The organism is Hydrogenophaga taeniospiralis CCUG 15921 (genome assembly GCF_001592305.1).
GTDB classification, from domain to species: Bacteria; Pseudomonadota; Gammaproteobacteria; order Burkholderiales; family Burkholderiaceae_C; genus Hydrogenophaga; species Hydrogenophaga taeniospiralis.
On the sequence record NZ_BCWR01000010.1, the window covers coordinates 55,382 to 165,989 of the forward strand.

Annotated in this window: 102 protein-coding genes, 1 pseudogene and 1 riboswitch (1 of these 104 only partly in view); of the genes and pseudogenes, 57 read left to right on the forward strand and 46 right to left on the reverse strand. The window is 67.2% G+C overall.

Annotated features, from left to right (window positions below):
• Positions 1 to 369, forward strand: partial view of a LamG-like jellyroll fold domain-containing protein gene (locus HTA01S_RS13370; protein ID WP_245638084.1) — the final stretch only. It extends 1,941 nt beyond the left edge of the window; 369 of the gene's 2,310 nt are visible here — the last part of the coding sequence; the start codon falls outside the window, past its left edge; the stop codon is at positions 367 to 369.
• Between the two features lie 73 nt (positions 370 to 442).
• Here the strand turns inward: HTA01S_RS13370 and HTA01S_RS13375 are convergent, their stop codons facing one another.
• The gene (locus tag HTA01S_RS13375; protein WP_084236098.1) at positions 443 to 1,543 is read right to left on the reverse strand and encodes a GlxA family transcriptional regulator; all 1,101 of its coding nucleotides are present in this window, start codon (positions 1,541 to 1,543) and stop codon (positions 443 to 445) included.
• Positions 1,544 to 1,696: 153 nt separating this feature from the next.
• Between HTA01S_RS13375 and HTA01S_RS13380 the strand changes: the two genes are divergently transcribed.
• From HTA01S_RS13380 to HTA01S_RS13415, 8 genes are read left to right on the forward strand one after another with little or no spacing between them, the layout of a single operon-like run.
• Complete coding sequence (locus tag HTA01S_RS13380; RefSeq protein ID WP_068172302.1) at positions 1,697 to 2,566, forward strand: ABC transporter substrate-binding protein; 870 nt, start codon at positions 1,697 to 1,699, stop codon at positions 2,564 to 2,566.
• A 10-nt stretch (positions 2,567 to 2,576) separates the two neighbouring features.
• Positions 2,577 to 3,365, forward strand: a complete 789-nt coding sequence (locus HTA01S_RS13385; protein ID WP_068172304.1) for an amino acid ABC transporter ATP-binding protein — start codon at positions 2,577 to 2,579, stop codon at positions 3,363 to 3,365.
• 8 nt (positions 3,366 to 3,373) lie between these two features.
• On the forward strand, positions 3,374 to 4,021 hold the full coding sequence (locus HTA01S_RS13390; RefSeq protein ID WP_068172307.1) for an amino acid ABC transporter permease: 648 nt from the start codon (positions 3,374 to 3,376) through the stop codon (positions 4,019 to 4,021).
• Positions 4,018 to 4,704, forward strand: coding sequence for an amino acid ABC transporter permease (locus tag HTA01S_RS13395; protein ID WP_068172309.1), 687 nt, complete (start codon positions 4,018 to 4,020; stop codon positions 4,702 to 4,704). The genes HTA01S_RS13390 and HTA01S_RS13395 overlap by 4 nt, the downstream gene beginning before the upstream one ends.
• Positions 4,701 to 6,110, forward strand: a complete 1,410-nt coding sequence (locus tag HTA01S_RS13400) for an amidase (protein WP_068172310.1) — start codon at positions 4,701 to 4,703, stop codon at positions 6,108 to 6,110. The genes HTA01S_RS13395 and HTA01S_RS13400 overlap by 4 nt, the downstream gene beginning before the upstream one ends.
• A 14-nt stretch (positions 6,111 to 6,124) precedes the next feature.
• Positions 6,125 to 7,027, forward strand: coding sequence for an amino acid ABC transporter substrate-binding protein (locus HTA01S_RS13405; RefSeq protein WP_157572099.1), 903 nt, complete (start codon positions 6,125 to 6,127; stop codon positions 7,025 to 7,027).
• Between the two features lie 37 nt (positions 7,028 to 7,064).
• Positions 7,065 to 8,021, forward strand: a complete 957-nt coding sequence (locus tag HTA01S_RS13410) for an ornithine cyclodeaminase family protein (RefSeq protein WP_068172316.1) — start codon at positions 7,065 to 7,067, stop codon at positions 8,019 to 8,021.
• Positions 8,018 to 9,283, forward strand: a complete 1,266-nt coding sequence (locus HTA01S_RS13415; RefSeq protein ID WP_068172319.1) for a D-amino acid dehydrogenase — start codon at positions 8,018 to 8,020, stop codon at positions 9,281 to 9,283. Before HTA01S_RS13410 ends, HTA01S_RS13415 begins: the two co-directional genes overlap by 4 nt.
• A 25-nt stretch (positions 9,284 to 9,308) precedes the next feature.
• Here the strand turns inward: HTA01S_RS13415 and HTA01S_RS13420 are convergent, their stop codons facing one another.
• Both HTA01S_RS13420 and HTA01S_RS13425 read right to left on the reverse strand, forming a co-directional pair.
• A complete protein-coding gene (locus HTA01S_RS13420) occupies positions 9,309 to 9,677 on the reverse strand; it encodes an antibiotic biosynthesis monooxygenase family protein (RefSeq protein WP_068172322.1) in 369 nt (122 codons plus the stop codon).
• A 15-nt stretch (positions 9,678 to 9,692) separates the two neighbouring features.
• Positions 9,693 to 10,460, reverse strand: a complete 768-nt coding sequence (locus tag HTA01S_RS13425) for a nuclear transport factor 2 family protein (RefSeq protein ID WP_068172326.1) — start codon at positions 10,458 to 10,460, stop codon at positions 9,693 to 9,695.
• A gap of 232 nt (positions 10,461 to 10,692) precedes the next feature.
• Here HTA01S_RS13425 and HTA01S_RS13430 point away from each other — a divergent pair, with 232 nt between their 5' ends.
• Entirely contained in the window at positions 10,693 to 11,583 is an 891-nt protein-coding gene (locus HTA01S_RS13430) for an AraC family transcriptional regulator (protein WP_068172329.1), read from the forward strand.
• Between the two features lie 28 nt (positions 11,584 to 11,611).
• Here the strand turns inward: HTA01S_RS13430 and HTA01S_RS13435 are convergent, their stop codons facing one another.
• From HTA01S_RS13435 to HTA01S_RS13490, 12 genes are all read right to left on the reverse strand, one after another.
• On the reverse strand, positions 11,612 to 12,619 hold the full coding sequence (locus tag HTA01S_RS13435) for a zinc-binding alcohol dehydrogenase family protein (RefSeq protein WP_068172332.1): 1,008 nt from the start codon (positions 12,617 to 12,619) through the stop codon (positions 11,612 to 11,614).
• Positions 12,620 to 12,635: 16 nt separating this feature from the next.
• Positions 12,636 to 13,595, reverse strand: coding sequence for a sugar kinase (locus HTA01S_RS13440; RefSeq protein WP_068172334.1), 960 nt, complete (start codon positions 13,593 to 13,595; stop codon positions 12,636 to 12,638).
• Positions 13,592 to 15,100 carry a mannitol dehydrogenase family protein gene (locus tag HTA01S_RS13445; protein ID WP_068172337.1) on the reverse strand — a complete coding sequence of 503 codons (1,509 nt, stop codon included), beginning with the start codon at positions 15,098 to 15,100 and terminating at the stop codon, positions 13,592 to 13,594. Before HTA01S_RS13445 ends, HTA01S_RS13440 begins: the two co-directional genes overlap by 4 nt.
• 19 nt (positions 15,101 to 15,119) lie before the next feature.
• Positions 15,120 to 16,331: a D-mannonate dehydratase ManD gene (manD, locus tag HTA01S_RS13450; protein WP_068172340.1), complete on the reverse strand. Its 1,212-nt coding sequence runs from the start codon at positions 16,329 to 16,331 to the stop codon at positions 15,120 to 15,122.
• 18 nt (positions 16,332 to 16,349) lie between these two features.
• Positions 16,350 to 17,873 carry a UxaA family hydrolase gene (locus HTA01S_RS13455; RefSeq protein ID WP_068172344.1) on the reverse strand — a complete coding sequence of 508 codons (1,524 nt, stop codon included), beginning with the start codon at positions 17,871 to 17,873 and terminating at the stop codon, positions 16,350 to 16,352.
• The gene (locus HTA01S_RS13460) at positions 17,870 to 19,276 is read right to left on the reverse strand and encodes a TRAP transporter large permease (protein ID WP_068172347.1); all 1,407 of its coding nucleotides are present in this window, start codon (positions 19,274 to 19,276) and stop codon (positions 17,870 to 17,872) included. Before HTA01S_RS13460 ends, HTA01S_RS13455 begins: the two co-directional genes overlap by 4 nt.
• A gap of 13 nt (positions 19,277 to 19,289) precedes the next feature.
• Positions 19,290 to 19,901, reverse strand: a complete 612-nt coding sequence (locus tag HTA01S_RS13465) for a TRAP transporter small permease (RefSeq protein ID WP_068172350.1) — start codon at positions 19,899 to 19,901, stop codon at positions 19,290 to 19,292.
• A 10-nt stretch (positions 19,902 to 19,911) separates the two neighbouring features.
• Positions 19,912 to 20,880 (reverse strand): sialic acid TRAP transporter substrate-binding protein SiaP, encoded by a 969-nt coding sequence (locus tag HTA01S_RS13470; RefSeq protein WP_068172352.1) that lies wholly within the window; start codon positions 20,878 to 20,880, stop codon positions 19,912 to 19,914.
• 42 nt (positions 20,881 to 20,922) lie between these two features.
• Complete coding sequence (locus HTA01S_RS13475) at positions 20,923 to 21,936, reverse strand: L-idonate 5-dehydrogenase (RefSeq protein WP_068172355.1); 1,014 nt, start codon at positions 21,934 to 21,936, stop codon at positions 20,923 to 20,925.
• Positions 21,933 to 22,652, reverse strand: a complete 720-nt coding sequence (locus HTA01S_RS13480) for a FadR/GntR family transcriptional regulator (protein WP_068172359.1) — start codon at positions 22,650 to 22,652, stop codon at positions 21,933 to 21,935. Before HTA01S_RS13480 ends, HTA01S_RS13475 begins: the two co-directional genes overlap by 4 nt.
• Before the next feature lie 206 nt (positions 22,653 to 22,858).
• Positions 22,859 to 23,629, reverse strand: coding sequence for an ABC transporter permease (locus HTA01S_RS13485; RefSeq protein ID WP_407656110.1), 771 nt, complete (start codon positions 23,627 to 23,629; stop codon positions 22,859 to 22,861).
• Complete coding sequence (locus tag HTA01S_RS13490; RefSeq protein WP_068172758.1) at positions 23,626 to 24,618, reverse strand: ABC transporter ATP-binding protein; 993 nt, start codon at positions 24,616 to 24,618, stop codon at positions 23,626 to 23,628. Before HTA01S_RS13490 ends, HTA01S_RS13485 begins: the two co-directional genes overlap by 4 nt.
• Positions 24,619 to 24,858: 240 nt before the next feature.
• Between HTA01S_RS13490 and HTA01S_RS13495 the strand changes: the two genes are divergently transcribed.
• The 4 genes from HTA01S_RS13495 to HTA01S_RS13510 all read left to right on the forward strand — a co-directional run bounded on the left by HTA01S_RS13495 (position 24,859) and on the right by HTA01S_RS13510 (position 29,808).
• Positions 24,859 to 26,646 carry a monovalent cation:proton antiporter-2 (CPA2) family protein gene (locus HTA01S_RS13495; protein WP_068172362.1) on the forward strand — a complete coding sequence of 596 codons (1,788 nt, stop codon included), beginning with the start codon at positions 24,859 to 24,861 and terminating at the stop codon, positions 26,644 to 26,646.
• A gap of 259 nt (positions 26,647 to 26,905) precedes the next feature.
• Positions 26,906 to 27,973 (forward strand): hypothetical protein, encoded by a 1,068-nt coding sequence (locus HTA01S_RS13500; RefSeq protein ID WP_068172365.1) that lies wholly within the window; start codon positions 26,906 to 26,908, stop codon positions 27,971 to 27,973.
• A gap of 75 nt (positions 27,974 to 28,048) precedes the next feature.
• Positions 28,049 to 29,173: a sensor histidine kinase gene (locus HTA01S_RS13505; RefSeq protein ID WP_084236099.1), complete on the forward strand. Its 1,125-nt coding sequence runs from the start codon at positions 28,049 to 28,051 to the stop codon at positions 29,171 to 29,173.
• On the forward strand, positions 29,170 to 29,808 hold the full coding sequence (locus tag HTA01S_RS13510; protein WP_068172370.1) for a response regulator transcription factor: 639 nt from the start codon (positions 29,170 to 29,172) through the stop codon (positions 29,806 to 29,808). The genes HTA01S_RS13505 and HTA01S_RS13510 overlap by 4 nt, the downstream gene beginning before the upstream one ends.
• A gap of 113 nt (positions 29,809 to 29,921) precedes the next feature.
• Here the strand turns inward: HTA01S_RS13510 and HTA01S_RS13515 are convergent, their stop codons facing one another.
• A complete protein-coding gene (locus HTA01S_RS13515; protein ID WP_068172766.1) occupies positions 29,922 to 30,737 on the reverse strand; it encodes a helix-turn-helix domain-containing protein in 816 nt (271 codons plus the stop codon).
• A 247-nt stretch (positions 30,738 to 30,984) separates the two neighbouring features.
• Between HTA01S_RS13515 and HTA01S_RS13520 the strand changes: the two genes are divergently transcribed.
• The 3 genes from HTA01S_RS13520 (at position 30,985) to HTA01S_RS13530 (ending at position 34,647) form a co-directional block, all read left to right on the forward strand.
• Positions 30,985 to 32,457 carry an alanine/glycine:cation symporter family protein gene (locus tag HTA01S_RS13520; RefSeq protein WP_068172768.1) on the forward strand — a complete coding sequence of 491 codons (1,473 nt, stop codon included), beginning with the start codon at positions 30,985 to 30,987 and terminating at the stop codon, positions 32,455 to 32,457.
• The gene (locus tag HTA01S_RS13525) at positions 32,454 to 33,476 is read left to right on the forward strand and encodes a type I asparaginase (RefSeq protein ID WP_068172373.1); all 1,023 of its coding nucleotides are present in this window, start codon (positions 32,454 to 32,456) and stop codon (positions 33,474 to 33,476) included. The genes HTA01S_RS13520 and HTA01S_RS13525 overlap by 4 nt, the downstream gene beginning before the upstream one ends.
• A 76-nt stretch (positions 33,477 to 33,552) precedes the next feature.
• Complete coding sequence (locus HTA01S_RS13530; RefSeq protein WP_068172376.1) at positions 33,553 to 34,647, forward strand: PA0069 family radical SAM protein; 1,095 nt, start codon at positions 33,553 to 33,555, stop codon at positions 34,645 to 34,647.
• Here HTA01S_RS13530 and HTA01S_RS25275 read toward each other — a convergent pair.
• From HTA01S_RS25275 to HTA01S_RS13545, 4 genes and pseudogenes are all read right to left on the reverse strand, one after another.
• Positions 34,644 to 34,868 (reverse strand): oxidoreductase-like domain-containing protein, encoded by a 225-nt coding sequence (locus tag HTA01S_RS25275; protein WP_279338460.1) that lies wholly within the window; start codon positions 34,866 to 34,868, stop codon positions 34,644 to 34,646. The genes HTA01S_RS13530 and HTA01S_RS25275 overlap by 4 nt on opposite strands.
• A gap of 15 nt (positions 34,869 to 34,883) precedes the next feature.
• Positions 34,884 to 35,120 (reverse strand): annotated as a pseudogene (locus tag HTA01S_RS26005) (DUF1653 domain-containing protein); the annotation flags it as partial.
• A 58-nt stretch (positions 35,121 to 35,178) separates the two neighbouring features.
• Positions 35,179 to 35,799: a response regulator transcription factor gene (locus HTA01S_RS13540; protein WP_068172379.1), complete on the reverse strand. Its 621-nt coding sequence runs from the start codon at positions 35,797 to 35,799 to the stop codon at positions 35,179 to 35,181.
• Positions 35,796 to 37,802, reverse strand: a complete 2,007-nt coding sequence (locus HTA01S_RS13545) for an ATP-binding protein (RefSeq protein WP_068172380.1) — start codon at positions 37,800 to 37,802, stop codon at positions 35,796 to 35,798. The genes HTA01S_RS13540 and HTA01S_RS13545 overlap by 4 nt, the downstream gene beginning before the upstream one ends.
• Between HTA01S_RS13545 and HTA01S_RS13550 the strand changes: the two genes are divergently transcribed.
• Positions 37,801 to 38,835 (forward strand): DctP family TRAP transporter solute-binding subunit, encoded by a 1,035-nt coding sequence (locus HTA01S_RS13550; protein ID WP_068172382.1) that lies wholly within the window; start codon positions 37,801 to 37,803, stop codon positions 38,833 to 38,835. The genes HTA01S_RS13545 and HTA01S_RS13550 overlap by 2 nt on opposite strands.
• Positions 38,836 to 38,997: 162 nt before the next feature.
• Complete coding sequence (locus HTA01S_RS13555) at positions 38,998 to 40,344, forward strand: dicarboxylate/amino acid:cation symporter (protein WP_068172385.1); 1,347 nt, start codon at positions 38,998 to 39,000, stop codon at positions 40,342 to 40,344.
• A gap of 69 nt (positions 40,345 to 40,413) precedes the next feature.
• Here HTA01S_RS13555 and HTA01S_RS13560 read toward each other — a convergent pair whose 3' ends face one another.
• The 7 genes from HTA01S_RS13560 to HTA01S_RS25280 all read right to left on the reverse strand — a co-directional run bounded on the left by HTA01S_RS13560 (position 40,414) and on the right by HTA01S_RS25280 (position 48,415).
• Positions 40,414 to 41,496 (reverse strand): TRAP transporter substrate-binding protein, encoded by a 1,083-nt coding sequence (locus tag HTA01S_RS13560; protein ID WP_068172388.1) that lies wholly within the window; start codon positions 41,494 to 41,496, stop codon positions 40,414 to 40,416.
• 123 nt (positions 41,497 to 41,619) lie between these two features.
• Entirely contained in the window at positions 41,620 to 43,194 is a 1,575-nt protein-coding gene (gene thiD, locus HTA01S_RS13565; protein ID WP_068172392.1) for a bifunctional hydroxymethylpyrimidine kinase/phosphomethylpyrimidine kinase, read from the reverse strand.
• Between the two features lie 52 nt (positions 43,195 to 43,246).
• Entirely contained in the window at positions 43,247 to 44,050 is an 804-nt protein-coding gene (locus HTA01S_RS13570) for a thiazole synthase (RefSeq protein ID WP_068172394.1), read from the reverse strand.
• Between the two features lie 4 nt (positions 44,051 to 44,054).
• Positions 44,055 to 44,252, reverse strand: a complete 198-nt coding sequence (gene thiS / locus HTA01S_RS13575; protein ID WP_068172398.1) for a sulfur carrier protein ThiS — start codon at positions 44,250 to 44,252, stop codon at positions 44,055 to 44,057.
• Between the two features lie 7 nt (positions 44,253 to 44,259).
• The gene (locus tag HTA01S_RS13580) at positions 44,260 to 45,489 is read right to left on the reverse strand and encodes an FAD-dependent oxidoreductase (protein WP_084236101.1); all 1,230 of its coding nucleotides are present in this window, start codon (positions 45,487 to 45,489) and stop codon (positions 44,260 to 44,262) included.
• 3 nt (positions 45,490 to 45,492) lie between these two features.
• Positions 45,493 to 47,481: a phosphomethylpyrimidine synthase ThiC gene (gene thiC / locus HTA01S_RS13585; RefSeq protein WP_084236102.1), complete on the reverse strand. Its 1,989-nt coding sequence runs from the start codon at positions 47,479 to 47,481 to the stop codon at positions 45,493 to 45,495.
• Between the two features lie 116 nt (positions 47,482 to 47,597).
• Positions 47,598 to 47,710, reverse strand: a riboswitch (TPP riboswitch).
• 186 nt (positions 47,711 to 47,896) lie between these two features.
• The gene (locus HTA01S_RS25280; protein ID WP_157572101.1) at positions 47,897 to 48,415 is read right to left on the reverse strand and encodes a hypothetical protein; all 519 of its coding nucleotides are present in this window, start codon (positions 48,413 to 48,415) and stop codon (positions 47,897 to 47,899) included.
• Positions 48,416 to 48,776: 361 nt separating this feature from the next.
• Between HTA01S_RS25280 and HTA01S_RS13595 the strand changes: the two genes are divergently transcribed.
• Both HTA01S_RS13595 and HTA01S_RS13600 read left to right on the forward strand, forming a co-directional pair.
• Positions 48,777 to 49,265, forward strand: coding sequence for a hypothetical protein (locus HTA01S_RS13595; protein WP_157572102.1), 489 nt, complete (start codon positions 48,777 to 48,779; stop codon positions 49,263 to 49,265).
• 85 nt (positions 49,266 to 49,350) lie between these two features.
• On the forward strand, positions 49,351 to 49,839 hold the full coding sequence (locus tag HTA01S_RS13600) for a hypothetical protein (protein ID WP_068172405.1): 489 nt from the start codon (positions 49,351 to 49,353) through the stop codon (positions 49,837 to 49,839).
• A gap of 50 nt (positions 49,840 to 49,889) precedes the next feature.
• On the opposite strand, the gene HTA01S_RS13605 is transcribed toward HTA01S_RS13600, so the two are convergent.
• Positions 49,890 to 50,435 carry a TetR/AcrR family transcriptional regulator gene (locus HTA01S_RS13605; protein WP_169804778.1) on the reverse strand — a complete coding sequence of 182 codons (546 nt, stop codon included), beginning with the start codon at positions 50,433 to 50,435 and terminating at the stop codon, positions 49,890 to 49,892.
• Positions 50,436 to 50,693: 258 nt separating this feature from the next.
• Between HTA01S_RS13605 and HTA01S_RS13610 the strand changes: the two genes are divergently transcribed.
• The 13 genes from HTA01S_RS13610 (at position 50,694) to HTA01S_RS13670 (ending at position 63,472) form a co-directional block, all read left to right on the forward strand.
• Positions 50,694 to 51,605, forward strand: coding sequence for a sterol desaturase family protein (locus HTA01S_RS13610; protein WP_068172411.1), 912 nt, complete (start codon positions 50,694 to 50,696; stop codon positions 51,603 to 51,605).
• Between the two features lie 105 nt (positions 51,606 to 51,710).
• Complete coding sequence (locus HTA01S_RS13615; RefSeq protein ID WP_068172415.1) at positions 51,711 to 53,309, forward strand: L,D-transpeptidase family protein; 1,599 nt, start codon at positions 51,711 to 51,713, stop codon at positions 53,307 to 53,309.
• A 224-nt stretch (positions 53,310 to 53,533) separates the two neighbouring features.
• Positions 53,534 to 53,989 (forward strand): SRPBCC family protein, encoded by a 456-nt coding sequence (locus HTA01S_RS13620; protein WP_068172418.1) that lies wholly within the window; start codon positions 53,534 to 53,536, stop codon positions 53,987 to 53,989.
• Between the two features lie 100 nt (positions 53,990 to 54,089).
• A complete protein-coding gene (locus HTA01S_RS13625; protein WP_068172421.1) occupies positions 54,090 to 54,464 on the forward strand; it encodes an ArsR/SmtB family transcription factor in 375 nt (124 codons plus the stop codon).
• Entirely contained in the window at positions 54,451 to 54,930 is a 480-nt protein-coding gene (locus HTA01S_RS13630) for an SRPBCC family protein (RefSeq protein ID WP_068172780.1), read from the forward strand. Before HTA01S_RS13625 ends, HTA01S_RS13630 begins: the two co-directional genes overlap by 14 nt.
• Before the next feature lie 206 nt (positions 54,931 to 55,136).
• Positions 55,137 to 56,033 (forward strand): transporter substrate-binding domain-containing protein, encoded by an 897-nt coding sequence (locus HTA01S_RS13635; protein WP_068172424.1) that lies wholly within the window; start codon positions 55,137 to 55,139, stop codon positions 56,031 to 56,033.
• Between the two features lie 5 nt (positions 56,034 to 56,038).
• Positions 56,039 to 56,926 (forward strand): amino acid ABC transporter substrate-binding protein, encoded by an 888-nt coding sequence (locus HTA01S_RS13640; protein WP_068172783.1) that lies wholly within the window; start codon positions 56,039 to 56,041, stop codon positions 56,924 to 56,926.
• Between the two features lie 72 nt (positions 56,927 to 56,998).
• Positions 56,999 to 57,898: an amino acid ABC transporter substrate-binding protein gene (locus HTA01S_RS13645; RefSeq protein WP_068172427.1), complete on the forward strand. Its 900-nt coding sequence runs from the start codon at positions 56,999 to 57,001 to the stop codon at positions 57,896 to 57,898.
• Between the two features lie 73 nt (positions 57,899 to 57,971).
• Positions 57,972 to 58,712, forward strand: a complete 741-nt coding sequence (locus tag HTA01S_RS13650; RefSeq protein WP_068172432.1) for an amino acid ABC transporter permease — start codon at positions 57,972 to 57,974, stop codon at positions 58,710 to 58,712.
• A gap of 1 nt (position 58,713) precedes the next feature.
• Complete coding sequence (locus tag HTA01S_RS13655) at positions 58,714 to 59,379, forward strand: amino acid ABC transporter permease (protein WP_068172435.1); 666 nt, start codon at positions 58,714 to 58,716, stop codon at positions 59,377 to 59,379.
• A gap of 17 nt (positions 59,380 to 59,396) precedes the next feature.
• Positions 59,397 to 60,131, forward strand: a complete 735-nt coding sequence (locus tag HTA01S_RS13660) for an amino acid ABC transporter ATP-binding protein (RefSeq protein ID WP_068172438.1) — start codon at positions 59,397 to 59,399, stop codon at positions 60,129 to 60,131.
• 78 nt (positions 60,132 to 60,209) lie between these two features.
• Complete coding sequence (locus HTA01S_RS13665; protein ID WP_068172441.1) at positions 60,210 to 62,108, forward strand: ATP-binding protein; 1,899 nt, start codon at positions 60,210 to 60,212, stop codon at positions 62,106 to 62,108.
• Complete coding sequence (locus HTA01S_RS13670; RefSeq protein WP_068172444.1) at positions 62,105 to 63,472, forward strand: sigma-54-dependent transcriptional regulator; 1,368 nt, start codon at positions 62,105 to 62,107, stop codon at positions 63,470 to 63,472. The genes HTA01S_RS13665 and HTA01S_RS13670 overlap by 4 nt, the downstream gene beginning before the upstream one ends.
• Here HTA01S_RS13670 and HTA01S_RS13675 read toward each other — a convergent pair.
• Complete coding sequence (locus tag HTA01S_RS13675) at positions 63,469 to 64,188, reverse strand: TetR/AcrR family transcriptional regulator (RefSeq protein WP_068172448.1); 720 nt, start codon at positions 64,186 to 64,188, stop codon at positions 63,469 to 63,471. The genes HTA01S_RS13670 and HTA01S_RS13675 overlap by 4 nt on opposite strands.
• 80 nt (positions 64,189 to 64,268) lie before the next feature.
• Between HTA01S_RS13675 and HTA01S_RS13680 the strand changes: the two genes are divergently transcribed.
• Complete coding sequence (locus HTA01S_RS13680) at positions 64,269 to 65,561, forward strand: aspartate aminotransferase family protein (protein WP_068172451.1); 1,293 nt, start codon at positions 64,269 to 64,271, stop codon at positions 65,559 to 65,561.
• A gap of 6 nt (positions 65,562 to 65,567) precedes the next feature.
• On the opposite strand, the gene xdhB is transcribed toward HTA01S_RS13680, so the two are convergent.
• Both xdhB and HTA01S_RS13690 read right to left on the reverse strand, forming a co-directional pair.
• Positions 65,568 to 67,964 (reverse strand): xanthine dehydrogenase molybdopterin binding subunit, encoded by a 2,397-nt coding sequence (gene xdhB / locus HTA01S_RS13685; protein ID WP_068172454.1) that lies wholly within the window; start codon positions 67,962 to 67,964, stop codon positions 65,568 to 65,570.
• Positions 67,961 to 69,574 (reverse strand): xanthine dehydrogenase small subunit, encoded by a 1,614-nt coding sequence (locus HTA01S_RS13690; RefSeq protein WP_157572104.1) that lies wholly within the window; start codon positions 69,572 to 69,574, stop codon positions 67,961 to 67,963. Before HTA01S_RS13690 ends, xdhB begins: the two co-directional genes overlap by 4 nt.
• A 94-nt stretch (positions 69,575 to 69,668) precedes the next feature.
• Here HTA01S_RS13690 and HTA01S_RS13695 point away from each other — a divergent pair, with 94 nt between their 5' ends.
• The 7 genes from HTA01S_RS13695 to HTA01S_RS13725 all read left to right on the forward strand — a co-directional run bounded on the left by HTA01S_RS13695 (position 69,669) and on the right by HTA01S_RS13725 (position 77,935).
• Entirely contained in the window at positions 69,669 to 70,622 is a 954-nt protein-coding gene (locus HTA01S_RS13695) for a LysR family transcriptional regulator (RefSeq protein ID WP_068172460.1), read from the forward strand.
• A gap of 145 nt (positions 70,623 to 70,767) precedes the next feature.
• Entirely contained in the window at positions 70,768 to 72,312 is a 1,545-nt protein-coding gene (locus HTA01S_RS13700) for an ABC transporter ATP-binding protein (protein WP_068172464.1), read from the forward strand.
• Positions 72,299 to 73,354: an ABC transporter permease gene (locus HTA01S_RS13705; RefSeq protein ID WP_068172468.1), complete on the forward strand. Its 1,056-nt coding sequence runs from the start codon at positions 72,299 to 72,301 to the stop codon at positions 73,352 to 73,354. Before HTA01S_RS13700 ends, HTA01S_RS13705 begins: the two co-directional genes overlap by 14 nt.
• 2 nt (positions 73,355 to 73,356) lie before the next feature.
• A complete protein-coding gene (locus HTA01S_RS13710; protein WP_068172471.1) occupies positions 73,357 to 74,277 on the forward strand; it encodes an ABC transporter permease in 921 nt (306 codons plus the stop codon).
• Positions 74,278 to 74,338: 61 nt separating this feature from the next.
• On the forward strand, positions 74,339 to 75,484 hold the full coding sequence (locus HTA01S_RS13715; protein WP_068172474.1) for a BMP family ABC transporter substrate-binding protein: 1,146 nt from the start codon (positions 74,339 to 74,341) through the stop codon (positions 75,482 to 75,484).
• A gap of 191 nt (positions 75,485 to 75,675) precedes the next feature.
• Positions 75,676 to 76,731, forward strand: a complete 1,056-nt coding sequence (locus HTA01S_RS13720; RefSeq protein WP_068172477.1) for an aromatic ring-hydroxylating oxygenase subunit alpha — start codon at positions 75,676 to 75,678, stop codon at positions 76,729 to 76,731.
• A 166-nt stretch (positions 76,732 to 76,897) separates the two neighbouring features.
• On the forward strand, positions 76,898 to 77,935 hold the full coding sequence (locus HTA01S_RS13725; protein ID WP_084236105.1) for an adenosine deaminase: 1,038 nt from the start codon (positions 76,898 to 76,900) through the stop codon (positions 77,933 to 77,935).
• A gap of 9 nt (positions 77,936 to 77,944) precedes the next feature.
• On the opposite strand, the gene HTA01S_RS13730 is transcribed toward HTA01S_RS13725, so the two are convergent.
• The 3 genes from HTA01S_RS13730 to HTA01S_RS25550 are packed head-to-tail and all read right to left on the reverse strand — an operon-like array spanning position 77,945 to position 79,289.
• On the reverse strand, positions 77,945 to 78,352 hold the full coding sequence (locus tag HTA01S_RS13730; RefSeq protein WP_068172480.1) for a hypothetical protein: 408 nt from the start codon (positions 78,350 to 78,352) through the stop codon (positions 77,945 to 77,947).
• Positions 78,349 to 78,903, reverse strand: coding sequence for a TetR/AcrR family transcriptional regulator (locus tag HTA01S_RS13735; RefSeq protein ID WP_068172484.1), 555 nt, complete (start codon positions 78,901 to 78,903; stop codon positions 78,349 to 78,351). Before HTA01S_RS13735 ends, HTA01S_RS13730 begins: the two co-directional genes overlap by 4 nt.
• Before the next feature lie 2 nt (positions 78,904 to 78,905).
• Positions 78,906 to 79,289 (reverse strand): DUF6463 family protein, encoded by a 384-nt coding sequence (locus HTA01S_RS25550; protein ID WP_068172487.1) that lies wholly within the window; start codon positions 79,287 to 79,289, stop codon positions 78,906 to 78,908.
• A gap of 170 nt (positions 79,290 to 79,459) precedes the next feature.
• On the opposite strand from HTA01S_RS25550, the gene HTA01S_RS13745 reads away from it, so the two are divergent.
• Entirely contained in the window at positions 79,460 to 80,557 is a 1,098-nt protein-coding gene (locus HTA01S_RS13745) for a BMP family ABC transporter substrate-binding protein (RefSeq protein ID WP_068172490.1), read from the forward strand.
• Positions 80,558 to 80,652: 95 nt separating this feature from the next.
• Positions 80,653 to 81,927, forward strand: a complete 1,275-nt coding sequence (gene guaD / locus HTA01S_RS13750; RefSeq protein WP_068172788.1) for a guanine deaminase — start codon at positions 80,653 to 80,655, stop codon at positions 81,925 to 81,927.
• 5 nt (positions 81,928 to 81,932) lie between these two features.
• On the opposite strand, the gene HTA01S_RS13755 is transcribed toward guaD, so the two are convergent.
• From HTA01S_RS13755 to HTA01S_RS13775, 5 genes are all read right to left on the reverse strand, one after another.
• Positions 81,933 to 83,378, reverse strand: a complete 1,446-nt coding sequence (locus HTA01S_RS13755; protein ID WP_084236107.1) for a PAS domain-containing sensor histidine kinase — start codon at positions 83,376 to 83,378, stop codon at positions 81,933 to 81,935.
• A 41-nt stretch (positions 83,379 to 83,419) separates the two neighbouring features.
• Positions 83,420 to 84,823: an ATP-binding protein gene (locus HTA01S_RS13760; RefSeq protein WP_068172495.1), complete on the reverse strand. Its 1,404-nt coding sequence runs from the start codon at positions 84,821 to 84,823 to the stop codon at positions 83,420 to 83,422.
• 72 nt (positions 84,824 to 84,895) lie between these two features.
• Positions 84,896 to 85,897, reverse strand: coding sequence for a cytochrome d ubiquinol oxidase subunit II (locus HTA01S_RS13765; RefSeq protein WP_068172790.1), 1,002 nt, complete (start codon positions 85,895 to 85,897; stop codon positions 84,896 to 84,898).
• Between the two features lie 20 nt (positions 85,898 to 85,917).
• Complete coding sequence (locus HTA01S_RS13770; protein ID WP_068172496.1) at positions 85,918 to 87,285, reverse strand: cytochrome ubiquinol oxidase subunit I; 1,368 nt, start codon at positions 87,283 to 87,285, stop codon at positions 85,918 to 85,920.
• A 39-nt stretch (positions 87,286 to 87,324) separates the two neighbouring features.
• Positions 87,325 to 87,924: a GbsR/MarR family transcriptional regulator gene (locus HTA01S_RS13775; RefSeq protein WP_068172498.1), complete on the reverse strand. Its 600-nt coding sequence runs from the start codon at positions 87,922 to 87,924 to the stop codon at positions 87,325 to 87,327.
• A 160-nt stretch (positions 87,925 to 88,084) separates the two neighbouring features.
• Between HTA01S_RS13775 and dcd the strand changes: the two genes are divergently transcribed.
• The 3 genes from dcd (at position 88,085) to HTA01S_RS13790 (ending at position 91,279) form a co-directional block, all read left to right on the forward strand.
• The gene (gene dcd / locus HTA01S_RS13780; protein ID WP_068172500.1) at positions 88,085 to 88,660 is read left to right on the forward strand and encodes a dCTP deaminase; all 576 of its coding nucleotides are present in this window, start codon (positions 88,085 to 88,087) and stop codon (positions 88,658 to 88,660) included.
• A 109-nt stretch (positions 88,661 to 88,769) separates the two neighbouring features.
• Positions 88,770 to 89,651: a KPN_02809 family neutral zinc metallopeptidase gene (gene ypfJ, locus HTA01S_RS13785; RefSeq protein WP_068172503.1), complete on the forward strand. Its 882-nt coding sequence runs from the start codon at positions 88,770 to 88,772 to the stop codon at positions 89,649 to 89,651.
• A 158-nt stretch (positions 89,652 to 89,809) separates the two neighbouring features.
• Complete coding sequence (locus HTA01S_RS13790; protein WP_068172506.1) at positions 89,810 to 91,279, forward strand: DEAD/DEAH box helicase; 1,470 nt, start codon at positions 89,810 to 89,812, stop codon at positions 91,277 to 91,279.
• 24 nt (positions 91,280 to 91,303) lie between these two features.
• Here the strand turns inward: HTA01S_RS13790 and HTA01S_RS13795 are convergent, their stop codons facing one another.
• Complete coding sequence (locus HTA01S_RS13795; RefSeq protein WP_068172508.1) at positions 91,304 to 92,140, reverse strand: symmetrical bis(5'-nucleosyl)-tetraphosphatase; 837 nt, start codon at positions 92,138 to 92,140, stop codon at positions 91,304 to 91,306.
• A 9-nt stretch (positions 92,141 to 92,149) separates the two neighbouring features.
• On the opposite strand from HTA01S_RS13795, the gene HTA01S_RS13800 reads away from it, so the two are divergent.
• Positions 92,150 to 93,463: a hemolysin family protein gene (locus tag HTA01S_RS13800; RefSeq protein WP_068172512.1), complete on the forward strand. Its 1,314-nt coding sequence runs from the start codon at positions 92,150 to 92,152 to the stop codon at positions 93,461 to 93,463.
• Positions 93,464 to 93,481: 18 nt separating this feature from the next.
• Here HTA01S_RS13800 and HTA01S_RS13805 read toward each other — a convergent pair whose 3' ends face one another.
• Positions 93,482 to 94,402: a LysR family transcriptional regulator gene (locus tag HTA01S_RS13805; protein ID WP_068172515.1), complete on the reverse strand. Its 921-nt coding sequence runs from the start codon at positions 94,400 to 94,402 to the stop codon at positions 93,482 to 93,484.
• Positions 94,403 to 94,521: 119 nt separating this feature from the next.
• On the opposite strand from HTA01S_RS13805, the gene HTA01S_RS13810 reads away from it, so the two are divergent.
• The 3 genes from HTA01S_RS13810 (at position 94,522) to HTA01S_RS13820 (ending at position 99,541) form a co-directional block, all read left to right on the forward strand.
• Positions 94,522 to 95,901 (forward strand): ribulose-bisphosphate carboxylase, encoded by a 1,380-nt coding sequence (locus HTA01S_RS13810; protein ID WP_068172517.1) that lies wholly within the window; start codon positions 94,522 to 94,524, stop codon positions 95,899 to 95,901.
• Positions 95,902 to 96,338: 437 nt separating this feature from the next.
• The gene (locus HTA01S_RS13815) at positions 96,339 to 97,148 is read left to right on the forward strand and encodes a CbbQ/NirQ/NorQ/GpvN family protein (RefSeq protein WP_068172520.1); all 810 of its coding nucleotides are present in this window, start codon (positions 96,339 to 96,341) and stop codon (positions 97,146 to 97,148) included.
• Positions 97,149 to 97,162: 14 nt separating this feature from the next.
• Positions 97,163 to 99,541, forward strand: a complete 2,379-nt coding sequence (locus tag HTA01S_RS13820; protein ID WP_068172521.1) for a nitric oxide reductase activation protein NorD — start codon at positions 97,163 to 97,165, stop codon at positions 99,539 to 99,541.
• A gap of 13 nt (positions 99,542 to 99,554) precedes the next feature.
• Here HTA01S_RS13820 and HTA01S_RS13825 read toward each other — a convergent pair whose 3' ends face one another.
• Positions 99,555 to 101,918, reverse strand: a complete 2,364-nt coding sequence (locus HTA01S_RS13825; protein WP_068172525.1) for an ATP-dependent DNA helicase — start codon at positions 101,916 to 101,918, stop codon at positions 99,555 to 99,557.
• A gap of 96 nt (positions 101,919 to 102,014) precedes the next feature.
• On the opposite strand from HTA01S_RS13825, the gene HTA01S_RS13830 reads away from it, so the two are divergent.
• The gene (locus HTA01S_RS13830; protein WP_068172528.1) at positions 102,015 to 102,941 is read left to right on the forward strand and encodes an IS1595 family transposase; all 927 of its coding nucleotides are present in this window, start codon (positions 102,015 to 102,017) and stop codon (positions 102,939 to 102,941) included.
• A gap of 675 nt (positions 102,942 to 103,616) precedes the next feature.
• Here HTA01S_RS13830 and HTA01S_RS25285 read toward each other — a convergent pair.
• The gene (locus tag HTA01S_RS25285) at positions 103,617 to 104,447 is read right to left on the reverse strand and encodes a hypothetical protein (RefSeq protein WP_157572105.1); all 831 of its coding nucleotides are present in this window, start codon (positions 104,445 to 104,447) and stop codon (positions 103,617 to 103,619) included.
• Positions 104,448 to 104,606: 159 nt separating this feature from the next.
• Here HTA01S_RS25285 and HTA01S_RS13835 point away from each other — a divergent pair, with 159 nt between their 5' ends.
• The 3 genes from HTA01S_RS13835 to HTA01S_RS13840 all read left to right on the forward strand — a co-directional run bounded on the left by HTA01S_RS13835 (position 104,607) and on the right by HTA01S_RS13840 (position 106,612).
• Positions 104,607 to 105,440: a hypothetical protein gene (locus HTA01S_RS13835; RefSeq protein WP_245638085.1), complete on the forward strand. Its 834-nt coding sequence runs from the start codon at positions 104,607 to 104,609 to the stop codon at positions 105,438 to 105,440.
• Positions 105,441 to 105,612: 172 nt separating this feature from the next.
• Positions 105,613 to 105,942 carry a hypothetical protein gene (locus HTA01S_RS25290; protein WP_157572106.1) on the forward strand — a complete coding sequence of 110 codons (330 nt, stop codon included), beginning with the start codon at positions 105,613 to 105,615 and terminating at the stop codon, positions 105,940 to 105,942.
• 184 nt (positions 105,943 to 106,126) lie between these two features.
• The gene (locus HTA01S_RS13840; protein ID WP_068172531.1) at positions 106,127 to 106,612 is read left to right on the forward strand and encodes a L,D-transpeptidase family protein; all 486 of its coding nucleotides are present in this window, start codon (positions 106,127 to 106,129) and stop codon (positions 106,610 to 106,612) included.
• Positions 106,613 to 106,723: 111 nt separating this feature from the next.
• Here HTA01S_RS13840 and HTA01S_RS13845 read toward each other — a convergent pair whose 3' ends face one another.
• From HTA01S_RS13845 to HTA01S_RS13855, 3 genes are all read right to left on the reverse strand, one after another.
• Positions 106,724 to 107,113, reverse strand: coding sequence for a DUF302 domain-containing protein (locus HTA01S_RS13845; RefSeq protein WP_068172534.1), 390 nt, complete (start codon positions 107,111 to 107,113; stop codon positions 106,724 to 106,726).
• Positions 107,114 to 107,184: 71 nt separating this feature from the next.
• The gene (locus tag HTA01S_RS13850) at positions 107,185 to 107,472 is read right to left on the reverse strand and encodes a hypothetical protein (RefSeq protein ID WP_068172536.1); all 288 of its coding nucleotides are present in this window, start codon (positions 107,470 to 107,472) and stop codon (positions 107,185 to 107,187) included.
• 53 nt (positions 107,473 to 107,525) lie between these two features.
• Positions 107,526 to 107,831 carry a hypothetical protein gene (locus HTA01S_RS13855; RefSeq protein ID WP_068172538.1) on the reverse strand — a complete coding sequence of 102 codons (306 nt, stop codon included), beginning with the start codon at positions 107,829 to 107,831 and terminating at the stop codon, positions 107,526 to 107,528.
• Between the two features lie 144 nt (positions 107,832 to 107,975).
• Here HTA01S_RS13855 and HTA01S_RS26225 point away from each other — a divergent pair, with 144 nt between their 5' ends.
• On the forward strand, positions 107,976 to 109,496 hold the full coding sequence (locus HTA01S_RS26225) for an NAD(P)H-dependent oxidoreductase (RefSeq protein WP_068172541.1): 1,521 nt from the start codon (positions 107,976 to 107,978) through the stop codon (positions 109,494 to 109,496).
• Positions 109,497 to 109,532: 36 nt separating this feature from the next.
• Positions 109,533 to 110,546: an extracellular catalytic domain type 1 short-chain-length polyhydroxyalkanoate depolymerase gene (locus HTA01S_RS13865; protein ID WP_068172543.1), complete on the forward strand. Its 1,014-nt coding sequence runs from the start codon at positions 109,533 to 109,535 to the stop codon at positions 110,544 to 110,546.
• The last annotated feature ends 62 nt before the right edge of the window (positions 110,547 to 110,608 follow it).

A 110,608-nucleotide genomic window follows, 5' to 3' on the forward strand; every position in this document is an offset into this window, starting at 1 on the left:
CACACGGCGGCCTTGAGCACCGGAACCTGGGTGCACGTGGCCGTGACGCTCAAGGGCCGGCTGGGCACGCTGTACGTCAACGGCGTGGCGGTGGGCTCCAACCCGGACATCGACCTGGCGCCCTTCCAGCTGGGTTCGACGCACCAGAACTGGCTGGGGCGCTCGCAGTATTCGGGAGATCCCTATTTCAACGGCAAGATGCAGGACCTGCGCATCTACAGCGGCGCGTTCAGCAGCAGCGCCATCGGTGCGTTGATGACGGGCCTGCCTGAGCGTACCTGCACCGAGACCCGGGTCCCGGCGCAAACGACAGCGCGGAAGGACCTGACGCCCAGCCCCAGCCGGTGTGCGGGTGGCTCTGGCGGTTGAGGCGCCTGCACAGGCATGTGTAGCTCCAGCCGATGAGAGCGGTCGTCGAGCGGAGCGAGCGACGCCGTGGGTTTCAGCTCGGCTTCGCCAGGGCTTTCCTGAGCCGCCCGGGTGCGACGCCATAACACTGCTGAAAGTGCCGGATGAAGTGCGCGGCATCTGAGAAGCCACTCTCGAACGCAATGTCGTTCACCGTCGAATCGGTCGTGGTCAACAACCAGCGGCCGTATTTCAACCGGGAGTTCCGGTAGAACTCCGAAGGTGATGCCCCCGTCTCGGCCAGGAACACGCGCTCCAGCTGGCGGCTGCTGGAGTCCACCAGTCGGGCGATGACGCCGATTTCGAGCGGGGTGGACAAGTTCTTTTCCATCAGGACGATGGCCTGGCGCAGCTTCTCGCTGTCCACCGAGGCATAGCCCAGGGCATGCCGGCGGGCAATGTGCGACGAGGAGGACCGTTGTGACACGGTCATCTGGTGCACCACCTTGGCGGCGCGGTCCGGCCCGCAGTGGATGCGGATCAGCTCGGCCGCCAGTTCGATGATCGACATGCCTCCAGCGCAACTGATGCGGTTGCCGTCGAACACATAGTCGCAGTTGGTGGTGTACCGCTCCTTGGGGAACATCCGTTTCCAGTCGTCGACGTGGAAGGGGTGCACGCAGGCCAGCTTGCCTTTCATGAGGCCGGCGCCGGCCAGGGCAAAGGTGCCGGTGCAGATGCCGATGAGGGGCGTGCCCGCTGCATCGACCTGTCGCAGGTAGTCCAGATACCGGCGGTCAACGCTGCCCATGAACGGCAGCAAACCCCCGATGACGGCGACGTAGTCGAACTTCTCACCGGGCCGAAGCGCTTCCTGCACCGGAATCTCCACCCCCGAGCTCGCGGTGATGCTGGTACCGGGCAGCCCCAGCACGCTCCACGAGCAACGCACCTGCCGGCTTTGGTCGCCCACGTCGGCGGCATGCCGGAGCGCATCGCACAAACCCGCGAGCGAGAGCAGCGGAAAACGGGGCCACAGAAGGATGCCGATGCGCAGTTCCACGGCGCCGTCCTGGGCGTGTCGGCCGGTCGCCGCGTCCAGGCGGTGAATCAGATCCCCGCTGTCCGCCTCACCGCGAGCGCCGGTGTTGGGCTCCGTCGGGCTGGAGGCGGGATGGCTGGGTTTGTTATCCATGGGGTTTAGGGGTTTCCCCTGCATGTCGCATACGTTCAATTTAACAGCGGTCCCCTGCAACCACAAAACCGGGGTGCAAACCGATGATCCATTTCACGCCTCGTCGGCGTTCTTCCTCAACTTTTCACCAACCATTTTTCCCCTGGAGTCGATATGAAACGCTCGTTTCTGGTGCGCGCCATGTGCGCCGTTTTTGGTGCCGCGGTTTACATGCCGCTGGCCATTGCCCAGCCGTCTCCCCAAACGATCGAGAAGGGGTTCTTCACCGTAGCGTTCACGGGCGACATGCCGGGCACCGGCTACCAGGACGGCAGCATGATCGGCTACGACGGCGAGATCCTGCAGCGTGTGGCCGACGCCCTCAAGCTCAAGGTCAAGCCCGCGCTGATGGAGTGGTCGGGCACCATCGCCTCGGTGCAATCCAAGCGCGTGGACGTGATGGCCGGCACCATGGGCTGGACCGAGCAGCGCTCGAAGATCATGACGCTCTCCGACCCGATCCACTACTTCAAGAACGGGATCATGCAGTCGTCCAAGACGAACTGGTCCACCCTGAAGGACCTGGAAGGCAAGAAGGTCGGCACCATCACCGGCTTCTCTTTCATCCCCGAGCTGCGCAAGATCAGCGGTCTGCAGCTGAGCCAGTACGACACCTCGGACGCCGCCGTGCGCGACCTGCTGGCCGGTCGTGTGGACGCCGTGATCGGCGATCCGCCGGTGGTGCAGTACGCCATCTCCCGCAATGCGCAGTGGAACCTGCGCTTCAACGCCTTCACCGACAACAACCCCGATTTCCCGCTGTTGACCGGGCTGGGCCAGGTGGTGTTTGGCCTGAGCAAGGACAACCCCGAGCTGGCCGCTGCGGTGAACGCCGAGATCGCCAAGCTGTGGCAGAAGTGCGAGCTCAAGAAGATCGGCGAGCGCTACGGCCTGGTGCAGGACGTCTGGTACGTGCCGGCGGGCAAGAACTTCCGCGCCGGCGTTGACCGCCCGGCCAACTGGCAACTCCCCGGCTGCAAGTGAGACCGCGCCCATGAACCAGCACCTCCTGCGCGTCGAAGGGCTCCAGAAGAGCTACGGCCCGCTCCAAGTCCTCAAGGGCATTTCCCTGGACCTGCGCAAAGGCGAGACCTTGTCGCTGATCGGGCCGAGCGGGTCGGGCAAGTCCACCTGCCTGCGATGCATCAACTTCCTGGAACGCCCCACGGGGGGCTCCATCTTTCTGGAAGACGAGCGCATCGGGCAGTTGCCCGACGGGCGCGGGGGGCTGCGCCTGATGTCCGACCGTGAACTGGCCCCGCAGCGCGCCGAGATCGGCATGGTGTTTCAAGGCTTCTACTTATGGCCGCACTTGAACGTTCGCGACAACGTCGCGCTCGGATCCATCCGGGCCGGTGGCATGGCGCGGGCCGAGGCCTACGAAATGGCCGAGGAGATGCTGGACAAGGTGCACCTGCGCCACAAGGCCGACGAATACCCGGAGCGGCTCTCGGGTGGCCAACAACAGCGTGTGGCCATTGCCCGGGCGCTGGCGCAGCGGCCCAAGCTGATCCTGTTCGATGAGCCCACGTCGGCGCTGGACCCGGAGCTGGTGGGTGAGGTGCTGGGGGTGATCCGCGAGCTGGCGGAAGAGGGGCGCTCCATGGTCCTGGTGACGCACGAGATCCGGTTTGCCCGCGACGTGGCCGACCGGGTCATCTTCATGGACCAGGGGCACATCGTGGAACAAGGCAGCGCTGCGGAGGTCATCGACACCCCGCGCGTGGACCGCACGCGCAGCTTTCTCGGTCAAGTCGGCGCCAGCGCCGGCCACATCAAATGACGCCGGCCATGGGGACCTTTGCCAGCATTCTGGGCACCCTGGCGGCCGGTGCGGCCACCGCGCTCCAGGTGGCCGTGGGCGCTTTCGTGATCGCCAGCCTGCTGGGCCTTGGCCTGGCGGTGCTGCGCGTCTTCTCGCGCAACCGCCTGGTGCAGCTGGGCCTGGCGGCCTACATCGAGTGGATGCGCAACGTCCCGGCGCTGGCGCATTTGTTCCTGCTGTATTTCGGCGTGGCCACGGTCGGTGTGCGCCTGTCGCCGCTGCTCGCGGCCGTGGTCGGGCTGGGTCTGGTGGGCGCGGCGGTGCTGTGTGACGTGTTTGCCGCGGGCTTGAAGTCGCTGCATGTGGGGCAACGTGAAGCGGCCCTGGCGGTGGGTCTCACGCCAGGTCAGACGCTGCGCTACGTGCTCGTGCCGCAGATGTTTCGCGCCACGTTTCCGTCGCTGGCGAACTACACCACCGCGCTGATCAAGGACACCTCGATCGCCTCGGCCATTGCCGCGCCCGAGATCATGTTCTATGCGAGAAACCTGGTGACATCGACTTTCGAAACCACGCTGATCTACCTGGCGGCCATGCTGCTGTACGCGGCCATGGTGTTGCCCGTGGCCTGGGGTTTCAAACGGGTCGAACGGACCATGGAGAAGGCGCGATGACAGAGTTTTTCCTGACCTACCTCGAGTACCTGCCCGACTGGGGGCCACGGCTGGTGGACGGCGCCCTCGTGACAGCCCGTCTCTCGCTGGTGGGCTTCGTTCTGGCCCTGGGCCTGGGGGCCTTGCTGGTCGCCATGCAGTGCAGCGGTGCCGCCTTGTTGGCGGTGGCGGCCAATGCCTATGTGCAGTTCGTGCGAACCGTGCCTTTGCTGGCGCTGCTGCTGGCGCTGTACTTCGCGCTCCCGCCGCTGGGGCTGACGCTGTCGGGCTATTGGGCCGGCGCGCTCGGTCTGGGGCTGCATGGTTCGGCCTATGTGGCCGAGATCCTTCGGGGCGGCTTGACGGCCATTCACCGGGGCCAGCGGGAGTCTGCGCTGGCGGTGGGGCTCTCGCCGTTGCAGGTGTTCGTCCACGTGGTGTTTCCCCAGGCGCTGCGCATCATGCTGCCGCCCTTGCTCAACACCTACGTGGCCTTGCTGAAGGACAGTTCCTTGTGTGCGCTCATTGCCACCGACGAACTCATGCTGGCGGCCCGGGCCATTTCGAGCGAGTCCTTCCTGCCGCTGCACATCTTCCTGCTGGTGGGGCTGTTCTATTTCGGGATCGCGTTTCCGCTGTCGATGCTCTCGCGGCTGCTGGAGCGGCGGTTGAACCGTGGTCGACGTGTGTTGGGGGTTGCATGAGCGTTATTCAGTTCGATCCCGCTTTCGCTTCCATCGAGGAGGTCGTCAGTGCCCTGGATGCGGGCGAGCTCACCAGCGTATCTCTGGTGGAGCAGCAACTGGATCGCATCCAGCGGCTGGACCATCAGCTGCACGCCTTCGTCGACGTCTATGCCGAGGAAGCCCGCGAAGCTGCGCACGCCATGGACGGCTTGCGCCGCGCCGGAGTCCGTCTGGGCCCGCTGCACGGTGTCACCGTGGCGGTAAAAGACCTGTTTCACATCGGCGGCAAGCCCATCACCGGCGGCTCGGTGGCCCTGCCGGCCAGGATTTCAACCACCACGGCCACGGTGGTGGAGCGCCTGCGCAGCGCGGGCGCCATCGTGATCGGCAAGACCCACACGGTGGAATACGCCTTTGGGGGCTGGGGAACCAACGAGGTCATGGGCACGCCCTGGAATCCCTGGGACTTGCAGACGCACCGGGTCCCCGGTGGGTCCAGCAGCGGGTCCGCGGTGGCGGTGGCCGCGGGCCTGGCCTGCGCCGCCATCGGCACCGATACCGGTGGATCGGTGCGCATACCCGCCGGGCTGTGTGGCCTGGTGGGGCTGAAGACCACGCACGGCCTGATCAGTCGGCACGGCCTGATCGAGCTGTGCCCCACCCACGACACGGTGGGCCCGCTGGCGCGCAGCGTGCGGGATTGCGCCCTTCTGCTGGACGTGATGGCCGGTGCCGATCCGCGCGATCCGGTGTCGCAAGACGCGCCTGTCCGGCGGGTCATCGACGGTGTGAACGCGATGCCGCGTGGTGCCCGTCTCTGGGTATTGCCGGTGCAGGAGCGGGAGGGGGTGGAAGCGGCGGTGCTGGCGGCGTACGACGAGGCCCTGGCCATGCTCAAGGGCCTGGGCATGCAACTGGTGGAGAAGCCGCTTCCTCAAAGCTGCGCCGATTCCATGCGCATCGCCGGCCAGCTGATGAGCGCCGAGGGATACGACAACCTGGGGGCGCTCTTTGAACGTTCGGATCTGAGGTTCGACGCCAACATCCGCCGGCGCGTCCTGCTGGGGCGCGATACGGCGGCGGGGGAATACCTGCGGCTGCTGCGGGCGCGCGATCTGGCCAGAAACGACATGCTGGCGGCCATGGATGGCATCGAGGCCTGTGTGTTTCCCACCAACGCGATATCGGCGATTCCGGTGGCCGATGTGGACGAACTCGCCACGCCCCTCTCGCGCTTCGGTCGCTTCGTCAACCTCATGAACCTGTGCTCGCTGGCCGTGCCCGCTGGCCTTTCGCCCGAGGGCATGCCGATCTCCATCCAGTTCATTGGACGCCCTTGGGACGAACCGCTGGTGTTCCGCCTGGGCCATGCCTTCGAGCAGGCCACGCCCTGGCACGGGCTGCGTCCCGGTGGTCTGGACTGAAGGCGGGGTGACACGTGAACCCGATCCTTCGCCGGTCAGGCCGGCGCCTGTTGACCGCTTGGCTGCTGGGCTCATCGCTGGCCGCAGGTGCCGCGGACGCCGTGCCTTCGCCTCACGAGAGCCCGGCCTTGTCTCGCATGGCCCAAAGCGGTCGCATCCGGGTGGGGTACATACCCACGCCCGGTACGTTCGCGTTTCAGGACGCGCAAGGTCAAACCGTGGGGTATTCGATCGATATCTGCAGACGGGTGATCGACAGACTCCGGCTGCGGCTGGCTCGCCCCGACCTGACCCCGGAGTTCCTGCCCATCCAGGCATCGGATCGCATCCCGATGCTCAAGGCCGGAGCGATCGATCTGGAGTGCGGGGGCAACACCAACACCCTGGCCCGGCAAAAGGACGTGGATTTTTCCCACACGTTCTTTAACACCGGCCTTCGACTGCTCGCAAGGAAAACGCTGCGGGTGGACAGGGTCAACGATCTCGCGCGCAAGCGCATCGCGGTCACGCGTGGCACCACGGCAGAAGCCCGCTTCAGGAAACTGCAGCTGGAGCAGGGCGTTCAGGTGGTCATGGTCGGGTCCGATGCCGAGGGGTTGAAGTTGCTGGAAGACGGCTCGGTGGACGCCTACGCCCAGGACGACGTGCTGCTCTATGGACTGATGGTGCTTTCACAGCTTAAAGACGAGCTGGTGGTGAGCGGGCCGTTCATGACGGTGGAGCCCTACGCCTTCATGTTGCCCAAGGGAGATCTTGCATTGAGAGAGGTGGTGGATCGCAGCTTGCTGGACCTGATGCATTCGGGGGAGCTTCTGTCCATCTACCGGAAGTGGTTCGACGGTGAACGTCTGCGCATCCCCATGAGCATCTACATGAAAGAGAACATCCGGTTTCCCAACAAGTACGGCATTCCATGATCCGTCTTCTTTTCAACCCGCTCACTTCTGTTGACCCATGAACCCATCCTTCATCAGCGACGCCGACATCGCCAAGCTCCTCGACTATGAGAGCGTGGCCGAGGTGCTGGACCAGGCCTACCAGGACTTTGGCGCCGGGCGTGCCAGCGTGCACCCGAGAACCCGCAGTGAGTGTGCCAATGCGCGGCTCAGTTCGATGGGCGGCATCTGGACCGGCCGCGGCGTGGCGGCGGTCAAGGTGTATCCCACGATGGCCGGTCGCTTCAGTTTTCTCGTCAATCTGTTTGATCTGGACACCAACACGGCGCTCGCCGTGCTGGAGGGCAACGAGCTCACCCGCTTTCGCACGGCGGCACAGACGGCCCTGATCGCCCGCAAGGTGGTTCCGGCGGGCGCCAGCAAGCTGGCGCTGTTCGGCGCCGGCCTGCAGGGCCGTGCGCAAGCCGATGCGCTCTGTGGTGTGTTCCGGTTTCAGGAAATCGCGGTGGTCGATCCCTTGTGTGATGAGGACTGGTGTCGACAACTCGCGCAACGCACCGGCGCCAGCGTGCATGCCTGTTTGGCGGAAGAGGCCGTGCGGGGCGCAGACGTCGTGGTGACCGCCACCCGTTCGACGGAGCCGGTGTTCCTCGGCCATTGGCTCAAACCCAGGGCGTTCGTGGCTGCGATCGGCATCAGTGCACCGAAAGGGCGGGAGCTGGACGACGCGACGCTGGACCGGGCTTCGCGCGTGATCGTGGAGTGGTTGCCCCAAAGCATGGAGGAGGCGGGCGACATCGTCCTGTGGAACGCGTCACAAGCGACGAAGCTGGACAAGACGCTGGACCTGCCCACGCTGTACGGTGGCCTGGCTCCGTGGCCGAGCTCAGGCTCGTGCATCACCGTGTTCAAGTCCGTGGGAACGGGGCTTGCCGATACCGCGTGCGCCTACCTGGCCTACCAGCGTTCGCATGCCTCGGAACGCATGAGTGAGAGGTGGGAGGTCTGCGCATGAAGGTCTGCGTCGTCGGTGCCGGCATCGTGGGTTGCGCCACCGCCTATCAGCTCGCACGGCAAGGGTTTGAGGTGATGCTGGTCGACAGCGACAAGGGGCCAGGCCGTGGCACCAGTTTTGCAAACGGTGCCCAGCTCAGCTACAGCTATGTCGAGCCGCTGGCGTCTCCGGCGACCCTGCTGGGGCTTCCATCGATGTTGCTCTCGCCCGACTCGCCGCTGCGCTTTCGCCTGCGACCGGACCTGCGCCAGTGGTGGTGGTGCCTGCAGTTCCTGAGCGCCTGCAACGCCCGGCAATCGCGCCAGGGCACCCGGGAGCTGCTCATGCTGGCCCAGCTCAGCCGTGCCACGCTGGAGCAATGGATGGCGCAGGAGGCTTGGGGGTTTTCCTTTCAGCAGAACGGCAAACTCGTGCTGTGCCCGGACGCCGAGACGCTGCGGCGGCAGGCCGCTCAAGTGCGGTTCCAGTCCGAGCTGGGGTGCCAGCAGGCCGTGTTGAACCCACAGGCCTGTGTGGACAAGGAACCCGCCCTGAGTGGGTACCAGGAGCGGTTTGCGGGTGGGGTCTGGACGGCCGATGAATGTGTCGGGGACCCGCATGCGTTGAGTCTTCAGATGACGCAGAGCCTGCTGCGCATGGGCGGGCAACTGCACTTTGAAACGGCCGTCACGGGGTTTTCCGTACGGGGCGGCCGGATCGTGGCGGCGCAGACGCCCGGCGGCGCGCTCACCGCCGACGTGTTCGTGATCGCCAACGGTGCAGCGGCCCCGGGGCTGGCCGCGTCGGTCCATGTCTCGTTGCCGATCTATCCAATCAAGGGCTACAGCATCACCTTGCCGATCCATTCATCGCAGAAGGCGCCCGTGGTCAGCGTGACCGATCTGGGGCGAAAGACGGTGTTTGCGCCATTGGGTGGGCGGCTTCGTGTCGCGGCCATGGCCGAAGTGGTCGGGCACGATTTGTCCATACCCCCGTCTCGCATCCAGAAAATGGTGCAGGCGGTGGACACCCTGTTTCCCGGCGCATGCGGGTTCGAGGAGACCCAGCCCTGGGCGGGCCTGCGCCCTGCGACCCCCACCGCCGTGCCGATCACGCGGCAGATGGGGCCGACCAATCTCTACGTCAACGCTGGCCACGGTGCCCTGGGGCTCACGCTGGCCGCTGGCAGCGCCGTGGTGCTGGGGCGGCAGATCATGAGCCATGGGCCGCTGCGGCAGCCCATGGCGCGGATCACCGGAGCGAGTGCCGGGTCATCGTCATGACGGCCAGGTGCCCGCCGCCCGAACCCTAGCGCTCGTAGCGCTTCATGCTCATCGTCGAGGCCTCGATCTTCGACATGAACGCCGCTGCGGCGGGCGCTTTTTCGAACGTTGCCATCGATGCGTCGGCGTCCTTCGCCGACCGCCAATGCACGATCACCAGCCACTCGCCGCCCGCACCGTGCGCGCTTTCGCGCGACACGAAACCCGGCTGCTGGGCGACGTGTTCACGCTCCACCGCCTTGTCGATCGGAGCGAACTCGGAGGCAGCGACACCCGCCTTGAGCTTGAATGTCACGACTTCGATGACGCTGCCGCTCTGGCCGGCGGCGAGGGCCGGCTGGACCGCGAAGGTCGCAGACAGCGCGCTGCTCAGCAGGAACTTCCAGGGGCTCATGCATTCCTCCCGACGTCAGAACTTGCCGTTCGCGTTCTTCCATTCCGAGCGGGGCGGAATGGTTTCGATCGTGTCCCAGTGCTCGGCGATCTTGCCGTTCTCCACCCGGAAGAGGTCGTAGAACGCGCTCGGCTTGCCGGCGAATTCACCCTCGCTGGCGACGAGCACGAAGTTGCCTTCGCCCAGAACCTTGTGGACCTTGCTGTACTTCATCGTCACGCCCGCCTTGGCCATGGCCTTCAGCGCCGCGCCGAGGCCGGACAGGCCGTCGGCGATCTGCGGGTTGTGCTGGTGGTAGTTGTCGCCGTCGTAGTAACCCGCCAGGCGGTCCATGCGGCCGTTCACCAGGATGTCATCGACGAACGACGCGACCAGCTGCTTGTTGGCTGCCGTCTTGTCCAGATCCTTTGCCACGGTCGGCCCATCGAGCATGGTGCGCCCGCTCGGGTTGGCCTGGGCGGGCGTCTCCTGCAGGTTGTCCCAGTGTTCGACGATCTTGCCGTCTTCAAAACGGAAGATGTCGAAGCCGATCTTCGGGCCGAAGAAGTTGTAGTCGGTGTGCGTGAAAACGAATTCACTGTCCTGGAACACACGCACCGTGTTCACTTTCGCCGAGCCCTTGGGCAAGGCCTGCAGCACCGCGCCGAAGCCGGCCAGGCCCTCGCCGACGGCGAGGTTGTGCTGGATGTACTTGGTGGGGTTGACGACGGCGACCGGTGCCGATTCGCCGGTTTCGATGGCTTTGAGCAGCGCGACGACTTGCGCCTTGGGATCAGATGACATGGAGGCTCCTTGGGAAGAAGAGGGGGACGATGCGCATCCAGCGACGATCGCCAGAAGGCCCAATGTGACGACTTGCCTGGAGAGGGTTCGGAAGGAAGACATCTCGGTTGAACGTTGGTTGGTTTGAAGCAGGTACTTTGCCGGCATCGAACCCCGTCTGCTAGGTCATCGTCGGGAAAATGATGGTAGAAATCGAGCTTGTATTCCCTTCGGTGTGTGGAAAGGACGGCTTGTGACCCCAACCCCCAAGGCACTGCGCGAGACGCGCTTCGAGAGTGCCCGACTGAACCCCATCGGCGTGGAACTGATGACCTTGTCGGAGTTGCGTGCCCGGGTGTCCGCGAGCCTGTTTGTCGTGACGGAGCGTGTCGAGTTCTTCATGGTCCTCGTGGCAACCGGAGGGCGTGGAGAACACCTGGTCGACTTCGAGCGCATCGGGCTGCGCACCGGCCACGTCGTCTTCGTGAGGCCTGGACAGGTGCAGCAGTGGCAGCCCACGGATGGCCTCGAAGCCGACGTGCTGCTGATCGATCCGGCCGTTGTGCTGCCAAAGGCGTCGAAGTCCCAGCAGGGAGCGATGGCGCTGCTGCACCTTGAGGATTGGCCGGTCCACTTCAAGCTGGACGCAGATGGGCTGGCCGCCTGGAGTTCTTTGGCCGCGGTGCTTCGCAGGGAACTCGATCGACCGCTGCTGGACGAGCTGTCGGCCGCCATGTCGCGCGAGTTGCTCGTGTGCCAGATGCTCAGCCTCAGCCGATCGGCGACGGGGCAGGCGACAGCGCCAACGGTGCAGGCCATGCTGGTTCGGCGTTTGCGGCGCGAGCTGGAGCGATGGGTCGACACCCGCCCGTCGGTGGCTCGGCTCGCCGGCAGCTTGCGCGTTTCAACGAGCACCCTGACGCGCGCCTGCAGGGACGTGCTGGGGCATTCGGCCAAAGACGAAGTGGATCGGCGTGTGGCGCTGGAGGCTCAGCGCTTGCTCGTGCACAGCACGTCAACGTCGGTCGCGATCGGTGAGCTTCTGGGCTTCAGCGAGCCCACGAACTTCGTCAAGTTCTTCCGGCGGCGCGTGGGGATGACGCCGGAGGCCTTCCGGCAGGCGCACCGCCTGCAGCGCCGCTAGCGGCTTGAGACACCGAGGGCGGGCCCGCTCAACACTCGACGATGGCCTTGATCACGCCCGCGGACGGGTCGAGCAGGTTCTGGAACTGGGTGGGCACATCGGCCAGCGCCAGGCGGTGGGTGTTCAGGCTGGGCGGGATCAGGCCCGCGCGCATGGCGTCGAGCACGGTGCTGAAGTCTTCGGTGGTGGCGTTGCGGCTGCCCATCAGCGACATCTCGCGCTTGTGGAATTCGGGGTCGGAGAAGGTGATGTTCGCGCCGACCACCGAGATCAGCACATAGCTGCCGCCGTGGGCCACGAACCTGAAGCCGCGTTCCATGGCCTGAGGGTTGCCGGTGGCGTCGAACACCACGTCGTAGAACTCGCCATCCGTCAGCTTGGCAAGTTGTTCTTCGTCGCCTTCGCCCAGCGGCACGCCGGCGTGAACGCCCAGCGCGCCGGTGCAGAAGTCCACCCGGTCCTGGCGGCCGTCCAGCGCTGTGACGGTAGCGCCGCGCAGCTGCGCAAAGATCATCGCGGCCATGCCGATGGGGCCTGCCCCCACCACCAGCACGCGCTGCCCCGCGCGCAGGCCCGAGCGCCGCACGGCATGGGCGCCGATGGCCAGGAACTCCACCATGGCGGCCTGGTCGAGCGACACGCCTTCGGCCTTGTGCACGAAGGCCTGGGGCACGGTCAGGTATTCGGTGAACGCGCCGTCGCGGTGCACGCCGAGCACCTGGATGCGCGTGCAGCAGTTGGTCTTGCCCGCGCGGCAGGCGATGCAGGTGCCGCACGACAGGTAGGGCATGACGTAGACGGCGTCGCCGGGGTGCAGGGCGCTGTCGGCCGGGGCGGCTTCGACGATGCCCGAGAGCTCGTGGCCCATCACGCGGGGGTAGCTCAGGTAGGGCTGTTTGCCGGTGAAGATGTGCAGGTCGGTGCCGCACACGCCCACGCGCTTGACGCGCAGCAGCACCTCGTGGGCACCGCGTTCGGGCATGGGGCGGTCCTGGGCCAGCAGGGTGCCGGGGGTTTCGCAGACAACGGTCAGCATGGGGGGTTCCTTCGGTTCAAACAATGTCGTGTTCTGAAAGCTCGCGGCGGGAGGGCAGGCCTTCCATGTCGCCGATGACCTGCAGGGCGCGCGAGGCGATCCAGTTGGCACGGTGCAGGGCCTGTGGCCAGGCCAGGCCTTCGAGGCGGGCGCTGATGATGCCCACCGCAAACGCGTCGCCCGCGCCCACGGTGTCCACCACCACGGGCACAGGCACACCGGCCACCTGGCCCTGTTCGCCGCTGGCGGTGCGGAAGTAGGCGCCCTCGGCACCCAGCTTCACCACCACCGCCTTCGCGCCCCGGTCGATGTACCAGGCAGCGATGTCGGCGGGGGTGCTCTGACCGGTCAGCAGCTTGCCCTCGTCGTGGCCGGGCAGCACCCAGTCGGCGTGCCGGGCCAGGTCGTTCAGGGTGTCGCGCATGGTGGCGGTGTCGGGCCACAGGCTGGGGCGCAGGTTGGGGTCGAACGAGACGCTGCGCCCCGCGCCGCGCAGGGTCGTCATGGCGTGGGCCACCAGCTCGCGGGCCGCGGGCGACAGGGCAGGGGTGATGCCGGTGGTGTGCAGGTGCCGGGCTTTGAGTGCGTAGCCGGGTTGGAGGTGTGCCACGCTGAGCTGGCTGGCGGCTGAGCCGCGCCGGTAGTACTCGATGGCCGGGTCGCTGCCGTCCATGCTGCGCGACTTGAGCATGAAGCCGGTGGAGCGGTTCGGGTCCACCTCCACCTGCGAGGTGTCCACACCTTCGGCTTCAATGGTCTGGCGCACATAGCGGCCAAACGAGTCGGCCCCCACGCGGCTGACCCAGCCCACCTGGAAACCCAGGCGCGCCAGGCCGATGGCCACGTTGCTGTCGGCCCCTGCCAGCCGTTTGCTGAAGGTCTGCACCCTCTCCAGCGGCCCGGGCTCCTGGGCGACCAGCAGCGCCATGGTTTCGCCCAGGGACAAGACGTCGAGGTGGTCGGGAAGCATGTTCATGCGCCCAACTCCCCACGGTTCACGGCCACCAGCGTGGCCTGCACGCCGCGTGTCTGCAGCGACTGCAGGGCCTTCAGAAGGGCGGCCGCCAGCGGCGCGTTGCCCGCCAGATCGCCGAACACCGGCGCATAGGACAACATGGCCTGCACGGCGTCGATGCTCGCGCCCTGGCCCAGAGTGTGCTGATGCAGCGCCGTCAGTTCGGTGGCCTGGGGGTCGTCGATGGGGTAGGGCCGGCCCAGTTCGTCCACGCCGCGCAGGTAGTGCATCCAGGCCGCAATGCCCAGCGCCATGCGGGGCACGGGCAAGCCGGCGGCCAGCCGGTCGCGCACGGTGCCGAGCAGGCGCTGGGGCAGCTTCTGCGAGCCGTCCATGGCGATCTGCTGCGTGCGGTGCGCCAGGGCCGGGTTGGCGTAGCGGGCCAGCAGGTTGGCGCGGTAGGCGGGCAGGTCCAGGCCGGGCAGTTCGGCCAGGGTGGGTTCGATTTCATCGCGCATCAGGGCTTCGATGTGCTCGCGCAACGGCGCCTGGGCGATGGCTTTGTCTACCGTCTGCCAGCCCGCCATGGCGCCCAGGTAGGCGATGCTGGAGTGCGTGCCGTTCACCATGCGCAGCTTGAGCCGCTCGAAGGGTTCGGCGTCGGCCACGAAGCGCGCGCCGCCCAGCGTCCAGTCGGGGCGGTCGGCGGCGAAGTGGTCTTCCACCGCCCAGTCGAAGAAGGGTTCGCCCAGCACGGGCCAGCGGTCTTCACAGCCCAGCGCCTGGCTCACGGCGGCGCGGTCGGCGTCGGTGGTGCGGGGCACGATGCGGTCCACCATGGAGCAGGGGAAGCGGCATTCGGCGGCGATGCGCTGGGCCAGCGCCGGGTCCACCGCTTCGGCAAAGCGCAGCACGGCACCGCGCAGCACACGGCCATTGGCGGGCAGGTTGTCCAGCGACATCAGCGTGAGCGGCCCATGGCCGCGCGCGTGGCGCAGCTGCAGCCCAACCACCAGCATGCCGATGGCCGAGCGCGGCGCTGCCGGGTGGGCCAGGTCGTGGGCGATGTCCGGGTGGTCCAGCCGCAGCGCGCCCGTGGCCGGGTCGTGGCAATAGCCTTTTTCGGTGACGGTCAGGCTCACGATGCGGGTGTCTGCCGCCGCGATGGCGTCCAGCACCGCCTGGGGGTTCTCGGGGGCCACCAGCAGGCTGCGTACCGCACCGATCACCTGCAGGCGCTGGCGCGGCTGGCCCTGCGCATCGGCGTCGCGGATCGCCAGGGTGTAGAGGCAGTCCTGCGGCTCCAAGGCGTCGCGTGTGTCGGGCTGGCGCAGCGACACGCCGACGATGCCCCAGCGCAGGTCACCCGCGGCCAGGGCTGCCTCGGTGGCGGCGGCCAGGTGGGCGCGCATGAAGGCGCCGATGCCCAGATGCACGATGCCGGTTTTCAGTGCCGTGCGGTCGTAGGTCGGGCGGGCCACTTCGCTGGGCAGCGTGGCCAGGTGTTGGGAGTGAAGCCGGTTCATGGATGGTTCGTGGGAGGGGTTACCAGTTGGTCAGCGTGCCGTCGTGCTGCAGGCGGTTGACAGGCAGGTAGGCGCGCTTGTAGGGGTACTTCGCAGCCAACGCTTCGTCGATGGTCACGCCATGGCCGGGCGCTTCGCCGGGGTGCATGAAACCGTCCTTGAAGCTGTAGGCGTGGGGGAACACGGCGTCGGTCTCGTCGGTGTGGCGCATGTATTCCTGGATGCCGAAGTTGGGCACCCAGAGGTCGAAGTTGAGCGCGGCGCCCATGCACACGGGTGAGAGGTCGGTGGCGCCGTGCGAGCCGGTGCGCACCTGGTAGAGCGCGGCCAGATCGGCGATGCGGCGCAGGTGGGTGATGCCGCCCGCGTGGACCACGGTGGTGCGGATGTAGTCGATCAGCTGGTTCTGGATCAGGTCCTTGCAGTCCCAGATGGTGTTGAAGATTTCGCCCACGGCCAGTGGCGTGGTGGTGTGCTGGCGGATCAGCCGGAACGATTCCTGGTTCTCGGCCGGCGTGGTGTCTTCCAGCCAGAACAGGCGGAAGGGCTCCAGGTCCTTGCCCAGGCGCGCCGCCTCGATCGGTGTGAGGCGGTGGTGCGCGTCGTGCAGCAGGTGGATGTCGGGGCCGACGGCGGCGCGCACCTTGTCGAACAGTTCGGGCGTGTGGCGCAGGTATTTTTCGGTGGACCAGTCGTGTTCGCTGGGCAGGTCGGCATCGGCCGGTTCGTAGAACATGGTGCCGCGGCCCACGCCGTACACCTTCTCCAGACCGGGCACGCCGCTTTGCGCGCGGATGGCCTTGTAGCCCATCTCCTTGTAGCGCAGCACCTCGTCCACGGTCTGGCTGATGTCCTTGCCGTTGGCGTGGCCGTAAACCATGACCCCGGTGCGGCTCTTGCCGCCCAGCAGCTGGTACAGCGGCATGTTGGCGGCCTTGGCCTTGATGTCCCACAGCGCCGTGTCCACGCCCGCGATGGCGCTCATGGTCACCGGGCCGCGGCGCCAGTAGGCACCCTTGTAGAGGTACTGCCAGATGTCTTCGATCTGCTGCGGGTCGCGCCCGATCAGGCAGGGAATGACGTGGTCGGTGAGGTAGCTGGCCACGGCGAGTTCGCGGCCGTTGAGCGTGGCGTCGCCGATGCCGGTCAGGCCTTCATCGGTCTCGATCTTCAGGGTCACGAAGTTGCGGCTGGGCGCGCAGACGATGACTTTGGCGGCGGTGATCTTCATGGTCTTGCTCTGAAGGGTTTACATGACGGCGCCCAGCGCCCAGGGCACGAACTCGTTCTGGCCGTAGCCGTGTTGTTCGCTCTTGGTCTTGCGGCCCGAAGCGGCGGCCAGCATCTCCTGGAAGATGCGTTCGCCCAGCTGTTCCACGCTCTCGCTGCCGTCGATGACGGTGCCGCAGTTGATGTCCATGTCTTCCTCTTGCTTGGCCCACAGCGCGCTGTTGGTGGTCAGCTTGAGCGACGGCGAGGGCGCGCAGCCGTAGGCCGAACCGCGCCCGGTGGTGAAGCAGATCAGGTTGGCCCCACCCGCGACCTGGCCGGTGGCCGACACCGGGTCGTAGCCCGGCGTGTCCATGTAGACAAAGCCTTTGGCGCTGATGGGCTGGGCGTATTCGTACACGTCCACCAGGGGTGTGGTGCCGCCCTTGGCGATGGCGCCCAGCGACTTCTCCAAGATGGTGGTCAGGCCGCCGGCCTTGTTGCCGGCAGACGGGTTGTTGTCCATCTCGGCGTGGTGGCGGCTGCAGTAGTCGGTCCACCAGCGCAGGCGGGCTTCGAGCTTGTCGGCCACGGCTTGCGACACCGCGCGCTGCAGCAGCAGGTGTTCACCGCCATAGATTTCGGGCGTTTCGGACAGCACGGCCGTGCCGCCGTGGCGCACCACCAGGTCCACCGCCGCGCCCAGCGCCGGGTTGGCGCTGATGCCGGAGTAACCGTCGGAGCCGCCGCACTGCAAACCCACCACCAGGTGGCTGGCGGGCACGGGCTGGCGCTGCACGGCGTTGGCTTCGGGCAGCAGGGCTTGCACCGCCTCGATGCCCCGCGCCACGCTTTTGGCGGTGCCGCCCGTGTCCTGGATGCTGAAGGTCACCAGCTTGGCGCCTTCGCGCAGGTCTTCCTGCGCCAGCAGGCCCTGGATCTGGTTGGTCTCGCAGCCCAGGCCGACCACGATGACTGCCGCAAAGTTCGCGTGCCGCGCGTAGCCGGCCAGCGTGCGGCGCAGCACGTGCAGGCCCTCGCCTTCGCTGTCGGTGGCACAGCCCGCACCGTGGGTCAGGGCCACCACGCCGTCCACGTTCGGGAACGCGGCCAGCGCCTCGGGGTGGATGTCGCGGCGGAAGTGGTCGGCAATGGCGCGGGCCACCGTCGCCGAGCAGTTCACGCTGGTCAACACGCCGATGTAGTTGCGCGTGGCCACCCGGCCATCGGGGCGCACGATGCCGTCGAAAGTGGCGGGCGTGTCCACATAGGCCACTGGGCGCACGTCGCCGCCCACGGTGTGGCCACGGTCGAAACGGCTGAAGGCCAGGTTGTGCGTGTGCACGTGCTGCCCGGGCGCGATGGCCTGGGTGGCGGTGCCGATGATCTGGTTGTAGCGCCGCACCGGCTCGCCCGCCGCGATGGCGCGCACCGCGATCTTGTGGCCCGGCGGCACCAGGCCCGACACGGTGATGCCTTCGGTGTCGATGCGCGTGCCGCCCAGCAGCTGCTGGCGGGCGATGACGACGTCGTCGTTGGGATGGATACGGATAACAGGGTTCATTTCAACAGTCCCATTTGCTGCGGCAGCCACAGCGTGAGGGCGGGGATGTAGGTGATGGCGATGAGGCCAACGATCAGCGGAATCAGCCAGGGCAGGATGGCCATGGTGGCGCGCTCCACCGAGAGCTTGGAGATGCGCGCCAGCACGAACAGCACCATGCCCAGCGGCGGTGTCATCAGGCCGATCATCAAGTTCAGCGTCACGATCAGACCGAACTGGACCGGGTCGATGCCCAGCTTGAGCACGATGGGCAGCAGGATGGGCACCAGGATGGTGATGGCGGCGATGGTGTCGATGAAGCAGCCCACGAACAGGATCAGCAGGTTGGCCAGCAGCAGGAACACCCACTTGTTGCTGGTGATGGAGAGGATCCAATCGGCCAGGGCCTGCGCGGCCTGTGTGGTGGTGAGCAGCCAGGCGAAGATGGACGCGGCGGTGACGATGAACAGCACCGAGGCCGTGGTTTCGATGGTGTCGAAGGTGGCTTGCGCCAGCGTCTTGAGGGTCATGGAGCGGTAGCGCACCAGGCCCAGGAACAAGGCCCAGAGCACCGCGGCCACGGCGGCCTCGGTGGGCGTGAACCAGCCCATGGTCATGCCGCCGATCAGGATCACCGGTGCCATGAGGGCCAGCACGGCGGAGAAGTTGTAGCGCCAGTCCAGCGCCAGCAGCACCACGAACGCCGTGATGGCCGCCACGTTCACCGACGCGCCGGCTTTCACGGCCAGCCACACCGCCATGGGGAAGGCCAGCACGACCAGGACCTCCAGCCCGGCGCCGCCCAAGCGGCCCCAGTGGAAAGCCACGTCACCGCCCCAGCCATGGCGGTGGGCGAAGAAGGCCACGGTGAGCATCATCAGCGCCGTGAGAAACAGGCCCGGCAGGATGCCGGCCACGAACAGCGCGCCGATGGAGACGTTGGCCATCATCCCGTAGATCACGAAGGGCAAGGACGGCGGAAAGATCGGCCCCAGCGTGGACGAAGCGGCGGTCACGCCCACCGCGAATTCGGTGGAGTAGCCATGGTCCTTCATGGCCTTGATCTCGATCGAGCCCAGGCCTGCGGCATCGGCGATGGCCGTGCCCGACATGCCCGAGAAGATCACCGAGCCGACGATGTTGACCTGCCCCAGGCCGCCCTTCATCCAGCCCACCAGCGCGATCGCGAAGTTGTAGATGCGGCCCGTGATGCCGGCGATGTTCATCAGGTTGCCGGCCAGGATGAAGAAGGGCACCGCCAGCAACGGGAAGGACTCGATGCCGGAGATCATGCGCTGCGCCAGCACGATGTCGGGCACGCTGCCCGAGACCAGGATGTAGATCAGCGAGCCGCCCGCCATGGCCACGGCCACCGGCAGGCCGCAGAGCATCAGCCCCACGAAGGAGAGGATCAGGATCAGCATGGAGGGAGTCCGTTCAATGGGGCAGGCCGTCGAAGAAGCCAGGGTTCTGCAGTGGCGAGAAGCCGCGCCGCCAGTTGTTCACCGCCACCTGCACGCCGCGCACGGTCATCAGGGCAAAGCCGGCAAAGGCCAGCCAGTACACGTAGCTCTTGTTCCAGTCGATGGTGGTCATGGGCTCGTTGTCCACCGCCAGCGCGTAGCGCGCCACCAGCCAGCTGGCGTAGCCGTAGAAGGCGATGGCCACCAGGTCCACCAAGGTGGACAGCGCCCGACCGGCAGCGGTCGGCAGGTGGCTGTACACCAGGTTGACCTGGATGTGCCGCACCCGCCGCACGCACATGGACGCGCCGATGAACACCACCGGCATCAGGCAGTACACGGCCAGTTCCTCGGTCCAGGCGAACGAGTCGTTCAACACGTAGCGGCTGAAGAACTGCAGGAACACCAGGCCGGCCATGGTCCAGAAGAAGCCCAGGCAGACCCAGTCCTCGATGCCATAGCCCGAGAGGTTCACCGTGTGCTGGTCGGCCTCCGCGAAGCTGGCCACCAGCGCCTGCGCGCTGGACTCGACCGGATGCGACTCCGCTGCACCACCCGCAGCCGGCAGAGCGCTGTGAAGGGACATGCGGTTCGCCTTACTTCACGGCCTGGATGCGGTCCCAGTCGGCCTTCTGGTAGCCGAACTGCTCGAAGGCCACGTTCTTCAGCACGGTGTCGCGGAACTCGCCGGTGTCCACCGCGGTCACGCTCACGCCTTTGCCGCGGAACACGTCGGCCAGTTGCTTTTCGCGCGCGGCCACTTCTTTCGATGCCTTGGCCGCGGCTTCCTGGGTCACCTCAACGAACATCTTCTTGTCGGCGTCCGACAGCTTCTTCCACAGGCCGCCGGCCACCACGGTGTTCAGGTGGTCCACGATGTGGCCGGTCAGCACGATGTGCTTCTGCACCTCGAAGAACTTTTTGGCTTCGATGGTGGGCAGCGGGTTCTCCTGGGCCTCCACGGTGCCGTTCTGCAGCGCCAGGTACACCTCGGCGAACGCGATGGGCGAGGTGTTGGCACCGCAGGCGCGTGGCATGGCCAGGTAGGCCGGCACGTCGGGCACGCGCATCTTCAGGCCCTTCATGTCGGCGCACTTGGTGATGGGCCGGTTGCTCGTGGTGTGGCGCGTGCCGTAGTAGGTGGTGGCGATGATCTCGTTGCCGCTCTTCTGCTCGTAGCCCGCCGTCAGCTCTTTGTAGATGTCGCTCTTGGTGTAGGCCAGCAGGTGGTCCACGTCGCGGAAGGTGTAGGGGTAGTAGGTGACCCCGATGCGCGGGAAGGCCTTGGCCGCGAAGCTGGAGCCGGAGATGATGATGTCCACCGTGCCCAGACTCAGGCCCTGGTTGATGTCGTTTTCCTTGCCCAGCTGTGAGGCGGGGTACACGTCGATCTGGTAGCGGCCGCCGCTGCGCTTCTTGATTTCGTCGGCCGCCCACACGGACGCCGTGTGGAACGGTTCGGAGGTTTCGTACACGTGGGCCCACTTGAGCTTGGTCTGGGCGAAGGCGGGGGCGGCGACCACGAGGCTCGCGGCCAAGGTCAGTGTGAGGTGCTGGAATTTCATGGCTTGTCTCCTGTGTTTGTTGAATGCGGTGCCAGCCCGCCCCTAGCCGGGGATGAGCTGCACCTTGGTGCTGCGGCTGCGGTCCAAAGCCAAATCGAAAGCCGCCTTCGATTCGCTGATCGGGATCTGCGCGCTGATGAGCGGGCGCACGTCGGCGCGCCGGCTGCGGATGGCCATCACGGCCCAGTCGAATTCGATGTCGGCGCGGAACGCACCCACGTAGTCCAGCTCGCGGGTCATGATGTCGTTGGCCGGGAACGGCAGCTCGGGCGGCAGCGTGCCCACCTGCACGATGCGACCACCGCGCCGTACCGCCGACAGGCAGCCCGCGAGCGCAGCGGGGTGGCCCGCCGCTTCGATCGCCACATCGACCTGGCCTTGCCATGCACGGGTGTCGGGCTGCGCTTCGTCGGCGCCCACGGTGAGCGCCATGGCGCGCGCCCTGTCGCTCGGGTCGCTGCACAGCACACGGCCGGCGCCGGCCAGCCGCGCCGCGATCACCGCCATGCAGCCAATGGTGCCCGCGCCCGTCACCAGCACCGTGGCGCCCAGCACAGTGCCGGCGCGGCGCACCGCGTGCAGCCCGACCGACAGCGGCTCGGCACAGGCGATCTCGCCCAGGCTCACGTCCCCGTCCACCGCCGTGAGCTGCGACTCGGCCACCACGAACTGTTCTCTGAACAGGCCCGGCAGGTGCGGAAAGATCGCCGCGCTGCCCAGGAACACCATCTGGTCGCAGAGGTTGCTGCGGCCCGCGCGGCAGGCCGGACACGCGCCACAGGGGTGGGCCGGGTTCACGGCCACCTTCTGGCCCGGCCGCACCCGCGTGACGCCCGCCCCGATGGCTTCGACCACGCCCGAAGCCTCGTGGCCGGGAACGAAAGGCGCCCGGATGGCGAACGCGCCCGCGCGACCGTGCTGGTAGTAATGCAGGTCAGAGCCGCAGATGCCGCCCGCGCCCAGGCGCAGGCGCACCTGGCCGGCCCCCGGTTCGACCGGTGCCAGGGTTTCCACGCTCAGTTGCAGAGGGCCGTGCAGGGTGCAGGCAAGGCTCATGCGGTGCTCTTGGGGGTTTCGGTTTCGGTGGGCGCCGTCCAGCCAGCCGAGAAGCGCTCGTGGGAATGTTCCAGATGGCTGCTCATGGCGGTGCGCGCGGCCTGTGGGTCGTGGCGCTCGATGGCCTTGACCACGGCCCGGTGCTCGGCCACCGCCTGTTTCCAGGTGGTTTCGCGCTCGAAGTGGCTGCCCAGGCGCGCAAACAGCGGCCCATTGCGTTCGTCGAACAACTGGGTGACGACGGCCAGCAAGGGGCTGTTGTCGCTGGCCTGGGCGATGCGCAGGTGGAAGTTGCGGTCGCCACGGATCGGCAGCGTGCGCGCGGCGATGTCGCTTTCCATCTCGCGCAGGCTCTCTTCCAGATCGGGCACCAGGGTGCTGTCTTCGCTGCGCGCGGCCACGGCGGCCAGTTCGCATTCGATCAGCTGGCGCGCCCGGATGATCTCCAGAGGACCGTGGGCGTTGTCCAGCCGGCGCACCGGCTCGCGGGCAATGACCACGATGCCCGAGCCCACCCGCACCTCGATGAGCCCCTGGACTTCGAGCGCGATCAGTGCCTCTCGCACGGACGGCCGCGACACGCCCATCTTCAGCGCCAGATCGCGCTCGGCCGGCAGGCGCGAGCCCACCGCGAATTCGCCGCTCTGGATGAGCTGGCGCAACTGATCGGCAATCTGGCGGTAGAGCCGGCGCGGTTCGATGGGTTGGAAGGGCATGGGTGCTGATTTGGTCAATTGGTCAGACCAATTGACCGCAGTGTAGGCCGCGCCGGAAGCCGGGTGTGTTCGGGTTTACCCGGGTAGGATGGGGAAAGCGGGCCGCGCCGCGAGCGCGAAAGGGCGCGGCCAACCCCAAAAGCCAAAGAAAAAGGGCCAGACCCCGGAAGGTCTGGCCCTTGGCAAGGGAAGCCAGGGAAAGAAGCTCAGCGCCGGATGCGGTGCCCGGTCTTGAACACCCACCACACCACGGCCAGGCAGGCGAGCATGAACATCAGCGTCATGCCGGTGCTGACGGCAATGTGCACGTCGGCCGCGCCGTAGAAAGCCCAGCGCAGGCCGCTGATGAGGTAGACCACCGGGTTGAACAGCGAGACCGTCTGCCAGGGTTCGGGCAGCATGTTGATGCTGTAGAACGCGCCGCCCAGGAAGGTCAGCGGGGTGATGATGAGCAGCGGGATCACCTGCAGCTTCTGGAAGCTGTCGGCCCACAGGCCGATGATGAAACCGAACAGGCAGAACGTGACGGCGGTGAGCACGAGGAAGCCCACCATCCACACCGGGTGCGCGATCTGATAGGGCACGAACACGCGCGCCGTGGCCAGGATCAGCAGACCGAGCATGAGGCTCTTGCTGGCCGCCGCGCCCACGTAGCCGAGCAGCACCTCCACCCAGCTCACGGGCGCGCTCAGCAGCTCGTAGATGGTGCCGGACCACTTGGGCATGTAGATGCCGAAGGAGGCGTTCGAAATGCTCTCGCTCAGCAGCGAGAGCATGAGCAGGCCGGGGATGATGAAGGCGCCGTAGCTCACGCCGTCGATGTCGCCCATGCGCGATCCGATGGCCGAGCCGAAGACGATGAAGTACAGCGAGGTGGACAGCACCGGCGCCACGATGCTTTGCCCCAGCGTGCGGAAGGTACGCGCCATTTCAAAGTGGAAGATGGCGCGCACGCCGTGCAGATTGATGCGGTTCATGCGAGGGCTTTCTGGGTGTCGTCCTGGCGGCGGGCGTTCGGCTGGTGCACCAGGCTCACGAAGATGTCTTCGAGCGAGCTTTCGCTGGAGTGCAGGTCCTTGAAGTCGATGCCGTGCTCGTTCAGGGCGCGCAGCAGGGCGGCGATGCCGGTGTCTTCCTGCTGGGTGTCGAAGGTGTAGGTGAGGGCGTGGCCGTCGGCGGTCAGGCTCAGCGGCCAGCGGCCCAGGGCCTCGGGCAGTTGCTGCATGGGCTGCTGCAGCGTCAGCGTGAGCTGCTTCTTGCCGAGCTTGCGCATGAGCACGTCTTTTTCTTCCACCACGATGAGTTCGCCCTGGCTGATGACGCCGATGCGGTCGGCCATGTCTTCGGCCTCTTCGATGTAGTGCGTGGTGAGGATGATGGTGGTGCCCGCTTCGCGCAGCGCGCGCACCATGCGCCACATCTCGTGCCGCAGCTCCACGTCCACACCCGCGCTGGGTTCGTCCAGAAACAGGATCTTGGGCTCGTGCGACAGCGCCTTGGCGATCAGCACGCGACGCTTCATGCCACCCGAGAGCGCCATGATCTTGGTGTCCTTCTTGTCCCACAGCGATAGGTCTTTCAGCACCTTTTCGATGTAGGCCGGATCGGGCGCCTTGCCGAACAGGCCGCGGCTGAAGCTCACCGTGGCCCACACGGTCTCGAACGCGTCGGTGTGCAACTCCTGGGGCACCAGGCCGATGGCACTGCGGGCGGCGCGGTAGTCGCGCACGGTGTCGAAGCCGTCGGCCGTCACCGTGCCTTCGCTGGCATTGACCATGCCGCAGATGATGCTGATGAGCGTGGTCTTGCCGGCCCCGTTGGGGCCGAGCAGGGCAAAGATCTCGCCGCGCCGGATGTCGAGGTCCACACGCTTGAGCGCCTGGAAGCCGCTGGCGTAGGTCTTGCTCAGGCCGCGCACGCTGATGATGGTGTCCGCGCCGGGGGCCGTTGCAGGGGTGGGGTTCATGGTGTGCAGGAGGTGTGTGGTGCGCCGCCGTGCGTAGGGCGTGGCCATCGGTGGCCCGGCGGCAGCGGTGTGGGACTGCACTTTATACCGGCATGGGAGCGGCCTTGCAGCGCCGGGGGTTGAGTGGCCCCACGCGTGCACCGGGGGTTGTGTGGCCGTGTGTGGCCATTGCACGCCGATGGCGCGGATGCGGGCCGCAACCCCGACAATGCAGCGCAAACCAATCGAAGGAGACGCTGTATGGCGGTGGAAGGCGGGGGCGGCGATCTGCTGCCGGTGGTGATGTTGCTGGGGGCGGCCGTGGTGGCCGTGCCCCTGTTCAAGCGTCTGGGGCTGGGCTCGGTGCTGGGCTATCTGGCCGCGGGCCTGGCCATCGGGCCGTTTGGTCTGGGCTGGTTCAGCAACCCGCAGACCATCCTGCACACCGCCGAGCTCGACGTGGTGATGTTCCTGTTCATCATCGGCCTGGAGATGCGGCCCTCGCACCTGTGGGGCCTGCGGCGCGCGATCTTTGGCCTGGGCAGCCTGCAGGCGGTGGTCTGCGGCACGCTGCTGACCCTGGTGGGGGTGGCCTTCGGCTTTTCATGGACGGTGTCCTTCGTCAGCGCCATGGGTTTCGTGCTCACCTCCACCGCCATCGTGATGCAACTGCTCGGTGAGCGTGGCGACGTGGCGGCGCCGCGCGGGCAGAAGATCGTGGCCGTGCTGCTGTTCGAAGACCTGCTGATCGTGCCGCTGCTGGCGGTGGTGGCCTTTCTCGCGCCCCACGCCGCGGGCGAGGCGGCGCCGGCCGGCTCGCGCTGGGCCACGGTGGGTCTGGCCGCGGGCGCGGTGGGGGTGCTGGTGGCGGCGGGGCTGTGGCTGCTCAACCCGCTGTTCCGTGTGCTGGCCAACGCCAAGGCGCGCGAGGTGATGACCGCGGCCGCCCTGCTGGTGGTGCTGGGCGCGGCGCTGCTGATGCAGCTCGGCGGCCTGTCCATGGCCATGGGGGCGTTCCTCGCTGGTGTGCTGCTGTCGGAGTCCACCTTCCGCCACCAGCTGGAGGCCGACGTCGAGCCGTTCAGGGGCCTGCTGCTCGGCCTGTTCTTCCTGGGTGTGGGCATGTCGCTGGACCTGGCGGTGGTGGCGCGCAACTGGGTGCTGATCGTCTCCGGCGTGCTCTCGCTGATGCTGGTCAAGGCGCTGTGCATCTACGGCGTGGCGCGGCTGGCGCGCAGTTCGCACGCCGACGCGCTGGACCGCGCGGTGCTGATGGCCCAGGGTGGCGAGTTCGCCTTCGTGCTGTTCGCCGCGGCGCTGGCCGCGGGCGTGATCGACCCGGTGGTCAACGCCAACATGACTGCCATCGTCGTGCTGTCCATGGCGCTGACGCCGCTCACCGTGCTGCTGCACAAACGCTTTGCGTCACCCGCCGAGGTTTCGATGGAGGGCGTGGAGGCGGTGAGCGAGCGCAGCGCCAACGTATTGATCATCGGTTTTGGCCGCGTGGGCCAGATCGCCAGCCAGGGCGTGCTCGCGCGGGGTGCCACGCTGACCATCATCGACAACGACACGCAGATGATCCGCGACGCGCAGGCCTACGGCTTCAAGGTCTACTACGGCGACGGCAGCCGCGAAGATGTGTTGCACGCGGCCGGCGCGCAGCACGCCTGCGCCATCGTCGTCTGCATCGACGACAAGGCCGCCGCGACGCACATCGCCAAGCTCGCGCAGGCGGCCTGCCCGCAGGCGCGGGTGCTGGTGCGCGCCTTCGACCGCGAGCACGCGCTGGAGCTGGCCAACGTGGGCGCCGACTATTTCGTGCGCGAGACCTTCGAGTCTTCCATGCTGCTCGGCCGCGAGGCGCTGCTGGCCACCGGCGCGAGAGAGGACGAGGCCGACGAGATCATGGAGCGCGTGCGCCGCCGCGACGCCGAGCGCTTCGATCTGGAGGTGGCCGGTGGCCTGTTCGCCGGCCGCGCGCTGATTCTCGGCAACATCGCGAAACGCAACGCCCAGCAGGCCGAAGCGCAGGCGCCTGCCCAGTGAGGTGACGCGCGGGTAGGGCATCTCTCCCCGGTTCGTAGGGAAGCCCTCGTATGGGCAAAAGCCGTGGCTTCTATAGATTCAAAAGCACCCCCCGGGGTCCTCTTTGAAGCCCTCCAACGTGTCGGTGTGCCAGGCTCCTGAAGGCACGCCAGACACCCCCCCAAAAAAAGCAGGCACTCCGGAGTTCTTGCGATGACCCGCCGCCCTGTCCAACGGGTGGCCAAGGCCCATCGCGACTTCTTTCTCCAGGAGTTCGCTCATGCTTCGACGTCAATTCTGCGCGGGCTCTGCCGCGGCCATCGCCACCTTCGCGGGGGTCACCACCCCCGCCCATGCGGCGCTGCCGCCCATCGACGTGGTGACCGCCGTCAAGGCCTTGCGCATCCCGAGCGGCCCGTGGGCCGGCGGCTACGAAATCGCGCCGGCCGGTCGGCTCAACTGGTATTTCACCAACCTTGGCCTGCTGCCCATCGTGCAACTGCTGAGTGCGGCCGACCGGGAGCTCTGCATCCGCCCCTACCTCGACCTCTACCTCAGGACGCTGCGGGACGACGGCACGATCGAGGACGTGAACTTCATCTCGGGCCAGAGCACGAGCGGTGCCTACGCCATGGTGCCCTCCGACTCGGACGATTCCTACGCCGCCACCCTGCTGTCGCTCGCGGTGAAATACCTGCGCGCCAGCCAGAATTGGGCCTGGTGGGACGCGAACAAGGCCAGACTGAAATTCATCGCGTACCGCAACCTCACGGTGATGGTCAAGCCCGACGGCTACACCAGCGTGTTCCAGGCGCCGCGCAACCAGAGCAACAGCATCGGCTACCTCATGGACAACTGCGAGGTCTACCGGGGCCTGCGCGATTTTGCTGCGCTGCTGCGCGAGCGCGGCGAACCGAGCGAAGCCACCTACTACGACTCGTTTGCCACCGGCATCGCCCACGGCATTCTCCGGATCGGCTTCGACAGTGTGCGCGGCGGTTTCACGGTGGGCGACCACACCACACTGGCCGAGACCGGCTTCTACCCGGGCACCACCTGCCAGGTGTTTCCGCAGGCCTTCGGCGTGACCGAGCTGGCGCCGTATTTCGACCGCGGCTACCAGTTCCTGGAAACCTATTCCCCCGGCTGGGCCGATGGGCGCTACGACCCCTACCCCTGGGCGGTGCTGGGCTTTGTCGCGGCCCGGCGCGGCCTCTTCGCGCAGGCGCGCACCCAGACGGCCCTGATCGAGCAGAAGTTTGTCGACAGCCGGGCGCTCGTCACCATCAACGAACTGGGCTTCTACCAGCGCACCCTGCGGGTGCTGGCCGGCCTGTCGGACATCTGAAAGGGGTGGTCCGTTGCCATCTGTTGGGGCGCTGGCGCACAGACGGCACCCGGCTTCGGTCCACACCATCGATCGATGATGCACCTCCCCACATCCCCGTTGCCTGCGCGAGCGCGCCATGCGCCGCCGCAAACGCTGTTCACCCAGGTGCTGGCCCACTTGCCGGAAGGCATCTGGGTCTGCGATGTGCAGAGCCACACCCTACACCGCAATCCGGCGGCCATCGCCATCTGGGCCGGTGTGCGCGATGCCGACGCGAGCCGCTTTCCCGGCTGCCTGGGCTGGTGGGTCGACACCGGCCACCCGATCGGCGACGACGAGTGGGGCAGCAAGCGTGCCCTGAAGGCGGGCGAAGCGGTGCTGGACGAGCGGGTGGAGATCGAGACCACGGAGGGCGTGCGCAAGGTGCTGCTGACCTCCTACATCCCCTTGAAGGGTGGCGGCGGCGCGCGCCCGGCTTGTCTGGTGCTCATCAAGGACATCACCTCGCTGTACCGCACCGAGCAGCGCCTGCGCGGCGCGGAGACCTCGTTGCGCGTGCTGTCGCAGCGGCTGCTGCAGGTGCAGGAAACCGAGCGCCAGCACATCGCGCAGGAGCTGCACGACGACATCGGCCAGGTGGTCGCGGCGATGCGGCTGCACCTCGCGCACATGGCGCACATGGCCGAGGTGGCCGGCGATGGGCCCATGGCCGGGATCGCGACCGATGTGCTGCAGATGTCGGACCAGCTCGGGGCGCGGCTGCGCCAGATCGGTCTGGGCCTGCGCCCTCTGGAGCTGGACGACTTCGGCGTCATGGCCGCGCTGCGCAGCCTGGTCGCTTCACTGGGCCGGCTGCCGGCGCTGCAGGTGCGGCTGCAGGCCGAGGGCGAGGAGCTGCGCTACCCGCCCGCGGTGGAGACTGCGGCCTTCCGCATCGCGCAGGAAGCGCTGAGCAACGCCATGCAGCACAGCGCCTGCACGGCCGTGGAGATCCGGGTGACCATGGCGCCTTCATCGCTGCAGCTCAGCGTCACCGACGATGGTGCCGGCTTCGAGCCGGAACGGGCGCTGTTGGTCGCGCTGCGCGATGGACACATCGGCCTGGCTGGCATGCAGGAGCGCGCCCGCCTGGCGGACGGCTCGTGCGAGCTGCGCTCCGAGATCGGGCGGGGCACCACGGTGCAGGCGGTGTTTCACACCGACGGGGTGGCGCCGTGAGGGTGCTGCTGGCCGACGACCACGCCCTGTTTCGCGCGGGGCTGTCGGCGCTGCTGAACGATCTTCCCGGCATGGACATCGTGGGCGAAGCGGGCGATGGCGCGCAGGCCGTTGAGCTGGCGATCGGCACCCGGCCCGACCTCGTGTTTCTCGACATTTCCATGCCGGTGATGAATGGCATCGTGGCCACCGCCCAGATCAAGGCGGCACTGCCCGACACCCGCGTGATCGTGTTGTCCATGCACCTGAACGAGGACCACATCCGCCGTGCGCTCAGCGCGGGCGCCGACGGTTACATGGTGAAGGACGCGGCACCGGCCGAGCTGAGGCTCGCGGTGCAGGCCATGCGGGTGGGCCAGAGCTACCTGAGCCCGGCGGCCACCTCGCTGCTGATCCAGCAGGCGCTGCCCGCGTTCCGGCTGGCCGACCCGCTGCACGCCCTGACCGCGCGGCAATCCGACGTGCTGCGCCTGATCGCCGAGGGCATGACCTCCAAGGGCATTGCCCGGCTGCTGAAGCTGTCGCCCAAGACCATCGACATCCACCGCACCCAGCTGATGCAGCGCCTGGACATCCACGACATCGCCGGGCTCACGCGCTTTGCGGTGCGCGTGGGACTGGTGGGCTCGGGGTAGTCATTCCAGGGCGCTGCCGGGCCGGCCCGTCCCCGCCCAGAACGCGGTGGAACCGGCTTCGCCGGGCCACTCGCGTTGCCCCCTGGGGGGTGACGCGAAGCGGCGCGGGGGGGTCAAGAGAACCTTGCGCGCAAATGCCACTCGCCGGGCGCGATGTCGTTGGCGATGGCGCGGCGTGTGGCCGCGTCGATGCCGGGGTCGTCCAGCGCGTACAGGCCGCACAGGCGCAGCGCCTGGCGCACGTCGATGCTGCGGCCCAGGTATTCGTACACCACGCGCGCGCAGCAGGGCATGCGCTCGCCGCTGCCCGACACACCCAGGCGCAGGCCGGTCAGGCGTGTGACGCGGTTCTTGTACGAGGGAAACAGGATGGTCTGCGTCATCTCCAGGCCGGTCAGCGTTTCGTAGTCGCACAGGAAGATGCGGTCGGTCAGCAGGTGCACCAGGCCCAGGTACAGGCCGTGGTAGGCCTTGTCGTGCGGGTCCTCGGCCAGGCGCTCGGTGCGCTGGTAGACCACGCGGTCCTCGTGCCGCTCGAACGCGACCAGCGTGCGCAGCACCTGGCCCGGGTAGGCCATGGAGAGGTAGGTCTCGAAGTAGTAGCCCAGAAAACGGTCGAGCCCGGCGGAGCCGATGGCCTTGAGGTGCGCCAGGTGCGGGGCTTCGGGCGTGGTGCTGGCTTCGCTGGCCGGGCGGCGCGGCCGCACCTGCACCAGGCGCTCGAACTGCGCGCTGGGCAGCAGGATCTCGTGCGCTTCCACGCCGAAGAATTCGCACAGGCGGCGCAGGGTGTGGCCGCCGGGGCGGAAGCGCCCGCTGAGGTAGCGGTTGAACTGGGGGCGGTTGATCTCCAGGCGCCGACACACGTCGGCGATCGACGGGTAGTAGCCGCACAGCAGCCGCAGGTTGCGGGCGAAGTCTTCGTTCATGGGGTACCGATGAAAGGTGGTTTGGCGCACTTTGGCGCACATTTTGCTCCATTGGGCGCCAGACTGCGGCGCTGCCGCGAATCCCCCCGGGGGCCTGGCCTTGTTCAAATGCGCCAGCCTGCCAGGGCACCTGGCCTGCGCCCACGAGGCGCCCATTCAACAAGGAGATGCACACCCATGCCAACACTTCACCGCGCGACACGCCCCCAGCGGGCCTCTTCACGGAATTGTTTTGACGGAGGCCGCCATGCTTGATCTGCTCAACGACCTGCTCTGGAGCAAGGTGCTGATCGTGGTGCTGATCGGCCTGGGCCTGTGGTTCACCATCGGCTCGCGCTTCGTGCAGCTGCGCCATTTCGGGCGCATGTTCCGCATCCTGGGCGCGAACCAGGCGTTTGCCAAGGACCAGCAGGGCCATCTCAGTTCCTTCCAGGCGCTGGTGCTGTCGGTGGCCGGGCGCGTGGGCGGCGGCAACATCGCCGGGGTGGCGGTGGCCATCACGCTGGGTGGCCCGGGCGCCGTGTTCTGGATGTGGGTGGTGGGCCTGATCGGCATGGCCACCAGCTACTTCGAATGCACGCTGGCCCAGGCCTACAAGTCGGCCATGCCCGACGGTACCTACCGCGGCGGCCCGGCCTACTACATCGAGCGCGGCCTGGGCGCGCACTGGAAGTGGCTGGCGGTGCTGTTCTCGGCGTTGCTGCTGGTGACCTTCGGTTTTGGCTTCAGCGCGCTGCAGTCGTATTCGGTGGCCACTTCGATGCAGGACGCGTTCGGCATCCCGGTGATGGCCACGGGCGCGGCCCTGGCCATGGTGGTGGGCGTGATCGCCTTTGGCGGCGTCAAGCGCATCACGCAGGTGGCCGAGGTGATCGTGCCGGTGATGGCGCTGGGCTACGTGGCCATGACCCTGGTGGTGCTGGCCATGAACCTGGAGCAGCTGCCCGCGGTTTTAGTCCTCATCGTCAAGAGTGCTTTCGGCCTGGAGCCGGCGGTGGGCGGTGGTATCGGCGCGGCCATGGTCATGGGTATCAAGCGCGGCCTGTTCTCCAACGAGGCCGGCCTGGGCAGCGCACCCAACGTGGCCGCCGTGGCCTACGTGCCGCACCCGGCCAGCCAGGGCGTCGTGCAGGCGTTTTCGGTGTTCATCGACACGCTGATCGTGTGCTCCTGCACCGCTTTCATCGTGCTGCTGGGCGACGTGTACCAGCCCGGCATGGCCACCGAACTGGGTGGCGTGGCGCTCACGCAGGCTTCGCTGGCGGGCCACGTGGGCGAGTGGGGCCGCTCCTTCGTGAGCGTGGCGATGCTGCTGTTCGGCTTCACCACCATCATCTACAACTACTACCTGGGCGAGAACAGCCTGGCCTATTTCGGTGGCGACCGGCGCGCCGTGGTGGCCGGCTACCGCCTGGCCGTGATCGCGCTGTGCGGCTGGGGTGCCACCACCGACCTTGGCACCGTGTTCGCCTTTGCCGACGTGACCATGGGCCTGCTGGCGCTGGCCAACCTGCTGGCCCTGGCGCTGCTGTTCAAGAAAGGCCTGCGCCTCATGCGCGACTTCGACGACCAGATCAACCGCGGCGTGCGCGAGCCGGTGTTTGACGCCCGGCGCTTCGCCGACATGGGCGTGGAACCCCAGGCCTGGGTGCTGGAGCCCCAGGACAGCGCCGCGCTGGCACCGGCCGGCGCCGCGCCCACCGCGCAGGCCGTGCGATGAGCGCGCGCGTCCTCGTTCTCTACACCGGCGGCACGGTGGGCATGGAGCCCTCGCCCGAGGGTTACCGGCCCATGCCCGACTTCGGCGGGCGCCTGCGCGAGACCCTGCAGCGCAGCGCCGGTGACGAACTGCCCGAGCTGGACGTGGTGGCGCTGGAGCGCCCCATCGACAGCGCCAACCTCAGCCCGCTGCACTGGCAGCGCATGGCCGAGCCGCTGCTGGCGAACTGGGACGCGTACACCGGCTTCGTGCTGCTGCACGGCACCGACACCATGGCCTGGAGCGCAGCGGCCCTGTCCTTCATCCTGCAGGGGACGGACAAGCCGGTCATCTTCACCGGCTCGCAGATCCCGCTGCTGCAGCCGCGCAGCGACGCGCCCGCGCACCTGCAGGCCGCGCTGCAGCTGGCCGCGTATCACCGCGTGCCCGAGGTGGGGCTGTGTTTTGGCCGCCACCTCTGGCGCGGCAACCGCAGCAGCAAGATCGCCAGCCAGGCGCTGGACGCGTTCGGCTCGCCCAACTACCCGCCGCTGGCCGATCTGGCCATTGAGCTGCAGGTGCACCCGGAGCGCCTGCTGCGCGCCCCGGCGCAGCAGCGCTTCATCGTGCCCGCGTTCGACCCCCAGGCCGTGGCGGTGCTCAACCTCTACCCTGGCATCAGCGGCCATGTGGTGGACGCGCTGCTGGGCTGTGCCCACGTGCGCGGCCTGGTGCTGCGCAGCTATGGCGTGGGCAACGCGCCCGAGGCCGACCGCTCCTTCATGCAGGCGCTGGAGCGCGCCAGCCAGCGTGGCGTGGTGCTGCTCAACACCACCCTGTGCGCCACCGGCCCGGTGGTGCAGGGCGCCTACGCCACCGGCTCGGCGTTGACGCAGGCGGGCGTGGTGCCCGGCGCCGACATGACGCTGGAGGCCGCCTTCGCCAAGCTGCACGTCTTGCTGGGCACCGAAACCGACCCCGACCGGGTGCGCGAGCGCCTGGGCCAGCCGCTGTGCGGGGAGCTGACGCCAGCCACCTGAGCGACAGACGGTGGGGGCCTGGGCTAGGCGAAAAGACTGGTATTTTGTACAGTATTGGTTTGTACTTCTGCCGCCCATGCCCGACATCCTCATTCCCCTGCACGCCCTCAAAGGGCGCGGCGTGGCGCACCGCCAGCCGCACCGCTTCGAGCGCGACGCGCGCGCCGCGTTCGACGATGGCTGGGGCACGCTGGACGAAGCCCTCGCCCGGGGCGAGGAAGCCACCGCGCCGGCCACCCAGGTGAGCTGGGAAACCGCGAAAAGCGCGATCACCCGCAACGACTCGCCCGACATCGGCTTCAACCAGGGCCTCAACCCCTACCGGGGCTGCGAGCACGGCTGCATCTACTGCTACGCCCGGCCCACCCACAGCTACCTGAACCTCTCGCCCGGGCTCGATTTCGAGACCCGGCTGGTGGCCAAGCGCAACATCGCCGAGCTGTTGCGCGGCGAGCTGCTGCGCCCGGCCTACGTGCCGGAGCTGCTGGTCATCGGCACCGTGACCGATGCCTACCAGCCCATCGAGCGCGAGCTGCGCCTCACGCGCGCCGTGCTTGAGGTGTTGCACACCGCGCACCACCCGCTGGCCATGGTGACCAAGGGCAGCGGCGTCGAGCGCGACCTGGACCTGCTCGCGCCCATGGGCGCGCAGCGCCTGGCCGCCGTGTACGTGACCATCACCACGCTGGACGCGAAGCTCGCGCGCATCCTGGAGCCGCGCGCGGCCGCGCCGCACCGGCGCCTGCGCACCATCCGCACGCTGGCCGAGGCGGGCGTGCCGGTGGGCGTGAGCGTGTCGCCGCAGATTCCCTTCGTCAACGACGACATGGAGCAGGTGCTCGAAGCCGCTTTTGACGCGGGCGCGCGCCGCGCCTTCTACCAGGTGCTGCGCCTGCCCTGGGAGCTGAGCGACATGTTCCGCCAATGGCTGGAGCTGCACTACCCGGACCGCGCCGCGCGCGTGATGGCGCGCGTGCAGGACATGCGCGGCGGCAAGGACTACGACGCCGACTTCGCCACCCGCATGAAAGGCCGGGGCGTCTGGGCCGACCTGCTGCGCCAGCGCTTCGTGAAGACCTGCGACCGGCTCGGCTTCAACCGCGAGCGCGAGGCGCTGGACGCGGGCCAGTTCCGGCCGGCGGCCCTGCGCGGGCAGGGCGATCTGTTCTAGGCCGTTGGGCTGTTCAGCAGCGCCAGCGCGTCGTCGCGCCAGCCGCCCAGGGCGGTGTAGAAGCCTTCCCACACGCAGCCGTTGCAGCCGCGCCCGCAGCAGGTGCTGGGCTCGGGTGGTGGCGGGCGCAGGGCGGTGTCGAGCACGATGCCTCGGCGCAGCGCCAGGCCGCGCAGGTGGGCGATCAGCGCTTGCGCCGTGGGCAGGTCGCCCAGCGGCACGCTGGCCGGTTCGTGGCGCGTGAAGCGGGGTTGCTGCCGGCCCTCGAACAGCCCCGATTCGTTGAACATCGCGGCCGGTCGCACCCACAGGCCGAAACTGCCGTAGAGCGCGCGGTACAGCGTCATGCCTTGCAGCGTCTCGCTGCAGCGCACCGTCTCCAGCACCTCGTACCAGCCACCCTTGTAGTGGCGGTACAGGCCGGGCGGCGTGGCGTTCAGCGGGGGCAGGTCGTGGTCGATGGGGGCGGTCATGGGCTCGGGCAAACGGGGCGGGGCCCCGAGTGTGCCAAACCTCGGACGGTGCTCAGCCTCAGGTGCCGCTGCCGAGAAGGCCCATGCGGTGGGCCAGCTCCACGGCCGACTGCACCTGGAGCTTCTCGAAGATGTTGGCGCGGTGGAATTCCACCGTGCGCTGGGTGATGCCCAGGTGGTCGGCGATGTTCTTGTTGTAGTGGCCTTGCAGCAGCTCGGTCAGCACCTCGCGCTCGCGCGCGCTCAGCGCGGCCAGCGCCTGCTGGAACCGCAGCCGGTCCTGCGATTCGATGTGCAGCGTCACGGCGGCCTGGCGCGCGGCCTCCACCTTGTCCACCAGCAGGTTGTTCTGGAATGGCTTTTCCAGGAAGTCCCAGGCGCCGTTCTTCACCGCCGCCACCGCCATGCTCACGTCGCCATGGCCTGTGAGAAAGAGCACCGGCCAGGGCCAGGCCAGGGCCTTGAGCTGCTCGAAGGTGGCCAGGCCCGAGAGCGGTTCCATGCGGATGTCGAGCAGCACCACACTGCAGGCGTTGGGCACCTCGCCGCTGCGCAGCGCCTGCAGGAAGGTGTCGCCCCCGGTCCAGCTGCGCGTGGGCAGGCCGCGCGAATCGAGCAGCCAGGCCAGGCCTTCACGGAAGTCCGTGTCGTCGTCGATCAGGTGAACGGTGGGGTTCATATCAGAGGTAACCACAGCGTGAATTCTGCGCCCTGCAGCTCGGCACTGCGCTCGACTTCGATGCGTCCGTGGTGTGCCTCGACGATGGAGCGGCAGATCGCCAGACCCATGCCCATGCCACCAGGTTTGTGGCTGGCGAAGGCGTCGAAGATCGTGCCCAGCTGCTCCGGGGGCACGCCCGGGCCGCTGTCGGCCACGCGCACGCCCACCTGGCCATCGCCGCTCACCAGGTCCACCCGCACGCGCGCCGGCGTGCGCCCGCTGCGCGGCGCCCACTCGCCGGCGTTGAGCACCAGGTTGTGCAGCGCGTTTTCGAGCAGCAGTGCGTCGGCCGGCACGGTGGGGCCGTCGCCGGGTGGCAGCTGCAGATCGAGTGTCACGCCGTCGGGCAGCGGCGCGCCCGCGGCCACGCGCGCCACGAAGGGCCGCAACGCGAGCGGCTGGCGGGTCATGTCCTGGCGGCGCGCGAAGGCGTTGATGCGCTGGATCACGCGGCCGGCCTTTTCGGCCATGCGCTCCATGCGCTCGACCACCGGCACGATTTCGTCGAAGGTGATGCGCTGCTCGCGCACACGGTTGAGCAGGCCTGTGGCAAAGCTGCTGAGCGCGCCGAGCGGCTGGTTGAGCTCGTGCGCCAGGGTGGACGCCACCTCACCCATGGCCACCAGCCGGCCCGAGGCTTCGAGCAGCTCCTGCTGGCGCGCGGCCAGGCGCTCGACACGGCGGCGCTCGGTGATGTCCAGCGCCGAGCCGACCCAGCCCACCACCTCGCCGCTGGCCAGCGCCAGCGGGGCGCTGTGCACCAGCACGTCGAGCCGGTGGCCGTCGCGGTGTTGCAGCTGCAGCTCGGTGCCGGCCTGTGCCGCGACGTCGCCCGCCTGGCTGCGTATCTGCCCGAACTCCTCGCCCTGGTCGGCGGGCCAGTAGGGCGGTGCGCCGTTGTGCGCGATGAGTTCCTGCGGGGTCCAGCCCACCAGGCGGCCGAAGGCGGGGTTGGCGTAGATCAGGTGGCCAGCCTGATCCCAGGCGCGCAGGCCCAGCGCCACCGAGCGTTCCATGGCGGTGCGCAACGCGAGCTGGGTCTGCAGCCGCGTCTCGGCGCGCTGGCGGCGCAGAATGTCGCGCCACAGCGCCACCAGCGTCAGCAGCATGCCGGCCAGGCAGACCAGGGCCACCAGGAAGAAGGCGCGCGGCGCCAGCGGCGCCTGGTTGCCCAGCGCCTCGACCCACAGCCCCAGCTGTGCACCGGGCAGGTTGATGGGGGCGAGAAAGCGCGCGCCGCCCCCGACCGGCGCCTGCGGGGTGGTTTCGTCGTCCAGCACCAGCCGGTGGTCCTGCAGGAACCAGGCCGGGATGAACGCGCTCAACAAGACGTCGACCGACACCATCGCCACCGTGGCGCCCACGAAGCGGCCCTGCTCGAACAGCGGCACGGCCAGCCAGAGCTGTCGGCCCGGACTGCCGTCTGCCGGTGCCAGAGGCCCGGCGTAGGCCGGGCGTTGCAGGCCGCGCGTGGTGTCGAGCATGGTGGCCAGGGCCGCGGCGTTGTGCGGCTGGCGCGCGGCCTCCTTCAGAAACGTGGGCCATTGGTCGCTGGCCTCAACCTGTTCGGCCGGCAGCCAGCCGTGGGCGGCCACCAGGCCCGCCTCGCGCCACCACGGGCCGGTGAGCGGGGCCGTGCCGACGGCGCCAACCCGCTGCCGGGCCTGCAGCGCCATCACACCCAGATCGCCTTCGAGCCGGCGGAAGTGGAACAGCAGCGTCTGGTCCAGCCATTCGGCGTCGGCCGTGCGGCGGCGGTCTTCTTCGCGCGTTTCCTCGCTGCGCAGGAACAGCACCATCGCCACCGTCGACGCGGCCACCAGCAGCAGCAGGGCGCCCAGCCAGGTCACAGCACGGCGTGTGAGGGCCGAGGCCTGACGCGTGTCCAGGTCCAGCGTTTGAAAATCGAGCGTCGGTTCGGTGGCCATGGCGGTGGGGTTGCCCGCTAGCATAGCGAGCATGGTTGACCTCCGGATCACCGCCCCATCCCGTGCGCCGCGTTTGCTGCGCCGCACTTTGCTGGGTGCTGGGTGCGCGGTGGCCGGTGGCGTGGCCCTGGCGGTCCGGCCGGTGGTGCTGCTGCGTTTCTCGCACGTGGTGGCACCGGACACGCCCAAGGGCCAGATGGCGCTGCGTTTCCAGGCGCTGGTGCACGAACGCGCAGAGGGACGCATCCGCGTGGAGGTGTTCCCCGACTCGCAGCTCTGGGGCGATGACGACGAGATGGAGGCGCTGCGCCTGGGCGCGGTCGAGATGCTGGCGCCTTCGCTCTCCAAGTTCGGCAACGCGGGCGTGCCCGAGTTCGAGGTGTTCGATCTGCCCTACCTGTTTGCCGATCTGGCGCAGGTGCGGCGCGTGACGCAGGGCGCGGTGGGGCGCGGGTTGCTGCAGCGTCTGGGCCGCCAGCAGATGCTGGGCCTGGGTTTTCTGGACAACGGCTTCAAGCAGATGAGCGCCACCCGGCCGTTGCGCACGCCGGCCGATTTCAAAGGCCTGCGGGTGCGGGTGCAGGCCTCGCGCGTGCTGGCCGCGCAGATGCGCGCGCTCGGTGCACGCCCGGTGGTGCTGCCGTTTGGCGAGACGCAGCGCGCGCTGGCCAGTGGCGTGGTGGACGCGGCGGAAAACCCGCTCTCCAACTACCTGACCCAGGGCCTGGCGCCGTGGCAGCCGCAGGTGACGCTGACGCAGCACGGCTACCTGGGCTATGCGGTGGTGAGCAACCCGCGCTTCTGGGCCAGCCTCGCGCCGGCCGACCGCACGCTGCTGGGCGCCGCGCTGGCCGGCGCGCTGGCGCATGGCAACCGGCTCGCCGCCGCGCTGGACCAGCAGGCCCTGGCCACGTTGCGGCGCACGCCGGGGGTGATGCTGCATCAGCTCGGCGCTGCCGAGCGCGCGGTGCTGCGCCGCGCGGTGCAGCCGGCCTGGGACGGCCTGCGGCGCAGCCTGGGGCCGGGGCTGCTGAACGATGTGCAGAACGCGCTGATCACCGGCTGAGCGGCCACCCCAAAGTCGCGTACGTAGTACTACGACTGTTGAACGCCACAGTTGGCGCGCCCCGCCGTGGTGCGTATCGTCCCGCCTGTCCCGAACACGGGATGCCGGCCGGCGCCGCCACACGGTGCCGCACCCCCGACAAGCTCTCCTGGAGACAAACCCATGACACCGAGCACCGCGCGCAAGCCGCTTTACAAATCCCTGTACGTCCAGGTCCTGTTCGCCGTCACCGTTGGCGTGCTGCTGGGCCACTTCTACCCCGCGCTCGGGGAGCAGATGAAGCCGCTGGGCGACGCCTTCATCAAGCTGATCAAGATGATCATCGCGCCCATCATCTTCTGCACCGTGGTGGTGGGCATCGCCGGCATGGAAGACATGAAGAAGGTCGGCAAGACCGGCGGCCTGGCCCTGCTGTACTTCGAAGTCGTGTCCACGGTGGCGCTGCTCATCGGCCTGCTGGTGGTCAACCTGATCCAGCCCGGCTCGGGCATGCACGTGGACGCCGCTTCGCTCGACACCAAGGCCATCGCGGCCTATACCGAGCCCGGCAAGATGAAGGGCACGGTCGATTTCCTGATGGGCGTGATCCCCAGTTCGGTGGTGGACGCATTCGCCAAGGGCGACATCCTGCAGGTGCTGTTGTTCTCGGTGCTGTTCGGCTTCGCGCTGCACAAGTTCGGCGGTCGCGGCACCATGGTGTTCGACTTCATCGAGAAGAGCTCGCACGTGCTGTTCGACATCGTCGGCATCATCATGAAGGTGGCCCCCATCGGTGCCTTCGGCGCCATGGCCTTCACCATCGGCAAGTACGGCATCGACTCGCTGTTCTCGCTCGGCAAGCTCATGGGCACCTTCTACCTGACCTGCCTGCTGTTCGTGTTCGTGGTGCTGGGGATCATCAGCCGCCTGCACGGCTTCAGCATCGTGAAGTTCATCCGCTACATCAAGGAAGAGCTGCTGATCGTGCTGGGCACCTCGTCGAGCGAATCGGTGCTGCCGCGCATGATGGAGAAGATGGAAAACCTGGGTGCCAAGAAGTCGGTGGTCGGCCTGGTGATCCCCACGGGTTATTCATTCAACCTCGACGGCACCTCGATCTACCTGACCATGGCTGCGGTGTTCATCGCCCAGGCGACCGACACGCCCATGACATTGACGCAGCAGCTGACCCTGCTGGCCGTGTTGCTGCTCACCTCCAAGGGCGCGGCCGGCATCACGGGCAGCGGCTTCATCGTGCTGGCGGCCACGCTGTCGGCCGTGGGCGGTGTGCCGGTGGCCGGCCTGGCGCTGATCCTGGGCATCGACCGTTTCATGAGCGAAGCCCGCGCGCTGACCAATTTGGTGGGCAACGGCGTGGCCACGCTGGTGGTGGCGAAATGGACGGGGGACCTCGACATGCAGCGCCTGCAGCAGGGGCTGGACAAACCCACCACGCAGGAGGCGCAGGAGCCGGAAGAAATCCTGGACCAGCAGGTGGCGCACATGGCGGTGGGCGACGCCAGGCCCTGAGCAAGGTCTTGCGACCACAAAAAAAGCCGCTCATCGAGCGGCTTTTTGCATGGGGGGTTTCGTCCGGGATCAGAGCTTGACGCCACCGATGTAGCCGTCGTAGCGCCACTCGGAGAACTTGCTCCAGAGCACCTGGTCGCGCTGGAAGGCGCGCATGTCCTGGTGGATCTTCTTGAACTCGGGCGACTTGGCCTCGTGGGCTGCGAACACCTCCATGGAGGCCTTGTAGCCCGCGTCCATGAGCTCCTTGCTGAAGGGTTTGAGCTTGGTGCCGCTGGCCACCAGGCGCTTGAGCGCTGCCGGGTTCTGGGCATCGTACTTGGCCGTCATGTCGCGCGCGGCCACGGCGCCCGCAGCGCGGATGATGGCCTTGTTCTCAGCCGACAGCGCCTCGAACGCCTTCTTGTTGATGAAGAATTCCAGCTCGGCACCACCTTCCCACCAGCCGGGGTAGTAGTAGAACGGGGCCACTTTCTGGAAGCCCAGGCGCTCGTCGTCGAAGGGGCCGACGAACTCGGTGGCGTCCAGCGTGCCCTTTTCCAGCGCCTGGTACACCTCGCCGGCCGGCATGTTCTGGGCCACCACGCCCAGCTTGGCCATGGCCTCGCCGAACAGACCGCCGCCCATGCGCATCTTCAGGCCCTTGAGGTCGGCGGCGGTCTTGATTTCCTTGCGGTACCAGCCACCCATCTGCGTGCCGGTGTTGCCGGCGCTCATGGAGGTGATGTTGAACTGCGCGAAGAACGCGTCCATGTACTTCCGGCCGTTGCCGTGCTCCATCCAGGCGTCCATGTGGCGGGCCGTCAGACCGAAGGGCACGGCGCAGCCAAACGCAAAGATCGGGTCCTTGCCTGTGAAGTAGTAGGAAGCGGTCTGCGCCATCTCCAGCGTGTTCTGCTGCAGGGCGTCCACCACGCCGAAGGCCGGCACCAGGTCACCCGCCGCGTGCACGGACACCTCGAACTTGCCGCCCGAGAGCGCCTTGACGGTGTCCGAGAACTTCTCGGCCGACCCGTAGATGGTGGGCAGCGACTTGGGGAAGCTTGACGCCATGCGCCAGCGCACGGCTGCCTGGGCATGCACGGCCGGGGCAATGCCGGCGGACAACACGCCAACGATGCCAGCGTGCTTGATGAGGGAACGACGATCCATGGGGTTCTCCGGAGGATGAAAGATGCCGGTGCCCCGGTGCGGCTGGCGCACCGGTCGCCCGGCGGTGGCGAAACCCTCGAACCTTACCAGATACTAGGGTTAACCCTAGGTTTTCGCGGTTTGTCAGGCGGACAGCGAGGCGTGGGGCAGGTCAGGCGGCGGGTGCTGGCCGTGGTGGGTCTGACCGGCCCGCCAGGCCGCCAGCCAGGCCGGGAGGGTGGCGGACGGGTCGTCACCGAGCCCGCGCACCACGCAGCCCCCGGCGGCCCCCGCCTCGGCCACGGCCTGCAGTTGGGCCGGTTCGAGGATGCCGCCGATGGCCACCACCGGCGCGGGCGCCATGTGGGCCCACCAGGCCAGGTTGTCCAGACCTTGCGGATGCCAGGGCATGTCCTTGGTGGTGGTGGGCCACACGGGCCCGCAGGCCACGTAGTCGGGCAGCAGGGTGTGGGTGCGGCACAGCTCCCACAGGCTGTGCGAACTCAGGCCCAGCGCCACGCCATCGGTACGGGCTTGGGCCAGTTGAGCGTGTTCGGCGGGCGAGAGCGAGAGCAGGTCTTCCTGGCCCAGGTGCAGGGCGCGGGCACCGTTGGCCAGCGCGTGCTGCCAGTGATCGTTGATGTAGAGCGTGGCGCCTGCGGCGTCGGCGGCCGATTGGGCCGATCGGATCTCCGCGGCCAGTTGCTCGCGCCAGGCGGGATCCTTCGGCGGTGTGATGGATGGGCGCTTGATGCGCAGCTGCACCGTGCGTGCGCCCGCGTCCACGCACTGGCGCACGCGCTGTGCGCTGTCGACGATGGCGTAGACCCCCGGGGCCTGTCCGCGCGGGCGGGTGGTCCAGCCGGCCGATGCTTCGCTGCCGATCGACAGCCGTGGCAGCAAGGAGGGGTCGACACCGAAACCCTCGCGAGCGATGACGGGGCCTACGCCCCGGCCGACGGCCCGTGCGTGGCGCAGCGCGTGGGTGGCCGCCATCTTGGCCAGCACGGCCGCGTCGGCCAGCACCCAGCCCAGGGCCAGGGCGGCCGCCATGGCCGAGGCAAAGGTGCAGCCCGTGCCGTGGTTGTGGGGCGTGTTCTCTCGCGGCAGGCTGAGCCAGCCCTGGGCGTGCGGCGTGTCCAGCCAGTCCATGGAAAGGCTGTCATGGCGGCTGATGGCGGCCGCGTCCCCACCGGTGATCACCACCGCTTCACAGCCCAGCGCGCGCAAGGCAAGCGACTGCGCGGGAATGTCCCCGGAAAAACCGTCGCCCAGCAGGGCCACCGCCTCGGCCTGGTTGGGGGTGATGACCGTGGCACGCGGCAGCAGCAGGTCTCGGTAGGCGGCGCGCAGTTCGGCGTCGGCCAGGGCAGCGCCGGTGCTGGCGCGCAGCACCGGGTCCACCACCAGCGCCAGCGGGCCGTCTTCCCGCAACCGGTCCACGAAGCGGGCGAGCACGCGCACGTTGTCGGCGCTGCCCAGCAGGCCGGTCTTGATCACGCGCGGCGGCAGGTCGGCCGCGAGTGTGGCGAGCTGGGCCTGAAGCACCGCAGGCGACGTGGCTTCGATGTGGCTGACTTCGGTGGTGCTCTGCGCCGTGATGGCGGCGACCACAGTGCAGCAGTGCACGCCAAAGGCATCGGCCGCACGCTGATCGGCCGCCAGGCCGGCGCCGCCGCCGCTGTCGGTGCCGGCGATGCTCCAGATGATGGGGGTCATGACGGTTGTCCTAGGGCGCCGGAGCGCGACTTGCAGTGGCGCAGCGGGTGTTTCATTGGATCAAGAAAGGGTGACCGGATACTGGCGTGCTCGCCACCGCCATGTCCTGCGGCGCCATCACCCCGGCCTCGTACGCGGCGCGGCCGGCCTCGATGGCCAGGCCAAAGCCGCGCGCCATGCGCACCGGGTCGCGGGCCTGGGCCACGGCCGAATTCAGCAGCACGGCGTCAAAGCCCAGTTCCATCGCGGCGGCGGCGTGCGAGGGCGAGCCGATACCGGCGTCCACCACCAGCGGCACGCCGGGCAAGCGCGCGCGCAGGGTGCGCAGCGCGAACGGGTTGATGAGACCCTGGCCCGAGCCGATGGGCGCCCCCCAGGGCATCAGCAACTCGCAGCCCACGTCCAGCAGGCGCTGGCAGGTCACGAGATCGTCGGTGCAGTAGGGGAACACGGCGAAGCCGTCTTTGGTGAGTTGCTCGGCGGCTTCCACGGTGCCCCAGGGGTCGGGCTGCAGGGTGTGTTCGTCGCCCACCACTTCGAGCTTGATCCACGCGGTGCCGTACAGCTCGCGCGCCATGTGCGCCAGCGCGATGGCCTCGCGCGCGGTGCGGCAGCCGGCGGTGTTGGGCAGCAGCTGCGCGCCGCGCTCGCGCATGGCCGTGCGCACGATGTCGATGAAGCCGTTGTCGCCACCGGCGGCTAGCGTGCGCTTGAGGCCCACGGTGACCACCTGCGTGCCGCTGGCGGCGATGCTGTCTGCCAGCACCTGCGGCGAGGGGTAGCCCGCCGTGCCAAGCAGGAATCGGCTGTGCAGGTTGACGCCGTAGGGTGCCCAGGTGGATGGTTGTTGGTCCATGTGTTCAGCCTCCAACGATGGCTTGAAACGTCAGCACGGTGTCGCCCGGGTTCAGCAAGGTGGTTTCGCGCTGTGTGCGGGGAATGAACTTGCCGTTGACGGCGGTAGCCACCTTTTCGGCGATGACATGCTGCGCGCTCAGCAGCGCGGCCAGCGTCAGGCCGGGCGGGCAGGGCAGGGTGAGGTCGTTGAAGTGCAACATGGGTTGATCAGCGAAGGGTTCTTTCCAGGGCAGCCGCGGCACGGGCTTGGCCCGGCGGCAGGCTGCGTCCCCCCTCCGGAACGGGAGGGGGGAAGCCGCGCGGCGGCGCAGGGGGGAGTCCCAGTTCTTCCAGCGCGTCCTGCACCAGCGCCGGCGCGAGCAGCCAGCCGTGGCGGAACAGGCCGTTGATGCGCAGCAGGCCGGGCTGGTGTTCGGTGCGCGGCTCGTTGTCGGGCAGGGCGGGGCGCAGGTTGGTTTCCAGGTGCACGATGCGCGCCTCGGCCAGCTCGGGGATCACGCTCTGCGCCGCGGCCATCAGCTCCACCGCGCTCTTCAGGCTCACCGGCGAGCGGTCTTCGCTCTCGATCTCGCTGGCGCCGATGACGATGTGGTCGCAGGGGCGCGGCACGATGTACACGCGGTGGCGCGGGTGCAGCAGGCGCACCGGGCGGTGCAGCGTCACACCCGGGGCCTGCAGCCACACCACTTCGCCGCGCACACCACGCACCGGCGCGTCGGGCCGGGCGCCCACGCCGCGCACGTCGATGGCGAGGTCGAAGCGCGGCGACGATCCGTCCTCCAGTTTCAGCTGGCCCGGGGCCACCTCGAGCACGCGGGTGTTCCAGCGCCAGCGCACGCGGGGCGACGCCGCGCACAGCGCCAGCAGCATCTGCAGCGGCAGGATCTGCCCCTCGCCGGGCAGCAGCCAGGCGTGCAGGCGCGGGTCGATGCTGGGTTCCAGCGCTGCCAGGGCCGCGCGGTCCAGGGCCTGCGGCGCGGGCAGCCCGGCGGCCAGGGTGGGCGCGGTCTCCAAGCGTGCGAGCACGCGGCGCGCGGCGCCCAGGTCGCTGCCGTGGGCCAGCAACAGGCTGCCGAGCGCGCGGAAGTGGATGTCGGCCGGTGCCGCTGCGCCTGGCTCGGGCGCGCAGGCAGTGCAGGTGCCGCAGGCCTCGGGCAAGGCGCCGGCCGCCGGTGGCGCGTGGCTCAGCGCCTGGGCGATCTCGCGCCACAGCGCGATGGAGCGCCAGCCCAGCTCGGCCACCCGGGGGCCGCTGGTCTCCAGCTCGGCGAGCGGGCTGAGCATGCCCGCGGCCGTGAACGCCGCGGCGCCCCGGCCGTCGCTGGTGGCCTGCGGCCCGTCGGCCGGGTCGAACACGGTGACGTCGTGTGTGGCGCCGAGCCGCCAGGCCAGCAAGCGGCCCAGCAGGCCGGCCCCTGCAATCCCGATGGACGCCATGGCTCAGCCCTTGGTGGTCAGGGAAGAATCTGGGCCCCCAACCCTGGCTTCGCCAGGCCCCCCAAGGGGGTGCTGTCGTTCTTGGGGCGGCCCGGCGAACGACGACACCGGCACATAGAACTCGCCGCCCACGGCCTTGAATTCCGCGCTCTTCTGCGCCATGCCATCGTTCAGCGCCTGCTGTTCGCTCACGCCCTTGGCCGCGGCGTAGTCGCGCACGTCTTGCGTGATCTTCATCGAGCAGAACTTCGGCCCGCACATGGAGCAGAAGTGCGCCTCTTTCGACGAGTCCTTGGGCAGGGTTTCGTCGTGGTAGTCCTCGGCGGTCTGCGGGTCCAGGCCGAGCGCGAACTGGTCGCGCCAGCGGAATTCAAAACGCGCCTTGCTCATGGCGTCGTCGCGCGCCCGGGCGCCTGGGTGGCCTTTGGCGATGTCGGCCGCGTGGGCCGCGATCTTGTAGGCAATGATCCCCTGCTTCACGTCGTCGCGGTCGGGCAGGCCCAGGTGTTCCTTGGGGGTCACGTAGCAGAGCATGGAGGTGCCCATCCAGCCGATCATGGCCGCGCCCACGGCGGAGGCGATGTGGTCGTATCCCGGCGCGATGTCGATGGTCAGCGGGCCGAGGGTGTAGAACGGCGCTTCGTGGCAATGCTTCAGCTGCTCGTCCATGTTGGCCTGGATCAGGTGCATGGGCACGTGGCCCGGCCCTTCGATCATGGTCTGCACGTCGTGCTTCCAGGCCACCTGCGTGAGCTCGCCCAGCGTCTTCAGCTCGGCAAACTGCGCTTCGTCGTTCGCGTCGGCGCCGCTGCCGGGGCGCAGGCCGTCGCCGAGCGAGAAGCTCACGTCGTAGGCCTTCATGATTTCGCAGATTTCTTCGAAGTGCGTGTAGATGAAGTTTTCTTTGTGGTGGGTGATGCACCACTTGGCCAGGATGGAGCCGCCGCGCGAGACGATGCCGGTGCGGCGCTGCGCGGTGAGGTGGATGTAGGCCAGGCGCACGCCGGCATGGATGGTGAAGTAGTCCACGCCCTGTTCGGCCTGTTCGATCAGCGTGTCGCGGTAGATCGCCCAGGTGAGGTCTTCGGCCACGCCGCCCACCTTCTCCAGCGCCTGGTAGATCGGCACCGTGCCGATGGGCACCGGGCTGTTGCGCACGATCCAGTCGCGCGTAGTGTGGATGTTCTTGCCGGTGGACAGGTCCATCACGTTGTCGGCGCCCCAACGGATCGCCCACACCAGCTTGTCCACTTCTTCCTCGATGCTGGAGGTGACGGCGGAGTTGCCGATGTTGGCGTTGATCTTCACGCCGAAGTTGCGCCCGATGGCCATGGGCTCGACCTCGGGGTGGTTGATGTTGGCCGGGATGATGGCGCGGCCGCGCGCCACTTCGTCGCGCACGAACTCGGGCGTGAACACGTCAGGGATGCGTGCCCCCATGGGGTTGCCGCGCAGGCGCGCTTCCCGCGCCGGATCGCCCAGGTACTCGCGCATCCACTCGCGCTTGCCGTTTTCGCGCAGGGCCACGTACTCCATCTCGGGCGTGACGATGCCCTTGCGTGCGTAGTGCATCTGCGAGACGTTCATGCCGCTCTTGGCGCGGCGCGGCGTGCGCTGCAGGCCGGCGGCTTCGGCGCGCAGGGCTTCGATGCGTTCGATAGTGGTGCCGTTGTTCTGTGCCTCGTTCTTCACGCCGTCGTCCAGCGCGGCGCGCTGGCGGCCGTTGTAGCTTTCGGTGTCACCGCGCGCGGCGATCCAGGCGCCGCGCACATCGGCCAGGCCGGTGCGCACGTCGATGGCGGCGGTCGGGTCGCTGTAGGGTCCGGAGGTGTCGTACACCGTGATGAGTTCGCCGTTGCTCAGCGCGATCTCGCGCATCGGCACGCGGATGCTCTCGTTCGAGCCGGGTACGTAGATCTTGCGCGAAGCAGGAAAGGGTTCGCGGCTGAGCGCGAACTGATCGGCGAAGGGAATCTTGTCGGGGGCGTTCATGGCGGTCTCCTGTGTGGGGCTGTGGATGCTCCGGAGACCGCCCGTCAAAACATGCACCCGGGCCCACTGGTGGTGTGGACGGACCCGTCGCACGAGGAACGGGTCGGGGATGCAGGCCCTGGGGGCTGCGCTCTTCTTTCGCTGGTACTAGCCAGATCAAGTTCACGGGTTCGGTTCTTCAACCATCTCAGCGCTGGACCTTGCGGTCCGTGCACCCCGGAGCAGGGCGCAGTGTAGCCCGGTTTCTGAAATTCGCTCGACGCAAACCCCACATGGACTCCGCCTATTGCTCTTGCGCGCCGTGTCCGCCACCTATTCGACCTTTGTGCTGCAGCTTGCTACGCTGGTCGACCGTGCGCCACTACAGTCCCAAGCCATCGGGAAAACATCCAGCCCCGAGCCCTCTGCTGGTGCCCTACCCAACGACGGGTACTCCGACTACGTATGGCGTTAAGCCATGTGGATGGCGCTTGGCAAAATGGGAGTAGTTCTGCTCAAACGGGTCAGTGCCTTGGACCGAATTGAGCCATAGCTCGCCACCGCGCAATACCTCCATAACGAACTCGTCGAGCTGAATGAGAAGAGCCTTTCCGCTGACCACGCAGTAGTGAATGCTGTAGTTGGGATGGCCTGGCTCGATGAACATGATGTGGTTGTACTGGTCGCTGGTTCGTTGGCTACGGCCCTGGTGCAGCAGGGCACAGCGGAATCCATAGCACGCCTCACCAGACAAAGGGTTCTCGCGGCCACGACTCTCCTTGAGTCGCGGCCGAACCCACGCTTCATACCATGCGGCGAACCGCTTGCCAGAGGCTCGTCCATCGCTGGATTCCAGTGCGGCAGCCATGTCCGGAATGGATAACGCCGTGAATAGAGCCACGTAGTACAGCTCAGCTTCAAGAGCCTTCCGCGTTTGTGCAATGAGCGTGTGCATGACGTTTACCGAACTGCGTATATCGGTCGATAGACAACGTGTGAAACAAGCATTGGGCCTCCTCTGCTGCTGACAGACCTTGTTGAACTGAACCGCACAAAATGCCGGTGCGCCTTTTCCTGAGTGAGCAGTGTAAGTTTCAACCGCCGTTACAGATATGGCGGATAGCAGACCCGTCGTGGCCATGCTGGCAGTTAAACATGCCGGTGTCATCGACCGATGTGAGACTCGCCTGCGGGACATGTTCTGAGCCAACGACCACCACTGTCCCTACATGCACTTCACGAGCATGCCCCCCGTGATCGTCGAAGAGAATATGCCGCCGTCTCGTTGGGAGGCGGTATCACCAGAGGGAGGAATGATGAAACGATTGTTGTGGCTCGTGGGGTTGCTCGCGGTCTTCTATGGGCACAGCCAGTGGGCGCTGTCGAAGAGCCGGGCGCTTGGGTGGATCGAGGACCACGAGCAGGCGGTGTTCGCGATGAAAGAGGGCGTCTGCGACGACTTCGCTTTTGATGTGAACGTGAACATCCGTGCGGGCCACCCGAAAGGGGAATGGCAGGTGGATGGTGGCAAGAACTACGTGTGCGATTACGTCCGGGCCTCCAACGCCCACGTTCGGGTGCTCAAGCCGGCCATCGACACCCGCACCGAGCTGGTCAGTCTGGAACACTCCGACTTTCCCTGGATGACGGCCAAGGTCAAGGTGCGGCAGATCACGACCTTCACGCTCCCGGGCGCGCGTACGCTCAACGAAGTGGGCGAAACCACCTACGTCTTGCGGCGCACCATCCGGTCGCTGCAGATCGCCGAGATGACGTCGCGCAGCGAGGGCCAGTTTCCCCGTTGACCGCGTGCGCGGGCGGCCCGCCGTTGTGCTCTGCGACAATGCGCGGCCGCCCGGTTTGAGGCGGTTTCAAACGAGGGAAGAGGACATGAGAAAACTGTTTTGGCTCGGCGTGCTGGCGGCTGCGTTCTACGGACACAGCCGCTTTGTTTTTTCCGAGCCGGGCATGATGAGCTGGATGCAGAAGCAGGACCAGATGATGCTGCAAGGCGAGGACGGGATGTGTGACGCCTACGCCTCCGACATCAAGGTCGACCTGCGTTCGCAGACCGCCCGGGGAGAGACGCAGTTCGTGGGCGGCAAGGAAGAACTGTGCGAGTACCTGAAAGACGCCAGTGCGGCCTTCCGGGCGACCAATGCATCGGTGAACAACAACATGGAACTGCTCAGCATCGAGCCATCCGGCTTCCCCTGGCTGTCGGCCACGGTCAAGCTGCGGCAGTCCACCACGGTCCGCATGCGGGGCCTGCCCGCCATCACCGAGGTGGCCGACACCACCACGGTGGTCCGGCGCACGTTCAACGGCCGGGAAATCGCCAGCATCGACTCCAGCAGCGAGGCGTCGTTGGGCCAGTGAGCCACTTTGCTCGACGCCTGGACCTTGTTCACGGCCCGGCCCTGGCGTCCTCACGCCGGGGGCCAGATCGCCTGCGTGTCACACACGGAAAACGCCAAAAACATCGCCTCCACCTCGCTGGGTGAATGGGGTCTGGCGCTGCCCAGCCACCAGACGAGCAGGTGAAACAGGCTGCCCGCCAGCATGTCGGCGCGGGCGTTGGCCAGTGGTGTTTTCCGGCTGCCGCGCGGCGGCTTGGGCGGGCTGAACAACGAGATCAGCAGGTCCTGGAAATGCGCTTGCACGGCGTGGCTGGAACGGCGCCCGAGCAAGGCCCTGAACACCGCTTGCTGTTCGTGCACATGGTTCAGCAGGCCGGGCAGAAAAGGGAAAGGGCTTGCGGCTTCGTCCTGTGTGTCCAGATGGGACACCAGGTGTTCCTGCAGGTCACCGAAGGCGCCGCGCAACAGCGCGGTCTTGTCGGTGTAGTGCAGGTAGAACGTGGATCGCCCGATGTCGGCACGTTCGCAGAGCTTGGCCACATCGATGTGGTCCCAGCCGACTTCGGGCAGCAGGGCCATCAGGGCGTCGCGCAAGGCCCTGCGCGTGCGGTGCACACGGCGGTCCGCGCGAGGCGCTTGCGTTTTGGCGGCGGGCGCCGCGAGCATCCTTGTGCCAGATGGCGATCTGGGCTTTGGCTGGGTGTTGGCCGCTGATTTCTGCACACATCCCCCGGTGGTGTTCATAACTTGACGCCCGGGCCGTGAGCCGTGCGGGCGCTGCGTGGATTTTCCGATCAGGATTGTGGCCTCAATGGTCGTAACTGGACAGCGTGTCCAGCATTTTCCTGATGCCAATTTCACCGGAGTTTCCACATGATTCGCGTGTTCATCCGCTACCTGGCCTACCCCTGCATCGCGGTGGTGACCATTGCCTATCTTGCGCACCAGCTGGCGCTTCCCCAGGCGGAGCTGGGCGCCATGCACGGCATGTTCATCGCCACGTTGGTGTTGGCGCTGGTGCTGCTGGAGACGTTCTGGCCGATGCAGAAGCGCTGGCAGATGACCACACGTCTTTTCCTGAAGCGTGATCTTCCGTTCATGGCCCTCGGGGCGGCCACCATGGGGGCGGGCAATGTGGCCGCGTCGTGGGCGGTGCTGAACATGGGCTGGTTGCAACCGACCGCGTGGTTGTCGGGCTTGCCGGTGTTGCCGGCGGCCTTGCTGTCGCTGTGCGTCACCGATGGTCTGTGGTACGCGCTGCACCGCGCGAGCCACGAAGGCAAGGGACCGCTGGGCCGTTGGCTCTGGCGCGTGCATGCAGCGCACCATTTGCCGCAGCAGGTCTATGTGTTCATGCACGTCGTGGCGCATCCGCTCAACACCGTCATGGTGCGCCTGATCTTTACGGTGCCTCCCTGGCTGCTGGGTGTGCCGGTTGAGGCGCTGTTCGTTGCCAATGTGGTCACCGGTGTGCAGGGCCTGGTGTCTCACTTCAACGTGGACAGCCGGGTGGGTTTTCTCAATCGCCTGCTCACGGGCACCGAACTGCACCGCTGGCACCATGCCGTGGGCGTGCAGGGCAATTACGCCGCGGTGTTGCCGATGTGGGATCAGTTGTTTGGCACCTATGTGTACCGCCCAGGCGTGGCGCCCGAGGGTCTGGGTGTGGATGAACCCTGGGCTTTGCCCGCAGACACCGAGTTGGTCCGTGTGCTGATGGACCCGATGTGGCCGCTACAAGCTGCCGCCGAGGGCGTCCACGGCCTCAAAGAACCCGCCCCATAGCCGACCAGCCGTTGAACATCTGACACCCGCTTGCATCCCACCTGGGTCGGTCCTCTTTAGACTGTGTGTGTCCAACGTTCGGCGCCCGCCCCGGCGCATGACCGCATGCCCACTCCGCTCTTCTTCTTGCAATCCTTGCGCTGCCTGGCTCTCGCGTTGACGCTGGCCGTGGGTGGCGCCTGGGCGTCCGAGGCGCCCTTGTGGTTCGACGCGGGCCGGCCCAGGCCCCAGGCCTGGCAGGCGGTGGAGCTGCTGGCCGAGGCGCCCGGCCATGGGTTGATCGCCGAAGACTACGGTGTCGATGCGCTGGGCCTACAGGTGGCCGAGGCGGCTCTGGAGCCACCCCCCGACGACGCGGCCCAGGAGCGGCTGGCGCAAGCGCTCAGCGCTGCCATGCAGCGCTACCTGAGTGATCTGCACCAAGGCCGGCTGGACCCGCGGCACCTCAACCACCAGTTCAAGCCACCGGCCAGCGACGGCTTTGACCCGGCGGCACGGCTGCGCAAGGGCCTGGAGGCCGGGCAACTGGCCGACCTGGTGCGCGAGGCCGTGCCACGCCTGTCGCAGTACGAAGCGCTGCGCCAGGCCCTGGCCCGCATGCGAGCGCTGGTGGGCCACCCCGCCTGGCTGCAGGAGCTGCCCCCGTTGCCACGCCCGGCCCGTCAAAAGCCGGGCCGGCCCGGCAAGCTGGAGCCTGGCCAGAGCTGGGACGGCATGGCCCTGCTGGCCGAACGGCTGCGCCTGCTGGGCGATCTGGTGGCCGACGAACCGCTGCCGGCGGTCTACGAAGCTGTGTGGGTGGAGGCGGTCCAGCGGTTCCAGGAGCGCCATGGGCTAGAGGTGGATGGCGTGGTTGGCAAGGACACCTGGGCCGCGCTGCAGGTGACGCCGGGCCAGCGCGCGGAGCAGATCGCCCTCAATCTGGAGCGGCTGCGCTGGACGCCGCTGACCGAGGCCCCGCGCATGATCGTGGTCAACATCCCGGAGTTCGTGCTGCGCGCCTACGAGATCCGCGAGGGCCGCATCGTCATCCACCAGACCATGAAGATCATCGTGGGCAAGGCCCTGGACACGCGCACGCCCGTGTTCGAAGAAGAGATGCGCAGCATCGAGTTCAGCCCCTACTGGAACGTGCCGCCGTCGATCGCGCGCAGCGAGACCGTCCCCAAACTCCAGCGCGACCCCGGTTACCTGGCGCGTGAGGCCATGGAATTCGTGCTGCCCGACGGCCTCGTCAGCACCGAGGTCACCCCGGACGTGCTGGCCGAGGTGATGGCGGGTCGTGTCCGCATCCGCCAGCGCCCTGGGCCGAAGAATGCGCTGGGCGCGGTCAAGTTTTCCTTTCCGAACCGGGACCACATCTACCTGCACCACACGCCCGCGGCGCAGCTCTTTGGCAAGGGCCGCCGCGACTTCAGCCACGGCTGTGTGCGTGTCGAGCACCCGGTGGAGCTGGCCCTGTTCGTGTTGCACGACATGCCCCAGTGGACGGAGCCGCGGGTGCGCGAAGCCATGGCCGCGGGGCGGCTGCAGGCCGTTCGGCTCGCCACGCCAGTGCCGGTGCTGATCACCTATGGCACGGCGCTGGTGAAGCAGGGGCGTCTGCATTTCTACCCCGACATCTACGGCCACGACCGTGAACTGGCCGAGGCCCTGCGACAGCGCAGGACCCAGCCTGCGAGCCCCACCGCGGGCACTCGTTGAGCCGCCGATCCACCTGAGTGGGCTTGGGCGACGCCCTCTACATCACACGGGCGACCCCGCGCAACGCATCCGGTTTTTGAAACGCCTGGCAACAGGGTTTTGCGGCGTTGTTTGACATGCAAGTATTTACTTGCATATTATCCGCCACGTGTCTGAGGCATCGGTACAGCCTTCACTTCATCGCCCCGCACGCCGTCGTTTCAATCAACCCGCAAGGAGCAGTCATGGTGGATATCCTGAACAGAGTCGGCATCAAATCGTCGCCGGATGAGGTCTTCAAGGCGCTGAGCACGCGCGAAGGCCTGGCTGGCTGGTGGACAACCCAAACGCAAGGGGAGGGCCAGGTGGGCAGCGTGATCGCCTTTCGCTTCACCTCCGATGGCGCCGAACTCGGCGCCATCCACATGAAGGTCCTGGAACTCCAGCCCGCCAAGCGGGTGCTGTGGCAGGTGGTCGATGGGCCCGAAGACTGGATCGGCACCACGGTCAGCTGGGATCTGAAGCAGGAGGGCGACTACTGCGTCGTGCTCCTCAAACACCAGGGCTGGAAGGAGCCGGTGGAATTCATGTACCACTGCACCACCAAGTGGGCGGTCTACATGGTGAGCCTGAAGTCGCTGCTGGAAACCGGCAAGGGCATGCCCAACCCGCACGACATCCGGCTCCACGACAAGGACTGATGCCACGCCAACCCGGCACCCGCGCCTGCGCTGGCCAGACCCCGCGGCACCGCCGAACGCATATCATCGTTCGCGGCGCCGGGGTCTGCCTTTATGACCCATGGCGCGCGTTCCTTGTGGTGAACCTATTTTGTCAACCCGGTTGTCGGACATCGATAAAGTCTTCAAAGCGCTGGCCGACCCGGGCCGCAGGCGCCTGCTGGATCTGCTGCACCAGGACAACGGCCAGACGCTCTCGGCCCTCTGTGAGCACATGGACATGACCCGCCAGGCCGTGACGCAGCACCTGCAGCAGCTCGAAGCGGCCAACCTCGTCGCCGTCGTCTGGCAGGGCCGGGAAAAGCTGCACTACCTGAACCCCGTGCCGCTGCACGAGATTCATGAACGCTGGATCGGGAAGTTCGAGCGCGCCCGCCTGGGTGCCCTGCACGACCTCAAAACCCAACTGGAAAGGGATGGCCATGACAAAACCTGACTTCGTGTACGTGACCTACATCGCGACCACGCCCGAGAAGGTGTGGCAGGCCCTGGTGGACACCGACGTGATGCGCCAGTACTGGTGCGGTCTGAGCACGGACTGCCCGGGTTATGTGAACGTGTCGGACTGGCAGCCCGGCTCCCGCTGGGAGCACCAGCCCATGGACGGCACGGGCCAGGCCCGCATCGTCGGCACGGTGATCGAGAGCCGTGCACCGCGCCGGCTCGTCTACACCTGGGCCCGGCCGGCGGACGCCGAGGACGCGTCGAAGCACTCGCGGGTGGCGTTCGACATCGAGCTGCACACGGACGGGCTCGTGCGGCTCACCGTCACCCACACCGACCTCGAGCGCGACCCCGAGATGCTCGCGGGCGTGTCGGGCGGCTGGCCGAAAGTGCTCTCCAACCTCAAGACCCTGCTCGAAACCGGCCACGTGCTGCCGGGCTCACCGTCGCGGGTCTGACGCAGCGGGGCTGCGCGGCCGAGGCTGCGGCGGCGGTCGGAAATCCGTTTTTGGGTGCTGCCAGGCGAACGGATTTCCGTTCGCTCCGGTGCGCCACAGGGGCCGTTGGCGCCCGAATTCCGGGGTCATGCGCCCGTTTTGAGGTCGGTCCCTAGGGTTTGTACCGACTGGCATGGCGCTTGCGCTAAGGACGGCAAGCTCCACCCATGACCATGACCCGTTTCCTGCCCTCCCTTCTGCTGCTGTGCTGCGCCTTGAGCGCGCAGGCCCAGGCGCCCGCGCTCACCACGCTGCAGAAGATTGCCCAGACGGCCACGATCAACCTGGGACACCGCGAGTCGTCGGTGCCGTTCTCGTACTACGACGACCGCCGCCAGGTGGTGGGCTATTCGCACGACCTGATGCTGGCCGTGACGGAGAGCATCAAGAAGGAACTCAAGCTGCCCGCGCTGGCGGTCAAGCTGGTGCCGGTGACCTCGCAGAACCGGATTCCCTTGGTGCAGAACGGCTCGGTCGACCTGGAGTGCGGCTCCACCACGCACAACCGCGAGCGCGCGCGCCATGCGGCGTTTTCGGTCTCCATCTTTCAGACCAGCTCCCGCCTGCTCACCCGGGTGGACTCCGGCGTCTCCGGGCTGAGCGACCTGAACGGGCGGCGCGTGCTGGTCACCGCCGGCACCACGAGCGAACGCCAGCTCATGCTGCACAGCGAGTCCACCGGTCAGCGCATCGACATCGCCACGGCGAAAGACCATGGCGAGGCGTTCGCGCAGTTGCACAGCGGGCGGGCCGTCGCGTTCCTGATGGACGACGCCGTGCTCTACGGGCTGCGCGCCAAGGCCGACAGGCCCGAGGACTGGCGCGTGGTCGGCCAGCCCATGGCGGCCGAGGTCTACGCCTGCATGCTGCGCAAGGACGACCCCGCTTTCAAGGCGGTGGTGGACCGCAGCCTCACGCAGCTGATGCGCTCGGGCGAGGCCCTGAAGATCTACCGCCGCTGGTTCCAGAGCCCGATCCCGCCCAGGGGCCTGAATCTGAACTGGCCGCCGCCGGATGCGTTGCTGGAGCTGTATCGGTCGCCGACCGATCAACCGTTGGGGTGATCACCATGACCTGTCTGAATCGGTTTTTCTGGGCGGTGGCCCTGGCTTCGGCACCGTTGTGGGCGGGGGCCGGCCCGGTGCTGGATCGCATCCAGAAGGACGGCACCATCGTGCTGGCACACCGCGAGTCGTCGGTGCCGTTTTCGTTTCTTGATGCCGACGGCAAGCCGGTGGGCTATGCGATCGATCTGTGCCTGAAGCTGGCCGAGGCCGTGCGCAAAAAGCTGGCGCTGGACACGCTCGCGCACCGCTTCGTGCAGGTCACGCCGGCCAACCGCATGACCATGGTGGAAGAGGGCAAGGCCGACCTGGAGTGCGGCTCCACCACCAACAACGCTGAGCGCCGGCAGAAGGTGGCCTTCACCGTGTCTCATTACATCGCCGGCGCCCGCTATCTGGTGCGCGCCGACAGCGCGGTGCAGGTGGTGCGCGACTTCAGGGGGCAGAAGCTGGTCTCCACCAAGGGCACCACACCGCTGAAGGCCGTGACCCGCGCCAACAGCGAATACCTCCTGGGCATCACGATCCTCGAAGCCGACGACCATGCGCGCGGGGTTGAGATGGTGGAGCAGGGCGAGGCCGATGGTTTCGTGATGGACGACGTGCTGCTCTACGGCCTGGCCGCGGGGCGGCCCGACCCCAGCCGCTTCAAGGTGGTGGGCAAGTTCCTGACCATCGAGCCGCTGGCCATCATGCTGTCCAAGCACGACCTGGAGTTCAAGCGACTGGTCGACGACGAGATGAAGCGGCTGATCCAGTCCAGGGAGGCCCACGCGATCTACGACCGCTGGTTCAACCAGCCGATTCCCCCTTCCGGTCGGGCCTTGAACCTACCCATGAACTACCTGCTGAAGGATTTCTGGAAGTACCCCACGGACTACGTTCCTGGCTGAATGGTTTTCCCTTTCCCTTTCCCTTTCCCTTTCCCTTTCCTCCAACCCACCAACCAAGACAGGTGCATCTTTATGAAGAAATCGTTGTTTGTCGTGGCCGCCATGCTGGCCAGCTCGGCTGCTCTGGCGCAATCCGTCGACACCCTGAAGAAGATCAAGGACAGTGGTTCCGTGACGATGGGCGTGCGTGAAAGCTCAGGCGCCCTGTCCTACACGCTGGGCGACGGCAAGTTCGTGGGCTACCACGTGGAAATCTGCCAGAAGGTGCTCGGCGACATCCAGAAGCAGCTGGGTCTGGCCAAGCTGGACATCAAGTACCAGCCGGTGACCTCGCAGAACCGCATCCCCCTGATGCAGAACGGCACGGTCGACATCGAGTGCGGCTCCACCACCAACAACGCCGCGCGCCAGAAAGACGTGTCCTTCGCCGTGACGACCTTCGTGGAAGAAGTGCGCATCGCGGTGAAGGCCAATTCCGGCATCACCTCCGTGGCCCAGCTCAACGGCAAGAAGGTTGCCACCACCACCGGCACCACCTCCGTACAGACCCTGCGCAAGAACGAGCGCGCCACCGGCGTGGACTTCGAGCAGGTCTACGGCAAGGACCACGCCGACAGCTTCCTGCTGCTGGAGAGCGGCCGTGCCGACGCCTTCGTGATGGACGGCGCCATCCTGGCCGGCAACATTGCCAAGTCCAAGAACCCGGCCGACTTCAAGATCGTCGGTGAAGTGCTGTCGGTCGAGCCGATCGCCATCATGCTGCCCAAGGACGACGTGGCCTTCAAGAAAGCCGTGGACGACAGCGTCAAGGCCATGATGAAGTCGGGCGACGTGGCCAAGCTGTGGACCAAATGGTTTGAGCAGCCCATTCCCCCGGCCAACACCAAGGTGGGCATGGTCGCCAACGAAAACACGAAAGCGGCCTGGGCCACCCCGAACGACAAGCCGATGGAAGACTACGCAAAAAAGTGATCTGGCGACTCTGAAGGCATGAGCATGCCGTCCGATCTGTTTCGGGCGGCTTCTTTTTTCGAGGGAAATCTCCGTGAGTACATGGGATTGGCAGGTGTTCTGCAAGGACACCATCGATGGTGAGGTGCGCCCCAGCTGTTTTGGCCAGGGCGGCGACATCACCTACCTGGACTGGTTGCTGTCGGCCTGGGGCTGGACGCTGAGCGTCGCCGTGCTGGCCCTGGTGGTGGCGCTGGTGGTGGGCTCGGTCATGGGCATCTTCCGCACCACGCCCAGCCGCGCGCTGGTGGTGATCGGCAATGTGTGGACCGAGCTGTTTCGCAACATACCGCTGCTGGTGCAGGTGTTCCTGTGGTACCACGTGCTGCCGGCGCTGATTCCGCCGCTCCAGCAGGTGCCCAGCCTCATCCTGGTGGTGTTCGCGCTGGGTTTCTTCACCTCCGCGCGCATTGCCGAGCAGGTGCGCGCCGGCATCCAGAGCCTGCCCAAGGGTCAGCGCTACGCCGGCCTAGCCATGGGCCTGACGCTGACGCAGACCTACCGCTACGTGCTGCTGCCGATGGCGTTTCGCATCGTCATTCCGCCGCTGACCAGCGAGAGCATGAACATCATCAAGAACTCCTCGGTGGCGTTCGCGGTGTCCATCGCCGAGCTGACCATGTTCGCCATGCAGGCGCAGGAAGAAACCTCGCGCGGTGTCGAGGTCTACCTGGCCGTGACCGGGCTGTACTTCATCTCGGCCTTTGTCATCAACCGCATTGCCCTGTTCATCGAACACAAGGTGCAGGTGCCCGGCATGATCGGAGGCCATTGACATGAATCTCGATTTCGCTTTCCTCGACTGGTCGGTCTTCTCGAGCTTCGTGCTCAAGGGCCTGATCTTTTCGGCGCAGCTCACGCTGGTCGCGATGCTCGGTGGCATCGCGCTGGGCACGGTGCTGGCGCTGATGCGCCTCTCGGGCAAGAAGTGGCTGGTGATGCCGGCCGCGTTCTATGTGAACACCCTGCGCTCCATCCCGCTGGTGATGGTGATCCTGTGGTTCTTCCTGCTCATTCCGCTGCTGATCGGGCAGCCCATGGGCGCGGAGCTCTCGGCCATCATCACCTTCACGGTGTTCGAGGCGGCCTACTACTCCGAGATCATGCGCGCGGGCATCCAGAGCGTGCCCAAGGGCCAGGTCAACGCGGGCTACGCGGTGGGCATGACCTATGGCCAGACCATGCAGCTGATCGTGCTGCCGCAGGCCTTCCGCAACATGCTGCCGGTGCTGATGACGCAGACCATCATCCTGTTCCAGGACACCTCGCTGGTGTACGCCATCGGCGCCTACGACCTGCTCAAGGGCTTCGAGGTCGCCGGCAAGAACTTCAACCGCCCGGTCGAGACCTACCTGGTCGCCGCCGTCGTCTATTTCGTCATCTGTTTCTCGCTGTCGATGCTGGTGCGTCGCCTGCAGAAGAAGATCGCCATCATCCGCTGAGGATCAGGAGAAGAACCATGATCAACATCCAGAACGTTTCCAAGTGGTACGGCAGCTTCCAGGTGCTGACCGACTGCACCACCTCCATCCAGAAGGGTGAGGTGGTGGTGGTCTGCGGCCCATCCGGCTCGGGCAAGTCCACCCTGATCAAGACCGTGAACGCGTTGGAGCCTTTCCAGAAGGGAGACATCGTGGTGGACGGCATCAGCATCGCCGACCCCAAGACCAACCTGCCCAAGCTGCGCAGCCGCGTCGGCATGGTGTTCCAGCACTTCGAGCTGTTTCCGCACCTGAGCGTGACCGAGAACCTGACGCTGGCGCAGATCAAGGTGCTGGGCCGCAACGCCGACGAGGCCAAGACCCGCGGCCTGAAGATGCTGGACCGCGTGGGCCTGATGGCGCACAAGGACAAGTTCCCCGGTCAGCTCTCCGGCGGCCAGCAGCAGCGGGTGGCGATTGCCCGCGCGCTGAGCATGGACCCGATCGTGATGCTGTTCGACGAGCCGACCTCGGCGCTCGACCCCGAGATGGTGGGCGAGGTGCTCGACGTGATGGTCCAGCTCGCCCAGGAGGGCATGACCATGATGTGCGTCACCCATGAGATGGGCTTCGCCAAGAAGGTCAGCCACCGCGTGATCTTCATGGATGCCGGCAAAATCGTCGAAGATTGCCCGCGCGACGCGTTCTTCGGTAACCCGGACGCGCGCTCGCCACGGGCCAAGGATTTCCTGTCGAAAATCCTGGCCCACTGAGTTCTTCCAACTGAGGTCACCATCCACCCCGCACCGCCGTTCGGTCCGCCCCCAGCCCCGCCGCGCCGTCGCCCCGGGGTGGCCCTGCGGCGCGCGCTGCTGGCGCTGGTGGCCCTGGCCCTCGTCGCCGCCTCGGGTTATGCGGTCTACCAGCGCAGCTTTGCGCAGGGCGCGAGCAGCCTGAAGGCCGCGTCCAACGGGCGGCTCGACCTGTTCGCCTCGGTGGTGGAGGCCCGCGTGCGGCGCCTGGAGCCTGTGCCGGCGACCATCCAGCTCAACCCCGCGGTGTTGCGGCTGCTGCAGGCGCCCGGCGCTGCGCACGCCGCCGCCGCCAACGACTACCTCTCCCGGCTGAATGCCCACCTGGGCAGCCTGGCGGTGTTTGTGCTGGACGTGCGCGGCGTGGTGCTGGCGTCCAGCAACGCGGTGCAGCGCGACGACAGCCTGCGCGGCGAAGATGTTTCGTACCGCCCGTACTTCCTGGAGGCCCTGGCCGGGCGCTCGACGCGCCACTTCGCCATCGGCAGCGGCGGCTACGCGGGCTATTTCGCGTCGCACCCCATTTACGACGGCCCCCGGGTGGTGGGGGTGGCGGCCATCAAGATCGGCCTGGACGCGCTGGAACAGACCTGGCCGATGCTGGGCGCGCCCGCGCTGGTGGCCGACGCCAACCAGGTGGTGATCCTGTCGTCCCAGCCAGCGTGGCGCTACACCTCGCTGGCGCCCTTGCCGACCGAACGCCGTGTGGACCTGCAACTGGCCCAGACCTACGACTCCCTGCGCCTGCCCCTGTTCCCGCTGAAGGTGGAGCTCTCGGTGGACGAAGACACGCAGGAAGTGCAGGGCCTGCTGCACGGCGACGAGGCCAAGGTCTCCGCGGCGCTGGGCCAAGCGCGCAACCGGGCGGATTTCATGGTCCTGGGGCGTTCGCTGGACGGCATGGACTGGCGGGTGCTGATCTTCACCAGCCTGGCGTCGGTGCGGCACCAGGCCTTGCTGGACGGCGTGGGTGGCGCCGTGTCCGTGGCCTTTGTGATCCTGCTGGCGCTGTACTGGGCACAGCGCCAGCGCATCGAGCGCCAGAAGCTGGGCGCCAAGCGCCTGCTCGAACAGGCCAACGCCGAGCTGGAGCAGGAGGTGGGCCGAAGGACGCAGGAACTCACCGATGCCAACACCCTGCTGCGCAAGGAGGTGGCCGAGCGCGAGCAGACCGAAAAGACCCTGCGGGCGGCGCAGGACGGGCTGGTGCACGCGGGCAAGATGGCCGTGCTGGGCCAGCTCGCCGCCAGCATCACGCACGAACTCACGCAGCCGCTGGGCGCGATCCGCACCCTGTCGGGCAACGCGGCCGAATTCCTGCGGCGGGGCAACGCCGACGCGGCGCAGGAAAACCTCTTGATCATGGCCCGGCTGGTGGAGCAGATGGCACGCATCATCGACCCGCTCAAGAGCTTCTCGCGCAAATCGACCGCCTGCCCCGAGGCCACCGACGCGGGTCGCGTGGTGGAGCAGGCGCTGTTCCTGTTCCAGCTGCGCCTGCGCCACGAAAAGGTGGAGGCCGACAACCGCTGCCAGCCCGGGCAATGGACGGTGTGGTGTGACGCCAACCGGCTGGAGCAGGTGCTGATCAACCTGATCGGCAATGCGCTCGATGCCCTGCGCGACGCACCGCACAAGCGGCTGCAGATCACGGCCGAAGCGCTGCCGGCGGCGCAGCCGCCCGTGCTGGCGATCCACGTGCAGGACAGCGGCAAGGGCCTGAGCGAGACCGACCTGGCGCACCTGTTCCAGCCCTTCTACACCACCAAGGCCAGTGGTGCCGGCCTCGGGCTGGGCCTGGTGATCTGCCGCGACATTGCCGCAGAATTCCAGGGTGAACTGCAGGCGCACAACGTCCCCGGTGGCGGCGCCTGTTTCACGCTCACCGTTCCCCTCTGGCAAGCCTCCATGCACCCGAAAACCCCCGTGACCCCATGAATCGCGCCCTGACCGTCCTTTTGGTGGAAGACGATGCCGCCGTGCAGCTGGGCTGTGTGCAGGCCCTGCAACTGGCCGACATCCCGGTGCGCGCTTTCGAGTCGGCCGAGGCCGTGCTGCCACACATCAGCCCTGGCCTGGCCGGCGTGATCGTGACCGACATGCGCCTGCCCGGGGCCGACGGCCTGTCGGTGATCTGCGAGGCGCGCGACATCGACCCCGACCTGCCGGTGATCATGATCACCGGCCACGGCGACGTGAACCTGGCCGTCCAGGCCATGCGCAGCGGCGCCTACGACTTCATCCCCAAGCCCTTTTCGCCCGAGCAGCTGGTGGAGGTGGTGCAGCGCGCGCTGGAGAAGCGCCGCCTGACGCTGGAGGTGGCGAACCTGCGCCGCGCGCTGACGCTCAGCGAAGGGCTCGAAGGCAAGCTGGTCGGCCACTCGCCGGCCATCGCGCGCGTGCGGCAGCTGGTGACCGAGGTGGCCGACTCGCCGGTGGACGTGCTGATCCGCGGCGAAACCGGCACCGGCAAGGAGGTGGTGGCGCGCGCACTGCACGACCATTCGCGGCGCCGCAACGCGCCCTATGTGGCGCTCAACTGCGGCGGCCTGCCCGACAGCCTGCTCGACAGCGAACTGTTCGGCCATGAACCCGGCGCCTTCACCGGGGCGCAGAAGCGCCGCATCGGCCGCATCGAACACGCCAACGGTGGCACGCTGTTCCTCGACGAGCTCGAAAGCATGCCCATGGGCGTGCAGGTCAAGCTGCTGCGCGTGCTGCAGGAGCGCTGCATCGAGCGGCTGGGATCGAACCAGAGCATTCCGGTGGACGTGCGCGTGGTCGCGGCCACCAAGGACGATCTGCTGGCGCGCGCGCAGCAGGGCAGCTTCCGCTCCGACCTGGTGTACCGGCTGAACGTGGTCAACATCGAGCTGCCGCCGCTGCGCGAGCGGCGCGAAGACATTCCGATGCTGCTGGAGCACTTCATGCTGCTGGCCGCCAGCCGCTACGACCGGCCCGAGCCCCGGCTGCCGCAGGCGCAGCTGCGCCAGCTGATGGCGCGCGACTGGCCCGGCAATGTGCGCGAGCTGCGCAACGTGGCCGATGCGCTGGTGCTGGGGGTGGGCCCGCAGTGGGTGTCGCCCCACGGGCCGGCGCCCGAAGCATCAGGCAACGATGCGCAGCCCACGCTGACCGAAACGGTCGAGCAGTTCGAACGCAGCCTGATCGCCGATGCCCTGCAGCGCCACGCCGGCAACGTGGGCCAGACCGCCAAGGCGCTGCGCATCGCCAAGACCACCCTGGTCGACAAGATCAGGAAACACGGGCTGGGCAAGGGGGAGGCGGCTTCGGAAGCCTAAGGGGCCGAACGCTCCCGCATGGCCGCCAGCCCCTGGATCACCGTCTCGGTCCAGAACTCGAAGCTCTGGTCCAGCGGCTGATCGACGCCGCTGGAGGCGCGGACCACGAAGGCGCCGCGCGCCAGATGGGGCATTTCGCGCGCCAGCGTGGGGCATTGCCGGGCGTCCACCTCCTGCATGCGCTGCCGGTGCGCCGTGGCCCAGCCCTCGGGGTCTTCGTCGGGCAGAGGGGCAAGTTCCAGTGTGACGAAACCCACCATGCCCGCGACCAGCGTGTTGTAGGCGTGGCGCAGCTGGTCGCCGGAAAAGCCCGCGCGCTCCAGCAGCATCAGCATGTGCTCCACGAGCTCGGCCGGCATGCTCTCGTTGGAAACCAGCTGGGCACCGAGCACCGGGGCGATGGCGGGGTGCACGCGCACGGCTTTGCGGTAGCGCCGGAACAGCGCGCGCACGCCCGCGGCCCAGTCGGTTGGCCGACGCGCGGGCTTGAGGTCGCCCAGGGCCAGTGCCACGGCACCTGCGATCAGGGCGTTGCGACCCGGCACGTGCCAGTACAGGGCCGTGGGGTAAACGCCCAGGTCGCGCGCCAGGTCGCGAACGCTGAAACCCGCCACGCCCTTGCGGTCGATGAGCGCCAGAGCGGCCACCAGCACGGCGTCGCGGGTGAGGCTGTCGCCGGGTCTCGATGGAGCAGAGGCGGGTGGGGTGGTGGTCATGGGGTGCGAGGATACCGGTGTTCGAAAACCTTGCAACGTCTTGTACACTGTACAGGAACAGACGATGCGAAGGAACGGCCATGAACCTCATCGATACCCTCGAAGCCGCCCGCGCGCGCTACCGCGAACGCAACCCGGCCAGCGAGCGCCAGCTGGCCGAGGCGGCCACCGTCATGCCCGGGGGCAATACGCGCAGCGTGCTGTTTCATGCGCCTTTTCCACTGACCATGGTGCGGGGAGAGGGGGCCCGCCTGTGGGACGCCGACGGTCACCGCTACCTCGATGCCCTGGGAGAGTTCACCGCGGGGCTGTACGGCCACTCGAACGCCGTGATCCGGCAAGCCATCATTGACGCGCTGGCCGATGGCTTGAGCCTCTCGTCCCACAACCGGCGCGAGGTGGCGCTGGCGGCAGAGATCCAGCGGCGTTTTCCGTCGATGGCCCTGATGCGTTTCACCAACTCGGGCACGGAAGCCAGCCTGCTGGCGCTGGCCACGGCCAAGGCCTTCACCGCCCGGCCGAAGATCATGGTGTTCGACGGGGCTTACCACGGGGGCCTGCTGAGTTTCGGCCGAGGTGGTTCGCCGATCAACGTGCCCCACGCGTACGTGGTGGCGCCCTACAACGACCTGGCCGCCGCGCAGGCGTTGGTGCACGCGCACGGCCCGACGCTGGCAGCGATCGTCGTTGAGCCGATGCTGGGTGCGGGTGGTTGCATCCCGGGTGAGCCCGCATTCCTGCGCGGCCTGAGCGAGCTGGCCCGTGGCTGTGGTGCCCTGCTGGTGTTCGACGAGGTGCAGACCTCGCGCCTCTCCATCGGCGGGCGGCAGGCTCAGCTGGGCATCACGCCCGACCTGACGGTGATCGGCAAGTACTTCGGCGGTGGCCTGTCGTTCGGGGCCTTCGGTGGGCGCGTGGACTGCATGGCGCAGTTCGACCCGCGCCGCGCGAATGCCCTGTCGCACGCGGGCACCTTCAACAACAACGTGCTGTCGATGGCCGCCGGTCTGGCCGGCCTGCAGCAGGTGCTGACGCAGGAGGCGTTGACGGCATTGAACCAGCGTGGCGACCGGCTGCGCGAGCGGCTCAACGCCGTGCTGCAGACGCATGGCGTAGCGGCGCAATTCACCGGCCTGGGTTCGGTCATGAACCTGCACGGCATGAGCGGGCCAGTGCACTGTGCCGCGGACCTGGCCACGTCCAACACCTTGCTGAAGGAACTGTTGTTCTTCGACCTGCTGGAACGCGGGGTCTACATGGCGCAGCGGGGGCTGGTGACCCTGTCGCTGCCGTTCGACGACGCGGCCTGCGACGAGATGCTGGGCGCGTTCGAAGACGCCCTGCGCACCCGCGCCGCCGTGTTGCGCGGGTGAACGTCTTTACGCGCTGACAGCGCGCAACACCTCTTCGGCCGTGGCCGGGGCGTTCACCAGCAAGGGGTCACCGCCCGCCTGCGCCACCGCGTCGCGCAGCGCCTCGTACACGCTGATGGCCAGCATGAACGGGGGTTCGCCCACGGCCTTGCTGCCGTGCACGTTGTCCTCGCGGTTGGCTTCGGGCCAGAGCGCGATCTTGAAGTGCGCGGGCACGTCGCCGGTGGCGGGGATCTTGTAGGTGCTGGGGGCGTGGGTCTGTAGATAGCCCTTGCCATTCCACACCAGTTGCTCGGTGGTGAGCCAGCCCATGCCCTGGATGAAGCCGCCTTCGATCTGGCCGATGTCGATCGCCGGGTTGATGCTGTGGCCGACGTCGTGCAGGATGTCCACCTTCAACACCCGGTACTCGCCGGTGAGGGTGTCGATGGCGACCTCGCTGACCGCCGCGCCGTAGGCGAAGTAGTAGAACGGCCGGCCGGTGAGCGTGGCCTTGTCGTAGTGGATCTTGGGTGTGCGGTAGAAGCCGTCGCTCCAGAGCTGGATGCGGTTGGCGTAGGCCGCTCCCACCACGTCTTCCCAGCGGCGTGTGGCCTTGTCGGTGATGACCTGGCCGCCTTCGAAGCGCACCGCGCCCGCGCCGCAGTCGTCGAGCCCGGCCACGAACGCGGCGAGGTTGTCGCGCACATGGCGCGCGGCGAACTGCGCGGCCCGGCCGTTCAGGTCGGTGCCGCTGCTGGCCGCGGTGGCGCTGGCGTTGGGCACCTTGCTGGTGTCGCTGGCGGTGGCCAGCACGCGCTCGAACGGCACGCCCAGTTCGTCGGCCACGATCTGCGCCACCTTGGTGTTCAGGCCCTGGCCCATCTCGGTGCCGCCGTGGTTCACTTGCACGCTGCCGTCGGTGTAGACGTGCACCAGCGCGCCGGCCTGGTTGAACAGGGTGGCGGTGAAGCTGATGCCGAACTTGACGGGGGTGAGCGCCAGGCCTTTCTTGATGACGGGGTTCCGCGCATTGAAGGCCGCGATCTGCTCGCGGCGCTCGCGGTAGCCGCTGGTGATCGCCAGGGTGTTGATCAGCGGGTCGAGGATGTTGTCTTCCACCTTCATCTGGTAGTGGGTGACGTTCCGGGCGTCCATGCCGTACAGGTTGCGCAACCGCACGTCCAGGGGGTCCAGGCCCAGCGTGCGCGCGATGTCGCTCAGGATGCGCTCGATCACGATCACGCCCTGCGGGCCGCCGAAGCCGCGGAAGGCGGTGTGGCTCTGCGTGTTGGTCTTGCAGCGGTAGCTGGAGATGGCCACGTCTTCGAGGAAGTAGGCGTTGTCGGCGTGGAAGACGGCGCGGTCGGCCACCGGACCGGAGAGGTCGGCGCTGAAGCCGCAGTTGACCAGCATCTCCAGCTCCAGCCCGCAGAGCAGGCCGCTGTCATCAAAGCCCACGCGGTAGTGGTAAGCGAAGGGGTGGCGCTTGCCGGTGATCATGAAGTCGTCGTCGCGGTCCAGCCGCAGTTTGACCGGGCACTTCAGCTGGTTGGCGGCGATGGCGGCCCACACGGCCAGGTGGCCGGCCTGCGTCTCCTTGCCACCGAAGCCGCCGCCCATGCGCCGGCATTCCACCGTGACGGCGTTGTTGGCAATGCCCAGCGCATGCGACACCCAGTGCTGCACCTCGCCGGGGTGCTGCGTGCTGGTGTAGACCCACCACTGGTTCTGTTCCAGCGGCAGCACGTAGGCGATCTGGCCTTCCAGATAGAAATGTTCCTGGCCACCGACTTCGAAGCGGCCTTCGATCTGGTGCGGCGCGCGCCGGAGCGCGGCCTTCGCGTCGCCCCGGCTCACCTGCACGGGCGGCAACACGTAGCTTTCCAGCGCGTGGGCCTCGTGCACGTTGAGCACGGCGGGCAATTCCTCGATCTCGAGCTTCACGAGCCGCGCGGCGCGGCGCGCGGTCATCACGTCGTCGGCCACCACCAGCGCGATCACTTGGCCGGTGAACAGCACGGTGTCGAGCGCGAACACCGGTTCGTCGTGCGCGAAGGCGGCCAAGGTGGTGTCGCCGGGGATGTCCCCGGCGTCGATCACCGCGCGCACGCCGGGCAGGGCCAGGGCCGCCGAGGCGTCCAGCTTGCGCAGGATGCCGTGCGCCACGGGCGAACAGACCGGTGCCGCGTGCAGCGTGCCGCGCACCTCGGGGATGTCGTCGATGTAGGTCGCGGCACCGGCCACCTGGGCGCGGGCGCTTTCATGGAATTTGGATTGGCCGGCAGCGAGAGAAGGTGATCCCCCGAGCGTCGCATCGCCGTTGGCGCTGCGACGGGGTTCCGCCGCTGGCGCGGGTCGCTGCCCAGCGGCGCGGGCGCCTCGGGTGTTGTCGGCTACCAGCTTCAGATCGGGCGCGTTCATGCCAAGGCCTCCAGCGTTGCCGCATTCAGGCTTTCGAGGTTGATGGCCGTCAGGCCCTGGCTTTCCAGCCAGAAGCGCCGCAGCAGATTGCCCAGCACGGTCTGGCGGTAGGCGGCGCTGGCGCGCATGTCGGAAATGGGCTGAAACTCGGCGCGCAGCGCGGCGGCGGCTGCCATCACGGTGTCGGCGTTCCAGGGCTGGCCGCGCAGGGCGGCTTCGGTCTGGCGCGCGCGGGCCGGGGTGGCGGCCACGCCACCGGCACCGATGGAGACTTGCTGCACGACGCCGCCGTCCAGGGTCATCTGGATGGCAAGGCAGACGGCGGAGATGTCGTCGTCGAAGCGTTTGCTGATCTTGTAGACGCGCATGAACTCTTCAGCCCCCACGCTCCCCACTGCGTTGGGTTCGCTGCCCCCCGAGGGGGCGCTCGCTGGCTTGGGGCGGTCCGGCGCTGCGCTCGATGCATGCCCCGTGGGCTTCGGCACCTTGATCCAGCACAGCAGCTCGTCCGCGCGCATCACGTTCGTCCGGTACCCGGTGTACAGGTCCTCCAGCCGCAACTCGCGGTGGGCGATCTCGCCGCCTGCCGCGGTCTTCTTCCAGCGCATCAGCACCACGCTGGCACCGAGCGCGATCAGCAGCGGCATGGTGTCGCCAATGGGTGAGCCGTTCGCCACGTTGCCGCCCAGCGTGCCGGCGTTGCGCACCGGCAGGCCGGCGAAGCGCTGGCTGAAGGTCAGGAGCTGCGGGCGCTCTGCCACCAGCGCGGCAAAGGCATCGGTGAGCGAGACGGCCGCGCCGATGGCGATGTGGTGCGGGTAGGTTTCCACGCGCTGCAGCTCGCGCGCGGCGGTCACGTCGAGCACGCGCTCGAAGCGACGGTGCATCTTGGTGACCCACAGGCCCACGTCGGTGCAGCCGGCCACGACCTGGGCCTTGGGGAATTTGGCCCGTTGCTGCAGCAGTGCGGCCAGGTTGGTGGGACGCAGGTAGCGCTCGTCGCCGGTCCGCTTCGGCTTCAGCGCCTTGAGCGCCGCCAGCGTGGCAGCCTCGTCCACTTCACAGCCGGCGGGCAGCGGCAGGCTGCCCATTTGTTGAGCAGCGTCGAGGATGGGGCGGTAGCCGGTGCAGCGGCAGAGGTTGCCGGAGAGGTCTACCTGGGCCTGTTCCCGGGTGATGCCCTTTCCGCCCTGACTGTTCTGGTATATGCCGAACAGGCTCATCACGAACCCCGGCGTGCAGAAACCGCACTGGCTGCCGTGGCACTGGACCATGGCTTCCTGGCAGGGATGCAGGTCAGGAGATGCGCCGGCCTTGAGGGTGGGGGCAGAAAGGTCTTCGGCGGTGAACACCGCCATGCCATCCACCGAGTGGGCCAGCCGGATGCAGCTGTTGACGGCCCGGTAGCGCAGCCTGCCGTCCACCGCTTCGCCCAGCACCACGGTGCAGGCGCCGCAGTCCCCTTCACCGCAGCCTTCCTTGGTGGCGGTGAGGTGCAGGTCTTCGCGCAGCACCTCCAGCAGGGTGCGCTCGGGTGCTACATTGCCCACCGCCACGGGCTGGCCGCGCCGGACAAATCTCAGGGTTTGTGCGGAGTTTCTGGAAATCATGCGCGCCAGCATAGCGCCCACCCCATGGCACAACATATGCTCAGCCATATGGCCCGAATGCCAAAACAGCCATTCAAACGCATAGCCTCAGGGTATGAAATACGTGTCCATGTTCGACAAGATTGATCTGCACCTGATCCGCGTGCTGCACACCGTGCTGACCGAGCGCAGTGTGTCGCGCGCGGCGCTGCGCCTGGGCATGTACCAGCCGGCGGTCAGTGCGTCGCTCAAGCGCTTGCGCGAACTCGCCGGCGACCCGCTTTTGGTGCGCTCGGGCTCCGGCATGGTGCCCACGGTGGCCGGGCTGCGCATGATCGAACCGGCGGCCGACATCCTGCGCAGCGCCGAGGTGCTGTTTTCCGACGCCCGCAGCTTCGACCCCGCCACCGCCCACCACACCTTCAGCCTGGCCGCCAGCGACTACCTGGACCCGCTGTTCCTGCCCCAGCTGGTCACGCAGATAAAGGGCCTGGCGCCGCACTGCCCGATCGAGATCCACCCGCTCTCGGCCGACTCCGACTACCGCAACCACCTGGCCCAGGGTGATGTGGACGTGGTCATCGGCAACTGGCCGCTGCCCCCCGGCGATCTGCACCTGGGCCGATTGTTCGGCGACGAGGTGGTGTGCCTGGTGTCCAACCAGCACCCGGCGGTGCGCCGTGGCTGGGACGTGGAGGCCTGGCTCAGCGCCGAACACATCGCCCCCACGCCCACCCACCCCGGCGCGCGCGGCGTGATCGACGACCACCTGGCCAGCCAGGGTCTGGTGCGCAACATCACCGCGCGCTGCCCGCATTTCGGGCTCATCCCGGCCATGGTGGCGGGCAGCCTGCTGGTGCTGACCACCGGGCGCCAGTACTGTGAGCGCTACACCGGCGTGCTGCCGGTGCAGGTGCTGCCGTGCCCGGTGCCGTTCCCCCGCATGATGTATTACCAGCTCTGGCACGAGCGCACCCACAGCTCGGCCGCCGGGCGCTGGCTGCGCGATCAGGTCAAGAGCGTGGCGGCCTCGCTGCGCCGGCCTGAGTCCGATGCGGCGGCGGCTTGAACATGAAACACCCCCGCGTCGCCTTCAGCGCCACCCACTCAAGGAGGCACAGCCAGCAGCCCGGCGAAGCCGGTTCTGCGGCTGCCCCGGGCCAACACCGTCCGCTCGACGCCGACCCCATGTACAAAAACAACAGGAGATCGCTGTGACCACGCCCCGACTGCAACTCACCGGCATCACCAAGCGCTACCCCGGCGTGGTGGCCAACAATGGTGTCTCGCTCAGCGTCGCGCCCGGCGAGGTGCACGCGGTGCTGGGCGAAAACGGCGCCGGCAAGTCCACGCTGATGAAGATCATCTATGGCTCGGTCAAGCCCGACGAGGGCTCGGTCATGTTCAACGGCCGGCCGGTGCATGTGCGCAACCCGCAGGAGGCGCGGGCGCTGGGCATCAGCATGGTGTTCCAGCACTTCAGCCTGTTCGACACGCTCACCGTGGCGGAAAACGTCTGGCTCGGGCTGGACAAGTCGCTCACGCTCTCCGAGGTCAGCGCCAGCATCACGGCCAAGGCGGCCGAATACGGCCTGGACATCGACCCCTCGCGCCCGGTGCACACGCTGAGCGTGGGCGAGATGCAGCGGGTGGAGATCATCCGCGCGCTGCTGACCAGCCCGCAGCTGCTGATCCTGGACGAGCCGACCTCGGTGCTCACGCCGCAGGCGGTGGAAAAGCTCTTTGTGGTGCTCAACAAGCTGGCCTCCGAGGGCTGCAGCATCCTCTACATCAGCCACAAGCTGCACGAAATCCGCGAGCTCTGCACCGCCTGCACCGTGTTGCGGGGCGGCCAGGTCACGGGGGTGTGCGACCCGCGCGAGGAAAGCAACGCCTCACTCTCGCGGCTGATGATCGGTGCCGAGCCGCCCGCGTTGAACGTGCGAGCGCTCCACGCCGGGGCCACCGTGCTGGAGGTGGGCGGCCTCACGCTGGCCAGCGACGACCCGTTTGGCACCGACCTGAAAGACGTCGCGCTCACGGTGCGGGCCGGCGAGGTGGTGGGTATCGCGGGCGTGTCGGGCAACGGCCAGAGCGAACTGCTGGTCTGCCTCTCGGGCGAAGACCGGCGCGCGCCGCCGGGCAGCATCCGCGTCGCCGGCCAGGACGCCTCGCGCTACGGGCCGGGCAAACGCCGCGCGCTCGGCCTGCATTTCGTGCCCGAAGAGCGCCTGGGCCGCGGCGCCGTGCCCACGCTCTCGCTCGCCCAGAACCTGCTGCTGTCCCGGCGCGACGCGCTGGGCGCGGGCGGCTGGATCCAGGTCGGCGCGCTCAAGGCCCAGGCGGCCGAGATCATTGCGCGCTACAACGTCAAGGCCAACGGACCGGACGCGGCCGCCAAGTCGCTCTCGGGCGGCAACCTGCAGAAGTTCATCGTCGGCCGCGAGATCGAAGCCAAGCCAAAACTGCTGATCGTGAGCCAGCCCACCTGGGGCGTGGACGTGGGCGCGTCGGCGCAGATCCGCGGGGAAATCCTGGCGCTGCGCGACGCCGGTTGCGCGGTGCTGGTGGTGAGCGAAGAGCTCGACGAGCTGTTCGAGATCAGCGACCGCCTGCACGTGATCGCCAAGGGGCGGCTCTCGCCCAGCCTGGACCGGGCCGACGCCACCATCGAACGCATCGGCGAGTGGATGTCGGGCCTGTGGGACGCCCAGGGCACAAAGAACAACAACGAGGAGACCGCCCATGCTGCTGCTTGAAGTCCGTCCCCAGCCGTCGGCGCGCTGGGGCTATGCCTCGCCGCTGCTGGCGCTGGCCATCACGGTGGTGATCGGCGTGATCCTGTTCGCCGTGCTCGGCAAGGACCCGGTGCGCGGCCTGCAGGTGTTTTTCTGGGAGCCCATCAAGAGCACCTACGCGCTGTCGGAGCTGATGGTCAAGGCCACGCCGCTGTTGATCATCGCGCTCGGGCTGGCCGTGTGTTTCCGCTCCAACGTGTGGAACATCGGCGCCGAGGGCCAGTACCTGATCGGCGCCATCTTTGCCGCCGGGGTGGCGCTCACGGCGGACAAGACCACCGGGCCCTGGATCGTGCCCGCCATCATCGCGGCCGGCGTGCTCGGCGGCATGGTCTGGGCCGGCATCACCGCGCTGCTGCGCGACCGCTTCAACGCCAACGAAATCCTGGTCAGCCTGATGCTGGTCTACGTGGCCGTGCAGGTGCTCAACTACCTGGTCTACGGCCCCTGGAAAGACCCGCTGGGCTACAACTTCCCGCAGACCAAGACCTTCGAGGCCGTCACGCAAATCCCCAGGCTGATGCAGGGCTCCCGCGTCAACATCGGCCTGCTGCTGGCGCTGGCCGGCGTGGGCGCGGTCTGGGTGTTTCTGTTCCGCACCTACGCGGGCTACGGTCAGCTGGTGGGCGGACTGGCGCCGGCCGCGGCGCGCTACGCCGGTTTTTCCTCGCGCAAGGCGCTGTGGACCGCGCTGCTGACCTCGGGCGGTGCGGCCGGCCTGGCCGGCGCGCTGGAGGTGGCCGGCCCCATTGGTCAGCTCACACCCTATGTGCCGGCGGGTTACGGTTTCGCGGCCATCATCGTGGCCTTCGTCGGGCGGCTGCACCCGGTGGGCATCGTGTTCTCGGCCATCCTCATGAGCATGTTCTACATCGGCGGTGAGCTGGCGCAGTCGCGCCTGGGCCTGCCGAAATCGATCACCGGTGTGTTCCAGGGGCTGCTGCTGTTCGCGCTGCTGGCCTGTGACACCTTGATTGCCTACCGTCTTGTCTGGAAGAAATGACCATGGAATCCCTTGCTCTGCTCTTCGCCGCCTCGCTCAACGCCGGCACCGTGCTGGCCATCGCTTCGCTGGGCTTGCTCATCAACGAAAAGGCCGGCATCGTCAACCTGGGCGCCGAGGGCATGATGCTGTGCGCCGCGCTGGCCGGTTTCGCCACCGTGGTGCACACCGGCAGCACGCTGGCCGGCTTTGCCGCGGGCATGGCGGCCGGCGCCTTGCTGGCGGCCATCTTCGGCGGCCTGGTGATCTGGCTCAACACCAACCAGTACGCCACCGGGCTGGCGCTGTCGCTGTTCGGCGCGGGCTTCTCGGCCTTTGCGGGCACCCGCTACGTGCAGGAAAAGCTGCCCGAGCAGATGCAGTTCAACATTCCCGTGCTGAGTGACATCCCGCTGCTGGGCCCGGCGCTGTTTCGCCACCACCCCATGGTCTACGTCTGCGTCGGCCTCGTCCTCGGGCTGATCTGGTTCCTCTACCGCACGCGCGCCGGCCTGGTGCTGCGCAGCGTGGGCGAGAGCCCGGAGTCGGCCCACGCGCTGGGCTATCCGGTGCGCCGCATCCGGCTCATCGCCGTGATGGCCGGGGGCGCGCTCTGCGGGCTGGCCGGCGCCTATGTGTCCACCGTCTACACGCCGCTGTGGGTCGAGGGCATGATCGCCGGCAAGGGCTGGATCGCGCTGGCGCTCACCACCTTCGCCACCTGGCGCCCGGCCCGGGTGCTGCTGGGGGCCTACCTGTTCGGTGGCGTCACCATGCTGCAGTTCCACCTGCAGGGCATCGGGGTGGACGTGCCCAGCCAGTTCCTGACCATGATGCCCTACCTGGCCACCATCGTGGTGCTGGTGCTGATCTCGCGCAACCCGACCTGGATCCGCATCAACATGCCCACCTCCATCGGGAAGCCCTTTTATCCCGGCGCATAATCTTTTTTCGGTTTTTGTCACTGTTTCCGTTACCACCAACTCTCCCAACAAAGAGGTTTCCATGACTGACCTGAGCAAACGTTCCCTGATGAAGCTCGCCGCGCTGACCGCGGTGGCCAGCGCCGTGCTGATCGGCTGCGGCAAGAAGGAAGAGGCGGCGCCCGCGCCGGCCCCGGCACCCGCCGCGGTCGAGGCGCCCAAGGCCGAGCCGCTGAAGATCGCGTTTGCCTACGTCGGCCCGGTGGGCGACGGCGGCTGGACCTTTGCCCACGACAACGGCCGCAAGGCGGTCGAGGCCGAGTTCGGTGACAAGGTGGTGACCAGCTTCGTGGAAAACGTGCCCGAAAGCGCCGACGCCGAGCGCGTGCTGCGCGACCTGGCCGGCCAGGGCAACAAGCTGATCTTCGGCACCACCTTCGGCTACATGGAGCCCATGCTCAAAGTGGCGCCCGACTTCAAGGACGTGAAGTTCGAGCACGCCACCGGCTACAAGACGGCCGAGAACCTGCGCACCTACGACAGCCGCACCTACGAAGGCGCCTACATGGCCGGCGTGATCGCCGGGTCCATGACCAAGACCAACACCCTGGGTGTGGTGGCCTCGATCCCAATCCCCGAAGTCATCCGCAACATCAACAGCTTCACGCTGGGTGCGCAGTCGGTCAACCCCAAGATCAAGACCAAGGTGGTCTGGGTCAACGGCTGGTTCGACCCACCGAAGGAAACCGAAGCCGCCACCTCGCTGATCAACGGCGGTGCCGACGTGCTGATGCAGAACACCGACTCGTCGGCCGTGCTGCAGACCGCCGAAAAGCTGGGCAAGCGCGCCTTCGGCTGGGACTCCGACATGACCGCCTACGGCCCCAAGGCCCACCTGGGCTCGGCCGTGATCAACTGGGCGCCGTACTACATCAAGGCCACCAAGGACGCGCTGGAAGGCACCTGGACCACCGGTGGCGTGTGGTGGGGCCACAAGGAAGGCGCGATCGACATGGTGTCCATCGCCGAAGATGTGCCGGCCGAAACCAAGGCCAAGATCGACGCCGTCAAGGCCGGCCTGAAAGACGGCAGCTTTGCCATCTGGAAAGGCCCGATCGTGGACCAGAGCGGCAAGGAAGTGCTGGCCAAGGACACGGTCGCCGACGACGCTTTCCTGGGTGGCGTGAAGTTCTTTGTCAAGGGTGTTGAAGGCAAGGTGCCGAACTGACCCACCCCCGCCGCGCCGCTGGCGCGACCCCCTCAAGGGGGCGATGCGAGTGGACCGGCGGAGCCGGGTCCACCGCATCCTCGGTCGGGCACTTCGCCTCGGACACGTTGCTGATTGAACGCTGTCGGAGTTGCGGTGCCTTGGTCCCAAGCCGCTGCACCCGCAGCGGCTTTTTTGCTTGAGGAGATTCGATGATCGAAAACCAGCTCTGGCACCCCGTGATCGCATCCAACCAGGTGCGTGACACGCCGGTGTCGTGCATCCTGTTGGGCGAGGCGCTGGTGCTGTGGCGCGAGCCGGGCCACGATGGTGCGCCAGGGGCGGTGCATGCCTGGGTCGACCGCTGCCCGCACCGCGGCGCACGCCTCTCGCTCGGCCGGGTGCTCAATCATTTGCACGGCGCGCGGCTGGAGTGCCCGTACCACGGCTGGCAGTTCGGCGGCGATGCGGCGGCCGCGCAGGCGCAGGTGGCCAGCGGGCGCTGTGTGCATGTGCCGGCGGCGCCGGCTTTCGATCCGCCCGCCTCCCATTGCGCCACGGTGTTTGAGGCCACCGAACGCCATGGGCTGGTGTGGGTGCGGCTGGAGCGCCCCGACCGCACCGAGATGCCCGCTGCGCTGGCCGAGCCGCCCGTGTTCGAGCCCTGGAGCGATCCGCTGTGGCGCCAGGTGCTCTGCGGGCCGTACGACGTGAACACCGGCGCGCCGCGCCTGGTGGAGAACTTCCTGGACCTGAGCCATTTCGGGTTCGTGCACGAAGGCTGGCTGGGCGCGCGCAGCCATGCGCAGGTCGAGACCGGCAAGGTGCAGGAGGGGGCCGACGGTGTGGTGGCCGAGGACTGCCGCGCCTGGCAGCCGCGCGCCTACGCGGGCGCCAGCGAGGGCGGCTGGGTGTCCTACCGCTACGCCGTGCCGCACCCGTTCGCCGCCATCCTGCGCAAGGACGGCAGCGTGGGCGACCCGGTGAGCAACGCCATCGCACTGTTCATCCGGCCCGACACGACCGGCTCGTGCACCGCCTGGTTTGCCATGGCCACCCTGGGCGATCTGTCGGACGACGAAGAACTGCGCGCCTTCCAGGACGCGGTGTTCGCCCAGGACCGGCCGGTCGTGGAATCGCAGCTGCCACACGCCCTGCCGATCGGTAGGGACGGCCCCATCGCCGAAGTGCACAGCCCGGCCGACCGCATGTCCAGCGCCTACCGCCGCTACCTCGCGCGCCTGGGTGTGACGTTGGGCGTTTGCTGAGATGAAGCACCCCCGCCGCGCTTCGCGCGACCCCCTCAAGGGGGCGGCACTGGCCGTCCGGCAAAGCCGGTCCGGCGGTGCCCTGGGCTGCACCGTTTCGTGCTTCCGGGTGTTGCTCCGGCACCATGGGACACGGATTTTTTTTCTTGTTGCAAGGAGTCAAGCCATGAAAAACCCCGCTGTTGAACGCGCCGTGGCCCTGGCGCGCGCCATCCCCAAGGCCGAGCTGCACATCCACATCGAAGGCTCGCTGGAGCCCGAACTCATCTTCGCCCTGGCCCAGCGCAACGGGGTGGCGCTGCCCTACGCCAGCGTGGAAGCGCTGCGCGCGGCTTACGCCTTCACCGATCTGCAGAGCTTTCTGGACATCTACTACGCGGGCGCCAGCGTGCTGTTGAAGGAGGCCGACTTCTACGACATGGCCTGGGCCTATTTCCTGCGGGCCAAGGCCGACCACGTGATCCGCGCCGAGCTCTTCTTCGACCCGCAGACCCACACCGCACGTGGCGTGCCCATGGCCACGGTGATCCAGGGCCTCGCGCGCGCCTGTGCCGACGCCCGGGAAAAGCTGGGCATCAGCGCCGCGCTGATCCTGTGTTTCCTGCGCCACCTGAGCGAAGAGGACGCCGCGGCCACGCTCGAAGCCGCCTTGCCCTACCGCGAGCACTTCATCGGCGTGGGCCTGGATTCGAGCGAGGTCGGCCACCCGCCCGAGAAGTTCATCCACGTCTTCGCGCGCTGCCGCGAATTGGGCCTGCGCGTGGTGGCGCATGCGGGCGAGGAGGGCCCGCCCGACTACATCTGGGAGGCGCTGGAGCTGCTGCAGGCCGAGCGCATCGACCACGGTGTGCGCTGCCTGGAAGACCCGGTGCTGGTGGCCGAGCTGGCGCGCCGGCGCACACCGCTGACGGTGTGCCCACTGTCCAACCTGAAGCTCTGCGTGGTGGACGATCTGGCCGATCACCCCATGAAGCAGTTGCTCGACGCGGGCCTGTGCGCCACCGTCAACTCCGACGATCCGGCCTATTTCGGCGGCTACCTGAACGACAACTTCGAGCAGACCGTGCGCGCGCTCGCGCTGACCGAGGCCGAGGTGATCACGCTGGCGAAAAACAGTTTTGAGGCGAGCTTCGTGAGCGACGCCGAGCGCGCTGCCCTGCTCGATGCGCTGGACCGGTCGGTGGGGCAAGCGGCGCTGGCCTGAACGGGCCTGCTAGGCCGTGGCGCGCAGCGCCCAGAAATGGACCAGCGCGTACAGGCCGCAGACCAGTGATGACCCCAGCATAAAGGGGGTGCGCATCGTCGCGATCCAGGGTGCCAGCCCCAGCACAGCAACGGCTCGAAGGGCATAGACACCGGTGATCGCCCACACCACCTCGCGGCGCCACGGCAGCGCTTCGCAGCACCCGTCCAGCGACAGCGTGTAGAGCGCAAAGCCTGCCAGCGCCAAGGCGATGCCCGCCGTGATCAACGCGGGCCCGGGGTGGCCTTGCTCGGCCTGCTGCGCCATCCGCTCCCCGGCGCCAAAGAACCGGTACCAGCCCGGGCCGCCAGCGATGATGGCGATGTGCAGGGCCGCGGCCAGAAAGTCCAGCCCAGCGGCCCATGCCGAAGCGGTCATGGCGGCGTCCCCTGGGTTGGGAGCAGCAGCGTGCACAGGGAGTGATCCATCTGTACCGCGTCCTCGGGCGTGACCAGGGTCGGCAGGTGCTGGATGCCGATCAGTTGCGCGTAGCCCATCCTGGCCGCCAGACGGGCCTGGGCCGGCGCCAACCCCATGCCTTGGGCAAGGTCCGTCAGGTAGGCGATGCGCTGGGCGTCGACGGCCTGCACCGTGGCGGCCACCTCGGGATGGCTGTTGCCCCATGCCCGCAAGGCCACTTCGGGCCTCATGTCCTTGCTGAACACCAACTGGCTCAGGCGCTCGCTGCGCAGGTGCGGGTTGTCGAGCCCGGCCACCGCGTCGATGAGCTGCTGCGTGTAGGTGTTTTTCCAGTGGGCGAGCAGGGCGCTCACGTAGGCGGGCTGGCTGGCGAAGTGGTGATAGAACGACCCCTTGGTCACGCCCAGCGCGTGGCACAGGGTGTCGATCCGGAGTTGCTGCGGACCGCCATCGCCGACCAGATGCAGGCCCTTTTCCAGCCAGTCGTTGCGGGTGAGGGGCGGGGCCATGTTCAGGCGGGGCTCTGGGGCTGGCGGGGCGGCCAGGCCATGCGCAGGCCCAGCGCAATAAACAGCCAGGCGCCCGAGACGGGCAGCACATAGGCCACGAGCAGTCCCATGAGCAACAGCGCCCAGCCCAATGGGGGCGCGACTGTGCCCACACGGTCCAGCCATTGCTGCATCAACCAGCCCAGCAGCACCCATGAAACGCCCGCCACCTGGAACCACAGGGCGGCGAACCGGTCCATGTGCATCACGTCCGGCCGCTCAATGCTGTGCCACCAGCCGGCTTCGCTCCACGCCGCCAGGATGCCCCAGCTCAACAGCAGGCCGATCGCGCAATGGATCACGCCAATGGCCACGAGCAGCCAGCCACCACGTCGGTATGCCCACATGAAAAACCTCCGGTTCAATGGGTTTGGGATGGCAAAACATACCATACCAAATGGTATGTTTCAAGAATGTGAACTCCACAAAACGGCCGCGCATTACAATTCAACCCCAGCGAGCCGGTGCTTCCCCGGCTCGCTTTTTTTGTCCTTCGGAAGCCATGTAGAGGAACACCATGTACAAAAACCTCGTGGCCCGGCGCGTCTGCGTCCTGGCGGCCGCCAGTTTTTTCATCCCTTTTTCAACCCACGCCCAGACGCCCGCCCCGGCGCCGCTGAAGGCCGCCTTCGTGTACGTGGCGCCGCTCACCGAGGCCGGCTGGGTGCGCCAGCACGAGCAGGGGCGCCTGGCGGTGCAGGCCGCTCTGGGCAGCCGGGTGGAGACCCGGTTTGTCGAGAACGTGCCCGAAGGCCCGGACGCCGAACGGGTGATCCGCGACCTCGCGCAGCAGGGTCACAAGATCATCTTCACACCCAGCTTCGGCTACATGGAGCCCACGCTGAAGGTGGCGCGCGAGTTCCCGGACGTGAAGTTCGAGTCGATCACCGGCTACAAGACCGCGCCCAACGTCGCCACGGCCAACGCGCGCTACTACGAGGGCCGCTACCTGGCCGGCGTGGCAGCGGGGCGCATGGCCACGCAGGCCGGCTACATCGCCGGTTTTCCGATCCCCGAGGTGGTGCAGGGCATCAACGCCTTCGCGCTCGGCATGCGCTCGGTGAATCCGGCGGCCACGGTGCGTGTGGTGTTTCTCGGCGAGTGGTTCAACCCGCCGCGCGAGCGCGACGCCGCCATGACGCTCATGAACCAGGGCGCCGAGGTGCTGGCCTTCCACACCGGCTCCACCGCCGTCATGAGTGCGGCGCAGGAGCGCGGCAAACTGGCCGTGGCCTACCACTCCGACATGCGCAAGTTCGCGCCCGACGCGCAGATCGCCGCCGTCACCCACCTCTGGGGCGAGTACTACACGCGCCGCGTCAAGGCCGTGCTGGATGGCGGCTGGAAGAGTGGCAGCGTCTGGGGCGGTGTGAAGGACGGCATGATCCGCGTCGACGCCTTCGGCAGCAAGGTGCCCGCCGCCGTGCGCGAGGAAGTGGCGGCGCGCCAGGCCGACATGGCCGCCGGCCAACTGCACGCCTTCGCCGCCACCCAGGGGGACGTGCGCGACAACGAGGGCCGGGTGGTGATTCCGGCGGGCAAGACGCTCGGTGACCCCGAGATCCTGAACATGAACTGGCTGGTCGAGGGCGTGCAGGGCAAGCTGGCGCGCTGAGAGATCGCTGAAAGAGCGCTGCAGTCCCGCATCCGCATGGGTCCTATGGGCCTGGCGGTATGGCGGCGGCGCCGGAGCCCGGTAAGCTAATGCCCATGAAAGCCTACCGCGCCGCCATCCTTCGTTTTTCCGACGACCACACCCCGATCCACGACGCCGACGGGCTGCTGGTGACGGGGCCGGACGCCGGTGGCCGGCGCGTGGTGCATGCCGTGGGCGACCACCGGTCGCTGGTCGGCGCGTTCGCGGGCGTGCCGGTGGAAGACCTGCGCGGGCGCCTCATCGCCCCCGGCTTTGTGGACATGCATATCCACTACCCGCAGCTCGATGTGATCGGCGCGCCGGCCGACGGGCTGCTGCCCTGGCTGGAGAACTACACCTTCCCGCACGAATCCCGGTTCTTCGACCCGACCCACGCCAGCGAAGTGGCGGGTTTTTTCCTGGACGAACTGCAGCGCCACGGCGTGACCACCGCGCTGACCTTCGCCACCTCGCACCCCGCGTCGGTCAACGCCATCTTCGAGCAGGCGCGCCTGCGCGGGCTGCGCTTCATCACCGGCAAGGTGCTGCAGGACCGCCACAGCCCCGACGGCGTGCGCGACGACACCGAGCAGAGCTTGATCGACACCGAGGCGCTGATCCAGCGCTGGCACGGCGTGGACCGGCTGGGCTACGCGATCACACCCCGTTTCGCGCCCACCAGCTCGCCCGAGCAGTTGCGCGGTGCGGGCGAACTGGCCGCAAAGTACCCGCAGGTGTGGATCCAGTCGCACGTGGCGGAAAACCTGGACGAGGTGCGCTGGGCGGCCGAGCTGTTCCCGCATTCGCGCAGCTACCTGGGCGTGTACGGCGACCACGGCCTGCTGCGCGAACGCGCCATCTACGCCCACTGCATCCACTTCGACGCGGCCGACCGCGCGCTCATGGCACAGACCGGTGCGGCCGCGGCCGTGAGCCCCACGAGCAACCTGTTTCTGGGCAGCGGCTTCTTCGACTTCGCCGCGGCCGACGCGGCCGGCATGCGCTATGGCCTGGCCAGCGACGTGGGCGGCGGCACCAGCTTCTCGCCGTTCCACACCATGCTCGCGGCCTACTACGTGGGCCGCGAGGGCCACACCAAGACCGGCATGAGCCTCACCCCGGGCCAGCTCTGGTGGCAGCACACGGCGGGCGCGGCGCAGGCACTGGGCCTGGCCGGCCTGGTGGGCAACCTGCAGCCCGGCGCCGAGGCCGACTTCGTGGTGCTCAACCCCCAGGCCACGCCGCTGCTGGCGCGCAAGACCGCTCAGGCGAACAGCCTGGACGAGCTGCTGTTTGCGCTGATCGTGCTGGGCGACGACCGGGTGATCGAGCGAACCGTCGTTTCCTAGGCCGTTTAGCGCGCGGGTGCGACGGGAATCTCCAGGATGAACGAGGCCCCTTGTCCGGGTCCGTCGCTGTGGGCATGCAGGCTGCCCCCCATTTCCTGGGCGGCCAGCACGCAGCTGTGCAGACCAAAACCGTGCCCGTTCTTGCGCGTGGTGAAACCATGGGAGAACACGCGCGTCAGGTTCTCCGGCGCAATGCCTTCGCCGTTGTCCGTCACCGTGATGCGCAGCACACTCCCTTCCACGCCTTCCAGCAAAGCCGCATCCAATGTGATGAGCGGTCGCCTGTCGGAAACACCGTGCAATGCCTGTTTGGCGTTGCTGATCAGGTTCACCAGCACCTGCAGCACGCGGTGCCGATCCAGCAAGAGCGCGGGCAGGGCCACGTGGCTCTTGTCCACCTCCACTTTGTGGCGTGTCAGTGCATCCGCATGCATGCGCAACGCGTCGTCCAGCAGCTCGTTCACCTGTGCGGATTCAACGACACGCGGGGCGCCAGCGTAGGACTGCTGGGTGGCGATGACCTGTTTGATATGGTCCACGCTGCTGCACAGCGCGCCGAGTTCCGTTGCCATGGCTTCGTGTTCGACCTCCAGAGCACGGGCCAGTTCGCGCAGGTAGGTGGGTAGCAGCTTGCCCTTGGCGTCCTGCGTCAGGAACTCGCCCAGATCCCCGGCATGCGCATCCATCAGGCCGACGGCGCGCGTGAGCCCCTTGAGCTTGGATGTCCGCAACTGGGCGGCCATCAGGTCGGCCGACACGTTGACGCTGTTGAGCACGTTGCCCACGTTGTGCAGCACGTTGGTGGCGATCTCGGCCATGCCCGCCAGGCGTGCCGTGGTGAGCAACTGGGCTTGAACCTCTTCGATTCTTCGCTCGGCTTCCTTCAACTCGGAAATGTTCTTCGATGTCCCAAAGGTCCCGATCAGCTGGCCGTTCCTGTCCCGCCAGGGGCCTTTGGTGGTGAGGTACCAGACCACGCGTCCATCCGGGTGAACGGTTTTTTCGCTCTTCTCGATGATGGGTTTTCCGGTGCGGATGATCTCCTTTTCATCGTTGGAGAATTCGCCCGCCCGATCCTCGCCATAGATGTCGGCATCGGTCTTGCCGATCACGTATTTTTCAAACGCTTCCACACTGGCGAAATGCGCGGGGAATGCATCTTCACCAATGTCCGGGTGCGCCGCACGGTAGCGACTGATCGCCAGTCGCCGGAGGTTCTGAATTTCCGAGCGGCTGGCCTTGACCAGGCGCGAGTCCAGATCCTTGAAGAAGATGGAATCCGGGGAGTTTTCCATCAGCGTGCCGAGCAGATCCTGCTCGTTGATCTGAATCGCTTCTGTCGGCCCTCCCGTCTTTGGCGTTGCCGCCTCGGAATCGGCGTTGTGACGCGATGGCGGGGTGTGCTGCACTTCAGGCATGCGGTCCGTGTCTTGGCTGGATGGTGCTTTCATGGGGCGCCTTGCATGAAACGGACTTCAGAGGGTGGGCCGGCTTACGCTGGTGTCTGCCGAATGGGCAAGGTCACGCGGAACGTGGTGCCCTGATCGACCACACTGTCCACGTCAATGCGTCCATTGTGTTTTTGCACGATGCCGTAGGACAGCGACAGCCCCAGCCCTGTGCCCTTGCCGATGGGCTTGGTGGTGAAGAAGGGCTCGAAAATGCGTTTGAGCGTTTCGGGGGGCATGCCAGAGCCCGTGTCGCCCACCTCCAGCCACACGTGCTCCCCTTCGGTTCCCGTGCGAATGGTGATGCAGCCCCGCTGTTCGCCCATCGCGTGGGCCGCGTTGACGACCAGGTTCATGACCACCTGGTTGATCTGGGAAGCCAGGCATTCGATAGGGGGAATGGCACCGTACGCCTTCACCAGATCGGCCCGGTACTTGATTTCGCTGGCCACGATGTTCAGCGTCGAATCGATGCCCTTGTGCAGATCGGTCCATTCCCATTCCTGCTTCGAGTCCACGTGGGAGAAGTCCTTCAGGTCCTGAACGATCTGGCGCACCCGAACGATGCCTTGCTTGGATTCCCGCATGAGCACCGGAATGTCTTCTTTCAGGAAATCCAGTTCCACACGTTCGCGCAGTGCCCGCAAGCCCCTGGCCACTTCGGGTTCGTGAACGCTGGCTTCGGCCCGTTCATAGGCGGTGAGCAGCTCGAACAATTGCTCGATGTAGCCCTCCAGCGTGCCGAAGTTTGAAAAGATGTAGCCGATCGGGTTGTTGATCTCGTGCGCCACACCGGCGGCCAGTTGGCCGATGGAAGCGAGTTTTTCCGACTGGACCAACTGCCCTTCCAGATGCTTGCGCTCACCGATCTCGTTTTGAAGCGCTTCGTTGACGGTGCGCAGTTCGCGGGTGCGTTCCGCCACCGCGTCTTCCAGCCGCGTGCGTTGCGCAGCCGCATCCTGCGTCATTTGCCATTTGGTGGTGAGCGCCGAAGCCAGCTGGGCCACCTCGATTGCGTCAAAGGGCTTCTTCAGGATGAGCAGGCGGTCGCGCACGTCGAGCTGCGCCAGTATCTCGTCCCATGAGCTGTCGGCATAGGCCGTGCAAATGACCACTTGCAAGCGCGGGTCGCTGCGCCACAGATGCTCGATGGTCTGCACGCCATCCCAGCCCGGCGGCATGCGCATGTCGACGAAGGCCATGGCGTAGGGCCGGTTGTCATTGAGGGAGGCTTCCACCTTGGCCAGCGCTTCCTGCCCCTGGTAGGCAGAATCGAGCTCAAAGGCGATGAGGGCGGACGCCGGGTCCTCATCGCCAAACAGGGCCGCTTCCACAGCGCTGAGTTCCTCGTGCTCCGGTGCCTGCGGCACGAGGATCTTTCGAAAGTCCTCATGGATGGCCGGCATGTCATCCACCAACAGGATGCGACGGTTCTGCGGTGCCTTCATCCCTGATCCTCCGAGGTGTTGACCGATTTCCTCGGAATTATTAAAGCAGATTTTCGTCGGAGGGACAGGCACTCAGTTGTAGGTGAGCGCACGGGCCTTGCCCCAGAAGACCCGGTACATGTAGATCGTGTAGACGATGATCATGGGCAGTGTGATGGCCACGCCGACGAAGATGACCGTGAGCGAGCCGGTGGAGATGGCGGCTTCCCACACCGTCATGCGACCGATCACGATGTCCGGATAGATGCTGTAGGCCAGGCCGAAGAAGGCGAGCACGAAGATCAGCACGGTGGATGCGAACACCACCCAGCCGTGGCCCGCCCTCACCACGCCGGGGTGGGTCACCACCCAGCGGACCGCGAAAAAGGCCGCTGCGCAGCTCAGCGGAATCGGCGCCAGTGCGAACACCTCGGGCACGCCAAACCACTTGTCCACCACCGCCGGGTTCACCAGGGGCGTGGCAGCCGAGATGGCCACCAGGGCCGCGCCCACCGGCCACAACACGCGCCGCGCCCAGCGCACCGCGTGCGCCTGCAGATCGCCCTCGGTCTTCATGATCAACCAGCCCGCGCCGAGCAGGACGTAGGCCGCCGGCAGCGTGAACGCGATGCCCAGGCTGAATGCCAGACCCAGCCGGCCGTTGTCGAAGCCCGTGATGTAGCTGCCCAGCATCCAGCCCTGCGAGGCACTGGCCAGCAGCGAGCCCATGAAGAAGGCGCGGTTCCAGAACGGCAGGTAGCGTGGGGGCGCCTTGACGCGGAAATCGAACGCCACGCCACGCAGGATCAGGCCGATCAGCATCAGCGCCACCGGCAGGTACAGCGCCTGCAGCACCAGGCCATGCGCCATCGGGAAGGCCACCAGCAACACGCCCACGCCCAGCACCAGCCAGGTTTCGTTGGCGTCCCAGAAGGGGCCGATGCTGGAGATCATGGTGTCCTTCTGTTCCTGGCTGGTGGCCAGCGGCAGCAGCAGGCCCACGCCCAGGTCGTAGCCGTCGAGCACCACGTAGGCGAGCAAGGACAGGCCCATCACGGCGAGGAAGATGAGGGGGAGCATCTCGGCCCAGGTCATGTTCATGGTGTGTTGTCTGTTTAAACGCCAGCCTTGCCGAGCTCGGCGCCGCGGGGTGCTTCGGGGGCATGTTTGACCGGGTGTTCGGCCATGTACTTGAGCACGCCCACGTAGGTGATGAGCAGCAGGCCATACACGATGAGGTAGGCGGCCAGGGTGGAAGCGATCATCGACGAGGGCAGGCTGGTGGCCACATCGGCGGTGCGCAGGTGACCGTAGACCACGAAGGGCTGGCGGCCGATCTCGGTGACGTACCACCCGGCGAGCGTGGCCAGCCATCCCGAGAAGGTCATGGCAGCGAGCACGTAGAGCGCGGGTCGCGGCAACACGGACTTGTCCACCGCGGTGGGACCGCGCCTGCGCCAGAGCTGCCACGCCGAGGCCCAGGCCACCAGCAGCATCAGCGTGCCCACACCCACCATCACGCGGAAGGCCCAGAAGATCGGCGCCACGGGCGGGTGCGCGCCGGGGAATGCGTTGAGGCCCTGGAGCTCGGCGTCCATGTCGTGCGCGAGGATCAGGCTGGCCATCTTGGGAAGCTTCACGGCATAGTGCGTGGTGCCCGCCGCTTCGTCCGGCATGCCGAACAGCGTGAGCGGCGCGCTTTTCTCTGTGTGCCAGAGGCCCTCCAGCGCGGCGATCTTGGCCGGCTGGTGCTCCAGGGTGTTCAGGCCATGCAGGTCGCCGGCCAGGAACTGCAAGGGCATGGCGACCGAGGCCGCGATCACGGCCGTGCGCAAGGCCTTGTGCGTGCCACCCGTGGCACTGCCCTTGATGAGCTGCCAGGCGCACAGGCCGGCGATCAGGAACGAAGCGGTGAGCGTGGAGGCCAGCAGCTTGTGCGCGAGGCGGTAGGGGAAGGAGGGGTTGAACACCACCGCGAACCAGTCGACCGGCAGGAACTTGCCATCGACGATCTCGAAACCCGCGGGCGTCTGCATCCACGAGTTCAGGCTCAGGATCCAGAAGGCCGACAGGGTGGTGCCAAAGGCGACGAGAAAGGTGGCGATCAGGTGCACGCGCGCGCTCACCCGTCCCCGGCCGAACAGCATGATGCCCAGGAAGCTGGCCTCGAGGAAAAACGCGGTCAGCACCTCGTAACCCAGCAAGGGGCCGGAAATGTTCCCGGTCTTCTCCATGAAGCCGGGCCAGTTGGTGCCGAACTGGAAGCTCATGACCACGCCCGAGACCACACCGAGCGCGAACGACAGTGCAAACACCTTGGTCCAGAAGTAGTAGGCCTCCTCCCAGGCCGGGTCGCGCGTCTGGATGTGGCGGATCCGGAAATACAGCAGGAACCAGCCCAGCGCGATCGTGATGGTCGGGAACAGGATGTGAAAGCTGATGTTGGCGGCGAACTGGATTCGCGACAGGATCAAGGCGTCCATGGGGGTTCCTGGTGATGGGGGCGTGGCGAAAACGGGCCGTCAGGCGGCGTCGGACGGCTTGTCGGCGCGGGCTGGGCGGGCGGCACCCTTGCCGGTGAGCCGGTCCTTGAGTTCGAGCACGCGGGTCACGGTCGCGCCCATGCCCATGAGCTGCAGGGCGGTCTCGGGGGCCAGCTTCTGCACGTCGTCGAACCAGGTCATGAGCCGGTCGATCAGGTCGTGCATGTCGCGCATGCGGGCCTGGGCGTGGCGTTCGGCGTCGGTCGAGGGCGTCTCCAGCAGGGCCGTGCGCAGCATCGACAGCGTGGGCTCGATCTCGCGGCGGCGGCGCTCTTCGGCCAGCACGCGGAAGATCTCCCACACATCGGCCGGCGCTTCGAAATACTCGCGCCGGTCACCCGGCTGGTGGCGCAAGCGCACCAGGCGCCAGGACTGCAGTTCCTTGAGGCCCATGCTGACGTTGGAGCGCGAGAACTCCAACTGCTCGGCGATCTCGTCGGCGTTGAGCGCCCGGGGCGAGATGAAGATCAGCGCGTAGATCTGGCCCACGGTGCGGTTGATGCCCCATTTGCTGCCCATCTCGCCAAAGTGGGCAACGAATTCGCGGTTCAGTGGGGGAAGGTGGTCTTGCAGCGGCATGGGTGGGAGTCTAGGTGGCTGTGTCTGAATTTTCAGGAAGTTCTGAAATTACATGAATGACAGCAGGGTCAATCGGTGGCCAGGGCGGGGCTACGCCCCGGGTGCGGTGTGCCCGGGTGCCTACAATCGGACGCAACAACACCGCCCGGAGAACGCACGCATGAGCATCAAAAGCGACAAATGGATCCGCCGCATGGCCGAGCAGCACGGCATGATCGATCCCTTCGAACCGGGCCAGATCCGCCAGGACGCCGCCGGCCACAAGATCGTGAGCTACGGCACCAGCAGCTACGGCTACGACATCCGCTGCGCGCCCGAATTCAAGGTCTTCACCAACATCCACAGCACCGTGGTGGACCCGAAGAACTTCGATGAAAACAGCTTTGTGGACATCAACAAGGACGTCTGCATCATTCCGCCCAACAGCTTTGCGCTGGCGCGCACCATCGAGTACTTCCGTATCCCGCGCAACGTGCTCACCATCTGCCTGGGCAAGAGCACCTACGCCCGCTGCGGCATCATCGTCAACGTGACCCCCTTCGAGCCCGAGTGGGAAGGGTATGTGACGCTGGAGTTTTCCAACACCACGCCGCTGCCGGCCAAGATCTACGCGGGCGAAGGCTGCGCCCAGGTGCTGTTCTTCGAGAGCGACAAGGACGACGTCTGCGAAACCAGCTACAAGGACCGTGGCGGCAAGTACCAGGGCCAGGTCGGTGTGACGCTGCCCAAGACCTGAAACCTTCGCACCCCTCGCGATGCAAGCGCTGCCCCATGGCAGCGCTTTTTTGTTGATGGGCTTTGCATAATGGGTCTGGCTGTGTCGCCAGACCCGAGGAGTACGTGCCATGAAATGGGAAAACAACCGCCAGTCGGACCAGGTGGAAGACCGCCGCGCCTCGTCGGGCGGTGGCCGCCGCACTGGCGGACGGAACATCGGCCTGGGGACCATCGTGGTGGCGCTGATCGCCGGCTGGATCTTCGGTATCAACCCGATGACCATCCTCGGCTTCCTGGGCGGAACGGGCGAGCTCGCACCGACGCAGACGCAGAACGCGCCCGCATCGGCCCCGGCGGGCCAACCGACCGACGAAATGGGCCAGTTCGTGGCCGCCGTGCTGGGTGGCACGGAGGACGCCTGGATGACCGTGTTTCAGCAGAGCGGCTCGCAGTACCAGAAGCCCCGCCTGGTGTTGTTCCGCGGCGCCGTGCCCACGGCCTGCGGCACCGGCCAGTCCGCCATGGGCCCGTTCTATTGCCCGGGTGACCAAAAGGTCTACATCGACCTGAGCTTCTACGACACACTCAAACGCCAGCTCGGCGCGCCCGGCGACTTCGCCCAGGCTTACGTGATCGCGCATGAGGTCGGCCACCACGTGCAGAACCTGCTCGGCACCACCGACAAGATGGAGCAGGCGCGCGGGCGCGTCAGCCAGCGCGAATACAACGCGCTGTCCGTGCGGCTTGAATTGCAGGCCGACTGTTTTGCCGGCATCTGGGCCAACCACAACCACAAGAGCAAGGCCATCCTGGAGCCGGGCGATGTGGAGGAAGCGCTGAATGCGGCCGCCGCGATCGGCGACGACGCCCTGCAGCGCCAGAGCCAGGGGCAGGTGGTGCCCGACAGCTTCACCCACGGCACCAGCGAACAGCGCCAGCGCTGGTTCAACACCGGTCTGCAGAGCGGCAGCGTGGCCGCCTGCGACACCTTCAGCGCGCGGCAGCTCTGACGCCCCCGCGCGCCGCCGCGGCGCGCCGCTTGGTCGAAAAGCGGTCAAAGTGAGACAATACCCGGCTATCGAGTCGTCCGCCGGGCCGCCCCAAGAACGACTGCACCCCCCAGGGGGGCCTGGCTCCGCCAGGGTTGGGGGCCCTTATCTGTACCGCAATGACGCAATCCTTTTCCCAACTCTCCCTCTCACCCTCGCTGGAGCGAGCCGTGGCCGAAATGGGCTACGAGAACATGACGCCGATCCAGGCGCAGGCCATCCCCGTGGTGCTGCAGGGACGTGACGTGATGGGCGCGGCCCAGACTGGCACCGGCAAGACCGCCGCCTTCACGCTGCCGCTGCTGCAGCGCATGATGAAGCACGACAACACCTCCACCTCGCCCGCGCGCCACCCCGTGCGAGCCCTGGTGCTGTTGCCCACGCGCGAACTGGCCGACCAGGTGGCCGAGCAGGTCAAGCTCTACGCCAAGTACACCAACCTGCGCAGCACCGTGGTGTTCGGTGGCATGGACATGAAACCGCAGACCGCCGAGCTGAAGAAGGGCGTGGAAGTGCTGGTGGCCACGCCGGGGCGTCTGCTGGACCACATCGAAGCCAAGAACTGCGTGTTGAACCAGGTCGAATACGTGGTGCTCGACGAGGCCGACCGCATGCTCGACATCGGCTTCCTGCCCGATCTGCAGCGCATCCTGAGCTACCTGCCCAAGCAGCGCACCACGCTGCTGTTCTCGGCCACCTTCTCGCCCGAGATCAAGCGCCTGGCCAACAGCTACCTGCAGGACCCGGTGACCATCGAGGTGGCGCGCTCCAACGCCACCGCCTCCACCGTGGAACAGCATTTCTACCGGGTCGACGACGACGACAAGCGCGGCACGCTCAAGCAGATCCTGCGCGAGCGCGGCCTGAAGCAGGCTTTCGTGTTCGTCAACAGCAAGCTGGGCTGTGCCCGTCTGGCGCGTTCGCTGGAGCGCGAGGGCCTGAACACCACGGCCCTGCACGGCGACAAGAGCCAGGACGAGCGCCTCAAGGCGCTCGAAGCCTTCAAGAGCGGCGCGGTGGACCTGCTGGTGTGTACCGATGTGGCCGCGCGCGGCCTGGACATCAAGGACGTGCCCGCGGTGTTCAACTTCGACATCCCGTTCAACGCCGAAGACTACGTGCACCGCATCGGCCGCACCGGCCGCGCCGGTGCCTCAGGTCTGGCCGTGTCCTTCGTCAGCGCACGCGACGCGCGCCTGATGGGCGATCTGGAAAAACTGCTGGGCAAGAAGCTGGAACTCGAAGCGCTGGAGCTGGAGGCAGACAAACGCCCGGCCGGCCGCTTCAACGACGGCCAGCGCGCCTGGCAGCAGCCCGAAGGCGACGAAGCACGCCGCGAAAGCCGCTCGCCGCGCGAGCCCCGATCTGGTGGCCGCTACGAATCGGGCAGCCGCCCCGTGCGCGCACCCCGCGCTCCGGCCGATCCGCTGTTCGACAAGCCCTACGAGCCCAGCGCGCCCAGCGACGCCCCGCCATCGTGGGAAGTGTCGCAACGGCCCGCGGTGCGCAGCGGCTCGCCCAACATCAAGACCCGCAAGAAGGTGCCGGCGCTGTTCAAGAGCGCCCCGGCCCCCACGCAGGACAACTGAGGGGCTGTCCCCCGCGTCGGTGTTTCAGTCCTTGCCGGGTTTGCGCGCCTGGGCGCAGCGCACGGCGATGCGCTCGACGCGGCCCGCCGCGCCCAGCATGCGCGCCGCGGTGAGACAACCACCCCACACACAACCCGTGTCCAGCGGCAGCAGGTCGTCGCGCCGCACCGTGCCCAGCGTGGACCAGTGCCCGAACGCCACCGGCACGCCGGCCGTGCGCCGTCCGGGCACGTCGAACCAGGGCATGAAGCCCGCGGGGGCGCTGTCCGCGCTGTCCTTGGTGTCGAACTCCATCACCCCTTGTGCCGTGCAAAAGCGCAGGCGTGTGAGCGCGTTGACGATCACGCGCAGCCGCTGCGGCCCCTGCAGTGCGTCGCTCCAGAGGTCGGGCCGATTGCCATACATTTCCTTGAGGAACACCGTCCAGTCCGGGCTGCGCAGCACCGACTGCAGCTCCTGCGCCAGCGCCAGCGTCTGCGCCACGTCCCACTGCGGCAGCACACCGGCGTGCACCATCAGCCAGCCGTGTTCGAACAGCGCCATGGGCCGTGCCCGCAGCCAGTCGAGCAGGGCGTCGCGGTCGGGCGCGTGCAGCACGTCGCCCACGGTGTCGCTGCGGTGGGGTTTGCGCACGCCGTGCGCCACGGCAAGCAGGTGCAGGTCGTGGTTACCCAGCAGGCAATGCGCCGAGCCTTCGAGCGCCATCAGCCGGCGCATCACCGCCAGCGACCCGGGCCCGCGGTTGACCAGATCCCCCAGCAGGTACAGCGTGTCGCGGCTGGGTGAAAAACCGATTTCGTCGAGCAGGCGGCCCAGGGCGTCGTCGCAGCCCTGCACGTCACCGATCATGTAAAGTGCCATTCGCCGATTATGGACATCCTCATCATTGTTTTCCTCACGCTGCTCAATGGCGCTTTCGCCATGTCCGAGTTGGCGCTGGCTTCCAGCAAGAAGGCGCGTCTGGCGGCCATGGCGGAGTCCGGCGACAAGGGCGCACAGACCGCCTTGAAGCTGCTGGAGGACCCGACGCAGTTCCTGTCGTCGGTGCAGGTCGGCATCACCTCCATCGGCATGCTCAACGGCATCGTGGGCGAGGCGGCCTTCAGCGCCGGCCTGGCGGCCTGGCTGCAGGGTCTGGGGCTGACCGAGGCCACGGCCGGCATCACCGCCACCGCCGTGGTGGTGGTGGTGATCACCTTCATCACCATTGTGTTTGGTGAACTGGTGCCCAAGCGCATCGGCCAGCTCTATCCCGAAACCGTCTCGCGCTGGGTCTCGCGGCCCATGGCCTGGGTGGCGCGCATCGCGCGTCCGTTCGTGCTGCTGCTGTCGGTGACCACGCAGGGCACCTTGAAGCTGCTGCGCATCGACACCAACGCGGTGCAGCACGTGACCGAGGAAGAAATCAACGCCAGCCTGGTGGAGGGGGTGGACGCCGGCATCATCGAAGAACACGAGCACCAGATGGTGCGCAACGTGTTCCTGCTCGACGACCGCCAGCTCACCTCGATCATGGTGCCGCACTCCGAGATCCAGTGGCTGAGTGCCCAGGACACCATCGACGAGGCGGTGCAGAAGGCCTGGATCACCGGCCACTCCTGGTACCCGGTGTGCCGCGGCGGGCTGGAGGATGTGGTGGGGGTGATCCACCTGCCGCGCATGCTGGCGCTGCAGGCCGAGGGCCACAACGAGGTGCTGATGCGCCACGTGCAGCCGGCCGTGTTCGTGCCCGAAACCCTCAGCGGCATGGAGCTGCTGGAGCAGTTCCGCGAACGCTCCACGCGCATGGTGTTCGTGGTGGACGAATACGGCGTGGTGCAGGGCCTGCTGACCCCGTTGGACATGCTCGAAGCGATCACCGGCGAACTCTCGCCCCACGAGGCCGTGGATGCCTGGGCCACGCAACGCGAAGACGGCGCCTGGCTGGTCGATGGCGCCATGCCGGTGGCCGAGCTCAAGGCGCGGCTGGATATCGGGGAACTGCCCGACGAGGACAAGGGCCGCTACAACACCGTGGCCGGCTTGATGCAGACCGTGCAAGGCGATCTGCTGGAACAGCACCAGCACGTGGACTGCGTGGGCTGGCGCTTCGAGGTGCTGGTGCTCGATGGCCGGCGCATCGATCAGGTCCTGATCTCGCGCCTGCCCGAGGACGAGGAAGCGCTGGCCGAAGAGGCCCGCTGAGCGGTCGCCCGGGCCGGCTCAGGTGGTGGGTTGGGCGGGGCCGGTGGGCCGGTGCTCGAACAGCCAGTCCTTGAACGCCAGCGCCGCGGCCGACAGCCGCTTGCCGCGCGGGTAGACCACGTGCCAGCGGCGGATCAATGGAAAGCCCACCACGTCCAGCATCACCAGCTCGCCCAGCGCGAGTTCGGAGACCACCGTGGTCGATGACAGCACCGCCAACCCCAGGCCGCCGGCCACGGTCTGCTTGATGGCTTCGTTGCTGCCCACTTCGAGCCGGTTCTTCAGCGTCACACCCTGGCTGGCGAAGAACTTCTCGGCGGTCAGCCGCGTGCCCGAGCCCGGCTCGCGCAGGATGAAGGGCTCGCTGGCGAGCCGCTTGGGCGCGATCTTCTTTTTGCCCACCAGGGGGTGGTCGGGCGGCGCCACCAGCACCAGCGGGTTGTCTGCGAAGTTCTCGCTGACCACGTCCATGCTCTCGGGCGGCTGGCCCATGATGTAGAGGTCGTCCTGGTTGGCGGCCAGGCGCTGCAGCAGGTTTTCGCGGTTGCCCACCAGCATGGCCACCTCGATGCCGGGGTGTGCCGCGCAGAAGCCGCCCAGCAGCTTGGGCACGGTGTATTTCACGGTGGTGAGGATGGCGAGCTTGAGGCTGCCGCGCTCCACGCCCTGCAGCGCGGCCAGGTCTTCCGACAGGCGTTCCATGCGGGTCTCGATGTCGTGGCAGGCATCGGCCAGGGTCTGGCCGGCGGCGGTGAGAAAGATCTTCTTGCCCAGTTGCTCGAACAGCGGCTGGCCCACGGTTTCCGACAGCTGCTTGACCTGCAGCGACAGCGTGGGCGGCGACAGGTGCAGCGCTTCGGCGGCGCGCGCGAAGCTGCCGTGGCGCGCCACCGCGTGAAAGATGCGTAGCTGGTGCAGGGTGGCGTGGCGCAGTTGCATAGCGTGCCCTTTCGATTGATTGATAAAAATCTACCGTAACAGTCTAAACATTTTACTTTTACTTATTCGTTTGCGGACCAACAATCACGTCCATCAACAGCCCCTTATGGAGACGATTCATGGACCAAAGCAACCGCTACGCCGACCTCAGCCTGAAAGAAGCCGACCTGATCGCCGGCGGCAAACACGTCCTCGTGGCCTACAAGATGAAGCCCAAGGCCGGTCACGGCTACCTGGAGGCCGCAGCCCACTTCGCGGCCGAGTCGTCCACCGGCACCAACGTCGAAGTGAGCACCACCGATGACTTCACCAAGGGCGTGGACGCGCTGGTGTACTACATCGACGAAGCCACGGAAGACATGCGCATCGCCTACCCGATGGACCTGTTCGACCGCAACATCACCGACGGCCGCATGATGATGGTCTCCATCCTCACGCTGGTGATCGGCAACAACCAGGGCATGGGCGACATCCAGCACGCCAAGATCCACGACATCTACTTCCCCGAGCGTGCGATCCAGCTGTTTGACGGCCCGAGCAAGGACATTTCGGACATGTGGCGCGTGCTGGGCCGCCCGATCAAGGACGGTGGCTACATCGCCGGCACCATCATCAAGCCCAAGCTGGGCCTGCGCCCCGAGCCGTTCGCGGCCGCGGCGTATCAGTTCTGGCTGGGAGGCGACTTCATCAAGAACGACGAGCCCCAGGGCAACCAGGTGTTCTGCCCGCTGAAGAAGGTGTTGCCGCTGGTGTACGACGCGATGAAGCGTGCCCAGGACGAAACCGGTGAGGCCAAGCTGTTCTCGATGAACATCACCGCCGACGACCACTACGAAATGCTGGCCCGTGCCGATTTCGCGCTGGAAACCTTCGGCCCCGATGCCGACAAGCTGGCCTTCCTGGTGGACGGTTTCGTGGGTGGCCCGGGCATGATCACCACCGCCCGCCGCCAGTACCCAGGCCAGTACCTGCACTACCACCGTGCCGGCCACGGCATGATCACCAGCCCCAGCGCCAAGCGCGGCTACACGGCCTTCGTGCTGGCCAAGATCGCGCGCCTGCAAGGCGCTTCGGGCATCCACGTGGGGACCATGGGCTACGGCAAGATGGAAGGCGAGAACTCGGACAAGAACATCGCCTACATGATCGAGCGCGACGAGGCGCAAGGCCCGGTCTACTACCAGAAGTGGTACGGCATGAAGCCCACCACCCCGATCATCTCGGGCGGCATGAACGCGCTGCGCCTGCCGGGTTTCTTTGAAAACCTGGGCCACGGCAACGTGATCAACACCTCGGGTGGCGGCTCCTACGGCCACATCGATTCGCCGGCCGCCGGTGCCATTTCGCTGCGCCAGTCCTACGAGTGCTGGAAGTCGGGCGCGGACCCGATCGAGTTCGCGAAGGAACACAAGGAGTTCGCGCGGGCCTTTGCCTCGTTTCCTGGGGATGCGGACAAGCTGTACCCCGGCTGGCGCGAGAAATTGGGCAGTCATAAATGACCCCCCTGCGCCGCTGACGCGGCTTCCCCCCGGTGGGGGGACGCACCTGGTGGCCCGGCGAAGCCGGTTCCACGGGTGCCCTGGTCGGAAGTCACGCGCGCCGCTGGGGCTGCTTCGGAATCGGGGCCACTGGGCGCACTGCGACGCTCGTGTCCCCCGCCGGCCTGCGGCCGGCTCCTCCTTTACCTCGCTTTGCAGTACACCCAGTGGCCCCGATTCCGAAGCAGCGTAGGCGTGCCGAGGCGAAAACAGAGGATCGGAGCCCAGGTGCTGGCGTTTGGAGCGCTGGGTGTCCGACGCAGCGAAGTAAAGGAGGAGGGGCGGGCGCAGCCCGACCCGGGGGACATGAGCGTAGTTGGATGCCCAGTGCTCCAAACGCGGAGCGAAGTGCCTTCATCACGGATCCCAGCAAGGACACAGTCAATCGGAGACCAGAGATGACCACCGACTACCGCATCACCCAAGAACCCTACTACCAGCCGCAGAGCAACGAGGTCGCGCTGTACGAAGCCGCCTACGCCGCGCGCCTGCCGATCATGCTCAAAGGCCCCACCGGCTGTGGCAAATCGCGCTTCGTCGAATACATGGCCTGGAAGCTCAAGCGGCCGCTCATCACCGTCGCCTGCAACGAAGACATGACCGCCTCCGACCTCGTGGGCCGCTACCTGCTCGAAGCCGGCGGCACGCGCTGGCTCGACGGCCCGCTCACCCATGCCGCGCGCATCGGCGCCATCTGCTACCTCGACGAAATCGTCGAAGCACGCCAGGACACCACGGTGGTGATCCACCCGCTTACCGACCATCGCCGCACCCTGCCGCTGGACAAGAAGGGCGAGCAGGTGCGCGCCCACCCGGACTTCCAGCTCGTCATCTCCTACAACCCCGGCTACCAGAACCTCATGAAGGACCTGAAGCCCTCCACCAAACAGCGCTTCGCCGCCTTCGATTTCGACTACCCGCCACCCGGGCAAGAAGCGCGCATCGTGGCCAGCGAAACCGGCATCGACGTGGCGCTGGCCGAACGGCTGGTGAAGATCGCCGTCGCCGCGCGCAACCTCAAGGGCCACGGTCTGGTCGAAGGCATCTCCACCCGCCTCATGGTCTACGCCGCCACGCTCATGCAGCACGGCGTGGCGCCGCGCGACGCCTGCCGCATGGCGCTGGTGCGGCCCATCACCGACGACGCCGACATCCGTGAGACGCTGGACCACGCCATCGACGCCGTGTTCGAGACCGTGCCGGCCTGAGCTCCGCCGACGCCATGACCGCCACCGAAACCGCGAGCTTCCTGGAACGCCTGCCCGCGTGGCGCGCCCGGCTCGACACGCGTTTCCCCGAGGTGGACCCGGTGTTCGAGGCCTGCCTCGTGGATGCGGTGCGCGTGCTCAGCCCCGAGGGGCTGGACGCCTACCTCGATTACGCGCGCACCCTCGGCAAGCTGGGCCGCGGCGTGGAGCCGATGCTGATCTTCCTGGCCGAGTGGCCGCAGGTGGCGCGCTCGCTCGGCGAAGACGCGCTGCCCGCCATCGCGGCCACCATCCACACGCTCTACAAGTCGCCCAACGGCAAGGCCATCGCGCCGTTCCTGCAGAGCCTGGCGGCGGTGGCGAGGCGACTGAGTCGTTCGCCGGGCCGCCCCAGGAACGACGGCACCCCCTCGGCGGGCCTGGCGCAGCCAGGGTTGGGGGCTTTGTCCTCGCGCGAACCGTTCCAGCGCTACCTGAGCCTCTCGCTCGACTTCATGGAGCGCACCACCGGCTCCATCCACGGCCACCACCAGACCTTTGCCAGCCCCGGCCTGCCGCTGTTCTTCGAGCGCGCGCCGCAGCTGCTGGGCCTGCTCAGCGTGGGCGGACTGCAGCGCTGGGTGGAGTACGGCATCCGCAACCACCAGCACCACCCCGAACACCAGCGCGACTACTTCGCCCTGCGCTCGGCCGACGCCCGGGCCGTGCTGCAGCGCGAGCGCCGCGGCACCCTGCTGGCCGACCACAGCCGAGTGCTCGACCTGTACCTGCAGGCCCTGTGGCAGCAAGAGGCGCTGCTCGTGCCCTACGCCACGACCCACCTGGGCGATGCCGCCGCGCCGGATGCGTCGGTGCCGCTGCGGCCTTACTTCGACGACCTGGGCATGCGCCTGCCCGACGTGCTCGACGACCGCGACGGCGTGCGCGGCATCGACCGCTACCGCGCCGCGCTCGCCCACATGGCCGGCCACCGCCGCTGGAGCCAGCCGCAGGTGGCCGACAACTGGAGCCCGTTCCAGCGCCTGGCGGTGGAAACCTTCGAAGACGCGCGCATCGACACCCTGCTGCTGCGCGAATACCCCGGCCTGCGCGCCACGCTGCTGCGCCTGCACCCGCACCCGACCGAGGGCGCCTGCGACCCGGCCACGCACTCGTGCCTGCGCCACCGCCTGGCCATGCTCTCGCGCGCCATGCTTGATGCGCAGCACGGCTACACCGACCCGGACCTGCTTCACTTCTGCCAGCGTTTCCACCAGGCGCTGGCCGCAAGCGAGTCGAGCACGCAAGAGATGGCCAGCCTCGCGCTCTCGTGCGTGGCGCGTATCCGCCGCCAGAGCGACCAGCAGCCGAATGTGTTCTTCACCGACACCGAGGTGGACTACCGCGACGACAACCGCCACCTCTGGATCTACATCGAGGCCGGTGACGAAGAAGAGAGCTTCGAGCCGCCACCCCAGAGCGAAACCCCACCCGACGTGGCCGGCCTGCCGCCACGCCACTACCCCGAGTGGGACTACCAGAGCCAGACCTGGCGGCCCGACTGGGTGAGCCTCTACGAGCGCCTGCAACCCGGCGGCAACCCCGCCCACATCCACGCCATCCTGGCGCGCCACGCCGGGCTGGCCAAGCAGCTCAAGCGCCTGCTCGATCTGCTCAAGCCGCAGGACAAGGTTCGCATCCGTTTTCAGGAAGAGGGCAGCGAGCTGGACCTGGACGTGGCGATCCGTTCCTGGGTCGATGTCCAGAGCGGCGCCGCGCCCGACCCCCGCATCAACATGAGCCGCCGCACCGACGGGCGCGACATCGCGGTGCTGCTGTTGCTCGACCTGTCGCAGTCACTCAACGAGCCGGTGTCATTGGGGTCTTCGGGTGGGAGCCAGCAGACCGTGCTCGACCTCAGCCGCGAAGCCGTCACCCTGCTGGCCTGGGCCATCGAGCAACTGGGCGATCCTTTCGCCATCGCGGGCTTCCATTCCAACACCCGGCACGACGTGCGCTACCAGCACATCAAGGGGTTCGGGGAGCGCTTCGATGACGACGTGAAGGGCCGCCTGGCGGGCATCGAAGCGGGCTGGTCCACCCGCATGGGCGCGGCCCTGCGCCACGCCGGCCACTACCTGGGCGCGCGCCAGACGGACAAGAAGCTGCTGCTGATCCTCACCGACGGCCAGCCCAGCGACATCGACACGCCCGACGAACGCACCCTGATCGAAGACGCCCGCGAAGCCGTGCGCGAACTCGGCCAGGACGGCATCTACACCCACTGCATCAGCCTCGACCCTAAGGCCGACGCCTACGTGGGCGATATCTTCGGCGGGCGCCACACCGTGATCGACAACGTGCAGCGCCTGCCCGAGCGGTTGCCGCAGCTGTTCATGGCGCTCACGCGTTGAACGACCGAATGGCTCACCGGGCTTGCGGTTCGCCACTGCGGACATGCCACCACGCCGGCAGCAGCCGCCGCACCTCGGCGCGGGCGTAGCGGTCGTCGAGCAGCCAGACCGTGCCGTGGTCTTGCTCGCTGCGGATCACGCGGCCCGCGGCCTGCACCACCTTCTGCACGCCGGGGAACAGGTAGGTGTAGTCGTAGCCGCGGCCGAACTTCGCCTGCAGCCGGGCCTTGAGCTGTTCGTTCACCGGGTTCACCTGCGGCAGGCCGAGCGTGGCGATGAAGGCACCGATGAGCCGGCGCCCGGGCAGGTCGATGCCTTCCCCGAACGCACCGCCGAGCACCGCAAAACCGATGCCCTGGCCGCTGTCGGTGAAGCGGGCGATGAAGGCCTCGCGCTCGGGCTCACCCATGCCGCGCGACTGCGCCCAGACCGGGATGGCCGGGTGGCGCTGCTGCAGCCGGTCGAGCGCCTGCGCCAGGTAGTCGAAGCTGCTGAAAAACGCGAGGTAGTTGCCGGGCTCGGCCGCGAACTGCGCGGCCATGGTGTCGGCCATGGGCGTGAGCGAAGCCAGCCGGTCGGTCCAGCGGGTGGAGATGTGCGGCGCCACGCGCACCGCGAGCTGTTCGCCGGCAAACGGCGAGGGCACGTTCACGCGCAGGGTGTCGGCCGGCAGGCCCAGCAGGTCGGCCACGTAGTCCATGGGCGCGAGCGTGGCCGAGAACAGCGTGGCGCCGCGCACGGCGCTCCAGCGGTCCTGCAGCAGCGGGCCAGGCACGAGGTTGCGCAGGCTGATCAGCGGTTGCGCCATGCGAGTGCCGGGGGCAGGGTGGGGCGTGCGGGTGAGGTCGCAGAGGCTGTGCTCGCCGTGCAGCTCGGCCACGCGCTGGAAGTGCAGCGCATCGAAGAACCAGGCCTGCAGCGGGCCGCCCGCGGCGTCTTGCGGGTGCAGCGCCAAGTGGTCGCCGATCTCGCCGCAGAGCTGTTGCAGCGCGGCGTTGAACGCGCCCGGGGGCTCGGGCAGCACGGTGTATTCACTCTCCTGTTCCCGCGCCAGCGCGTTCCACTGGCGGTGCAGCCGGTCGAGGCCTTTTTTCAGCGCGGCCGGCGCGTTGCGGCGCAGTGCCTGGAAGGCGGCAGGGTCGAGCTGGGCGCTGTACATGGCGCGGGCGCGTTCGATCAGGTTGTGCGCCTCGTCCACCAGCAGCGCGGTCTGCCAGCCGTGTTCGAGCGTGAGGCCGTGCCAGTGGGCGCCGAGGTCGAAGAAGTGGTTCACATCGCCCACGGCCACATCGCTCCAGCGCAGCATCTCCTGCCCCAGGTAGTAGGGGCACACGCTGTGTTCCAACGCGAGTTCGCGCAGCGCGGTCTTGTCCAGCCAGCCGGCCTGCGCCGCGGCGGCACGGGCCGCGGGCAGGCGGTCGTAGAAGCCGCGCGCGAGTGGGCAGGACTCGCCGTGGCAGGCCTTGTCCGGGTGTTCGCAGGCCTTGTCGCGCGCCACGCGTTCGAGCACGCGCAGCGGCAGCACCGGGCGCGCGGGCGCTTGGCTGGCGGCGCCGAGCCGCGCCAGCGCGTCCAGCGCGAGCTGGCGGCCGGTGGTGCGCGCGGTCAGGTAGAAGAGCTTGTCCAGCCCCTGCGCGGGCGCGGCCTTGAGCGCGGCGAACAGCGTGGCCGCCGTCTTGCCGATGCCGGTGGGCGCCTGCGCCATGAGCACGCGGCCGGCCGCGTGGGCGCGGTAGACGGCCTCGGCCAGCGCCCGCTGGCCGGCGCGGAATTCGGGAAAGGGAAAGACCAAGGCGCGCAAGGCGGCGTCGCGCGCGCTGCGGTGCGCCCGCTCCTGCCGGGCCCAGCCGCTGTAGCGTTCGCACAGGTCTTCGAAGTGCGCGCGCAGGGTGCTGGCGTTCTGGGTTTCCGAGAGCGGCGTTTCCTGGCCGGTGTCGATGTTGAAGTAAATCAATACCAGCTCGATGCGCTCCAGCCCGAGCTGTTCGCACAGCATCCAGCCGTAGACCCGGGCCTGCGCCCAGTGCAGGGCGCGCGCGTTGTCCGCGATCACCGCGGCGTCGCCGCGGTGGGTCTTGATCTCTTCCAGACGCTGCGCGCTGGCGTCCCAGCCGTCCGCCCGGCCCTGCACGCGCAGACCGCGCCACTGGCTGGCCAGCGGCACCTCGCGCTGGTAACCCGCGCCGCGCCGCGACGTCACCTCGCCATGGCCGGCCACGCCTTCGCTGCCGGAAGGCGAGGGCGTGAAGCGCAGATCCAGGTCGCCGCGGCGCGCCGCGAAATCGCACAGCGTGCGCACCGCCACGGCGCCCAGCGGAGCGTCGGCGGCGGCTTCGTCAACCAGTCGGGGCGTGGCGGTGTTCTCGGTCGGGCTCATCTTGTGAGGGGCATGGTACTGGATATATAGCCATATGTTTTACTTGACGTACCCACTTAGAAGGCAGATACTTGGCGTACCCGATCAGGAGCCGCCATGTCTTACCTCTCGCAGCCACATTTTCACAACGAAGAAGCCGCATACGCTTTCGTAGAGTCACGCGTCTGGCCGAATGGCCCCGTGTGTCCTCACTGCGGTGGTACTGAGCGGAACAAGCTGATGGGTGGCGCCTCTACCCGCATCGGCACCTACAAGTGCTATGACTGCCGCAAGCCGTTCACCGTCAAGGTCGGGACCATCTTTGAATCCAGCCATATCCCTCTGCGCTTGTGGCTCCAAGGCATCTACCTTGTCGCTGCCAGCAAGAAGGGTATCAGCGCCAACCAGCTTCACCGCACTCTTGGGATCACCCTGAAGAGTGCGTGGTTCATGGGCCACCGCATCCGTGAGGCTATGCGCGACGGCAGCAACGATCTGCTTGGTGGTGGCGGCTCCATCGTTGAAGCGGATGAAACCTACATGGCTGCGAAGCGCGGGGAGAAGGCCATTCAGGGTGGTGGACACCGCAGCAAAGTGGTGTCTCTCGTTTCCCGTGAAGGCAAGACCCGCTCCTTTCACATTGCAAACGTCGATGCGAAAAACCTCCACCCGATATTGATGGCGAACATCGCCAAAGACACTCACCTGATGACTGACGGTGCTGGTCATTACAAGAAGATCGGTCAAGAGTTCGATCTTCACGAGTCCACCAACCACGCGCAGAAGGAATATGCGAAGGACTCCAAGGTGCAAGGCGTTCGCACCCACAGCAACACCGTAGAGTCCTACTTCGGCATCCTCAAGCGCGGCATTTCAGGCATCTATCACCACGTCAGTGAAGAACACCTGCAGCGCTACGTTGATGAGTTCGATTTCCGCTTCTCTAACCGCAAGTCGCTGGGCATTGATGACAACCAGCGTGCCGACCTCCTGCTCAAGGGCGTCGTGGGCAAACGGCTGACTTACGAAAGGGTTGCGCAATGAAAACCCCGCAACCGCATGGCACTGGCGGGGCAAGGCGCCAAAGCCTCCCCGATGACCCAGAACAGTCGAAACGCTTCGAGGAAACGGCGCGGGAACTTGGAGCGGATGAGAGCGGACGCGTATTTGAGGCCGCTCTTGGGATACTGAAAAACACAAACGAAAAAGCCCCGTCCCAAGCCAAGCCGGAGACGGGGCGAAAAGTCAAAAAGTCGACTTAGAACTCGAACGACATCTGTCCCGGGGGTGAGCGCCAGTGCTGGCAAACATCCTCCAACTTCCCGAAGCGATAGCGAACATAAGCACGAACGTGCACGGATTTGCGTTTGAAGAAGCGCATGGCGTTCTCCGTTTTTGTGCAAGGTTTTCCTTGCTGCGCGCCCGCCCAGGAAGTACACTTCCTCACCCCTCCAAAGGTGACTGGCGATGATGCGAACAAGGCTTAGGCCTCGCGTTGATACAGTCGAAACCCATCAGTGTTTGCGCACTGGTGGTCGCTTTCACCGGGCTTGCCCGGGTCGTTGAAAGTGGTGATGCCACCTCAGTGGCTGCCTCAGACCTTCGTAGTGCCCTTCTTGATCGGGCGGACACTACGAAGGTCTTCCTTTTTCCGCCCCGGCTGCAGCAGCCAGATCACCGGGGCCGACTCATCTCCTCACTGCTTTCTCCTTTTAGGTATTACTCGCCGTTGAGCAGCCGTTCGATGCGCTCCATGAGTTTTTCATCAAGTTCACCGTTAGCGCTCTTTGTTTCAAACAGCTTGATAAGGGTGGATAGATACTGCGCTTTCACGTCACTCAAGGACTTGCTTTGGTTAGCACCCACGGCTGCTGACGATCCAGGGTTTGAACTTGGTGCTTGAGGCGGTTGTGTTGGGCCATCGCCACCACCACCACCACCACCGAAACTAGGACCTGAATCTGCAGCAACCGGTGCTTGAGTGGCGTGGATGCCGGCACCGACATGAATCATTGGCACAATCAGGTGGGTTTTTGCTCCTGCTCGCGTAGCAAAGAACCCGGCAGTTTCAGCACTCTCAATCAAAACACGGTAGGCAAGATCTACCCGACTTGGCAGAATTCCGTACTGGTTTCGCATGGCATTCTTCATGCCGAACTCTGGTGGAAGCTCTCGCCCCTTGAAGTCGTCATGAACACGGCGAAAAAGCTCGGCGTTGAAGAACGCTTCGACAAGAGCATTTTTAGCTTCGTGGGGGTACGTCGGAGAGAGTATGGTGTGCGCAAGCGGGGTTGCCTGAAAAAGGTTCCCGCTCTTCTGAACCAGCCCAAAGGTCCGGGCTGCACCGACTTTAGAAGCGAAGGCGCCATTGTTCGTGCCCTTGTATCCAAGGTACGTTGCCAAATGCTCAAGCGTACAAGCACCGCCTCCCTGGACGTAGATCGCCTTGGGAACCTCGATGCTGTCTGCGAGGCTGTATTTTGGGAAGCTCAATTCGGACCGGCTCTGGCTCGTAGCCGGCTGCTGGACAGGAAGTTGTTCGACCGCCATATGACTCGCCTCTAATGCTGATTTGAAGTCTCGAAGTTTACTTCAACTCAGCAAAGTTAGAGGTACTCATTACTTATACATTTTTGTTCTCTTTATTAGATTTTATATTGCCTGAAGAGCGGGTACGCAAAGTAAAACAGCTGGATATATAGTCAGTTCATGGAGCCCGCCCTTTCCCCCGAACCGCCCCCGCTCAACCGCCAGCACCACCGGCGCCTGCGCGACATTTACCGCTCGGCCGGCTGGCCCTGCGCCGACATGGTCGAGGTCGAGCTGCTGGCGGCCGGCCTGCTGGAGCGCCGGGTGTCCGCCGACGGCCATGAAACCCTGCGCGTGACCGACGCTGGCATCCAGACGCTGGCGCGCGTGTTCGCCAGCAACAAGGCCGCGCGCACGCCGCACGAGGCCCTGGTCGAGCAGGTGGCCGTGGCCATGACGCGCGCGGGCCGCCTGGCCTGGCGTGGCCTGATGCTGCGCGTGCCGCTGCCGCGCGCGCTGCTGCTGGGCGAGGCCGCCGCGCCCATGGCGGCAGAGCCCGCGCCCGGCTGGGTGGCGCAGATGGCGGCCTTTGAATCCGAAGTGACCACCAACCCCAACGAGCCACAACACGCCTGGTGCATGGCCTGTCCCGATGTGTTTTCCATCCGCCGCAGCTCGGTCGAGTCCTACCTGGAACCGGTGGTGCACGAGATCAAGGTCAGCCGCGCCGACCTGCTGGGCGACCTGAAGAAGCCCGCCAAGCGCGCCGCCTACCTGGAGATGGCCAGCGCCTGCTGGTACGTGCTAGGCCACGACGCCAAAGGCCGGCCCATCGCCCAGCCCGAAGAGGTGCCGCCCGAATGCGGCGTGATGTACGCACGAGACGGCGAACTCAGCATCGCCCGCGAAGCACCCCGCCGCGCCATTCAGCGCCTGCCGTTCCATGTGTGGATGACGCTGGCGCAGACCGAGCCGGCCGTGCGGCTGGAGGAGTCGGGTCAGGCGCGGTTTTGAACGCTGGGCCCCTTGGCTCAGGGGGTGATAAAGCTATCAGCCGGATTGGATGTTTCTCCGGCGTACGTCAAAGCTGATACGGGTCTTATCACGCTGAGGCTATAGTGCAGAGGTGCGGGATGCACTGCCGGAGTTGGTCCGGAAAGTGCTGCATATTTACCTGGGTTATCCCATGAATTGGCTGATTGAAAATCTGTTTTGGATACCTTTTCTCGTTATTCCCGGGTACCTCTTATTTCGCATGATTCGCTACGGGGGCGTTAAAGCTGCGATGTTTGGTGCAAAGATTGAAAAGACTCTTGGTGAAGTCGAAGGGCATCCGCAACGGCCCGTCTCCCTGCGGTTGAAAGTACATGTGCTTGACGGCGGCTCTTCCGACAAGGCGGTTGGTCTAGAACTCATAGCAAAGAGCTTTGCGAGTTACCAGATGATGCCAGTTACGCTTTCTGTCGTCGAAGCGAAGAAACTCTCTTCACTTCTTCAGTCTGCTATTAATGAATAAGGCCAGGATGTGCCTGTTATCAACCTGAAATGGCCGGCTGGAATTCTCTATGGCAATAGTGGAGCAGCTATTTAGGAGTGCATGGTGGTTTTGGAAGAAGTCGCATGCGCTAGAAATCTAGATAAGGCCTTCTATATGAGGGCTTTCTCAACGATGTTGAGGTGAAGGTTCGTGAGTATCAAAGATGCAACGCCGTGAACTTCTCGCACTCTTTCTTGCTGGAACGTTGGCCTCCGTACACGCACAGTCCATTGACTTGGTTCGTGTCCTGAAGGCCGAAAGAAAGCTTCAGCTCCTTTCGTCCTCTGTCGTGCAGAAGGAGTTCAAAGTTGCGCTTGGGGGTTCCCCAGTTGGCCACAAGCAAATCGAAGGCGATCAGAAAACGCCAGAAGGAAACTACGTCCTCGATTACAAGAAGTCAGATAGCGCGTTCTACAAGGCCATCCACATCTCGTATCCAAACGCGGAAGACACAGCACGCGCCAAGAAGCAAGGCGTATCGCCTGGCGGGCAGATCATGATTCATGGTCAAAAGAACGGCCTGGGCTGGCTCTCCGGTGTTTCCCAAAGCTTCGATTGGACGAATGGCTGTGTCGCACTGAGCAACGCCGACATGGAGGAAGTGTGGAAGTTGGTCAAGTCCGGAACCCGGATCGAGCTGCGCCCATAGCGGCCTCTGGTTACCGGAGCAAGTCCAGGCGACCAGGCCGTCAGGAAGGAAAAGAGCCCAAGCGGCGTCACGCCTTCCCTGCGCGTTTACAGGCCTTCAGGGCCACCGAGCTCACGGCATCAGGCTCTTGCAGACCCGCCGCAATCGCTGCTCAGCGTCCTGTGCGACAGCCTGCACCTCGGGCTTGTCGACCATTTCCATCATCACCAGCGGATCGATGAACGCCACCGTGACGCGGCCTTCGGCTTCCTGGCGGACGACCACGTTGCACGGCAGCAGCAGGCCGATGTCGGGCTCGGCCTGCAAGGCCTTGTGCGCCAACGGCGGGTTGCAGGCACCCAGGATGCGGTAGGGCGGCATGTCGACGCCGAGCTTTTCCTTCATCGCGCCCTGCACGTCGATGTCGCTGAGCACACCGAAACCCTCTTGCTTGAGCGCAGCCGTGACGCGCTCGAGGGCGTCGCCGAACGGCAGTTCGAGGGTGGTATTGAATCCGTACATCTTGGGTCTCCTTGGGGGGTGATGGGCCTGCAGTGGGCATGCGCCCGGGTGGTGGATTGGCTCCGGGGTGATCAGCCGCCCGACGTTGGGGGCTTGCCGCCGGGGCCGGGAACCAGGTGGGCGCGGCGCTCGGCGTTCAGGCCGGGGGTGGCACGCATGTCGGTGTCGACTTGGCCGGCGTCGAGGTCGCGTTTGGCCTGGACCATCTTGGGGTCGGGCTCCTCGGCCGTGGTGTCGGTCGACTCGTCGCGTTCGTGAGGCAGCGGCAGGTCGGGGTTCAGGTTGGGCGGCTTCGCGCCACGTTGCGGGGTGGGCATCTGGCGTCCGATGGGGCGCTTGGTGCCAGAGTGCTGGGACATGGGGCGACCTTCACTGGTTGGACGGAGGGAAGGGGGCGCTGCGGCGATCTGGCTCACTTGGGTGGGCTCAGCGGTGCCGAGTGATCGTTGTTCTGCCCGGGCAGCAGCTTCTCTTCTGACTCTTCCTTGGGCTTCCTTGTTCCGTCCGTTTCACCCAGCGCCGGGTCCGACTTGGCATCGCTCCCCGGCGGGAAAACCGACTCGGCGGGCGGCAGCGACGGATCGGCGACCGGCGCGGCGGGGGTGGTGCCGGACTCGGCCGGCACCGGTGAACCGAGCGTCGGCTTCGGGGGGCTCAGCGGTGTCTTGTCGCAGGCGCCCAGAAGCAGCGCAGCTGCGCAAAGCGCGATCAAGGTCAATGGTGTTTTCATGCGGTTCCTCTGTGGGTTGCTCGGTTCACCGAGGGGGCTGGGGCTCAATAGAAACCGTAAGGCCCCGCGTCGCGGAGGTCTGTGCGCTTGCGAACTGACGGCCCGTGCCGTGTCGACAACGATGGCACCTACATGCGCTGTTTGCTGATCCTTGCCCACCCCCGCCGCGACAGCCTGTGTGGCGCGCTCTTCGATGCGTGCGGCGAAGGTGCGCGCCAGGCTGGCGCGGAGTGCCGCGAGCTGGTCCTGGGCGAGCTGCATTTCGATCCCGACGTGCACGCCGTCTCGCCCGAGCAGCAGCCGCTGGAGCCGGACCTGCAACGCGCGCAGCGGGACATTCAGTGGGCGGAGCACCTGGTGTTCGTCTACCCCACCTGGTGGGGCACCTTCCCGGCCCTGCTCAAGGGTTTTCTGGACCGGGTGCTGACGCCGGGTTTCGCTTTCCGCCATGTCACGCACGACCGCTGGGACAAGCTGCTCAGCGGCCGCACGGCGGACCTGATCACCACCATGGACACGCCGCCGCTGATCTACCGCCTCATCTACCGCGCGCCGGGGCAGCAGGCGCTGGCGCGCGCGACGCTCGGCTACTGCGGCATCCGCAGCGCGCACGTCGAAACCTGCGGCCCGGTGATCGCCGCCGATGCCGGCCAGCGCCAGCAATGGCTGGACCGCGCCCGGTCCATCGGCGCGCGCCTGGCCACGGGCGCGCTCTCGCCCTCGCAGCGCCGCTGGCAGCGCGTGGGCGCCTGGCTGGCCGCGCTGCGGCTGCAGTTCTACCCGATGACCTGGATCGCCTACACCGTCGGGGCGCTGCTGGCCACCGGGGGCGCGCCGCTGGCGATGGCGCCGTACCTCGTCGGCTATCTCGTGCTGTTTCTGCTCGAAGCGGCCACGGTGTTTCTCAACGACTGGTTCGATTTCGACAGCGACCGGATCAACCGCAACGGCGGCCCGTTCACCGGGGGCTCGCGTGTGCTGGTGGACGGCCAGCTCGACCACGCGGCGATGCGCCAGGGCATCGCTCTGTCGATGCTGGGCGCCGCAGGGGCGCTCGCCGTTCTCGCCGCCGTGGCCCCCGCTGCCTCCGCCGGGTCGGCGGTCGGGGTCTACACCGTGTTTGCCGTGCTCGCGCTCGCCTACACCGTGCCACCCCTGAAGCTCTCGCACCGCGGCCTGGGCGAGGTCGACGTGGCGCTCACCCACAGCATCGGCGCGGTCCTGGCCGGCTACGTGGTGCAGGGCGGCCACTGGGCCGACAGCCTGCCCTGGCTGCTCGCGCTGCCGCTGGGCCTGGCGGTGCTGCCGTCCATCCTGCTCGCCGGTTGCCCCGACCGCACGGCCGACCAGGCGGCTGGCAAGCGCACGCTGGTGGTCCGGCTCGGCCCACGCGCGGCCATCCGCCTGGCGATGGCCGCCTGCCTTGCCGCACCCGCCATCGCCGCGCTGTTGGCGCTGACGCGCACGGACCTGTCGGCGCTGCTCGTGTGGAGCGCCGCTGGCGGCACGCTGCATGCCATCTGGCTGTGGCGGTGTCTGTACCGTCTGGCCAACGGCGAGCTGCCCGACCGCATCGATGGCCCCATCGTCCTGGCCCTGACCTTCATTCTCTGGTTCTGCGTGCCGCCGCTCATCGTGTTGGCCCGTGCCTAGGGCCTGCCATCGCGCCGCGGTGCGGGCGCCCCACCCATGAAAAAACGAACACGCCCGTCCGCCTGGGCCAAGAGCTTCGAGCGCAGCCTCAACGCGATGACCCGCCTGGCCACCGCTTCCGGCACCCGTGCGCTCAAGAAGACCCTGAAGCCTGTAGTGGCCAAGCGCACACCGCCACCCGGTGCCGGTGCGTGGATTCCCGGCGTGGCCCTGGGCACGGCGGGCGCCCGGCGCTTTCGGCTCTACCGCCCGCCCGGGGTCCAGTCGGGCGAGCAGCTGCCGCTGATGGTGATGCTGCATGGTTGCGGGCAAGACGCCAACAGCTTCGCCGCCAGCACACGCATGAACCGCATCGCCATGCGCGAGCGCTTTCTGGTGCTCTACCCCGAGCAAGACCGTCTGGCCAACGGGCAGGGCTGCTGGAACTGGTTCGACACCAAGACCGGCCGTGCCTACGGCGAAGCCGCCTTGATCATGAAGGCGGTCGACCAGGTCTGCCTGCTGTATCCCGTGGACCGGGCGCGCATCGCCGTCGCCGGCCTCTCGGCCGGCGCGAGCATGGCCGCCTTGCTGGTCACCCGGCACCCGGGGCGCTTCAAGGCCGTCGTCATGCACTCGGGCATTCCACCCGGCACCGCGCACTCCACCCTGTCGGCGCTGGGCGCCATGCACGGCCATCGCGCCACCACCCCCTTGGCGGCCACGCCGGGCACGATGGAGGCCCACTGGCCGCCCCTGCTGGTGATCCACGGCGACGCGGACGCCGTGGTCTCGCCCAAAAACGGCCAGGCCGCGGCGGAGGTCTGGGCCCACGCCGCCGGGGCGCGGGCGAGCGAGGCGCGCAGCGTCCAGCGAGGCCAGCGCTACCCGATGCGGGTCACCGATTTCAAACGCAAGGGCAGCACCGTGGCCACGCTGGTCGCCGTGAGCGGCCTGGCCCACGCGTGGAGCGGCGGCGCCGCGAGCAAGGCCTTCAGCGACGGCCAGGGGCCCGATGCATCGCGCATGGTCTGGGCGTTTGCGGCCAAGCAGTTTCGGGCCGAGGGGTGAGCGCTGGCGGTGGCCGATGAAGCGGCTGGACCAGCGCCTGGTTGTTGGTTGGCGAACAGACA

Coding starts and splice junctions, on each gene's coding strand:
- HTA01S_RS13375 (WP_084236098.1), bottom strand. CDS start 1,543: ATGGATAACAAACCCAGCCATCCCGCCTCCAGCCCGACGGAGCCCAAC.
- HTA01S_RS13380 (WP_068172302.1), top strand. CDS start 1,697: ATGAAACGCTCGTTTCTGGTGCGCGCCATGTGCGCCGTTTTTGGTGCC.
- HTA01S_RS13385 (WP_068172304.1), top strand. CDS start 2,577: ATGAACCAGCACCTCCTGCGCGTCGAAGGGCTCCAGAAGAGCTACGGC.
- HTA01S_RS13390 (WP_068172307.1), top strand. CDS start 3,374: ATGGGGACCTTTGCCAGCATTCTGGGCACCCTGGCGGCCGGTGCGGCC.
- HTA01S_RS13395 (WP_068172309.1), top strand. CDS start 4,018: ATGACAGAGTTTTTCCTGACCTACCTCGAGTACCTGCCCGACTGGGGG.
- HTA01S_RS13400 (WP_068172310.1), top strand. CDS start 4,701: ATGAGCGTTATTCAGTTCGATCCCGCTTTCGCTTCCATCGAGGAGGTC.
- HTA01S_RS13410 (WP_068172316.1), top strand. CDS start 7,065: ATGAACCCATCCTTCATCAGCGACGCCGACATCGCCAAGCTCCTCGAC.
- HTA01S_RS13415 (WP_068172319.1), top strand. CDS start 8,018: ATGAAGGTCTGCGTCGTCGGTGCCGGCATCGTGGGTTGCGCCACCGCC.
- HTA01S_RS13420 (WP_068172322.1), bottom strand. CDS start 9,677: ATGAGCCCCTGGAAGTTCCTGCTGAGCAGCGCGCTGTCTGCGACCTTC.
- HTA01S_RS13425 (WP_068172326.1), bottom strand. CDS start 10,460: ATGTCATCTGATCCCAAGGCGCAAGTCGTCGCGCTGCTCAAAGCCATC.
- HTA01S_RS13435 (WP_068172332.1), bottom strand. CDS start 12,619: ATGCTGACCGTTGTCTGCGAAACCCCCGGCACCCTGCTGGCCCAGGAC.
- HTA01S_RS13440 (WP_068172334.1), bottom strand. CDS start 13,595: ATGAACATGCTTCCCGACCACCTCGACGTCTTGTCCCTGGGCGAAACC.
- HTA01S_RS13445 (WP_068172337.1), bottom strand. CDS start 15,100: ATGAACCGGCTTCACTCCCAACACCTGGCCACGCTGCCCAGCGAAGTG.
- manD (WP_068172340.1), bottom strand. CDS start 16,331: ATGAAGATCACCGCCGCCAAAGTCATCGTCTGCGCGCCCAGCCGCAAC.
- HTA01S_RS13455 (WP_068172344.1), bottom strand. CDS start 17,873: ATGAACCCTGTTATCCGTATCCATCCCAACGACGACGTCGTCATCGCC.
- HTA01S_RS13460 (WP_068172347.1), bottom strand. CDS start 19,276: ATGCTGATCCTGATCCTCTCCTTCGTGGGGCTGATGCTCTGCGGCCTG.
- HTA01S_RS13465 (WP_068172350.1), bottom strand. CDS start 19,901: ATGTCCCTTCACAGCGCTCTGCCGGCTGCGGGTGGTGCAGCGGAGTCG.
- HTA01S_RS13470 (WP_068172352.1), bottom strand. CDS start 20,880: ATGAAATTCCAGCACCTCACACTGACCTTGGCCGCGAGCCTCGTGGTC.
- HTA01S_RS13475 (WP_068172355.1), bottom strand. CDS start 21,936: ATGAGCCTTGCCTGCACCCTGCACGGCCCTCTGCAACTGAGCGTGGAA.
- HTA01S_RS13480 (WP_068172359.1), bottom strand. CDS start 22,652: ATGCCCTTCCAACCCATCGAACCGCGCCGGCTCTACCGCCAGATTGCC.
- HTA01S_RS13485 (WP_407656110.1), bottom strand. CDS start 23,629: ATGAACCGCATCAATCTGCACGGCGTGCGCGCCATCTTCCACTTTGAA.
- HTA01S_RS13490 (WP_068172758.1), bottom strand. CDS start 24,618: ATGAACCCCACCCCTGCAACGGCCCCCGGCGCGGACACCATCATCAGC.
- HTA01S_RS13495 (WP_068172362.1), top strand. CDS start 24,859: ATGGCGGTGGAAGGCGGGGGCGGCGATCTGCTGCCGGTGGTGATGTTG.
- HTA01S_RS13500 (WP_068172365.1), top strand. CDS start 26,906: ATGCTTCGACGTCAATTCTGCGCGGGCTCTGCCGCGGCCATCGCCACC.
- HTA01S_RS13505 (WP_084236099.1), top strand. CDS start 28,049: ATGATGCACCTCCCCACATCCCCGTTGCCTGCGCGAGCGCGCCATGCG.
- HTA01S_RS13515 (WP_068172766.1), bottom strand. CDS start 30,737: ATGAACGAAGACTTCGCCCGCAACCTGCGGCTGCTGTGCGGCTACTAC.
- HTA01S_RS13520 (WP_068172768.1), top strand. CDS start 30,985: ATGCTTGATCTGCTCAACGACCTGCTCTGGAGCAAGGTGCTGATCGTG.
- HTA01S_RS13525 (WP_068172373.1), top strand. CDS start 32,454: ATGAGCGCGCGCGTCCTCGTTCTCTACACCGGCGGCACGGTGGGCATG.
- HTA01S_RS13530 (WP_068172376.1), top strand. CDS start 33,553: ATGCCCGACATCCTCATTCCCCTGCACGCCCTCAAAGGGCGCGGCGTG.
- HTA01S_RS13540 (WP_068172379.1), bottom strand. CDS start 35,799: ATGAACCCCACCGTTCACCTGATCGACGACGACACGGACTTCCGTGAA.
- HTA01S_RS13550 (WP_068172382.1), top strand. CDS start 37,801: ATGGTTGACCTCCGGATCACCGCCCCATCCCGTGCGCCGCGTTTGCTG.
- HTA01S_RS13545 (WP_068172380.1), bottom strand. CDS start 37,802: ATGCTCGCTATGCTAGCGGGCAACCCCACCGCCATGGCCACCGAACCG.
- HTA01S_RS13555 (WP_068172385.1), top strand. CDS start 38,998: ATGACACCGAGCACCGCGCGCAAGCCGCTTTACAAATCCCTGTACGTC.
- HTA01S_RS13560 (WP_068172388.1), bottom strand. CDS start 41,496: ATGGATCGTCGTTCCCTCATCAAGCACGCTGGCATCGTTGGCGTGTTG.
- thiD (WP_068172392.1), bottom strand. CDS start 43,194: ATGACCCCCATCATCTGGAGCATCGCCGGCACCGACAGCGGCGGCGGC.
- HTA01S_RS13570 (WP_068172394.1), bottom strand. CDS start 44,050: ATGGACCAACAACCATCCACCTGGGCACCCTACGGCGTCAACCTGCAC.
- thiS (WP_068172398.1), bottom strand. CDS start 44,252: ATGTTGCACTTCAACGACCTCACCCTGCCCTGCCCGCCCGGCCTGACG.
- HTA01S_RS13580 (WP_084236101.1), bottom strand. CDS start 45,489: ATGGCGTCCATCGGGATTGCAGGGGCCGGCCTGCTGGGCCGCTTGCTG.
- thiC (WP_084236102.1), bottom strand. CDS start 47,481: ATGAACGCCCCCGACAAGATTCCCTTCGCCGATCAGTTCGCGCTCAGC.
- HTA01S_RS25280 (WP_157572101.1), bottom strand. CDS start 48,415: ATGCACACGCTCATTGCACAAACGCGGAAGGCTCTTGAAGCTGAGCTG.
- HTA01S_RS13595 (WP_157572102.1), top strand. CDS start 48,777: ATGAAACGATTGTTGTGGCTCGTGGGGTTGCTCGCGGTCTTCTATGGG.
- HTA01S_RS13600 (WP_068172405.1), top strand. CDS start 49,351: ATGAGAAAACTGTTTTGGCTCGGCGTGCTGGCGGCTGCGTTCTACGGA.
- HTA01S_RS13610 (WP_068172411.1), top strand. CDS start 50,694: ATGATTCGCGTGTTCATCCGCTACCTGGCCTACCCCTGCATCGCGGTG.
- HTA01S_RS13615 (WP_068172415.1), top strand. CDS start 51,711: ATGCCCACTCCGCTCTTCTTCTTGCAATCCTTGCGCTGCCTGGCTCTC.
- HTA01S_RS13620 (WP_068172418.1), top strand. CDS start 53,534: ATGGTGGATATCCTGAACAGAGTCGGCATCAAATCGTCGCCGGATGAG.
- HTA01S_RS13625 (WP_068172421.1), top strand. CDS start 54,090: ATGGCGCGCGTTCCTTGTGGTGAACCTATTTTGTCAACCCGGTTGTCG.
- HTA01S_RS13630 (WP_068172780.1), top strand. CDS start 54,451: ATGACAAAACCTGACTTCGTGTACGTGACCTACATCGCGACCACGCCC.
- HTA01S_RS13635 (WP_068172424.1), top strand. CDS start 55,137: ATGACCATGACCCGTTTCCTGCCCTCCCTTCTGCTGCTGTGCTGCGCC.
- HTA01S_RS13640 (WP_068172783.1), top strand. CDS start 56,039: ATGACCTGTCTGAATCGGTTTTTCTGGGCGGTGGCCCTGGCTTCGGCA.
- HTA01S_RS13645 (WP_068172427.1), top strand. CDS start 56,999: ATGAAGAAATCGTTGTTTGTCGTGGCCGCCATGCTGGCCAGCTCGGCT.
- HTA01S_RS13655 (WP_068172435.1), top strand. CDS start 58,714: ATGAATCTCGATTTCGCTTTCCTCGACTGGTCGGTCTTCTCGAGCTTC.
- HTA01S_RS13660 (WP_068172438.1), top strand. CDS start 59,397: ATGATCAACATCCAGAACGTTTCCAAGTGGTACGGCAGCTTCCAGGTG.
- HTA01S_RS13670 (WP_068172444.1), top strand. CDS start 62,105: ATGAATCGCGCCCTGACCGTCCTTTTGGTGGAAGACGATGCCGCCGTG.
- HTA01S_RS13675 (WP_068172448.1), bottom strand. CDS start 64,188: ATGACCACCACCCCACCCGCCTCTGCTCCATCGAGACCCGGCGACAGC.
- HTA01S_RS13680 (WP_068172451.1), top strand. CDS start 64,269: ATGAACCTCATCGATACCCTCGAAGCCGCCCGCGCGCGCTACCGCGAA.
- xdhB (WP_068172454.1), bottom strand. CDS start 67,964: ATGAACGCGCCCGATCTGAAGCTGGTAGCCGACAACACCCGAGGCGCC.
- HTA01S_RS13690 (WP_157572104.1), bottom strand. CDS start 69,574: ATGATTTCCAGAAACTCCGCACAAACCCTGAGATTTGTCCGGCGCGGC.
- HTA01S_RS13695 (WP_068172460.1), top strand. CDS start 69,669: ATGAAATACGTGTCCATGTTCGACAAGATTGATCTGCACCTGATCCGC.
- HTA01S_RS13705 (WP_068172468.1), top strand. CDS start 72,299: ATGCTGCTGCTTGAAGTCCGTCCCCAGCCGTCGGCGCGCTGGGGCTAT.
- HTA01S_RS13710 (WP_068172471.1), top strand. CDS start 73,357: ATGGAATCCCTTGCTCTGCTCTTCGCCGCCTCGCTCAACGCCGGCACC.
- HTA01S_RS13715 (WP_068172474.1), top strand. CDS start 74,339: ATGACTGACCTGAGCAAACGTTCCCTGATGAAGCTCGCCGCGCTGACC.
- HTA01S_RS13720 (WP_068172477.1), top strand. CDS start 75,676: ATGATCGAAAACCAGCTCTGGCACCCCGTGATCGCATCCAACCAGGTG.
- HTA01S_RS13725 (WP_084236105.1), top strand. CDS start 76,898: ATGAAAAACCCCGCTGTTGAACGCGCCGTGGCCCTGGCGCGCGCCATC.
- HTA01S_RS13730 (WP_068172480.1), bottom strand. CDS start 78,352: ATGACCGCTTCGGCATGGGCCGCTGGGCTGGACTTTCTGGCCGCGGCC.
- HTA01S_RS13735 (WP_068172484.1), bottom strand. CDS start 78,903: ATGGCCCCGCCCCTCACCCGCAACGACTGGCTGGAAAAGGGCCTGCAT.
- HTA01S_RS25550 (WP_068172487.1), bottom strand. CDS start 79,289: ATGTGGGCATACCGACGTGGTGGCTGGCTGCTCGTGGCCATTGGCGTG.
- HTA01S_RS13745 (WP_068172490.1), top strand. CDS start 79,460: ATGTACAAAAACCTCGTGGCCCGGCGCGTCTGCGTCCTGGCGGCCGCC.
- guaD (WP_068172788.1), top strand. CDS start 80,653: ATGAAAGCCTACCGCGCCGCCATCCTTCGTTTTTCCGACGACCACACC.
- HTA01S_RS13755 (WP_084236107.1), bottom strand. CDS start 83,378: ATGAAAGCACCATCCAGCCAAGACACGGACCGCATGCCTGAAGTGCAG.
- HTA01S_RS13760 (WP_068172495.1), bottom strand. CDS start 84,823: ATGAAGGCACCGCAGAACCGTCGCATCCTGTTGGTGGATGACATGCCG.
- HTA01S_RS13765 (WP_068172790.1), bottom strand. CDS start 85,897: ATGACCTGGGCCGAGATGCTCCCCCTCATCTTCCTCGCCGTGATGGGC.
- HTA01S_RS13770 (WP_068172496.1), bottom strand. CDS start 87,285: ATGGACGCCTTGATCCTGTCGCGAATCCAGTTCGCCGCCAACATCAGC.
- HTA01S_RS13775 (WP_068172498.1), bottom strand. CDS start 87,924: ATGCCGCTGCAAGACCACCTTCCCCCACTGAACCGCGAATTCGTTGCC.
- dcd (WP_068172500.1), top strand. CDS start 88,085: ATGAGCATCAAAAGCGACAAATGGATCCGCCGCATGGCCGAGCAGCAC.
- ypfJ (WP_068172503.1), top strand. CDS start 88,770: ATGAAATGGGAAAACAACCGCCAGTCGGACCAGGTGGAAGACCGCCGC.
- HTA01S_RS13790 (WP_068172506.1), top strand. CDS start 89,810: ATGACGCAATCCTTTTCCCAACTCTCCCTCTCACCCTCGCTGGAGCGA.
- HTA01S_RS13795 (WP_068172508.1), bottom strand. CDS start 92,140: ATGGCACTTTACATGATCGGTGACGTGCAGGGCTGCGACGACGCCCTG.
- HTA01S_RS13800 (WP_068172512.1), top strand. CDS start 92,150: ATGGACATCCTCATCATTGTTTTCCTCACGCTGCTCAATGGCGCTTTC.
- HTA01S_RS13805 (WP_068172515.1), bottom strand. CDS start 94,402: ATGCAACTGCGCCACGCCACCCTGCACCAGCTACGCATCTTTCACGCG.
- HTA01S_RS13810 (WP_068172517.1), top strand. CDS start 94,522: ATGGACCAAAGCAACCGCTACGCCGACCTCAGCCTGAAAGAAGCCGAC.
- HTA01S_RS13815 (WP_068172520.1), top strand. CDS start 96,339: ATGACCACCGACTACCGCATCACCCAAGAACCCTACTACCAGCCGCAG.
- HTA01S_RS13820 (WP_068172521.1), top strand. CDS start 97,163: ATGACCGCCACCGAAACCGCGAGCTTCCTGGAACGCCTGCCCGCGTGG.
- HTA01S_RS13825 (WP_068172525.1), bottom strand. CDS start 101,918: ATGAGCCCGACCGAGAACACCGCCACGCCCCGACTGGTTGACGAAGCC.
- HTA01S_RS13830 (WP_068172528.1), top strand. CDS start 102,015: ATGTCTTACCTCTCGCAGCCACATTTTCACAACGAAGAAGCCGCATAC.
- HTA01S_RS25285 (WP_157572105.1), bottom strand. CDS start 104,447: ATGGCGGTCGAACAACTTCCTGTCCAGCAGCCGGCTACGAGCCAGAGC.
- HTA01S_RS13835 (WP_245638085.1), top strand. CDS start 104,607: ATGGAGCCCGCCCTTTCCCCCGAACCGCCCCCGCTCAACCGCCAGCAC.
- HTA01S_RS25290 (WP_157572106.1), top strand. CDS start 105,613: ATGAATTGGCTGATTGAAAATCTGTTTTGGATACCTTTTCTCGTTATT.
- HTA01S_RS13840 (WP_068172531.1), top strand. CDS start 106,127: ATGCAACGCCGTGAACTTCTCGCACTCTTTCTTGCTGGAACGTTGGCC.
- HTA01S_RS13845 (WP_068172534.1), bottom strand. CDS start 107,113: ATGTACGGATTCAATACCACCCTCGAACTGCCGTTCGGCGACGCCCTC.
- HTA01S_RS13850 (WP_068172536.1), bottom strand. CDS start 107,472: ATGTCCCAGCACTCTGGCACCAAGCGCCCCATCGGACGCCAGATGCCC.
- HTA01S_RS26225 (WP_068172541.1), top strand. CDS start 107,976: ATGCGCTGTTTGCTGATCCTTGCCCACCCCCGCCGCGACAGCCTGTGT.
- HTA01S_RS13865 (WP_068172543.1), top strand. CDS start 109,533: ATGAAAAAACGAACACGCCCGTCCGCCTGGGCCAAGAGCTTCGAGCGC.